The sequence below is a fragment of the Micromonospora sp. NPDC047548 genome (genome assembly GCF_040642975.1).
GTDB lineage: Bacteria > Actinomycetota > Actinomycetes > Mycobacteriales > Micromonosporaceae > Micromonospora.
In genome coordinates this window covers 1-103,360 of record NZ_JBEYTI010000022.1, presented here as the reverse complement: position 1 = coordinate 103,360, position 103,360 = coordinate 1, and the positions used below count along the sequence as shown (strand labels likewise).

101 protein-coding genes, 1 tRNA gene, 4 pseudogenes and 1 riboswitch are annotated in these 103,360 nt (G+C 72.6%); of the genes and pseudogenes, 54 read left to right on the top strand and 52 right to left on the bottom strand.

The genetic code is table 11. The features are described from left to right. Positions 1–497: 497 nt before the first annotated feature. Complete coding sequence (locus ABZ807_RS21755; RefSeq protein WP_357160770.1) at positions 498–803, bottom strand: metalloregulator ArsR/SmtB family transcription factor; 306 nt, start codon at positions 801–803, stop codon at positions 498–500. A 142-nt stretch (positions 804–945) separates the two neighbouring features. Between ABZ807_RS21755 and ABZ807_RS21750 the strand changes: the two genes are divergently transcribed. The 4 genes from ABZ807_RS21750 (at position 946) to ABZ807_RS21735 (ending at position 4,040) form a co-directional block, all read left to right on the top strand. Then, positions 946–1,875, top strand: coding sequence for an LLM class F420-dependent oxidoreductase (locus ABZ807_RS21750; RefSeq protein WP_357160767.1), 930 nt, complete (start codon positions 946–948; stop codon positions 1,873–1,875). A 117-nt stretch (positions 1,876–1,992) separates the two neighbouring features. Beyond that, on the top strand, positions 1,993–2,733 hold the full coding sequence (locus ABZ807_RS21745; protein WP_357160764.1) for a hypothetical protein: 741 nt from the start codon (positions 1,993–1,995) through the stop codon (positions 2,731–2,733). After that, the gene (locus ABZ807_RS21740) at positions 2,730–3,050 is read left to right on the top strand and encodes a D-arabinono-1,4-lactone oxidase (RefSeq protein WP_357160761.1); all 321 of its coding nucleotides are present in this window, start codon (positions 2,730–2,732) and stop codon (positions 3,048–3,050) included. The genes ABZ807_RS21745 and ABZ807_RS21740 overlap by 4 nt, the downstream gene beginning before the upstream one ends. A 111-nt stretch (positions 3,051–3,161) precedes the next feature. Then, entirely contained in the window at positions 3,162–4,040 is an 879-nt protein-coding gene (locus tag ABZ807_RS21735; RefSeq protein WP_357160758.1) for a GyrI-like domain-containing protein, read from the top strand. Positions 4,041–4,062: 22 nt separating this feature from the next. Here the strand turns inward: ABZ807_RS21735 and ABZ807_RS21730 are convergent, their stop codons facing one another. Beyond that, the gene (locus ABZ807_RS21730) at positions 4,063–4,587 is read right to left on the bottom strand and encodes an anthrone oxygenase family protein (protein ID WP_357160755.1); all 525 of its coding nucleotides are present in this window, start codon (positions 4,585–4,587) and stop codon (positions 4,063–4,065) included. Further along, complete coding sequence (locus tag ABZ807_RS21725) at positions 4,584–4,970, bottom strand: nuclear transport factor 2 family protein (protein ID WP_357160751.1); 387 nt, start codon at positions 4,968–4,970, stop codon at positions 4,584–4,586. The genes ABZ807_RS21730 and ABZ807_RS21725 overlap by 4 nt, the downstream gene beginning before the upstream one ends. A gap of 61 nt (positions 4,971–5,031) precedes the next feature. On the opposite strand from ABZ807_RS21725, the gene ABZ807_RS21720 reads away from it, so the two are divergent. Beyond that, positions 5,032–5,625 carry a TetR/AcrR family transcriptional regulator gene (locus tag ABZ807_RS21720; RefSeq protein WP_357160748.1) on the top strand — a complete coding sequence of 198 codons (594 nt, stop codon included), beginning with the start codon at positions 5,032–5,034 and terminating at the stop codon, positions 5,623–5,625. A 13-nt stretch (positions 5,626–5,638) separates the two neighbouring features. Here the strand turns inward: ABZ807_RS21720 and ABZ807_RS21715 are convergent, their stop codons facing one another. Continuing rightward, positions 5,639–6,781: a site-2 protease family protein gene (locus ABZ807_RS21715; protein ID WP_357160745.1), complete on the bottom strand. Its 1,143-nt coding sequence runs from the start codon at positions 6,779–6,781 to the stop codon at positions 5,639–5,641. A gap of 309 nt (positions 6,782–7,090) precedes the next feature. Here ABZ807_RS21715 and ABZ807_RS21710 point away from each other — a divergent pair. Continuing rightward, positions 7,091–7,318: pseudogene (locus ABZ807_RS21710) on the top strand (nuclease-related domain-containing protein); the annotation flags it as partial. A gap of 5 nt (positions 7,319–7,323) precedes the next feature. Here the strand turns inward: ABZ807_RS21710 and ABZ807_RS21705 are convergent. Further along, complete coding sequence (locus ABZ807_RS21705; RefSeq protein ID WP_357160792.1) at positions 7,324–7,662, bottom strand: ATP-grasp domain-containing protein; 339 nt, start codon at positions 7,660–7,662, stop codon at positions 7,324–7,326. Between the two features lie 40 nt (positions 7,663–7,702). Continuing rightward, the gene (locus tag ABZ807_RS21700) at positions 7,703–8,752 is read right to left on the bottom strand and encodes an aldo/keto reductase (RefSeq protein ID WP_357160742.1); all 1,050 of its coding nucleotides are present in this window, start codon (positions 8,750–8,752) and stop codon (positions 7,703–7,705) included. 104 nt (positions 8,753–8,856) lie between these two features. Between ABZ807_RS21700 and ABZ807_RS21695 the strand changes: the two genes are divergently transcribed. After that, positions 8,857–9,276 (top strand): MerR family transcriptional regulator, encoded by a 420-nt coding sequence (locus tag ABZ807_RS21695; RefSeq protein WP_357160739.1) that lies wholly within the window; start codon positions 8,857–8,859, stop codon positions 9,274–9,276. A gap of 243 nt (positions 9,277–9,519) precedes the next feature. Here ABZ807_RS21695 and ABZ807_RS21690 read toward each other — a convergent pair whose 3' ends face one another. From ABZ807_RS21690 to ABZ807_RS21675, 4 genes and pseudogenes are all read right to left on the bottom strand, one after another. Further along, on the bottom strand, positions 9,520–10,092 hold the full coding sequence (locus ABZ807_RS21690; protein ID WP_357160736.1) for a GNAT family protein: 573 nt from the start codon (positions 10,090–10,092) through the stop codon (positions 9,520–9,522). Between the two features lie 233 nt (positions 10,093–10,325). Then, positions 10,326–10,517, bottom strand: a pseudogene (locus tag ABZ807_RS21685) (LuxR C-terminal-related transcriptional regulator); the annotation flags it as partial. Positions 10,518–10,567: 50 nt separating this feature from the next. After that, positions 10,568–10,825 (bottom strand): annotated as a pseudogene (locus ABZ807_RS21680) (sensor histidine kinase); the annotation flags it as partial. A gap of 99 nt (positions 10,826–10,924) precedes the next feature. Further along, positions 10,925–11,083 carry a hypothetical protein gene (locus ABZ807_RS21675; protein WP_357160733.1) on the bottom strand — a complete coding sequence of 53 codons (159 nt, stop codon included), beginning with the start codon at positions 11,081–11,083 and terminating at the stop codon, positions 10,925–10,927. Positions 11,084–11,215: 132 nt separating this feature from the next. Between ABZ807_RS21675 and ABZ807_RS21670 the strand changes: the two genes are divergently transcribed. Next, entirely contained in the window at positions 11,216–11,839 is a 624-nt protein-coding gene (locus tag ABZ807_RS21670; protein ID WP_357160730.1) for a DUF998 domain-containing protein, read from the top strand. 355 nt (positions 11,840–12,194) lie between these two features. On the opposite strand, the gene ABZ807_RS21665 is transcribed toward ABZ807_RS21670, so the two are convergent. Next, the gene (locus ABZ807_RS21665) at positions 12,195–13,655 is read right to left on the bottom strand and encodes a lysyl oxidase family protein (RefSeq protein ID WP_357160727.1); all 1,461 of its coding nucleotides are present in this window, start codon (positions 13,653–13,655) and stop codon (positions 12,195–12,197) included. Between the two features lie 365 nt (positions 13,656–14,020). Then, entirely contained in the window at positions 14,021–15,094 is a 1,074-nt protein-coding gene (locus tag ABZ807_RS21660; RefSeq protein ID WP_357160790.1) for an IS1380 family transposase, read from the bottom strand. 280 nt (positions 15,095–15,374) lie between these two features. Between ABZ807_RS21660 and ABZ807_RS21655 the strand changes: the two genes are divergently transcribed. The 3 genes from ABZ807_RS21655 (at position 15,375) to ABZ807_RS21645 (ending at position 17,466) form a co-directional block, all read left to right on the top strand. After that, entirely contained in the window at positions 15,375–16,514 is a 1,140-nt protein-coding gene (locus ABZ807_RS21655; protein ID WP_357160724.1) for a DUF3103 family protein, read from the top strand. Positions 16,515–16,652: 138 nt separating this feature from the next. Beyond that, positions 16,653–17,024, top strand: a complete 372-nt coding sequence (locus ABZ807_RS21650; RefSeq protein WP_357160721.1) for a hypothetical protein — start codon at positions 16,653–16,655, stop codon at positions 17,022–17,024. Positions 17,025–17,061: 37 nt separating this feature from the next. Next, entirely contained in the window at positions 17,062–17,466 is a 405-nt protein-coding gene (locus ABZ807_RS21645) for a PHB depolymerase family esterase (RefSeq protein WP_357160718.1), read from the top strand. A gap of 231 nt (positions 17,467–17,697) precedes the next feature. Here the strand turns inward: ABZ807_RS21645 and ABZ807_RS21640 are convergent, their stop codons facing one another. Together ABZ807_RS21640 and ABZ807_RS21635 are read right to left on the bottom strand one after the other, a co-directional pair. After that, positions 17,698–17,898, bottom strand: a complete 201-nt coding sequence (locus tag ABZ807_RS21640; RefSeq protein WP_357160715.1) for a DUF397 domain-containing protein — start codon at positions 17,896–17,898, stop codon at positions 17,698–17,700. Then, positions 17,891–18,769 (bottom strand): helix-turn-helix transcriptional regulator, encoded by an 879-nt coding sequence (locus ABZ807_RS21635; protein ID WP_357160787.1) that lies wholly within the window; start codon positions 18,767–18,769, stop codon positions 17,891–17,893. The genes ABZ807_RS21640 and ABZ807_RS21635 overlap by 8 nt, the downstream gene beginning before the upstream one ends. Positions 18,770–19,137: 368 nt before the next feature. On the opposite strand from ABZ807_RS21635, the gene ABZ807_RS21630 reads away from it, so the two are divergent. Further along, the gene (locus ABZ807_RS21630) at positions 19,138–19,452 is read left to right on the top strand and encodes a DivIVA domain-containing protein (RefSeq protein ID WP_357160712.1); all 315 of its coding nucleotides are present in this window, start codon (positions 19,138–19,140) and stop codon (positions 19,450–19,452) included. Next, positions 19,449–19,703 (top strand): hypothetical protein, encoded by a 255-nt coding sequence (locus ABZ807_RS21625; protein ID WP_357160709.1) that lies wholly within the window; start codon positions 19,449–19,451, stop codon positions 19,701–19,703. The genes ABZ807_RS21630 and ABZ807_RS21625 overlap by 4 nt, the downstream gene beginning before the upstream one ends. Before the next feature lie 8 nt (positions 19,704–19,711). Here the strand turns inward: ABZ807_RS21625 and ABZ807_RS21620 are convergent, their stop codons facing one another. Beyond that, entirely contained in the window at positions 19,712–20,872 is a 1,161-nt protein-coding gene (locus ABZ807_RS21620; RefSeq protein ID WP_357160706.1) for a hypothetical protein, read from the bottom strand. 593 nt (positions 20,873–21,465) lie between these two features. Here ABZ807_RS21620 and ABZ807_RS21615 point away from each other — a divergent pair. Further along, positions 21,466–22,008, top strand: coding sequence for a DUF559 domain-containing protein (locus tag ABZ807_RS21615; protein WP_357160703.1), 543 nt, complete (start codon positions 21,466–21,468; stop codon positions 22,006–22,008). A 540-nt stretch (positions 22,009–22,548) separates the two neighbouring features. Then, positions 22,549–22,773, top strand: coding sequence for a hypothetical protein (locus ABZ807_RS21610; RefSeq protein WP_357160700.1), 225 nt, complete (start codon positions 22,549–22,551; stop codon positions 22,771–22,773). Between the two features lie 118 nt (positions 22,774–22,891). Here ABZ807_RS21610 and ABZ807_RS21605 read toward each other — a convergent pair. Together ABZ807_RS21605 and ABZ807_RS21600 are read right to left on the bottom strand one after the other, a co-directional pair. Further along, positions 22,892–23,096 (bottom strand): annotated as a pseudogene (locus ABZ807_RS21605) (peptide-methionine (S)-S-oxide reductase); the annotation flags it as partial. 236 nt (positions 23,097–23,332) lie between these two features. Beyond that, entirely contained in the window at positions 23,333–24,184 is an 852-nt protein-coding gene (locus ABZ807_RS21600) for an alpha/beta fold hydrolase (RefSeq protein ID WP_357160697.1), read from the bottom strand. A gap of 159 nt (positions 24,185–24,343) precedes the next feature. Between ABZ807_RS21600 and ABZ807_RS21595 the strand changes: the two genes are divergently transcribed. Genes ABZ807_RS21595 through ABZ807_RS21580 form a run of 4 tightly spaced genes read left to right on the top strand, consistent with a single transcriptional unit; the run spans position 24,344 to position 27,813 of the window. Then, complete coding sequence (locus ABZ807_RS21595) at positions 24,344–25,246, top strand: ABC transporter ATP-binding protein (protein WP_357160694.1); 903 nt, start codon at positions 24,344–24,346, stop codon at positions 25,244–25,246. Between the two features lies 1 nt (position 25,247). Then, on the top strand, positions 25,248–26,048 hold the full coding sequence (locus ABZ807_RS21590) for an ABC transporter permease (protein ID WP_357160691.1): 801 nt from the start codon (positions 25,248–25,250) through the stop codon (positions 26,046–26,048). A 29-nt stretch (positions 26,049–26,077) separates the two neighbouring features. Continuing rightward, the gene (locus ABZ807_RS21585; protein WP_357160688.1) at positions 26,078–27,193 is read left to right on the top strand and encodes a sensor histidine kinase; all 1,116 of its coding nucleotides are present in this window, start codon (positions 26,078–26,080) and stop codon (positions 27,191–27,193) included. After that, the gene (locus ABZ807_RS21580; RefSeq protein WP_357160685.1) at positions 27,190–27,813 is read left to right on the top strand and encodes a response regulator transcription factor; all 624 of its coding nucleotides are present in this window, start codon (positions 27,190–27,192) and stop codon (positions 27,811–27,813) included. The genes ABZ807_RS21585 and ABZ807_RS21580 overlap by 4 nt, the downstream gene beginning before the upstream one ends. A gap of 153 nt (positions 27,814–27,966) precedes the next feature. Here the strand turns inward: ABZ807_RS21580 and serS are convergent, their stop codons facing one another. From serS to ABZ807_RS21555, 5 genes are all read right to left on the bottom strand, one after another. Then, on the bottom strand, positions 27,967–29,253 hold the full coding sequence (serS, locus tag ABZ807_RS21575) for a serine--tRNA ligase (protein WP_357160682.1): 1,287 nt from the start codon (positions 29,251–29,253) through the stop codon (positions 27,967–27,969). 462 nt (positions 29,254–29,715) lie between these two features. Beyond that, positions 29,716–30,795, bottom strand: coding sequence for a MerR family transcriptional regulator (locus ABZ807_RS21570; RefSeq protein WP_357160784.1), 1,080 nt, complete (start codon positions 30,793–30,795; stop codon positions 29,716–29,718). A 76-nt stretch (positions 30,796–30,871) separates the two neighbouring features. Beyond that, the gene (locus ABZ807_RS21565) at positions 30,872–32,053 is read right to left on the bottom strand and encodes a saccharopine dehydrogenase NADP-binding domain-containing protein (protein WP_357160679.1); all 1,182 of its coding nucleotides are present in this window, start codon (positions 32,051–32,053) and stop codon (positions 30,872–30,874) included. 30 nt (positions 32,054–32,083) lie between these two features. Next, the gene (locus tag ABZ807_RS21560) at positions 32,084–33,256 is read right to left on the bottom strand and encodes a zinc-dependent alcohol dehydrogenase (protein WP_357160676.1); all 1,173 of its coding nucleotides are present in this window, start codon (positions 33,254–33,256) and stop codon (positions 32,084–32,086) included. Continuing rightward, on the bottom strand, positions 33,253–33,693 hold the full coding sequence (locus ABZ807_RS21555) for a hypothetical protein (RefSeq protein ID WP_357160673.1): 441 nt from the start codon (positions 33,691–33,693) through the stop codon (positions 33,253–33,255). The genes ABZ807_RS21560 and ABZ807_RS21555 overlap by 4 nt, the downstream gene beginning before the upstream one ends. A 187-nt stretch (positions 33,694–33,880) precedes the next feature. Between ABZ807_RS21555 and ABZ807_RS21550 the strand changes: the two genes are divergently transcribed. Next, positions 33,881–36,586, top strand: coding sequence for a LuxR C-terminal-related transcriptional regulator (locus ABZ807_RS21550; protein WP_357160670.1), 2,706 nt, complete (start codon positions 33,881–33,883; stop codon positions 36,584–36,586). A gap of 63 nt (positions 36,587–36,649) precedes the next feature. Here the strand turns inward: ABZ807_RS21550 and ABZ807_RS21545 are convergent, their stop codons facing one another. The 3 genes from ABZ807_RS21545 to ABZ807_RS21535 form a co-directional block, all read right to left on the bottom strand. Next, entirely contained in the window at positions 36,650–37,198 is a 549-nt protein-coding gene (locus tag ABZ807_RS21545) for a DsbA family protein (protein ID WP_357160667.1), read from the bottom strand. A 153-nt stretch (positions 37,199–37,351) separates the two neighbouring features. Further along, positions 37,352–38,032 (bottom strand): BON domain-containing protein, encoded by a 681-nt coding sequence (locus tag ABZ807_RS21540; protein ID WP_357160664.1) that lies wholly within the window; start codon positions 38,030–38,032, stop codon positions 37,352–37,354. Between the two features lie 362 nt (positions 38,033–38,394). Next, positions 38,395–38,538 carry a hypothetical protein gene (locus ABZ807_RS21535; RefSeq protein ID WP_357160661.1) on the bottom strand — a complete coding sequence of 48 codons (144 nt, stop codon included), beginning with the start codon at positions 38,536–38,538 and terminating at the stop codon, positions 38,395–38,397. A gap of 340 nt (positions 38,539–38,878) precedes the next feature. Between ABZ807_RS21535 and ABZ807_RS21530 the strand changes: the two genes are divergently transcribed. Both ABZ807_RS21530 and ABZ807_RS21525 read left to right on the top strand, forming a co-directional pair. Further along, positions 38,879–39,247, top strand: coding sequence for an STAS domain-containing protein (locus ABZ807_RS21530; RefSeq protein ID WP_357160658.1), 369 nt, complete (start codon positions 38,879–38,881; stop codon positions 39,245–39,247). Positions 39,248–39,400: 153 nt separating this feature from the next. Beyond that, entirely contained in the window at positions 39,401–39,913 is a 513-nt protein-coding gene (locus tag ABZ807_RS21525; RefSeq protein ID WP_357160655.1) for an SRPBCC family protein, read from the top strand. 43 nt (positions 39,914–39,956) lie between these two features. On the opposite strand, the gene ABZ807_RS21520 is transcribed toward ABZ807_RS21525, so the two are convergent. The 5 genes from ABZ807_RS21520 to ABZ807_RS21500 form a co-directional block, all read right to left on the bottom strand. Further along, on the bottom strand, positions 39,957–40,466 hold the full coding sequence (locus ABZ807_RS21520) for a hypothetical protein (RefSeq protein ID WP_357160652.1): 510 nt from the start codon (positions 40,464–40,466) through the stop codon (positions 39,957–39,959). A gap of 118 nt (positions 40,467–40,584) precedes the next feature. Further along, a complete protein-coding gene (locus tag ABZ807_RS21515; RefSeq protein WP_357160649.1) occupies positions 40,585–41,643 on the bottom strand; it encodes a hypothetical protein in 1,059 nt (352 codons plus the stop codon). A 4-nt stretch (positions 41,644–41,647) separates the two neighbouring features. Continuing rightward, positions 41,648–41,779, bottom strand: a riboswitch (cyclic di-AMP (ydaO/yuaA leader). Between the two features lie 141 nt (positions 41,780–41,920). After that, on the bottom strand, positions 41,921–42,835 hold the full coding sequence (locus ABZ807_RS21510; protein WP_357160781.1) for a cation diffusion facilitator family transporter: 915 nt from the start codon (positions 42,833–42,835) through the stop codon (positions 41,921–41,923). Positions 42,836–43,029: 194 nt separating this feature from the next. After that, the gene (locus ABZ807_RS21505; protein WP_357160646.1) at positions 43,030–45,147 is read right to left on the bottom strand and encodes an AAA family ATPase; all 2,118 of its coding nucleotides are present in this window, start codon (positions 45,145–45,147) and stop codon (positions 43,030–43,032) included. A gap of 132 nt (positions 45,148–45,279) precedes the next feature. After that, entirely contained in the window at positions 45,280–46,203 is a 924-nt protein-coding gene (locus tag ABZ807_RS21500; protein ID WP_357160643.1) for an alpha/beta hydrolase, read from the bottom strand. A 147-nt stretch (positions 46,204–46,350) separates the two neighbouring features. Here ABZ807_RS21500 and ABZ807_RS21495 point away from each other — a divergent pair, with 147 nt between their 5' ends. After that, positions 46,351–46,965, top strand: a complete 615-nt coding sequence (locus tag ABZ807_RS21495; protein ID WP_357160640.1) for a carbonic anhydrase — start codon at positions 46,351–46,353, stop codon at positions 46,963–46,965. A gap of 263 nt (positions 46,966–47,228) precedes the next feature. Here ABZ807_RS21495 and ABZ807_RS21490 read toward each other — a convergent pair whose 3' ends face one another. Further along, a complete protein-coding gene (locus ABZ807_RS21490) occupies positions 47,229–47,558 on the bottom strand; it encodes a hypothetical protein (protein ID WP_357160637.1) in 330 nt (109 codons plus the stop codon). A 318-nt stretch (positions 47,559–47,876) separates the two neighbouring features. Here ABZ807_RS21490 and ABZ807_RS21485 point away from each other — a divergent pair, with 318 nt between their 5' ends. Next, positions 47,877–48,368: a DUF3145 domain-containing protein gene (locus tag ABZ807_RS21485; protein ID WP_357160634.1), complete on the top strand. Its 492-nt coding sequence runs from the start codon at positions 47,877–47,879 to the stop codon at positions 48,366–48,368. A gap of 84 nt (positions 48,369–48,452) precedes the next feature. Continuing rightward, complete coding sequence (locus tag ABZ807_RS21480) at positions 48,453–50,186, top strand: glycoside hydrolase family 3 protein (RefSeq protein ID WP_357160631.1); 1,734 nt, start codon at positions 48,453–48,455, stop codon at positions 50,184–50,186. Between the two features lie 199 nt (positions 50,187–50,385). On the opposite strand, the gene ABZ807_RS21475 is transcribed toward ABZ807_RS21480, so the two are convergent. Beyond that, positions 50,386–53,088, bottom strand: coding sequence for a sugar-binding protein (locus tag ABZ807_RS21475; RefSeq protein ID WP_357160628.1), 2,703 nt, complete (start codon positions 53,086–53,088; stop codon positions 50,386–50,388). Between the two features lie 416 nt (positions 53,089–53,504). Here ABZ807_RS21475 and ABZ807_RS21470 point away from each other — a divergent pair, with 416 nt between their 5' ends. From ABZ807_RS21470 to ABZ807_RS21435, 8 genes are all read left to right on the top strand, one after another. Next, positions 53,505–54,668, top strand: coding sequence for an ROK family protein (locus ABZ807_RS21470; RefSeq protein WP_357160625.1), 1,164 nt, complete (start codon positions 53,505–53,507; stop codon positions 54,666–54,668). Positions 54,669–54,721: 53 nt separating this feature from the next. Continuing rightward, positions 54,722–55,765: an extracellular solute-binding protein gene (locus ABZ807_RS21465; RefSeq protein WP_357160622.1), complete on the top strand. Its 1,044-nt coding sequence runs from the start codon at positions 54,722–54,724 to the stop codon at positions 55,763–55,765. A 121-nt stretch (positions 55,766–55,886) separates the two neighbouring features. Beyond that, positions 55,887–56,960, top strand: a complete 1,074-nt coding sequence (locus ABZ807_RS21460; RefSeq protein ID WP_357160619.1) for an ABC transporter ATP-binding protein — start codon at positions 55,887–55,889, stop codon at positions 56,958–56,960. Beyond that, on the top strand, positions 56,957–58,753 hold the full coding sequence (locus ABZ807_RS21455) for an iron ABC transporter permease (RefSeq protein ID WP_357160616.1): 1,797 nt from the start codon (positions 56,957–56,959) through the stop codon (positions 58,751–58,753). The genes ABZ807_RS21460 and ABZ807_RS21455 overlap by 4 nt, the downstream gene beginning before the upstream one ends. Continuing rightward, positions 58,741–59,565 carry a creatininase family protein gene (locus ABZ807_RS21450; protein WP_357160613.1) on the top strand — a complete coding sequence of 275 codons (825 nt, stop codon included), beginning with the start codon at positions 58,741–58,743 and terminating at the stop codon, positions 59,563–59,565. Before ABZ807_RS21455 ends, ABZ807_RS21450 begins: the two co-directional genes overlap by 13 nt. Continuing rightward, on the top strand, positions 59,562–60,515 hold the full coding sequence (locus ABZ807_RS21445) for an amidohydrolase family protein (RefSeq protein ID WP_357160610.1): 954 nt from the start codon (positions 59,562–59,564) through the stop codon (positions 60,513–60,515). Before ABZ807_RS21450 ends, ABZ807_RS21445 begins: the two co-directional genes overlap by 4 nt. A gap of 62 nt (positions 60,516–60,577) precedes the next feature. Further along, entirely contained in the window at positions 60,578–62,035 is a 1,458-nt protein-coding gene (locus ABZ807_RS21440; protein ID WP_357160607.1) for a lyase family protein, read from the top strand. Positions 62,036–62,058: 23 nt separating this feature from the next. Beyond that, positions 62,059–62,952 carry an ROK family protein gene (locus tag ABZ807_RS21435; RefSeq protein ID WP_357160604.1) on the top strand — a complete coding sequence of 298 codons (894 nt, stop codon included), beginning with the start codon at positions 62,059–62,061 and terminating at the stop codon, positions 62,950–62,952. A 45-nt stretch (positions 62,953–62,997) separates the two neighbouring features. On the opposite strand, the gene ABZ807_RS21430 is transcribed toward ABZ807_RS21435, so the two are convergent. Next, positions 62,998–63,624 carry a lipoprotein gene (locus ABZ807_RS21430; RefSeq protein WP_357160601.1) on the bottom strand — a complete coding sequence of 209 codons (627 nt, stop codon included), beginning with the start codon at positions 63,622–63,624 and terminating at the stop codon, positions 62,998–63,000. A 170-nt stretch (positions 63,625–63,794) separates the two neighbouring features. Here ABZ807_RS21430 and ABZ807_RS21425 point away from each other — a divergent pair, with 170 nt between their 5' ends. The 6 genes from ABZ807_RS21425 to ABZ807_RS21400 all read left to right on the top strand — a co-directional run bounded on the left by ABZ807_RS21425 (position 63,795) and on the right by ABZ807_RS21400 (position 68,505). Then, the gene (locus ABZ807_RS21425; RefSeq protein WP_357160598.1) at positions 63,795–64,415 is read left to right on the top strand and encodes a TetR family transcriptional regulator; all 621 of its coding nucleotides are present in this window, start codon (positions 63,795–63,797) and stop codon (positions 64,413–64,415) included. A 1-nt stretch (position 64,416) separates the two neighbouring features. After that, positions 64,417–65,358 carry a hypothetical protein gene (locus ABZ807_RS21420; protein WP_357160595.1) on the top strand — a complete coding sequence of 314 codons (942 nt, stop codon included), beginning with the start codon at positions 64,417–64,419 and terminating at the stop codon, positions 65,356–65,358. Positions 65,359–65,578: 220 nt separating this feature from the next. Further along, a complete protein-coding gene (locus tag ABZ807_RS21415) occupies positions 65,579–66,418 on the top strand; it encodes a type II CAAX endopeptidase family protein (protein ID WP_357160592.1) in 840 nt (279 codons plus the stop codon). Further along, complete coding sequence (locus ABZ807_RS21410; RefSeq protein ID WP_357160589.1) at positions 66,415–67,689, top strand: sensor histidine kinase; 1,275 nt, start codon at positions 66,415–66,417, stop codon at positions 67,687–67,689. Before ABZ807_RS21415 ends, ABZ807_RS21410 begins: the two co-directional genes overlap by 4 nt. Beyond that, positions 67,677–68,318, top strand: coding sequence for a response regulator transcription factor (locus tag ABZ807_RS21405; protein ID WP_357160586.1), 642 nt, complete (start codon positions 67,677–67,679; stop codon positions 68,316–68,318). Before ABZ807_RS21410 ends, ABZ807_RS21405 begins: the two co-directional genes overlap by 13 nt. A gap of 16 nt (positions 68,319–68,334) precedes the next feature. Further along, positions 68,335–68,505, top strand: a complete 171-nt coding sequence (locus ABZ807_RS21400; RefSeq protein ID WP_357160583.1) for a hypothetical protein — start codon at positions 68,335–68,337, stop codon at positions 68,503–68,505. Between the two features lie 55 nt (positions 68,506–68,560). Here the strand turns inward: ABZ807_RS21400 and ABZ807_RS21395 are convergent, their stop codons facing one another. The 8 genes from ABZ807_RS21395 to ABZ807_RS21360 form a co-directional block, all read right to left on the bottom strand. Further along, the gene (locus ABZ807_RS21395) at positions 68,561–69,985 is read right to left on the bottom strand and encodes a carboxyl transferase domain-containing protein (RefSeq protein WP_357160580.1); all 1,425 of its coding nucleotides are present in this window, start codon (positions 69,983–69,985) and stop codon (positions 68,561–68,563) included. Between the two features lie 22 nt (positions 69,986–70,007). After that, positions 70,008–71,234 carry a beta-ketoacyl-ACP synthase II gene (gene fabF / locus ABZ807_RS21390; protein WP_357160577.1) on the bottom strand — a complete coding sequence of 409 codons (1,227 nt, stop codon included), beginning with the start codon at positions 71,232–71,234 and terminating at the stop codon, positions 70,008–70,010. A 2-nt stretch (positions 71,235–71,236) separates the two neighbouring features. Beyond that, a complete protein-coding gene (locus ABZ807_RS21385) occupies positions 71,237–71,476 on the bottom strand; it encodes an acyl carrier protein (protein WP_007463517.1) in 240 nt (79 codons plus the stop codon). Between the two features lie 84 nt (positions 71,477–71,560). Next, positions 71,561–72,505: a beta-ketoacyl-ACP synthase III gene (locus ABZ807_RS21380; RefSeq protein WP_357160574.1), complete on the bottom strand. Its 945-nt coding sequence runs from the start codon at positions 72,503–72,505 to the stop codon at positions 71,561–71,563. A gap of 73 nt (positions 72,506–72,578) precedes the next feature. Beyond that, the gene (locus tag ABZ807_RS21375) at positions 72,579–73,748 is read right to left on the bottom strand and encodes an acyltransferase domain-containing protein (protein ID WP_357160571.1); all 1,170 of its coding nucleotides are present in this window, start codon (positions 73,746–73,748) and stop codon (positions 72,579–72,581) included. 87 nt (positions 73,749–73,835) lie between these two features. Next, on the bottom strand, positions 73,836–75,092 hold the full coding sequence (locus ABZ807_RS21370; RefSeq protein ID WP_357160568.1) for a helix-turn-helix domain-containing protein: 1,257 nt from the start codon (positions 75,090–75,092) through the stop codon (positions 73,836–73,838). A 45-nt stretch (positions 75,093–75,137) separates the two neighbouring features. After that, positions 75,138–75,800, bottom strand: a complete 663-nt coding sequence (locus tag ABZ807_RS21365) for a response regulator transcription factor (RefSeq protein ID WP_357160565.1) — start codon at positions 75,798–75,800, stop codon at positions 75,138–75,140. After that, the gene (locus ABZ807_RS21360; RefSeq protein ID WP_357160562.1) at positions 75,797–76,972 is read right to left on the bottom strand and encodes a histidine kinase; all 1,176 of its coding nucleotides are present in this window, start codon (positions 76,970–76,972) and stop codon (positions 75,797–75,799) included. The genes ABZ807_RS21365 and ABZ807_RS21360 overlap by 4 nt, the downstream gene beginning before the upstream one ends. Positions 76,973–77,173: 201 nt before the next feature. On the opposite strand from ABZ807_RS21360, the gene ABZ807_RS21355 reads away from it, so the two are divergent. Next, positions 77,174–77,713 (top strand): hypothetical protein, encoded by a 540-nt coding sequence (locus ABZ807_RS21355; protein WP_357160779.1) that lies wholly within the window; start codon positions 77,174–77,176, stop codon positions 77,711–77,713. Positions 77,714–77,813: 100 nt separating this feature from the next. After that, complete coding sequence (locus ABZ807_RS21350) at positions 77,814–78,212, top strand: hypothetical protein (protein WP_357160559.1); 399 nt, start codon at positions 77,814–77,816, stop codon at positions 78,210–78,212. A gap of 74 nt (positions 78,213–78,286) precedes the next feature. Here ABZ807_RS21350 and ABZ807_RS21345 read toward each other — a convergent pair whose 3' ends face one another. Beyond that, complete coding sequence (locus ABZ807_RS21345) at positions 78,287–78,955, bottom strand: hypothetical protein (protein ID WP_357160556.1); 669 nt, start codon at positions 78,953–78,955, stop codon at positions 78,287–78,289. Positions 78,956–79,230: 275 nt separating this feature from the next. Between ABZ807_RS21345 and ABZ807_RS21340 the strand changes: the two genes are divergently transcribed. Then, positions 79,231–79,815, top strand: coding sequence for a copper resistance protein CopC (locus ABZ807_RS21340; RefSeq protein WP_357160553.1), 585 nt, complete (start codon positions 79,231–79,233; stop codon positions 79,813–79,815). A gap of 97 nt (positions 79,816–79,912) precedes the next feature. Here the strand turns inward: ABZ807_RS21340 and gltX are convergent, their stop codons facing one another. The 3 genes from gltX to ABZ807_RS21325 are packed head-to-tail and all read right to left on the bottom strand — an operon-like array spanning position 79,913 to position 83,961. Beyond that, the gene (gene gltX, locus ABZ807_RS21335; RefSeq protein ID WP_357160550.1) at positions 79,913–81,322 is read right to left on the bottom strand and encodes a glutamate--tRNA ligase; all 1,410 of its coding nucleotides are present in this window, start codon (positions 81,320–81,322) and stop codon (positions 79,913–79,915) included. A 54-nt stretch (positions 81,323–81,376) separates the two neighbouring features. Beyond that, positions 81,377–82,654 carry an MFS transporter gene (locus tag ABZ807_RS21330; RefSeq protein WP_357160546.1) on the bottom strand — a complete coding sequence of 426 codons (1,278 nt, stop codon included), beginning with the start codon at positions 82,652–82,654 and terminating at the stop codon, positions 81,377–81,379. Next, a complete protein-coding gene (locus ABZ807_RS21325) occupies positions 82,651–83,961 on the bottom strand; it encodes a GH1 family beta-glucosidase (protein WP_357160776.1) in 1,311 nt (436 codons plus the stop codon). Before ABZ807_RS21325 ends, ABZ807_RS21330 begins: the two co-directional genes overlap by 4 nt. A gap of 199 nt (positions 83,962–84,160) precedes the next feature. Between ABZ807_RS21325 and ABZ807_RS21320 the strand changes: the two genes are divergently transcribed. Further along, on the top strand, positions 84,161–84,607 hold the full coding sequence (locus ABZ807_RS21320) for an SRPBCC family protein (protein ID WP_357160544.1): 447 nt from the start codon (positions 84,161–84,163) through the stop codon (positions 84,605–84,607). Positions 84,608–84,875: 268 nt separating this feature from the next. Here the strand turns inward: ABZ807_RS21320 and aceE are convergent, their stop codons facing one another. Continuing rightward, a complete protein-coding gene (gene aceE, locus ABZ807_RS21315; protein WP_357160541.1) occupies positions 84,876–87,620 on the bottom strand; it encodes a pyruvate dehydrogenase (acetyl-transferring), homodimeric type in 2,745 nt (914 codons plus the stop codon). A gap of 205 nt (positions 87,621–87,825) precedes the next feature. On the opposite strand from aceE, the gene ABZ807_RS21310 reads away from it, so the two are divergent. From ABZ807_RS21310 to ABZ807_RS21285, 6 genes are all read left to right on the top strand, one after another. Then, positions 87,826–88,230 (top strand): YjbQ family protein, encoded by a 405-nt coding sequence (locus ABZ807_RS21310; RefSeq protein ID WP_357160538.1) that lies wholly within the window; start codon positions 87,826–87,828, stop codon positions 88,228–88,230. Between the two features lie 130 nt (positions 88,231–88,360). Beyond that, on the top strand, positions 88,361–88,840 hold the full coding sequence (locus ABZ807_RS21305; protein ID WP_357160535.1) for a MarR family transcriptional regulator: 480 nt from the start codon (positions 88,361–88,363) through the stop codon (positions 88,838–88,840). Between the two features lie 51 nt (positions 88,841–88,891). Continuing rightward, a complete protein-coding gene (locus tag ABZ807_RS21300; RefSeq protein ID WP_357160532.1) occupies positions 88,892–91,426 on the top strand; it encodes a transketolase C-terminal domain-containing protein in 2,535 nt (844 codons plus the stop codon). A gap of 111 nt (positions 91,427–91,537) precedes the next feature. Continuing rightward, positions 91,538–91,975 carry a DUF3052 domain-containing protein gene (locus tag ABZ807_RS21295; RefSeq protein ID WP_357160529.1) on the top strand — a complete coding sequence of 146 codons (438 nt, stop codon included), beginning with the start codon at positions 91,538–91,540 and terminating at the stop codon, positions 91,973–91,975. A gap of 81 nt (positions 91,976–92,056) precedes the next feature. Continuing rightward, positions 92,057–92,524, top strand: coding sequence for a peroxiredoxin (locus tag ABZ807_RS21290; RefSeq protein ID WP_357160526.1), 468 nt, complete (start codon positions 92,057–92,059; stop codon positions 92,522–92,524). A gap of 85 nt (positions 92,525–92,609) precedes the next feature. Next, positions 92,610–92,681, top strand: a tRNA-Val gene (locus ABZ807_RS21285). 66 nt (positions 92,682–92,747) lie between these two features. Here the strand turns inward: ABZ807_RS21285 and ABZ807_RS21280 are convergent. Further along, positions 92,748–93,068, bottom strand: coding sequence for a tyrosine-type recombinase/integrase (locus ABZ807_RS21280; protein WP_357160523.1), 321 nt, complete (start codon positions 93,066–93,068; stop codon positions 92,748–92,750). 200 nt (positions 93,069–93,268) lie between these two features. Between ABZ807_RS21280 and ABZ807_RS21275 the strand changes: the two genes are divergently transcribed. Further along, positions 93,269–93,619 carry a hypothetical protein gene (locus ABZ807_RS21275; RefSeq protein WP_357160520.1) on the top strand — a complete coding sequence of 117 codons (351 nt, stop codon included), beginning with the start codon at positions 93,269–93,271 and terminating at the stop codon, positions 93,617–93,619. A 12-nt stretch (positions 93,620–93,631) separates the two neighbouring features. On the opposite strand, the gene ABZ807_RS21270 is transcribed toward ABZ807_RS21275, so the two are convergent. From ABZ807_RS21270 to ABZ807_RS21260, 3 genes are all read right to left on the bottom strand, one after another. Continuing rightward, positions 93,632–95,947 (bottom strand): acylase, encoded by a 2,316-nt coding sequence (locus ABZ807_RS21270; protein ID WP_357160773.1) that lies wholly within the window; start codon positions 95,945–95,947, stop codon positions 93,632–93,634. A gap of 70 nt (positions 95,948–96,017) precedes the next feature. Then, positions 96,018–96,869 (bottom strand): hypothetical protein, encoded by an 852-nt coding sequence (locus tag ABZ807_RS21265; protein ID WP_357160517.1) that lies wholly within the window; start codon positions 96,867–96,869, stop codon positions 96,018–96,020. After that, on the bottom strand, positions 96,866–97,777 hold the full coding sequence (locus ABZ807_RS21260; protein WP_357160514.1) for an ATP-binding cassette domain-containing protein: 912 nt from the start codon (positions 97,775–97,777) through the stop codon (positions 96,866–96,868). Before ABZ807_RS21260 ends, ABZ807_RS21265 begins: the two co-directional genes overlap by 4 nt. A 134-nt stretch (positions 97,778–97,911) precedes the next feature. Here ABZ807_RS21260 and ABZ807_RS21255 point away from each other — a divergent pair, with 134 nt between their 5' ends. The 3 genes from ABZ807_RS21255 to ABZ807_RS21245 all read left to right on the top strand — a co-directional run bounded on the left by ABZ807_RS21255 (position 97,912) and on the right by ABZ807_RS21245 (position 100,493). After that, positions 97,912–99,117: a sensor histidine kinase gene (locus tag ABZ807_RS21255; RefSeq protein ID WP_357160511.1), complete on the top strand. Its 1,206-nt coding sequence runs from the start codon at positions 97,912–97,914 to the stop codon at positions 99,115–99,117. Then, a complete protein-coding gene (locus ABZ807_RS21250; RefSeq protein ID WP_357160508.1) occupies positions 99,114–99,776 on the top strand; it encodes a response regulator transcription factor in 663 nt (220 codons plus the stop codon). The genes ABZ807_RS21255 and ABZ807_RS21250 overlap by 4 nt, the downstream gene beginning before the upstream one ends. Before the next feature lie 402 nt (positions 99,777–100,178). Then, complete coding sequence (locus tag ABZ807_RS21245; RefSeq protein ID WP_357160505.1) at positions 100,179–100,493, top strand: tetratricopeptide repeat protein; 315 nt, start codon at positions 100,179–100,181, stop codon at positions 100,491–100,493. Positions 100,494–100,602: 109 nt separating this feature from the next. On the opposite strand, the gene ABZ807_RS21240 is transcribed toward ABZ807_RS21245, so the two are convergent. Next, positions 100,603–101,319, bottom strand: a complete 717-nt coding sequence (locus ABZ807_RS21240; RefSeq protein ID WP_357160502.1) for a TetR/AcrR family transcriptional regulator C-terminal domain-containing protein — start codon at positions 101,317–101,319, stop codon at positions 100,603–100,605. A 114-nt stretch (positions 101,320–101,433) separates the two neighbouring features. On the opposite strand from ABZ807_RS21240, the gene ABZ807_RS21235 reads away from it, so the two are divergent. Further along, positions 101,434–102,417, top strand: a complete 984-nt coding sequence (locus ABZ807_RS21235; protein WP_357160499.1) for an NAD(P)-dependent alcohol dehydrogenase — start codon at positions 101,434–101,436, stop codon at positions 102,415–102,417. A 283-nt stretch (positions 102,418–102,700) separates the two neighbouring features. Here ABZ807_RS21235 and ABZ807_RS21230 read toward each other — a convergent pair whose 3' ends face one another. Further along, positions 102,701–103,072 carry a transposase family protein gene (locus ABZ807_RS21230; RefSeq protein WP_357160496.1) on the bottom strand — a complete coding sequence of 124 codons (372 nt, stop codon included), beginning with the start codon at positions 103,070–103,072 and terminating at the stop codon, positions 102,701–102,703. Between the last annotated feature and the right edge of the window lie 288 nt (positions 103,073–103,360).

The following is a 103,360-nucleotide window of genomic DNA, read 5'->3' as shown; positions in this document are numbered from 1 at the left end:
GGAATTGGTGAGAAGAGCGGAGTGACGGGAGACTGTCACGCTCCGTTCCGTGGGAGCCCAGGGCTGCGACGCCCTGGGCCACCCGACCCTGCCGGCCCGATCAGCTGCGGATTCGACCCGGGATTGGCCTGCGGCCGTCGACAGTGGACGGCCCTGCCATGATCATGGTGTTGCTGAGACATCAATGATCGACACCACCCCGCCAGCGCACCGAAACCCAGCAAGGCCGGACCCGGACGCCCTCAAGGATCGAAGAACCGGCAACCCACGCCCAGCTACGACGTCGGAAAGACCGTCACGCGCGCCCTCAGCATCACCGAACGACGAAAGCAACCGGGTTGAACGCCAAGCTGAGGCCGGCGGTTCGCGGCGCCCGAGGTCGGCGGGCACGGGGGCTGGCCGGCGGATGGCGGCTCCTGGGGGTGGCGGGCCGAGGTGCCGCCGGTCGGCGGTGATCTCGGCCGGGAGGCCGGGGCGGAACGAGTCGCGGTCCATGGTCACTCCTGGTCGAGGTGGCGCTCCAGGGCGTCCAGGTGCGCGGTCCACATCTCGCGGTACGGCGCGAGCCAGCCGTCCACGGCGCGGAACGGGCGTACGTCGATGCGGTAGATGCGTTGCTGCGCCGCCGTGCGGCAGGAGACGAAGCCGGCCTCGCGCAGCACCTTGAGGTGCTTGGAGACGGCCGGCTGGCTCACTCCCAGCGCGTCGACCAGCTCGCCGACGCTGCACTCGGAGCGCCGCAGCGCGTCGAGGATGCGGCGCCGGGTCGGCTCGGCCAGCACGGCGAAGGCGTCGACGGACACCTCCACAATATGCCTGAACGTTCATATGCCTGTCAAGGAATGGAAGGGCCGGCCGCGCTGGTGGCGGACCGCCCCCGGGCGACGCGGGGGGTGCCGTCCAGGTCCGGACACGACGACGCCGCCCGGTCCATATGCTCGGGACATGGAACTGCGGATCTTCACCGAACCCCAGCAGGGCGCCAGCTACGACCAGCTGCTCGCCGTGGCCCGCGCCGCCGAGGACGCCGGGTACGGAGCCTTCTTCCGCTCCGACCACTACCTGAAGATGGGCTCGGTGAGCGGCGAGCCCGGGCCGACCGACGCCTGGACCACGCTGGCCGGCCTGGCCCGGGACACCTCCCGGATCCGGCTCGGCACGTTGATGACCGCCGCCACCTTCCGGCTGCCCGGCCCGCTCGCCATCACCGTCGCGCAGGTCGACCAGATGAGCGGCGGCCGGGTCGAGCTGGGCATCGGCGCCGGCTGGTACGCCGAGGAGCACACCGCGTACGGCATCCCGTTCCCCGCCCTCGGGGAGCGGTTCGCGCGGCTGGAGGAGCAGCTCGCGGTCATCACCGGGCTCTGGGAGACCCCGGCCGGCAAGACCTTCGACTTCCCCGGGACGTACTACCCGGTCACCGACTCGCCGGCGCTGCCCAAGCCGGTGCAGCAGCCCCGCCCGCCGATCCTGCTCGGCGGGATGGGCCCGAAGCGCACCCCGCGCCTCGCCGCCCGGTACGCCGACGAGTTCAACCTGCCCTTCGCCTCGGTGGAGGACACCGCGGCGCAGTTCGCTCGGGTCCGCGAGGCGTGCGCCGCGACCGGCCGCGACCCGGTCACCATGCGCTGGTCCAACGCCCTGGTGCTCTGCTGTGGGCGGAACGAGGCCGAGGTCGCCCGTCGGGCCGAGGCGATCGGCCGGGAAGCCGCCGAGCTGCGCGAGAACGGCCTCGCCGGCACCCCGGCCGAGGTGGTCGACAAGATCGGCCGGTACGCCGCGACCGGCAGCGAGCGGATCTACCTCCAGGTGCTGGACCTCGCCGACCTGGACCACCTGGAGCTGGTCGCCGCCGAGGTGATGCCGCAGCTCTGAGCCGGCCGCGGCGGCTCGGCGGGCACGGGTCCGGGCCGCGCCGGACCGGACCCATGGACGTCGGCGACAACCGTGCCGGATGATGCCCCCGACTGGCGCCGCGGGACGGGGGACGACGTGGAGTTGCACCGGCATGCGAGCCGGCAGGTGTGGCCGTGGCTGCTCCTGCTGATGGGGATCACCGTGGGTGGCTACACCGACGGCCGCCTGGCCCGGCTGGCGGCGGCGGCCGTCGGGATCGTGTCCGGCCTCGCCGGTCTGTTCCTGGCGTACCGGCCGTTCCGCTTCCGGATCGGCGACGACGGGCTCGACCTGCGCCGGCCAGGGCTGCGCCGGCTGGTCCGCTGGCCGGAGCTGGACGCGTTGGTGCTCGAACAGCCGCCGCCCCGCAGCGGCTCACCGGCCGCCCCGCGCCTGGTGGCCGTCCCCGCGACCGGGGTGGCGCTCGGCCGGCCGCTGGACGCCCGGGTCGACGGCCGTCCGGCGGTCGAGCTGCTGGACCTGGCCCAGGTCCGGGAGACCCCCGACGAGATCGCCGCCGCCCTGACCCGGTGCGCGGGCCCCCGCTTCCGCGACGCCCGGCCGCCGGCCGGCTCCCCGCTCGCCCCCGTCGAGTGGACGTACGCCCTGCGCGGCTACCGGACCGACGAGGCCGACGAGCTGATCCGGATCGGGCAGGAGGCGCTGCGCTCCGACGACCCGGGCGAACGGGGGGCGGCCCGGAAGGTGCTCGCCCTCGGACGCCAGCATGCCCTGCGCCCCGCCAACCGTGGCTACAGCACGCGGCAGGTGGACGAGGTGCTGGACGCCCTCGACGCCGCCCTGGCCGCCGACCCCACCGCACGGGAGCCCTCATGACCGCCGGCGCTTGGCGCAACTGGGCCGGCAACGTCACGTACGCGGCCCGCCGCTTCCACCGGCCGTCCAGCCTGGACGAGCTGCGCCGGCTGGTCGCCGGTGCCGGGCGGGTGCGGGCCCTCGGGACCGGCCACTCCTTCACCCGGCTCGCCGACCAGCCGCCCGCCCGCCCGCACTGGGGCAAGGTGTTCACCCTCGACCCGTCGTCGGTGGCCGCCGCCTTCCCCCGGTACGCCGACTTCGCCGCCCTGCTGACCGAGCTGGACCCGGCCGGCACGTTCCGCACCGACCTGCTCGACCGCCACTTCCCGCGCTGAGCCGCCGGGTCACCCGTGCGGGCGGCGTGGACCCGACCGCAGCGGGCACGGGATGTCGGGTCCGCCGCCCGCCGGCCGCCTAGCGTCGAGGCACACGCAGAAGGAGACCAGGTGCTGGAGCGGCTGAACGAGGCGATGACCCACGTCGAGCGTCACCTCGACCAGCGGATCGAGGTCGCCGACCTGGCGCGGATCGCACTCACGTCGGAGTACCACCTCCGGCGGATGTTCTCCGCGCTGGCCGGCATGCCGCTGTCCGAGTATGTCCGCCGCCGGCGGCTCACCGTCGCCGCGGCCGAGGTGATGGCCGGCGAACGGACGTTGCTCGACATCGCGGTCCGCTACGGGTACGGCTCGACCGAGGCGTTCACCCGGGCGTTCCGCGCGCTGCACGGGGTGGGGCCCGGTGAGGCCCGGCGGACCGGCGCGGTGCTGCGCTCCCAGCAGCGGTTGTCCTTCCGCCTCGTCGTCGAAGGGAGTGGCAGCATGCGGTACCGCGTGGTGGAGAAGCCGGAGTTCCGGCTGGTGGGCCGGCGGGCCCGGGTGCCCCTGGTGCACCAGGGGATGAACCCGGCGATCGTGGAGTTCATCCGGAGCATCGACAAGGAGACGGTGGCCCGGATCGCGGCCCTGTCCGACCAGGAGCCGGCGGGGATCGTCAACGTCAGCGACAAGCTGGGCAGCGACCGGGCGGAGGGCACCGAGCTGGACTACTGGCACGGGGTGGTCACCGGCGCGCAGGCCCCGGCCGACCTGGAATCGGTGACCGTGCCGGCCGGGACGTGGGCGGTCTTCGAAGCCTCCGGGGAGTTTCCGGCGGCGGTGCAGGACCTGTGGCGGGACGTGTTCACCCAGTGGTTCCCGTCCAACCCGTACCGCAGCCGGCCGGGACCGGAGATCTCCCGTACCCGGATCTCGACGGACGGCGCCCACGCGGACGCCGAGTTGTGGATCCCGGTGGAGCGGGCCCTGACGAACAGCACGCCGTAGCCGCCCGGGGCGTGCGGCACCCTCACCGCGCTGTCGGCGTCGCCGGCAGCGCGGTGGACGGTCCTCGCCCTCGCTGCCGCAGCAGCGGGGTGACCAGCGTGAGCAGCAGCAGGAATGCCGCCAGGGCGGCGACGGTCCGCACAACGTTGAACAGCTCCCAGCGGCGCAGGATCGCCTCGTGGTCGGGCGGGGCCGAGGTGACGGCCCACACTTTGATCTGGCTGTTGATCGGCACGTTGCCGAACCGGGTGACCAGGAATGAGGTCGCCACCAGTGCGGACGCGACGGCGGCCAGCCGTCGGGCGGCGCCGCGCAGCAGCACGGCCAGTGCCAGCGAGCTGAGTATCGCCAGGCCCATCGTGGTCTGCATGACCGGGCCGTTCATCTTCATCAGCGCCGTGTGGAAGGTGAGCCGGACCTCCAGCGGCACGGCCTTGAAGGTCTGCGCCACGTTGACCGCGCCGTAACCGAAGGCCCCGGCGAGCAGGCCGGTGAAGAGCAGCGCGAGCGCGCGTACGGCGGGGACCAGCCGCGGGTGGTCGTTCACGACATCTCCCTGGGAGGAAGGGTCCGGGTGAGCGTGTCGACGCGATGCAGCCGGCCGTCGGGCGCGAGCCGGCCGAAGAGGTGGATGTCGCTCGCCACCGGGCGACCACGCGCGACGGCGTGCAGGGTGTAGCGGGCCGCGATTCGGTCGCCGCAGGTCAGCGTGTCGTGGATGTCGAGGCGGCACGTGCTCACGGTGCGGCGGGCCGGCCGGGCATGGTCGATCAGCCGTTGCCGGTCGAGGCGGAGGCCGTCGTTGAACCAGACGACGTCCGGGGTGTGGTAGCGGTCCAGGACGACTCCGGGATCTTCCTGGCTGAAGGCCATCTCCTGGACGTAGGACCGTAGGTAGCCGGCGAGGTCGCTGTCGGGCAGCGCTGTCATGTTGCCCCCTTAGCCTTGACGATGCTGTAAAGGCTAAAGCCTCCGTGTAGCGTTGACAAGCGTGTCAGAGGTGAACCCCGGGGAGCGGCCCCGACGAATGCGTGCCGAGGGACGGCGCAACGTCGCCGCCATCCTCGACGCGGCGGTGCGGATCCTCGGCGAACGGCCGCAGGCCAGCATGGACGAGGTGGCGAGCGTGGCCGGAGTCTCCCGGCAGACTGTCTACGCCCATTTCCCGTCCCGCGACGCGCTGCTCGGCGCCGTGGCGCGCCGGCTCACCGCGCAGGTCGTGGCGGCGATGGACGCCGCCCACCTCGACCAGGGCCCGGCCGCCGAGGCGCTGCTGCGGCTGCTCGACGTCAACTGGCGGACCTTCGAGCAGCTTCCGCTGCTCAGCACCGTCCCCGAGGCCGACGCCGCGGAGCTGCACGTGCCGGTGTTCGAGCGGCTGGAACGGCTGATCCAGCGAGGGCAGCGCGCCGGCGAGTTCGACCCGGGCGTGACGCCGGCCTGGCTGATCGCCGCGACCGTCGCCCTCGGGCACGCCGCCGGAAACGAGGTCGCCGCAGGCCGGATGCCAGCCGCCGACGCCGAGGCCGCGCTGCGTGCGAGCGTCCTGCGGGTGTACGGGGCCACCCCGTCCCCGCCCGACTGACGGCGCCCGTGGCCTAGCGGCGGCTGCCGGCCATCTGGTCGCGGAGGCTGCCGCGCTGCACCGCGCGGCTGATGTCGCTGGGCGAGACGATGCCCACCAGCCGCTGGTCGGTGACCACCAGCGCGCGGCCGTCCGCGCACTGGCTGAGCCGGGGGAGCAGTTCGTTGAGCTGCTCCTCCGGCCGGGCGAGCACCAGGTCCTCGGCCCGGCAGGACACCTCGCCCAGGGTGGTGGCGCTCCGGCGGTCGGCGGGGATGCCGCGGACCCGGTCGAGGGTGACCAGGCCGATCGGCCGGCCGTCCTCGGTCAGCGGCAGCGCCGAGTGCCGGTACGCGAACAGGTAGTGGTCGACGAAGTCGGCCACCGTCATCTCCGCCGAGGCGGTCTGCGGCTGCGGGGTCATCACGTCGCCGACCCGCACCCCGTGCAGGGCGCTGCCCATCCGGGCCTGGCGCTCCTCCACGCCGGCCGCCCCGATCAGGAACCAGCCGATCAGCGCCAGCCAGAGCCCGCCGATCCCGAAGCCGGTCGCGAACTGCACGAGCCCGAGGCCGATCAGCAGCGCGCCGAGGACCCAGCCGGCCCGGGCGGCCACCACGGACGCCTTCGTCCGGTCGCCGGTGGCCTTCCAGACTGCGGCGCGCAGCAGCCGGCCGCCGTCCAGCGGCGCCGCCGGCAGGACGTTGAAGATCGCCAGGAGTACGTTGATGCCGGCCAGCCAGGCCAGCGAGCCGAGCAGCAGACCGCGCTGCCCGGCCAGCGTGAGCACCACGGCGATGGCGCCGAAGAAGACGCCGACCAGCAGGCTGACCAGTGGCCCGATCCCGGCGATGCGCAGCTCCGCGCCGGGATCGCGCGCCTCGCCGCGCAGCTCGGAGACGCCTCCGAACAGCCACAGGGTGATCCCCTCGACCTGGAGGCCGTTGCGCTTGGCGATCACCGCGTGGGAGACCTCGTGGGCCAGCAGGCCGAGGAAGAAGACCACCGCGGCGGCCAGCCCGGCCAGCACGTACTCCCAGGTGGGTCGGCCCGGGTAGGACCGGGGGAACTGGTTGGCCGCCAGCGCCCACGCGATCAGCAGGAAGATGACCAGGACGCTCCAGTTGACCCCGACGGGTACGCCCGCGATCCGGCCAAGCCGGAAGCTCGCCTTCATGCCCCCGGCATACCCCGGGACGCGTCCGCCATGCCAGGGGACGAAGACGCCTCCCCGGGGAGTCTGACCGGCTGGCCGTGACGGGCGTTTGAGTGTCGGCCGCTGTGTTGGTGCCTTGCCATTCCCCTGAGCAGGGGGACGACCGGTAACGTGCGAAGGCTGAGCCGGAACACGACGGCCGGGGCGGAGGGGTCGGCGCATGCGTGAGGATTCGCCGCGCTGGGAGCAGATCAACGCCAGCTCTACACCTGGGAGCAGGACGGGCAGCGCGAGCTGGCCAGCTATCTGCCGGACGCCGACCCGTACCACGTGTGGGCGAACGTCGAGTTCGTCGGGGCCGACGGCTCGATCAACGAGGTCGACGCCCTGGTGCTCACTCCCAGCGGGCTCTACGTGCTGGAGCTGAAGCACTGGCAGGGGGAGGTCCGCGGCGACGGGACCCAGTGGGTGCGCCGGGCGCCGAACTCCCGGCTCATCCCGGAGGACAACCCGTACATCCTGGCCAACCGGAAGGCGAAGCGGCTGGCCAGCCTGATCCGCTACTACGCCAAGCAGCACGGACGGCAGAGCGAGACCCCATTTGTCGGGGCCGCGGTGTTCCTCCATGCGAGAGCGATGCGGGCAGAGCTCGACGCGATCGGCACCGAAGCTTCCACGGCCGTCAGGTCGAGCTCTGCGGGTGGCTGGTGCTCCGGGGTATCGGGGTGCGCGGTGACCAGGCGGCAGGAACCGTCGACCCACCAGGTTCGCACCTCCGCCCCAACGAACGACTCGAACCGGCGCAGCACAAAGCCGCCGGCGTAGTCGTCACCACGCAACTGCCGAGACCGGCTGGCCACCCGCCATGCCGCCTCTGGTCGTATGGCCTGGCGAGGTGACATGGCCGCCCGGAGAGCAGTGGGTGCGAATGCGGGCGTGCGGTCAGGCGGCGGCGCGATCGGAGAGCGGGCGACGGCGAAGCGCCGGATCGGTCAGCGCTGGCTGGCGCCAGGCGCCGTCTGCCTGGTACATATCAGTGCCCGGTGGGACGATCTCGTCGATCCGGTCCAGCATGGCGTCGTCCAGGGTGAGCGCGGCGCCCTTCAGCGCAGCGTCGAGCTGCTCCATGGTGCGCGGTCCGATGATGACAGAGGTCACCGCGGGATGGGCCACTGGGAAGGCCAGCGCCAGCTCCGGCAGCGTGCAGCCGATCTTCGACGCCAACTCGATGAGCTGCTCGACGACGCCCAGCTTGCGTACATTCTCCTCGATCGCCGGGTCGAACCGGGCCGGGGTGAGCGCGGCCCGGCCGGTGGACAGATCCACCGGCTGCCCCTTGCGGTAGCGGCCGGTCAGGACGCCGGAGGCCAGCGGGCTCCAGGTCAGCACGCCCATACCGTAGCGCTGGGTGACCGGCAGGAGGTCGGTCTCGATCTTCCGGGCGAGCAGCGAGTACGGCGGCTGTTCGGTCCTAAACCGATGCAGCCCGCGCCGCTCCGCGACGTGGTGTGCCTCGACGATCTGCTCGGCCGGGAACGTCGAGCAGCCGAAGGCGCGGATCTTTCCTTGGCGTACCAGATCGGTCAGTACCGAGAGGGTTTCCTCGATGTCGGTGGTGGAGTCCGGCCGGTGCACCTGGTAGAGATCGATCCAGTCGGTGCCCAGCCGGCGCAGGCTCTCCTCGACCTCCCGGACGATCCAGCGCCGCGAGTTGCCACCCCGGTTGGGCCCCTCGCCCATCGGGAAGTGGACCTTGGTGGCGAGCACTACATCGTCGCGGCGGCCCCGCAACGCCTTGCCGACGATCGCCTCGGACTCCCCAGCGGAGTACATGTCCGCGGTGTCCACGAAGTTGATCCCCTGGTCAAGAGCGGCGTGGATGATCCCCGCGCAGTCGTCGTGATCGGGATTGCCCACGGAGCCGAACATCATGGTGCCCAGGCATTGGACGCTCACCTGGATGCCGGTGCGGCCGAGGACGCGGTAGCGCATGCTTCTGCTCCTTGTGGTCGTGGCGCCAGGCGATCGGTCGCCGGCTGCCATGCGAGACCCTAGGATCTAGAGTCGGCTCTAGGTCAACCCGTACGCTGGACGGTATGTCCGACGTCGCCCCACGCCTGAGCATCGGCGAGGCCGCCGAGCGCACCGGGCTGAGCGTGCACACCCTGCGCTTCTACGAGCGGGAAGGGCTGCTGGCAAGCCCAATCCAGCGCGATCCCGGCGGGCGGCGCGTCTATCACCAGGACGACGTGGACTGGATCACCGTCTGCGTGATCCTGCGCGCCTCCGGGATGCCACTGCCGGCGATCCGGCGCTACACCGAGTTAGTCCGCGCGGGCGGAGGCAACGAGACGGAACGACTGGTGTTGCTACGGGAGCACCGGGAGCGGGTCGTCGACCAGATGGACCAGCTCCGAAAGTGCCTCGACCTGATCAACTTCAAGGCCGGGATGTACGAGGACGTGCTGGACCAACTTGCCGTCCCGCCCGCGACCAGCGCGGACGCCGACCGGTGACCGACGGGGCCGGCCGTGACCGGCACTGTCACGATGGAGATGGCTCATCCATATTCGCGACGCCCGCACTCCTTTGCCTGACGAGTGCCGCACAATTCGGCGAATCCGCACCGCGAGCCGCGAGCGGTCACCTTACCCTGCGCAGCGCACGGATCGCGGCATGAGAGTGCCCGGTGCCGGCCAATCGGCGCGGCGAAGCGAAGCACCTGGATGCCGGGCGACGTCTCGCGAGGGAGCGAGGACTCAGCGGGCGGGAACCGGCTCGGACGACGGCCGCCACTCCCGCCTGATCAGCCCGTAGACCCACGAGTCAGAGACCTCGCCGTTCACGACGCAGTCTTCCCGCAACGTCCCTTCACGCACGAACCCGAGTTTCTCCAGCACGCGGGCAGATGCCACGTTGCGTGTATCGGTCTCAGCCTGGACGCGATTCAGGTCCAGCGTGTCGAATGCCCACCGCAGCAAAACGCGCGCGGCCTCCGTCGCGTAGCCGTGGCCCCACGCTGCATCGTCGAAGCAGTAGCCCAGCGATGCACTGCGATAGTCCGGATTCCACCGGTTCAGGCTGCACCAGCCGATGAAGGCCCCGTCGGAGACACGATCCACGGCCAGCCGCGCCCCGGTGCCCCCTTCTGCCATCTGCCGGCAAGCCGTGATGAACCGCTCGGAGCGCACGCGTTCGCTCCACGGAGGCGCGTCCCAGTAGCGCAACACGTAGGCGCTGCTGTGCAGCGCGAAGAGGTCGTTCGCATCCGCGTCGTCGAAGGGACGCAGTCGGAGGCGAGCGGTGGGCAGCGTGGGGGTGGGCAGCGACATGCGCGCCATGTTCCCTCCCGTGATTGGTGGCCGATCAACCAGACATCTGATGCCGGCCACTCGCAACGGGTTTTTCGGCGGGCGGGAGAGCTACGTGCCCGCTCATCGGCCACGATCGGATGCGGGGCCTCCGCGAGGATGTGTCACGGTGGGTAGCGCTCAGTCGGCGGCAGAGTCGATGCGGGGCGTCCGTGTGGCGGCCCTTTGCGGGCGGCAGAGGCGGGATTGGAAGCCTAGCGGGATGGGCTGGTGCGCAGGTAGGTGAGGACTGCCAGCACCCGGCGGTTGGTCTCCTCCCTGGGCGGCAGGTCGAGCTTGGCCAGGATGTTGCCAACGTGCTTGCCGATTGCCGCTTCGGTGACATAGAGCCTCGCCGCGATCGCTGTGTTGGAGTGGCCCTCGGCGAGCAGCACGAGCACCTCCCGATGCCCAGGATCGCGTAGGGGATCGCCTGACGGGGTTCATCGACCGTGGTCCAGACCACGACGATCCGATCGGCGTCGCCAGCCAGCCACGGGCTGGCGATTAGCATGACGTCGAGCATGGCGAGCAGCAGGAGCATCCAGTACGTGATCGGCACGATGCCGCCCAGCCAGAAGGTGTACGCGACCTCGCGCCACGCCGCCGCGTTGGTGTATCGCGCCGCCAGGCCCCGGAAGTGCTGCCCGGACAGCGGGCGCGGGTCCACGATGCAGAGCCGCCACCGCTCTATCGCCGCCACCGCAATGCTCACGATCGGGGACAGCGCCAGCACAAGCACGCCGGCGACGCTGAGGAACAGGACAATGGGCAGCTCAACGATGCGCCCCCTGCCGCATCGAATTGATAACCGTCAGCAAGGGGGCCCGATGATGAGCAACCCGACGGACAGGACGCCCGCAATCGGCACGGTGGTGGCGACGTACGCGAGCGCCCGCCACGGCCACGAGGAGACCAGATAGTCGCGCCGGCGAAGTGCCGCCGCCAGGTGCAGAGGTTCATCCCACGTCATGCCGCAACGCTAACCAGGGCGGATCCGCCGAACCCAGCCGTCTGGACGTACTCCTCGGGTATGCCTAGCCCTATCTGACGTTGACTGGCTAGGCCCAGTGCATGGCCCGCCTCCAAGCGCTGAAGTTTGCGAATGCATATCCACCGACTGGGCGCCTGCAGTTGGCTGCTCGCCGCATCCCTGTTCCTGGCTGCGAACGTCATCACCGGACTGGCCTGGAGGGACCCGCCATTCAGCTGGGCTACCAACAACATCAGCGACCTGGGCAATGTGACCTGCGGCAGGTGGGACACCAGCCGACCGCGCGAGGTCTGCTCCCCCTGGCATCTCGCGATGAACAGCGCCATGACGGCCACCGGCGTACTGCTCGCACTCGGGGTCCTGCTCACCTGGTCCGCGCTCGGCCGCGGCGTCGCCACAAGGACGGCGCAACTGGTGACGCTCGCAGGCGCGGGCGGGTACATCCTGGCCGGGGCGTATCCGGCGGACGTGAACGAGAACAACCACTTCCTCGCGGCGCTGCTGATCTTCGTGTTGGCGAATGTCGGGATGCTCGTGGCATCGCTGGCCCGGCGGTCGTCCGTCCTGGGCTCGATGCGCGAGGTCAGCCTCGCGCTGGGCCTGATCGGCCTGGCCGGCACGACCCTGTTCCTGGCCCAGGTCGACCTCGGCTTCGGCGTCGGCGGCATGGAGCGGATAGCCGTGTTCCCACTGCTCATCTGGACAGTCACAGTCGCAGTGCGGCTCACCCGCTAACGCCGGCCGCAACGCGTCGGTGGCCGTCGATCGTCGACGATCCGGGCGTCAGGTCGCCGGAGACTTGGACGCAGTCACATCGGCCAGGTGAGGATGCGCTGTGGCGGATGGTCGCGACCCTCACCCTGGCCAGCTACACCAGCGACCCGGAGGTCCGCGAACAGTAGGTTTACCGGCGAGGCTCTGCGTCGTAGAGCGCACGAGGTGAGAGATCTCAGCCCGCTGATCAGCTGGGGTCGATCTAAAAGATGGCGCGCGATGGGTTGCCCGCACCTTCCCCAGTTCGTCCGCTGGGCGCTGGTCGTCGCATCGCCGATGTGGGACACGACGACCAGCGCCGGGATGTTGACCGTGGTCAGCCCACGATGCCCTGGTGCGGTGGGACTTCAGCGGTGCGAGCACCGGGCTCGCCGCCGAGGATCACCTTGCGCAGCGAGGTGTTGTTCGTGGCGTCAGCCTCGTGCAGCCGGCCGCTCGGGTTGGCGGCCACTTCGATGTAGTAGGTGCCGTTGGGCAGATCGGTGATGTCGAACGACTGGCCCGGCAGGTATTGCCCGTAGGTGTCGCCTGAGCCGACATCGAGTACTTCCCGGACGGCCAGGGAGGACTGGTCACCGCAGGCGGTGTGCAGGTCGGTGTTGCCTGGCCGCCAGTTGGCGCCCGGCAGGGTGTAGTCGACCGCGTCCGTGTTGGCTAGGCAGAAGGCTTCCTTGCCGCTACGCACCGCCAGTTGGGCGTTCTCGTCCAGCAACCGGTACTGGGCGAAGTCGGTGAAGTGCCAGTGGTGGTGGCCGTCCCGGGCGTCCCACTCCATGGTGCCTACCTGCGCGTACCCGGTCTGCTTGCCCTTCGCGTCGTAGAAATACTGGTACGCGTCCATCACGTCCTCGCCGGAGCGGCGGAAGCCGTCCACCACCAGCGGCGACTGGCCGGCGACCCACACGGTAGCGTTGAACGACAGGTAGTCGCGGTCGCCGCTGTCGCCGTACCCGCCGATCTGGATGCCCCATGCGGGTAGCGAGCGGAGGTCTGGCCTGGATCCTTCCTTCGGGATGCTGTTCTTGCCCGCCGGGCGGGCGCCCGGGGTCAGGGCCGCACCGGTCCGGGCGGCGTTCGCGCCTGTCGCGGCCCGATGCCGATCGTCCTGGTACTCGCGCACGTTGAGCTCGATGGTTACGGACGCCTGATCGGCCGGGATGCCGAACAGGTCGAGGTACGGCTGGTTCACTCGGACCGTCGCGGTGTAGGTGCCTGTGGCCAGGTCGACCGGCTCGGCCTGCCACCACGGCATGCCCGCTGGCGCACTCCACCCGGCCTGGATGCCCCACACCGCGCCGATGGTGAACGGGTTGGTCGGGCAATCCTGTGGGTACGGCGACCTGTCCGGCGCGTCCGGCCGGGTCCGCGCCGTGTCCCAGGAGTTCGGGCAAAAGCTCTCGTCGCGTTCGAGGACGACCGCGCCGTCCCCGCCGGTGATGATTACGTGGGTGAACGCCGGGAACCCGGCGAAGTCGGTCACCAGTCCAGCGGGCAGCGCCACGCGCTTGCCGGCGGAGCCGTCGACGATCCGCTCGGCCATGATGGGATCGCCGTACGAGCCGCGCTTGAGCCGCACCTCGAACGGATTCTTGCCGGCTACCAGGTGCGTGCCCAGGTCCAGCGCGACGCCGGAGTCCGGGTAGGACTCCACGGTCACCGAGCGGGATGCGGCGAGGAACCGCAACTGCGGCTCGGCCGGTGCTGCGACCGCGACCGAGCCCCCGCTCACCCCGGCCGCTACTGCGGCAACCACGGCCAGCACTTTTCGTACTGTCATTGATGTATTCCCCGCTCTGTCGAGTGACGTTCCAATTGATAGACGCCGCAGATGTGCATGTGGTTGGTTGTCTCCGCAGTCGGATATCTGTCACTGTCGCAAGTCGACCAACCGTGGCGCAGCCACCCAGGGGCAGAGTGGGCATCGCCCCTCTCTCCTCACGCTTCGCTTTTGCGGCAGGACTTCCCTGGGGTTCTCAGCATCGATCCACCGACGCAGTTGACGTCGTTCGCCGGATGATCATTCTTGGTAGTGGGTGATTCGGCGGGCGGGCGGGCGGGATTCTCCGATCACGTGATCGGCTTGCTCCGAGGGTGAGTGTTCGGGGTGGAACGGGATTGTGACCCGGGGTCGGGTCGTCTGATTCAGCTGGTCCGGGCGTGTTCAGCCGGGTGCGGGGTGGACGGCGGTGAACAGGTTGTCGAACGCCGTTTGCCAGGGCCAGTGCTCGGGCAGGTGCAGGTGGATGGTGCGAGCCCGGTGCACAAGCCGGCGGCGACCGTGACGAGTCGGGTCCGGATGGTGGCGGGTCGGGCGGTGGCGTAGGCGCCTGCGGCGAGGTGTCCTGCGGTGCGGGTGAGGTTGTGTGCGATGGCGGCGCAGGTCAGCCAGGCGTCGTTGGCGCTGAACCGGCCCGACGGCAGGTGCGCGAGGGGCCCGGCGATCAGGTCCGCGTTGACCTGTTCGATGATCGCGTGGCCGCGGTGTTGGGCTTCGGCCTGCACGAGCGTGTACGGGCTGTCGGTGAACACGGCGTGGTACCGGTAGGTCGGTATCAATTCTTCCTGGCCGGGGACCTGGGCGGGGTCGTCGCGGCGGATGCGGCGCACGATCAGCCGGGCGGTCACCTGGTCGCGGGTGCCCGCGAACGCGGTGTACGTGGTCTCGGCGACCTGCGCGTCGGAGATCCACCGCCCGGCGTCTTCGTCCCACACGGCCTGCGGGTATCTGATGTCTATCCATTGGTCGTCGGTGATGCTGTCGCACGAGGCGCGGATCTTAGCGTCGATGCGGCAGGTGACCGAGAACCTGACGTTGCGGCGCCGGCAGGTGCCAATGACGGTCTTGGCGTAGAACGCCGAATCCGCCCGCACCACGATCTCACCGCCCGCGCCACATGATCGGGCGGTGGTGATCGCTTCGGCGATCATCCGCGCCGCGCCGCGGGCCGAGCCGGCGTTACCCGCCCGCAGCCTGGTCGCGGCGATCACCGGCGCCGACAGCGGTGTGGACAGCGTCGCGACGAGGGGGTTGTAGCCGCGCAGATAGACGTTGTAGCCGCCGACCTTGGCGTGGCCGAAGCCGATGCCTTGCTTCTGCTTGCCGTATACGCGGCGCAGCATCGAGTCGATGTCCACAAAGGTCAGCACGTCGGCGCCGGCGAGGATCGGTGCCCGGCCGGCCAGACCGATCAGGGTGTCACGGGCGGCGGCCTGCAGTTGCCGTACGTGCCCGTGGATGAACGTGCGCAGGAACGAGCCGAACGTCGATGGCGCGCCGCCGGATGGGTGCGGGACCGCAACGCGGAGACCGTCGCCGGGTTCACCGGAGGCGCGGCGTTCGCTGCCTTGCAGGCATCCGGTATGCGCCGGTCAGTTTGCACTGCGTTCACGAGCGAGCCATTGACGATCTTTTCATGCGCGTATATCTATGTGATGGTTGCCGTCAGTCTCTCGGTCACCGTTACGAGCGGTGGCCGGGACACGCAGAGGAGTCCATGTGAACCCACGAACCTTCCGTCGCGCCGCCCTGTCGCTGGGCATCGCGGCCACAACCCTGGCCGCAATGGTCGCCAGCCCCGCGTACGCCCGGCCTGACCACGTCGCACCGGCGCCTGTAGCCGTCGCCGCCAGCCCGGTGTCCACCATCATCGACGGCGTGGCTCGCCAGGTGTCGGTTGCCGACCGGACCACGATGGACCGGCTGAGCATCTCCGCCGCGAACGGCCCGATTGACCTGCTCACCGTCAACGTGAACGGCCGGCTCGCCGGCGACCTCCGCGCCGCCAACCAGCGGCTGTTGATCGCCAAGGGCCTGCCGGGCGGCACCGGCTCGCTGCTGCGGCTGCGGCTGGCCCACCCGGACATGCGCGCGGCACTGGCCCGGGGCGAGGCACCGCTGGTGGCCGCTACCCCGACCGACGACTCGGCGACGAGCGTGACCGCGTACGACCGCTCCGGCGGCACGGTGGTGCTGGACGCCGCCCAGGTGCCGCAGCGGCCGGTGCTGGTGGTCGACGTGGACGCCGAGCGGGCGCTCTCCGCCGGACTGGCGTTGATGCGTGAGGAACTGGGCGCGCGGGGCATCGGACAGGTGGCCCCGGCGCAGCCCGCGTCCCGTGCCTCCGCCGCTGAGGTGACCGCCTCGGCCGGCTACTGGGCCACCAAGGTCAACGCCATCCGGCTCAGCGACGACAAGGAGCCCTGGATCAAGGGCGCAGCCGAGATCTACAACGTCGTGGCCGGGTTCGGGCTGGACGGCAAGGTCAAGGTCGACCTGGTGCAGATGCCGTACCTGGACCACGACGGCACCACGTACTACCCGAACCAACTCCTGGTGCACTTCTCGGCGTACAAGTACAACCTGGCCGACGTGGTCATGATGGAGGACGACGGGGACACCAACTACTCGGCGCTGGTCAAGGCGATCGCCGACATCCTGCTGGTGATCGTGGACGGTGGCGCGTACACCCCGCTGGTAAATGCGATCCTGGATGCCATCCCGACCTCCTGGTACACCGATGATCCGGACTTCGTGGACGCCTGGTACACCCTGAGCACCAACAGCAGCGGCCGGAAGTACGGCGCGGGCGCCAACGGCTGGATGGACGTCGTCCCGTACTGGGTGGAGCAGTTCTGACCCGCTCCATCGGGACGTTGATCTGAGCTGTTGGGCGCTGAGCCGACGGCCGCCTCCCCGCGTACCGTGCGGGAAGGCGGCCGTGTCCACTCCACCCACGGTGTCTTCCGTGACGCGGTCATGCTCTCGGAGAGCGTCATGAAGACACCGCTGAAAGCCACCACCACCGCCCTCGCCGCCGTCCTGCTGCTGATGCTGGCCGCCGCTTCGCCCGCCCAGGCCGCCACCCCGTCCACCAAGGCCCCGGTATCCGGGTCGCTGCGCGCCTACAACGTCTCCGGCGTCTACGTCGCCGGCGTCTCCTCCGGTGGCTACCTGGCCACCCAACTGCACGTCGCCTACTCGTCCCGGATCCGGGGCGCGGCGATCTTCGCCGCCGGGCCCTACTACTGCGCGCAGCACAACGTCGCCCAGGCGCTCTACGGCTGTGGCGACAACCTGTACCCGACCAACGTGTCCGCCCTCCAGACGTACACCCGGACCTGGGCGTCCTACGGACTGTGGGACTGACCCGCAGAACAGCCTGCTGCGCAAGCTGCTGGGCAGCGTGAACGCACCGAACACCGGCCCGCTCGGCGGCACGCTCACCCGATTCAGCCAGAGCACCCACGCGGTCAACGGCTGGGCCCCCGGCCTGAGCATGGACGACAACGGCTTCGCCTACGTGCCGTCGTCGTGCGCGGCCGGCCAGCCGTGCCGGCTGCTGGTCGCCCTGCACGGATGTCTCCAGGGGTACGGCAAGGTCGGCGCCGCCTTCGTGGACCGGGCCAACCTGAACCAGTACGCCGACACCAACAACCTGATCGTGCTCTACCCGCAGGCGAGCACCATTGCCAGCAATCCGAACGGCTGCTGGGACTGGTGGGGCTACCTCGGCGCGACCAACTACCCGATCAAGGGTGGTGCCCAGGTGGAGACCATCATGAACATGGTCCGCCGGCTGGGCGGCTGAACCGCCACGACGACGCAGCCTGAACCACCTGGCCGATCTCCTCCGCCAGCAGCGCAGCCAGCGTCGACCTCGATCGCCTCGCGCGCGGCTGCGGCCCTCAGCGGTACGACAGCCGGTCGATCTCAGCGAGCACCTGGTCAGCGTGCGGACGCGGTTGGGAGCCCAACCTCGACTGATGGTGCACGGGCTAGCACGCCGCCTCCGAGGGCCAGGAGACGGCGCGACTGCCGATCAGCGGCTCAGCGTCTCGCCCTTGGCGGCTTGGACGAAGGTGGCCCAGGCCATCGGGGTAAAGGTCAGCATCGGGCCGGTCGGGTCCTTGCTGTCGCGCAGCCCGACGATGCCGGGGAGGTTGTCGGCGACCTCGACGCAGTTGCCGCCGTTGTTGCTGCGGGTCGACTTGCGCCAGACGGCACCGGTTAGGTCAGGCACGGGAGTACTCCTCTGCGACTTGCTGGATCAGGCTCTTCGATCGGGACTCGTTGAGGGCGCGGCCCGTCATGTCAGCCCAGATGGTGTCGTAGGCGGTGGTTTCGTGCGGTTTGTCGAGATAGATCGCTCCCGTCGCGGCTTCCAGGTACGCCACTGGCGGTTCCACCTCCTTGCCGCTGCTGTCCCGGGGGAACTCCAGGATCGAGAAAGCCCCGGCCATCGCCCCGGCGTGCAGCCCGGCAGAAAAAGTCAGCACCTGGACGGTTACGTTGGGTAGCTCGGCGGCCTTCAGGATCTGGTGGAGTTGTTCAGCCATGATCGTGGCGGTGCCGACCGGGCGACGCAACACCGCCTCGTTGATTATCACGCTGAGTTGCGGAGGGGAGAATCGGGTGAGGAGTGCCTGTCGCTCGACCCGAAGCTGGACGGCCCGCTGTTGCTCGTCGGTGTCTCCCGCGTCGACCGAGCCGCCGGGCGTCCGGAAGACCTGCTCGGCGTAGGCGCGGGTCTGAAGCAGGCCGGGAACCAGTTCGGCCTCGTATTGCCTGATGCCGGACGCCGCAGCTTCGAGGCCGATGTAGAGCTGAAACCAGCGCGGCAGGCCGGAGCCAACATAGTCATGCCACCAGTTCTTGTTCTCCCGGGTTGCCGCAGTCAGGGCGAGCAGTAGTTCGCTGTCCTCGGCGGATGCGCCGTAGAGATCGAGCATCTGCTGTACGTCGGCCTGCCGGAAGCGGACGTGCTCGGCGCCGTTCTCGATCCGGTGCAGCGTCGCGCGTGCTCGGTCCAGGCGCTCGGCGGCCTGTTCCATCGTCAGTCCTGCCGCCTTGCGGAGTGCCTCGAACTTGCGCCCGATCTGGCGCCGCAACATGGTCGAGCCCGTGACTGTCTGTGACACTCTCCGCCTCCGGCCGTAGTTGTCCGTCAACACGCGTCCGTCCAATTGAAGCCCTGTGCTGTCTCACAAGCAATAGACACGTCACAGTCAGTATCTCGCTATAGCGAGGTAGTCAATCCAACGGCGCTCTTGCGATGTTGCAATTGAGTTCGGCCAGTGTTTGACTACGGTTGCGGCCACTGTGGAGTTCGCGCTGCTCAGCGGCCATGTGTGCCCTGCTGCCGTACTGCTGATCGAAGGGCTGCGGTGGCAGGTGCCGGGGTGGGTCCGCCGGTGCGCGGCGGGCCGGTGGGCCCGCCCCTTCCACAGGTCAATCTCGACGGTGAGAGGCAGGTCCTGTCATGCGAGTCTTCTTCCGGCGTGCCCGGCGTCGCCAGCGGGCGGCCACTGGTCCGGGCTGCTACCGCTCGGCGGCCTACCACCCGCTGCGGCCGTGGCAGGTTCGTGAGCGGCGGTTCCGGCCGACCCCGTTGGGTCGGCGCGGGCTCGACCCGCAGGAGGTCCGGGAGTTCCTCGACCGCGTCGCTGGGGACCTGGCCGTCGTCTACGACGCGCTCGCCCAGAGCCGGCGGGAGACCGACCGGGTCAAGGACGCGCTGCGCCGCTGGCAGTCCGAGCAGGCCCGCGCCCGCACCGAGCGGAGCCAGGGCCGGTGAGCGAGCGGTGGGTCATCCATCTGCCGGTGGTCGCCAGCGACCTGGTCTCCGCCCAGCGGCTCGCCCGGGTGGTGGCGCACTGGACGCACGTCCTGCCGCAGACCGATCCGGGGGGCACCACGGTGTCGGCCGAGGACGACCAGAACATACGCTACTGGGTCTTCTGCGACCGACTCCTGCCCGGTGGCCTGCGGTGCCTGCTCCGGCCCGACCACGACGGCGAGTGCTCGCGGCGGTTCCGGCGGCGGTGAGCGCTGGCCTACCCGCCCGGCAGACCGGCCCGGTCGAAGCGGTCCATCAGGCTGGGCTTGCGCTGGTGCGTCTGGCGCAGCAGTCGGATCCGCTCCGCGAACGCCTCCTCCCGGCCGTCCCGCTGGCCGAGGGCGGCCAGCTCGGTCAGCAGTCCGACCGTCGAGTCGTACTCGCGTGGTTTCTTCGTCGCGATCAGCGTGTCCACCTGCTGCCACGCCTGCTCGGGCTGGGCGGCCAACTCGGTCAGGCGTCGCTCGCGGGCAGCCGCCGCCGCCCGCTCCTGGCGGGCGCTTTCCTCGGCGCGCCGCTGGTGTGCCTGCCGCTGGCGTTCGGTCCACCGCGCCCCGGCGGCCTTCCTGAGCTGCCCCGCCGTACGGCCGCCGGCTGCGGCACCCGTCGGGTCGCCGTCGGGTTTCGCGGCCCGGAGCCGTCGCCGCAGTTCGGCCCGCACGGGTACGTCCCCGTCCCGCAGGATGCGCAGCAGCAGTTCGTCCTTCTCGTCGGTCGGCAGGCCCCGCAGCCAGCGGTGTAGCTCGGCCGTCGATGGCTCCGAGTGGGACAGCGGCGCGCTCGTTTCGGCGGCGACGGCGAGCAGGTCGGTGTCGATCCGCAGGAACTCCACCAGGCTCTGCAGCGGCGCGGTCAGCGTGCCCAGACCCGGCGGGACCGGCGGCTCCGGTTCGTCGTCGTCGATCTCGTACCGTCCGGCCGCGAGCAGCCAGGCCAGGTAGAGCAGCCGCAGGTCACCGCCGGCCAGGTCGGCCCGGGCCGGGATGATCGAGGCGAGCCGCCCCTCTCCGTCGTCGTCCCAGTTCCACTCGCCCTCCTCGTCCTGATCGGTGAGGTCGATGATGACCCGGTCGCCGACGGCCCACGCCGATGCCGACTCGGTGTCGCAGTACCGCTGTGCGGTGCGCAGATCCAGCGATCCGTGGGGGAGCCGGATCATGAGCTGGCGGGTGCCCCAGTTGGCCAGGTAGAGGAAGGCGTCGAAGTAGTTTGCCACCAGCCGGCGCGGGTCGCCTCGGAAGTTGCCCCAGTGGTAGGTGTTGACGAAGCTCGTCGAGGTGATCCGGGCCCGGGTCGACAACCTGCGCAGCTCGTCGAGCTGCTGGGCGGTCAGTGGCCGATCGACCGCCAGGAACTCGTAGTACTGATACTCACTCATCAGCCCGTTCCGCCCCCCGTACCCGTCCCATCGCCGGACGAGCACGATACCGGGCGGCATGGAGCCGTGCACCGCGCCGATCATGAAGTTGTGGTGCGTGAGAGGTGTCGATTGTCGGTGTTGTGGACAGCCCCGACTCCATGATCGACGAGGTGGGGGGTGGGCGGTTGTAGCAGGTGTGGGCTTGATCAGGGGGTTGTGCACAGGGGGCTGGGTTGTCCACAGGTGGGATGGGAGTGCGGGGGCAGGGAGGGTGAGGGGCGGCAGCATCGGGTGGCGTGGTTGATGATTTGTGTCGCTATCCGGAGTTGCTTTCCGCTGGCAGCTCGCGAGGCGTTGTCCGGAACGCGGTCGAGTCCGGGCGGCTCCGCCGACTGAGCCGGGGGGTCTACACCGCCGCAGACCGTGAGCCGGGCGAGGAGCTGCGGGCGGTGCTCATGCGGTTGCCGGCCGAGGCAATGGTCGGGTTCCACACCGGAGCCCGTCTGCACGGGTTCGGTGATGTGCCACAGGATTCCCTCCACGTCATCGTGCCGGCCGGCTCGGTCGTACCAAAAATCAGCGGGGTGACCGTCCACGAGTCGGTGTTGCCGGTGCGCGATCCGGTGATGCTGTCCGGCGTACTGACCGCCACGGCCGACCGCTGCGCCGTCGATTTGGCACGCACCGTCCGGCGGATGGATGCGCTTCCCCTCCTCGATCTCGCGTTGCGATCCGATGCGTGCCGGCCGGCCGACCTTAGGCGGGAGGTGACCCGACACGCCCGGCTGCGTGGTGTGTGCCAGGCTCGCCAGTTGGTGCAGCTGGCAGACGCCAGGTCGGAGTGTCGGCAGGAGAGCCAGCTACGTCTGGTGCTCATCGACGGCGGCCTGCCACCACCTGAGCCGCAGATCTGGGTCGCCGACGAGTCCGGAGAACCGACCTTCCGGCTCGACCTCGGTTACCGCGCCCACAAGATCGGCATCGAATACGACGGCAGGTCCCACCTGACCCGCGAGCGCCTCCGGAGGGACCGAGCCAGGATGAACTGGCTGTCAGCCCGCGGCTGGACCATGCGCTACTTCACCGACCGCGACCTCTACCTCCGCCCCGAACACATAATCCACGAACTCCGCCAAGCCCTCTCCGGGCGCTGATCATGGAGGCGCGGCGCCTGTCTTCTGAGGTAGATCCGTTTCGTCTGGCGCCACAACATCATGATCGACGAGGCGGGGGTGGGGGCGGCTCAGGGTCTCCTGATGACCCTGCCCAGTCCGGGCCCTCTGCACCACCGCGAAACGCGGCAGCCGCATGCTCACCTTCTACCCCCGCGACCTGCACCACGCCCTCAAAAGCGCTGGTGGCGATCGAACGGTAAGTGGGTGGTCGCCGGGGCGCTGGGCTTCGGTGGTGCAGCCGCCTGCCTCGCCTCCGCTGGCATCGTGCGCCGTCATCGTCGGTGCTGTCGTCGGCGGCGCTGGTTACGGTTACAACTGCTACCACGACAATGGCTACCGGTGGGGCAGGCGGTGCACCGGTCAGGCGGCCAAGGGGGCGGCCTATGGCGCGCTGACTGGCGGCGCCGGTAAGTACCTCAAGCTCCGTTACGCAGGCCGGAGCGTCAAGGCATCGCACCGCGGCGTTGGACGAGGCCGGTACGGTTCGTCCGGCTCGCACCGTGAGCGTGGCTTCCGCCAATGGTCAAGCAGGTGGTGGTGATCGCCGATGACTCTCCGGGAGGCATGATGAGCGGGCAGAGGCCAACCGTCGCCAGATGGGCGGTGTGGGTTCTCGGGATTATTGTCCTGGCATTCGTCACCCAGGTGGTGGCGTCGAGGTCTGGGCAGGAATGGGTGCAATCAGCCGGGTCTGTTCTGCTGATTTTCTTCGCATTCTTTGCCGCTCCGTACCGGACAAAGTAGTTCAGCACCTTCTTTGACTCAGTCGGAGGAGGACAACGCGAGGGCCGGCGGCCGAAACCGCCGGTCCTCGTCGTCGGGGATGGCTCATCCGAGACGCTCGTCTGCGTGGCCGGGTGGCTCAGCCGGCGGTGCGGGCTACGCCGACCGGGCAGCTCAGCCCGTTCGGGCCGTGGTTGCAGTAGCCGGTTCGGGTTCTTGGTCGGGACCAGGTACAGCTGGTGGCAGTCCTCGGCGAAGTAGTAATCACCGAGCCCGGCGATCTTCATGGTGATCTCGCCCTTGCCGGCTGGCGCAACGATGGATAGGAACGTGTCTGGGGATGCGTGCGGTGGCGAGTCGCTCGTCGTGGTCGAGTCGGTGCATGGTCAGTGGCAGCAGCGGGCAAGCGGTGCAGGGCATTCGTTCGCGTCGGCGGGCGGGTGTTCACCCCAGATCCAGTCGACGAGCGTTGCCTTCGGGACCACGCGACCAGGTTCGAGCGCGAGAGCGATCAACAGCCGGCCCGACCACGACGGCGGTTGCTCCCGGCGGTTCCTGTGGGCCTTCGTCAGGACCTGACTCACCAGCGGGGCGCGTCGCCGACGACGGCCGGCGAGCGGGTGGTGGCCATCTCCACCGCCCAGTCCAGCGCGCGGTCGGCCACCTTCTCCCAGCCCGGCTCGCCGACGGTGAAGTGCGACCGCCCGGGGAACTCCTGGTAGTCGGTGATCGCCCGGGACTTCCGGTACAGCGTGGCGTTCGACCTGACCAGCTGCGGTGGCGACACGTGGTCGTTGCCGCCGGCGATCAGCAGCAGCGGCGCCCGGTCGTCGCGCCCGTTGTCCACCGTCGCCGGCGACCGGGCGTCGAGGTTGGCGAACGCCCCCTCGAAGAGCACGTGCCCGGCCGCCGGCACCGCGTACCGCTGCCAGGCCCGGTCGGACTCCTCACGGGAGATGGTGTTGCCGAAGGCGTACCGGAACTCGTCGGCGGTGATCGGCACGGCCTTGTGCCGGTTGGCGGGGTTGCGCAGCACCGGGTACGCCGACCGCAGGGTGCTCACCGGCAGCCGGAGCACGCCCTTGACCGACGCGGGGGCGATCGCCACCACGGCCCCGCCGAGCCCCCGGTCGAGCAGCACCTGGGAGACCAGCCCGCCGAAGGAGTGCCCCATGATCAGCGGTGGGTTCGGCAGCTCCCGGACGAGTGCCGCGTAGTGGTCGATGATCCGGCCCAGGGTCAACCCGGCGATCGGGGAGGGATCGGCGCGCAGCGTCTCCACCTCCGTCTCCATCCCCGGCCAGGCCGGCGTGAGCACCCGGAACCCGAGGGCCCGGTAGTGCTGCGCCCAGTGTTCCCAACTGCGTGGCGTCGTCCACAGACCGTGGATCAGCACGATCGTGTCGACCCGTCCGGTCGGCGCGGTGCCCATTGGTGTACCTCCCCGACTGCCGGTATGCGCGGACCCGGCGGCATACCCGCTGGACGCCCCGGGAACCCCGCCGCAGCCGCCCGAGGCTGACATTTGTCATGGCGGGGTCGTGACGCGGGGGCCGGGGACGGCGTTCCGGTGGACCCCAGGATCGGTGTCATGACCAGTACGCAACCGGCCGTCGAGCTGGCCGGCCTTCGCAAGACCTTCGGACCGGTGACCGCCGTGGACGGGCTCGACCTGCGCATCGCCCCCGGCGAGGTGGTCGCCTTCCTCGGCCCCAACGGCGCCGGTAAGACCACCACGATCGATATGCTGCTCGGCCTGGCCCGCCCGGACGCCGGCACCGTCCGGCTCTTCGGCGGCGACCCGGGCGACGCCGTCCGGCACGGCCGGGTCACCGCCGTCATGCAGACCGGCGGCCTGCTCAAGGACCTCACCGTCGCCGAGACGGTACGGATGACCGCGCACTTCCACGGCCGTACCCGGCCGGTGGCGGAGGTGCTGGCCCGGGCCGGGCTCACCGGCGTCGCGGACCGCCCGGTCGGCAGATGCTCGGGCGGCGAGCAGCAGCGGCTGCGCTTCGCCCTGGCGTTGCTGCCCGACCCGGACCTGATGATCCTCGACGAGCCCACCACCGGGATGGACGTCGAGGGGCGGCGGGACTTCTGGCAGTCCATCCGGGCCGACGCCAGCGCCGGCCGGACCGTCGTCTTCGCCACCCACTACCTGGACGAGGCCGACGCGTACGCGGACCGGATCGTGCTGGTCCGGCAGGGGCGGGTGGTCGCCGACGGCAGCACCGCCGAGATCAAGAACCTGGCCGCCGGGCGGCTGGTCCGGGCCACCCTGCCCGGCGCCGACCAGGCCGCCCTCGCCGCCCTGCCGGGCGTCCTGGCCGTCGAGGTACGCGGCGACGGCGTGCTCGTCCGCTGCGCCGGCTCGGACGCGGTCGCCCGGCACCTGCTGACCCGCACCGCCGCCCGGGACGTCGAGATCACCTCCCGCAACCTCGAGGACGCCTTTCTCGCCTTGACCACCGACGACACCACCGGAGCCTGAGATGACGCTGACCTCGTCCGTCCCGGTCGCCGCCGACCGCCCGGCCCGCCGCCTGCCCGCCCTCGGCGGCTTTTCCCCGGCGGTGCTCGCCATCGAGATCCGCCGGCTGCTGCGCAACCGCCGCACGCTGGGCTTCACCCTGATCATGCCGGCGGTCTTCTTCCTCCTCTTCGGCCTGCCGCAGCGCGGGCAGGAGCTGCCCAACGGGAGGCCGGTGACCGCCTGGATCATGATCAGCCTCGCCGTGTACGCCGCGATGGTCGCCACCACCAGCGCCGGTGCCGCGGTCGCCACCGAACGGGCGCTCGGCTGGACCCGGCAGCTGCGGCTCACCCCACTACGGCCGGCGGCGTACGTGGCGACCAAGGCGGTCACCGCGATGGTGCTCGGCCTGGCTGCGGTCGTCGTCGAGTTCGGCGTCGGCGCGGCCGCTGGGGTGCGCCTGCCGGTGCGCGTCTGGTTGCTTGCCGGCCTGGCCGCCTGGCTCGGCTCGCTGGTCTTCGCCGCCCTCGGGCTCTTCGTCGGCTACCTGGCCCCGGCCGAGAACGTCATGCAGTACCTGGGCCCGGTCCTGGCGGTGCTGGCCATGCTCGGCGGTCTGTTTGTCCCGCTCGACGTGCTGCCGCACGTGCTCCAGCAGGTCGCCCGTTTCACCCCGGTCTACGGTGTCGGCCAGCTGGCCCGCGCCCCGCTGACCGACACCGGGGTGGGGCTCGCGGAGCTGGGCAACATTGTCGGCTGGACGGCGCTGTTCGGCTACGCCGCGTCCCGGCTGTTCCGCCGGGACACCGCCCGGGTCTGACCGAGCCTGCGGTCGTTAGCGTGTATCCGATGGACCTTCCCCCGGGCCGCCCCCGGTCGGTGAACCGCCACTGGCGGGTCACCGGCTGGCTGCTCGCCGCGGTCTGGCTCTTCTTCCTCAACATCCCGCTGGCCACCGCCCTGCACCAGGCGCAGCCGTGGCGGCGGGTGGTGGGCGTGACCACGCTGGTCGCCTTCGGCGTGCTCTACGTCGTGGTCTTCCAGTGGGCGCGGGCCCGCCGGGAGGCGCACCGGCCGGTGCCGGTCGGGCGGGCACGCGTCCTCGTCGCGTTGCTGCTCGGGCTCGGGCTGGCCGGCATGCCCGGCACCGCCGGGGACTGGCTGACCACCCTGGTCTTCGTCGCCGCGGCGGGGGTGTTCCTGCTGCCCGGCGTGGAGGCGCTGGTGGTGGTGACGCTCGCGGCGCTCACGCCGCTGGTCGCCGCCCGGCTGGTGCCGGGCTGGGAGGCGGAGAGCACGGTGGCCTTCGCGGTGCTGCTCGCCTCGTTCGCCATGTTCGGCGTGACCCGGCTGGCCCAGCGCAACGCCGAACTCCAGGCGGCCCAGGCCGAGATCCGCCGGCTCGCGGTCGCCGAGGAGCGCGTCCGCACCGCCCGGGACCTGCACGACATCCTCGGCCACTCGCTGACCGTGGTGGCGGTCAAGGCGGAACTGGCCGGCCGGCTGCTGGAGCTCGATCCGGCCCGGGCGGCAACCGAGATCGCCGACGTCGAGCGGCTGGCCCGGCAGGCGCTCGCCGACGTGCGGCGCACCGTCGGGGGGTACCGGGAGATCAGCCTGGCCGGCGAACTGGCCGGTGCCCGGTCGGCGCTGGCCGCGGCGGGCATCGCCGCGGAGCTGCCGGACGACGTGCCGGAGCTGCCGGCGGAGCGGGACGAGTTGTTCGGCTGGACGGTACGGGAGGCAGTGACCAACGTGGTGCGGCACAGCGGGGCGCGGCGGTGCGTCATCCGGGTCCACCCGGACCGGGTGGAGATCACCGACGACGGGCGCGGGCCGTCCGATCCGGACGGCGCCGGGCACGGCCTGACCGGCCTGCGGGAGCGAGCGCGCCGGCTGGACGCCACGGTCACCGTCGGCCGCCGCGCCGACGGTCCGGGCTTCCTGTTGCGAGTGGGCGCGTGAGCGCGTCGATCCGGCTGCTGCTCGCCGACGACCAGGCGCTGGTCCGGGGCGCGCTGGCCGCGCTGCTCTCGCTGGAGCCGGACCTGACCGTGGTCGCCGAGGTGGGCCGGGGCGACGAGGTGGTCGACGCGGCCCGCCGCACCGGCCCGGACGTGGCCCTGCTGGACGTGGAGATGCCCGGGCTGGACGGCATCTCGGCCACCGCCGAGCTGCGGGCGGCGCTGCCCGCCTGCCGGGTGCTGGTGGTGACCACCTTCGGCCGTCCCGGCTACCTGCGCCGGGCGATGGAGGCCGGGGCGAACGGCTTCGTGGTCAAGGACACCCCGGCCCGACAGCTCGCCGACGCCGTCCGGCGGGTGCACGCCGGCCTGCGGGTGGTCGACCCCACCCTGGCGGCAGAGACCCTGGCCGCCGGGGCGAGCCCGCTGACCGGACGGGAGACCCAGGTGCTGCGTGCCGCCCGGAACGGCGGCACGGTCGCCGACCTGGCGGCGGCGTTGCACCTGTCCGAGGGGACCGTGCGCAACCACCTCTCCGCGGCGATCGGCAAGACCGGCGCCCGCAACCGGGCCGACGCCGTACGCATCGCCGAGCGGAACGGCTGGCTGCTCGGCGGATGATCCAGCCCGGCTACGGGGTGCCGGTCCCGATCCGGCGCGGATGGACATACGTCGTTGCGCTGGGCGCTGCCCGTCCCGCCGCGCCGATGGGTCCGATGCCGGAAGACGGACGGCGGGGACCGGGAGACCCGGACCCCACCGACGTCGAGGCGGTCAGCGGACCGGCGTGAGCCGGTCGGTGCCGAGCCGGTCGCGGAGCACCTCCGGCACCAGCACGGAGCCGTCGGGCTGCTGGAACTGCTCCAGGATGGCCGGGAAGAGCCGGCTGGTGGCCAGCGCCGACCCGTTGAGGGTGTGCACGAAGCGGGTCTGCTTGCCGCCCGGCTCCCGGTAGCGGATGGCCGCCCGGCGGGCCTGGTAGTCGCCGGCCCAGGAGACCGACGACACCTCCTTGTACTTGCCGGTGCTCGGCATCCAGACCTCGATGTCGAGGGTCTTCTTCATCGAGGCGCTGGCGTCGCCGGCGGAGAGGAGGCTGCGCTGGTAGTGCAGGCCCAGCCGCTCGACCAGGCTCTCGGCGTGGGTGAGCATCTCCTCCAGCGCCGCGTCGGCCTGCTCCGGCAGGGTGAACTGGAAGATCTCCACCTTGTTGAACTGGTGGCCCCGGACGGTGCCGCGCTCGTCCGAGTGCGAGCCGGCCGCCTCCCGCCGGTAGCACGGGGTGTAGGCGAACGCCTTCAGCGGCAGCTTCGCCGTTTCCAGGATCTCGTCCTGGTACGCCCCGAGGATCGCCGTCTCCGAGGTGGGCAGCAGGAACTGCCCGCGCGGGGCCGACTCGCGGTCCAGGTGGTAGACGTCGTCGTGGAACTTGGGGAACTGGCCGGCGGCGTAGCCGGCGGTGTCCAGCAGCAGGTGCGGCGGGAGTAGGAACTCGTAGCCGGCCTTGACGTGCTCGTCGATGAACCAGTTGATCAGCGCCCACTCCAGCCGGGCGCCCAGGCCGGTGTACATCCAGAAGCCGGAACCGCCGAGCTTGACCCCGCGCTCGTGGTCGACCAGGCCCAGCATCCGGCTCAGCTCGACGTGGTCGCGGATCTTCTCGATGACCGGCGGCGCACCGAAGGTCCTGACCACCCGGTTGGCTTCCTTACCGCCGGGGACCACGTCGTCGGCGGGCAGGTTGGGCAGCTCGCTCATCGTGCCGCGCAGCCGGGCCTGCACCTCGTCCAGCTGGGACTCCAGCTCGGCGAGCTGCTTGCGCTCGGCCTCCGGCGCGACAGGCTCCGGCGTGGTGCCGGCCCGCTTCGCCTGCGCGTACGCCCGCGCCTCGGCCTTGCGGCGTTGCCGCTCGGCGTCGATCTCGCTGATCAGCGCGCGGCGCTCCTGGTCGAGCCGCTGGATCTCGTCCAGGACCCGGTTGACCTCGGCGGGATCCAGCCGCTTCGCCAGCGCGGTCGCCACCGCCTCGCGATCCTTCCGGATCAACTCCATGTCGAGCATGCTGCTCCGTACGCCTCCGTCCGGGATGTCAGGTGAGACCCCCAGATGCTACCTTCGCGCCTCTCCGCCCCCGGTACGGCCCGGACGAGCGAGGCCTCTCGACCAACGGTGCCTCCCCACCGGCGAGGCCCGCTCACCAACCGTGATGTCGGCGTCGCTGGGCGCTGGTGTGACTGTGGGTGATGGACGCCGAGGCGACGGCCCCGCACCGCCGCCCCTCGATCCGACCGCACCTCGCTGACCAGCACTACCGTGGGTGAGCGCCGACGGGCCGCTCGCGGCCGGACCCCCGGATGAGCCGGACGCTGGATGAGCCGGGGCGGCCAGTGAGGCGACCGGCTGCACCGCCGGACGGAGATCGGCAGCACCGCCGGACGGAGATCGGCAGCACCGCCGGACGGAGATCGGCAGCACCGCCGGACGGAGATCGGCAGGACGGCGGGCGGGGCGATCCCGGCGGGGTCAGAGCCGGATCGGCATCAGGATCGAGAAGGCGTCCTCGTCGTCGGGGCGGCGGATCGCCAGCGGGGCGATCGGGCCGTCCAGCTCCAGCACCAGCTGCGGGCCGCCCGCGGCGTCCAGCGCGTCCAGCAGGTAGTCGCCGTTCACGCCGACCCGCAGCTCGCCGGGGCCCGCGGTCAGGTCGTCCGGGCCGAGCAGGCGCAGCCCGTCCCGCTCGTCGAGGCCGAGCACGGTCACCGCCAGCGGCACGCCGTGGTGATCGCGGGTGACGGTGGGCGCGCCGCCGCCGCGCAGCGCCGCGCGCAGGGCGGGCGCGTCCACCGGGATCCGCCGGACGGGGGCATCGCCCGCCCGGTGCAGCAGCCGGCGGTAGTCGGGGAAGTCGTACGGCAGGGCGGTCGCGGTGACCTCGCGGCCCGCCACGGAGACCGTCACGTCGGGGCCGGCCAGGGTCAGGTGGACCTCGGGGGTCACCCCGGCGCCGGTGTCGAGCAGGGCGCGGACCTCGTCCACCGCGTCGACCGGGAGCAGCGCGCGCACCGCCGGGCCGTCCACCCGCCCCGGGGTACGCGCCAGCGCCAGGCGGTGCCGGTCGGTGGCGACCAGCCGGACGCCGTCGGGCTCCACGTCGAGCAGCACGCCGGCCAGCACCAGCAGCTCCGGGTTGGCGCCGACGGCGAAACGGACGGCGTCGACGGCGGCGGCCAGGTCGACGCGGGACAGCACGATTCGGGTGGTCATCGGGGTCTCCTCGGGATCGAGCAGGGCGCGGATCCGGGAGAGCTCGCGACGGGCGTCGGCGAGGCCGTCCTCCAGCCGGCGCAGGTGCGCGTCGAGCAGCCGCCCCACCACCGCCGGCTCGGCCCGGTGGCGCAGCGCCTCGGCGATCCCTGCCAACGGCATGCCGACCCGTCGTAGCCCGGCGACCAGCCGGGCCGGGGCCACCTGCTCGTCGGTGTACCACCGGTACCCGGTCGCCGGGTCCACCAGCGCCGGGGCCAGCACCCCGCAGCGGTCGTAGAACCGCAGGGCGCTGACCGTCAGGCCGCTGGCCCGGGCCAGCTCGCCGATGCTGCGCAGCTCGCTCTCCACGACGGTGATCCTCTCGCCTCAACCAGGTCGAGGGTCAAGCGGCCGGGCGGCAGACCCGCCGCGCTCAGCGCGGCGCGTCCAGCACCCGGAACGTCATGCCCGCCGTCAACAGCCGGTCCAGCAGCTGGTCACCCATCGCGGTCACCGGGGTGACCTGCCCCGTGGTGGCCGGCAGGTCGTCGCAGGCCAGGCAGAGCGCGGACTCGGCGAGCATCTTCGCCGTCTCGTCGTACCCGGGGTCGCCGCCGGAGACCTCGGTCAGCACCCGCCGGCCCCCGCCGGAGCCGAGGAAGCGCACCCGGAACCAGGACTTCGCCCGCTGCTCGGCGCTCGGCCCCTGACCGGAGGAGAGCCGGCCGAGCAGCCAACGCCGGGTCGGGGGCAGCTTCACCAGGCCGATCAGGCCGGCCAGCCCGACCCCGCTGACCAGCACCGTGGGCAGTCGCTTCACCGCGGCGAAGTGCCGGTAGCGGAAGTCCGGGCCGTACTCCGGGCGGGCCGCTGCGGACCGGCGGATCACCTGCGGGTCGATGGTGGGCAGCGGCACCGCCCACATGCCGATCTCCTTCGACCGGCCCACCCTGCCCGGCACCGCGCGGACCCGGCGCCCCTCGGGCCGGGGCTCGACCGCCTTGCGCTCCTTCGCCGCCCGGCTCGTCTCGCCCGTCCGGGAGAACGCGGTCAGCGCCGAGTGGTACGTCCCGGCGGAGAACCGCCCGCCCACCCGGACGAACCCGTCCACGGTGATCGGCCCGTCCGACGGGAGCTGCTTGACCGTGTACCAGGCGCCCAGGTCGTGCGGGATCGAGTCGAAGCCGCAGGCGTGCACCAGCCGCGCCCCGGTGCGCACCGCCTCGGCGTGGTGCCGCACGTACATCAGGTCGACGAACTCCGGCTCGCCGGTGATGTCCAGATAGTCGGTGCCGGCGGCGGCGCAGGCGGCCACCAGCGGCTCCCCGTAATGGATGTACGGGCCGACGGTGGTGGCCACCACCCGGGCACTCTTGGCGACCGCCCGCAGCGAGGCGGCGTCGGTGACGTCGGCGGTGAGCAGCGGCAGTTCGGCCAGTGCCGGCTCGATGTCGGCCAGCCGGTCGCGGACCGCCGCCAGCTTGGCCGGGTTGCGGCCGGCGATGGCCCAGCGCAGCCCGGCGGGCGCGTGCCGGGCCAGGTACTCGGCGGTCAGACCACCGGTGAAGCCGGTCGCGCCGAACAGGACGATGTCGTACAGGCGGTCATCGCGCATCCGCCGAGTCTGCCACCCGGGAGGGGCGCCTCACCCCTGCGGCGTGAAGACCGCCCGGACGCAGCCGTCGGCCCGGTCCCGGAACAGCGCGTACCCGGCCGGGCCCTGCTCCAGCGGGAGCCGGTGGGTGGCCAGGTGTTCCGTGCGCAGCTCGTCGCGGGCCATCCGGTCCAGCAGCATCGGGATCCACCGCTGCCCGTGCTGGCGGGCGCTGCGCAGGGTGAGCCCCTTGTTCATCACCGCGCCGAGCGGGAACGTGTCGACGAAGCCGGTGAAGGTGCCGGAAACGAACACCGTGCCGCCCTTGCGGCAGGCGTGCACCGCCTCCCGCACCGCCAGCGGGTCTTCGCCGCCGCCCCGGCGGCCGGTGAACCGCTCGGCCAGCGTCGGGGGCACCGCCGCGCCGTCGGCCGCGCCGACCGCCTCCACGCAGACGTCCGGTCCGCGCCCGCCGCTGCGTTCGCGCAACTCCGCGGGGACGTCGGTCAGGTCGTAGTTGAGCGTCTCCGCGCCGGTGTGCCGCTCGGCCATCCGCAGCCGCTCCGGATGTCGGTCGATCAGGATCACCCGGTCCGCGCCGAGCAGCGTCGCCGCCTGCGCGGTCAACTGGCCCACTGCGCCCGCGCCCCAGACCGCGACGACGTCGCCGGGGCCCACCTCGCCCAACTCGGCGCCCATCCAGCCGGCCGGGGCGGCGTCCGAGGCGAAGACCGCCCGGTCGTAACTGACCGGGTCGGGCACGGGGAACGCACCGACGTCGGCGTACGGCACCCGGACGTACTCGGCATGGCTGCCGGCGAAGCCGCCGAGGGCCCGGGGATGGCCGTAGCAGCCGGCGGTGGGCTGCCCCCACGCCGATTCGGCGACAGCCGGGGCGGTGCCCCCGTTGTCGCAGCAGGAATGCAGCCCCTGCCGGCAGTACCAGCAGCTGCCGCAGGCGACCGTCGCGCTGACCACCACCCGGTCGCCGACCCGGTGCCGGCGCACGGCCGGGCCGACCTCGGCCACCTCGCCGACGAACTCGTGCCCCAGCACGTCCCCGGTGGCCTGGAAGGGCAGCCGACCGCCGAGCAGCGGCAGGTCCGCCCCGCAGGTGGCGCTGCGCCGGACCCGGACGATCATGTCGTGCGCGTTGCGCAGCTCCGGGTCGGGCACCTGGCGTACCGCCAGCGAGTCGACGCCCTCCCAGCAGAGCGCCCTCACCCCGGCACCGTCGGGCGGTCCACCGGTGAGCGGTCCGCGCGCAGCAGTTCGCCGGTCTCGGCGAGCTGCTTGACCCGGCGCAGCACGTCCCGCAGGAACAGGCCCGGGTCGTCCCCGACCAGGTGCGCCGCCATCCCGGGCAGGGTCGTCATCCCGCCGAGCGGCCGGGCGGCCAGTTCGCTGCCGCGCCCGCCGGGCGCCGGGCGCAGGCGCAGCTCCACCGCGCCGTCCAGCGGCCGCAGCGGCTCCGGCCAGCGCCGGCCGGGCAGCACCTCCGCGGGCGGGCGGTCCACCGTCACCACCTGCCAGCGGCCAGGTCGCGGGTCGGCGCCCGCCACGCGCGGCCAGCACCCCCGCCGACGTACGACCAGCGTGCGCAGGACCGCCGCGCCGGCGGTGGCCGCTCCGAGGGTGAGCCCACCGAGGACCCGTCCCATCCGTACCACCTGCCCCTCCGCCGTCCGGTCCGGCTGCGCTGCGGATGACCGGTCACGCGCGGTCGCCCGCGTACGTCCTATGGTCGGCGCGGCCCGGGTGAGGTGGGCTCCCCCTCAAGGGGTGAACCCGTCCCGGCCGGGTAAGCGCCGCCGACCGGGGGAGGAACGCGTCGACGGGGGTGGGTGCATGCCGCAGTGGCAGCTCAGCAGCAACGGGATCGCCGAGGCGTCCGCCGGCCCGCCGCCGCTGCTCGCCTCCCGGCTGACCCCGCCCGCGCTGCCCGAGCCGGTGCTGCTCCGGCCGCGGCTGACCGGACGGCTCGACGTCGGCACCGCCGGGCCGGTCACCCTGGTCCGTGCCCCGGCCGGCTGGGGCAAGACCATTCTGCTGGCCGCCTGGGCGCGCGCCGCGCCGGAGCCCGGGCCGGCGTGGGTCCAGGTGGAGGAGGGCGACACCGGGGAACGACTCTGGGCGTACCTGGCGGCGGCGCTGCGCGGGGTGGCCGAGCAGGAGGCGGAGACGCCCGTACCGGCCGCCCCGCCCCGCCCCGACCAGCTGGAGCTGCTCGCCGCCGGGCTGGCCGCCCGGGAGCGGCCGGTGCTGCTGGTCCTGGACGACCTGCACCGGGTCACCGACCCGGCAGCGCTGACCGGGCTGGAGTTCCTGCTGCGGCACACCGACGGGCGGCTGCGCCTGGTCGCCGGGGCCCGCACCGAGCTGCCGCTGGCCCTGCACCGGTTGCGGCTGGCCGGCGAGCTGACCGAGATCGGTCCCGACGAGCTCGCCTTCACCGACGACGAGGTCGCCGACCTGCTGGTCGCGCACGGCGCGCCGCTGCCCGCCGGGGCGGTCGCCCGGCTCCGGGAGCGGACCGGCGGCTGGCCGGCCGGGCTGCGGTTCGCCGCGCTCGCGGCCCGGGACCGGCCCGACCCGGAACGCTGGGCCGAGCGGTTCGGCGGCGACCAGCCGGACGTCGTCGCGTACCTGCGGGCGGAGGTGCTGGCCGGGCTGACGCCGGCGGCGCGGGACCTGCTGTTGCGGGCCGCGGTCGCGCCGGCGGTCCGCGCGGACCTCGCCGACGCGCTGACCGGCCGGGGCGACGGCGGGCAGGTGCTGGCCGGGCTGGCCCGGGACAGCGGCTTTCTGCACCGCGACGACAGCGATCCGCCCTGGTACCGGGCCCACCCGCTGCTGGCCGACCTGCTCCGCGAGGAGCTCGACGGGCTGGCCGACGACGAGCGGCATGACCTGCACCTGCGCGCGGCGGGCTGGTACGCCGGCCACAACCGGCCGGCCGAGGCGCTGCGGCACGCGCTGGCCGCGGGCGAGTGGGAGCGGGCCACCGAGCTGCTGCTCACCGGCTGGCCGGAGCTGATCCCGTACGACCGGGAGACCGGTGGCGGCCCGCCGCCACCGGCGCCGCCGCCGGAGGCGGTCCGCCGGGACCCGGAACTGGCCCTGGCCGGCGCCGCCGAACGGGCGTACGCGGGGGACATCGGGGCCGCCACCGCCCGGCTGCGGGACGCGCTGGCGGCGGCCCGGTCGCTGGCCGCGCCGCGCCGGGACCGGTTCCGCCGGCTGGCCACCGCCCTGGAGCTGACCCTGGCCCGGCTCGCCGGCGACCACCGGGAGGTACGCGCCGCCGCCGCGCGGCTGCTGTCCACCCGCGACCCGGCGCAGGTGGAGAGCCCGGACACCGGCGACCCGCGGACCGGCGAGGACGCCGACGTGCGGGCGGTGGCCGGCACCGCGCTCGGCCTGGTCGACCTCGCCGAGGGCGACCTGCGGGCCGCCTCGGCCGGCTTCGGCGCGGCGCTCGACGCTGCCCGGCGGGCCGGCCGGGCGCGCACCGAGCTGGTCTGCGCGGCGCGCTGCGCGGTGCTGCACGCGCTCGCGGGGGAGCTGCGCGCAGCCGAGCGGACCGCCCGGGCAGCGCTGGAGATGCCGGCCTGCCAGGGGTGGTCGAGCCGGACCGAGTGCGGCCACGCCCACCTGGCGTTGGCCCTGGTGGCGCTGCACCGCGACCAGCCCGAGGAGGCCACCGCGCACCTGGCGCTCACCGGCCCGGCCGGCGGGGACGCGACGGTCGCCGCCGCGGCGGCGCTGTGCCGGGGCGCGCTGCTGCGCGACGCCGGCGAGCCGGCGGCGGCGACCCAGCTGGTGGTCCGGGCCCGGATGGAGCTGGCATCCGGGCCTGCCGCCGGGGACCTCGCCGACCGGCTGCTCGCCCTGGAGGCGGACCTGCGCAGCGAGCAGGGCGACGTGGACACCGCCCGCAGGCTGCTCGCCGACCGGGCGCGGGCGCCCGAGCCGCCGCCGCGGCTGGCGCTGGCCCTGGCCCGGGTGGAGTTGCGGGCCGGCGACGTGCGGGCGGCCGGCTACGCGCTGCCGGACTGGGACGCCCCGGCCGCCGAGGGCTGGCCGTTGCCGGTACGCCTCGCCGCCGGCGTGCTGGAGGCGGTGCTGGCCCGCCGGGGCGGCGACGACCGGCGCGCCGGTCGGCTGCTGGAACGGGTGCTCGACCTGGCCGGCCCGGAGGGCTACCGGCGGGTGTTCACCCGCGCGGAGCCGGCGGTGCGCGACCTGCTCGCCGCCCACCTGGACTCCGGCACCGCGCACTGGCCGACGGTGAGCGACCTGGTCCGGGGCGCCGACGAGCCCGCCGAACGGGGGCCGGCCGGGTCGGAGCGGGCGCTGGACGAGCCGCTGACCGAGCGGGAGCTGACCATCCTGCGCTATCTCCAGAGCATCCTGTCCAACGTGGAGATCGCCAGCGAGCTGTCCGTGTCGGTCAACACCGTCAAGACGCACGTGCGCAACATCTACCGCAAGCTCGACGCGACCCGCCGGCGGGAGGCCGTCCGGCGGGCCCGCGAGTTGCGGCTGATCTGATCCCGCTCCGCCGGCCGCCGCCGGGCGGTGCGATCCCGGCGGCGGCCGGCGCAGTGGCGGGGGTCAGGCGCCGGCCGCCGCGTCCACCGCGGCGAGCAGCTCCGGCAGGTCGTACCCGCCCTCGTGGCGGACCTCGTTGACGAAGAGGGTGGGCGTGCCGGCGACCCCGCTGCGGATCCCGCCGACGAAGTCCCGCCGGACCCGGTCGGCGTACGCCTGCCGGTCGACCTCCGCGCGGACCCCGTCCGGCGGCAGGCCGAGCTGTTCGACGCCGAGCGACAGGTGCACCGGGTCCAACTGGTCCTGGTGCTCGTAGAGCCAGTCGTGCATCTCCCAGAACCGGCCCCGCCGGCCGGCCGCCTCGGCGACCTCGGCCGCGCTCTCGGCGTACGGGTGCACGTTGGCGATCGGGAAGTGCCGGTAGACCAGCCGTACGGTGGCGCCGCGCTGGCGCAGCACCTCGGCCAGGTTCCGGTACGCCGCCCCGCAGAAGCGGCACTGGAAGTCCGCGTACTGGACGACGGTGACCGGCGCGTCCACCGGCCCCCGGACGTGGTCGCTCCCGTCAACCGGCGTCCGCAGCCGGGCGGTCACCTGCAGCGGCGTGGTCATCGCGCCACCACCCGCCGTTCGGCGGCGAGGTGTTCCGGCGCGTCGGTGACGTCGGCGTCCGGGCGCCCGGGCCGGACCAGCCCGTCGGAATCAGTCATGACTCCCACCCTGCCGCCCGGCCGGGTGAGGGCGGATCACCCGGCCGGGGTGGTCTCAGCGGGCCACTGTTACGTGGTTGTGCACCTCGCGGATGCCGGGGGCGGACCAGACGGTCCGCTCCACCTCGTCGCGCTCGGGCACGGAGTGCGCCAGCCCGTCGATGACCGCGGTGTCGCCGTACACCTGGACGCTGATCCGGTCCGGCTCGGTGGCCGAGTTGCGGGTGAGTGCGTCGACGATCCGGTCGGGCAGTTCCTGGCCGGCCGGCGCGGTGGGCGGCCGTACGGTGACGCCGTTGCTCACCCCGCGTACGCCGGTCAGCCGGCCGACCACGCGCTCGGCGGCCCGGCGCTGGTACTCCCAGTCCACCCCGCCGCGCAGCGTGACCCAACCGTCGGCGACGGTCACCTCCAGGTCCTCCACCGGCACGAAGGCGTCCCACTCCAGGGCGTGCTCAACGGCCCCGGCGAGCTCCGCGTCGGTGCGTTGGGCCGACGGGCCGATCCGCACGGCCAGGTCGTTGGCGACGGCCCGGACCCGGGCCACCCGGTGCGCGGCCCGTTCGGCGGCCCACTTCGCGGCGTAGCTGTCCACCCGGCCGGTCAGGGTCACCACCCCCTCGGCGACGGTGACTCCCACCTCGGCGGGGCTCACCCGGGGTTCCCAGGTCAGCTCGTCGAGCACGTCGGTCTGGATGTCCTGGTCGGTACGCGTGACGGTGGTCGCGCTGGCCATGCGCTCACTCCTCCCGGGTTCGGGACACGGGGCGGGTCACCGCCCGCCGACCGCGATCCTGCCACCGTGCTGGGTGAGTCCCCCTCGCCTGCACCGGGTGACCGGCCGGCCCACCGGCCGGGAGCGCTTCCATATCGGACGCTGTCACCGGCGGAACTGACCGCCGTGACCAACTGCTGCCAGGCCTGGTCGGCGATCCGCCCCGGGTTGCTGCGGCGCTCCAGCAGGTTGCTGCCGAACATGGGTACCTCCTCGGGGTGCCGAAGTCTGCGGCCACGTCGGACGTCGACGTCTGCGGCGCGTCTCGGTCCGCCTGTCCCACCAGTGCCCAGCCGGGACGCGCCGCAAACCCACGTCGGACCTCAGCCGACCGTGACCACCGCGACGCCGCCGGCGAAGTCGTCGTCATCGTCATCGTCTTCGTCCTCCCCGCCGCCAAAGCCACAGGCCAGGACGAGGGCGAGCAGCGCGCCGACACCGGCCAGGCCGAGCAGTCTCCTGAGCATCGATCGTTCCTTCCGTCGTGGTGGAAGCCTCGCCCGCCGACCCTAGGCCGGGCTGGCAACACGGCCGGGGTCGCGCGCGGGGCCGTTAGGCTCGCCGGGCGGGCCGGATACGGGCCCGACGGGACCGGGGCCGCTACCCTGGGGCGGTTGCAGCGTCCGGGCCCGGTCTTTCGTTACATGAGAACGGGACCAGGAAGAACTCGCGGAAGGTGGGCCGGTCCGTCCGGATCCACGAATTGCTCATCCTGAGGGGTGGCGACCGAGGCCGTCGGAGGAATACGCTCGGTCGCGGCCCGCGTACTGACGAGGCGCCCGTGGACGGGCGAGTGGAGGTGCTCGCGTGAGCCTGTCGATCGTGAAGTCGGTTCTGCCGGGTGGTGTCATCGAAATCGCTCCGCGGGGGGAGATCGACGTCGACACCGCGTACGAGGTGCGTGAGGCGATCGCCGAGGTGCTCGCGAAGGGCCGTCCGTCCCGGATCGAGCTGAACATGCGACTCGTCACCTTCATCGACTCCGTTGGCATCAGCGCGATGGTCGCCGGGTTCCAGACGGCCGAGGTGAGCGGCGTCAAGCTGGTGGTCACCGAGCCCAGCCGGTTCGTCCACCGGCAGCTCTGGGTCACCGGCCTGCTCGGCCTCTTCGGCGCCCCGGAGCCCTACTTCGCCGGCGCCGGCGCTGCGACCCCGGAGGTCCTTCCCGGCGCCTGACCGGGGCACCCCGCCCGCCGGCTCCCGCTGGCCGGTCGAGCGTCACCATGCCGCCGATCCGGCGGTGACCCACCGCCGGCGTGGGGTCGAGGGAGTTAGTCCCCGCTCAGCCCGGACACGTCGCCGCCCGAGATTCCCCGCCGGGACACCGTCATGCCGCCCGGCGTTGCCAGCCCGGCCCCGGTGCGGGACGATCGGGCGACCGACGACGCGTGGGAGGGTGGAGTGGTCCGGCGGGAGTCGTTCAGCTACATGGTGCAGGCGCGCTGCTCGCGGGCGGACGCGGTGGCGCTGCTGAGCGATCCGGTCCGTCAGGGGGAGCTGCATCCGCTGATCGTCCGGGTGCGCCAGCTGCCGACCCGTCCGGGCGCGCGGGCCAGCTACGCGATCACCGACCGGCTGGAGTTGGGGCCGCTGCGCTTCCCGGTCACCTACCAGGCCGACGTCCTGGTGGTCACCGACGACGAGATCGTCACGGTGGCCCGGCAGCAGCCCGGCACGACGGTGCGCAACCACACCCGGCTCCGCGAGGAGGGCGACGTGCTGCGGATCGACGTGGAGATCACCCTCTCCGCCCCGGCGCCGCTGTTCGGGTACGCGTTCCGCCAGGCCCGCGCCGCGCACCTGGGCCTGGCCAGCCGGCTCGGCGCGGTGCTGAACCGGTAGGCCGACGGCGGCCCGGTCCCGAACTGAGCCTCCGGCCCCCCGCTCAGCGGTGACCGGCGGGCGTGGCCGCCGCCGCCCGGCGGCGCGGCGGGAGCGCCCGGCGGGTCCGGCCCCACGGCTTCCAGGTGGAGATCACCGTCATGGCGACCAGCAGGCCGGTGGAGACCGCCGGGGCGACCACCACGTCGATCCGCTGGTGTGCGGTGGCGTCCGGTCCGGCGGCGGCGCGCAGGTTCGGCGTCAGCGCGAACAGCACCAGGCCGGTCATCACCGTGGTGAGCACCAGCTTGACCACCACCCAGCGCCAGCGCAGCAGCCCCCACGGGGTCAGCAGCGCGCTGGCCACCCCGACCAGCCACACCAGCACGCTCAGCGGCGCGAAGAGCCAGGTGGCCACCAGCGCCGCCGCCGGGTAGACCGCCCCCGGGGCGGCCCCGCGCAGCCCGGCGACGCCGAGGGTGAGCAGCACGAGGTCCGCGCCGAGCCAGCCCAGCGCGGTCACCAGGTGCAGGGTGAGCAGGGCCTTGCGGGCGGCGGGGGAGAGTCGGGTCATGCCCCGATGCTCGTCCGGACGCCGCGGTCCGTCGTGGGCCGGCCGGCGACATTGCGGGTACGTCGGTAGGCGTACGGCCCCGGGCCCGTCCGCGCCGGACGGGCCCGGTCGGGGTCGGTCAGTAGACCGACAGGTGCACGTGGTTGGTGTGGTCGCTGGACGGGTCCCCGCCCGCCCCGCTGTACGACTTCCACCCGCTGCTGGGCAGCCAGATCTGCCGGTACCAGATCACGTAGAGCACGCCGAGCCGGTCGGCGTTGCGGATGAAGTATGCGGCCAGGTTGTTGCCGTACGTCTTGTCGCCGCCGGTGGCATCGCCGCCGAAGCCGTTCTTCTGGGCGGCGAAGTCGCAGGCCCGGCCCTTGGGGTGCTCGCCCGAGCCGCTGGGGCGGTGGCAGGAGACGTACCGGGTGAAGCCGGCCGCCTGGGCCTGCTGGAGCGCGTGCAGCATGCGCGGGGTGATGCAGCCGTCGGCCGGGGTCGGGTCGTTGACGCTGCACGACTCCGGGGGCCAGGAACCGTCGGAGTTGCGCGGCGCCGGCCGGGCGTTGGCGGTGGAGGTGCCCCGGTTGGATCCGACGGTGGTGGTGGCGGCGGGCTTGTCGGCGGCGGCCACCGCGAGCGCCCGCTCGGCCTGTTCCTTGCGCTTGGCCATCACCGCGACCTGCCGGCGCTCCTCGACGATCTCCTTGTCGAGGGCGGCCTGGGTGCGGGTGGCCTCGTCGCGGGTCCGGATCAGGCTGCGCAGCTCCCGGTCCTCGTTGGCGGCGACCGTCTCCAGCGCCGCCGCCCGGTCCAGGAAGCCCTCCGGGCTGGAGCTGTTCAGCAGCGCCGACACCGGCCCCAACCGGCCGGTCCGGTACGCCACGCCGGCGATCTCGCCGACCCTGCCGTGCTGGACGGTCAGCTCCGACTCGATGGTCTTGAGCTGCTCGGTGAGCTCCCGCTGCCGGGTGGTGGAGCGTTCCAGGGCGGCCTTGGCGTCGATCCAGCCCTTGCTGGCCGCGTCGAGCTGGGCGCGCAGCGCCGGGCTGCCGCCCTCGTCGTCGCCGGGTGCGGCGGCGAGCCGGGTGGCGGGGGGAGCGGCGGCCACCGGGACCGGCGCGGACGACACGCCGAGGGCGAGTGTCGCGACGACTGCGGCCGCCAGCCGGGCGGTGGTACGTCGTACGTGCATGCACATGTCCTTCCGTCAGCCGCCGACCGGGTTAGCTGACGGGTTCGGGACGGAAGATCCCTACCGCTGACGCGGATGCACCCCACGAACATGGTTCCCCGGCTCGCCCGGGCGGGCGATTAGGCGGCGGCCAACGCCGGCACCGGAGGGTGCCGCCTGGCGGAGGCCGGGCCCGAGCCTACCGGTACGGGTGTGACACCCGCCCGTTTCGTGACTGAGGGTACTGGAGAGAATCCTGGTGTAGGTGGCGTAACCGGACAATACGCGTCCGATTTCGTCACCACTCGACCGGGCCGCACGCGCCGGGGGCGGCGCCCGGCTCGATCTGGAGGGTGGCGTGCTCGATGTGGAAGTCCTCGTGCAGGGCGCTGCGGGCCGCGGCGAGCACCGTGCCGACCTCGGCGCCCGGGGCCATGGTGAGGTGGGCGGAGGCGACCTCCATGCCGGAGGTGAGCGTCCAGACGTGCAGGTCGTGCACCTCGGCGACGCCGGGGACGGCGGTCAGCCGGTCGTGCACGGCGGTCACCTGGAGATGCTCCGGGGCGGCCTGGACCAGGATGCGGACCGCCGCCCGGCCGAGCCGCCAGGTGCGAGGGAGGATGAACAGGCCGATCGCCACCGCCACCGCCGGGTCGGCCCACCACCAGCCGGTGCCGGCGATGAGCAGCGCGGCGCCGATCACGCCGAGCGAGCCGAGCAGGTCGCCGAGCACTTCCAGGTACGCCCCGCGCAGGTTGATGCTCTCCTGTGCCCCCTCGCGCAGGAGGGCGAACGCGACGAGGTTGGCCAGCAGGCCGAGCACCGCCACCGCCAGCATCGGCCCGGTACGCACCTCCGGCGGCTCGCCGAACCGGCGTACCGCCTCGATCAGCACGTAGACCGCCACCCCGCTGAGCAGGACGGCGTTGGCGAGCGCGGCCAGCACCTCCAGCCGGTAGAGCCCGAAGGTCCGCTGCGGGTCCCCGTCGCCGCGCCGGGTGGCGGTGATGGCGGCCAGCGCCATGCCGATGCCGAGCACGTCGGTGAACATGTGCCCGGCGTCGGAGAGCAGGGCCAGTGAGCCGGTGCCGAACGCGGTGACCGCCTCGACCACCATCAGCACGGCGAGCAGCGCGAAGGCCGCCCAGAGCCGGCCCCGGTGGCGGTGCGCGGCGCCCGCGACCGACCCGTGGTGCTCATGACCCGCGCCCACACCCACCCCCTCCATCGCCCCCACACCCCGAACCCAACCTATGCTGACATCGCTATATATGCAACTAACCCCGCCCCCCACCCACCACCCCGCCACCCCCAACGGGCTGCACCTTCAGAGAAAGAGTGGCCTCCGCGGACGGAATGGCCACTCTTTCTCGGAAAGTGCGCGGATTCGGGGCGGGGGGAGTGGGGTTAGGGGGTGGGGGTGACGGTGGTGAGGCGTTGGGTGGCACGGGAGAGGGCCACGTAGAGGGTGCGTACGCCTGAGCCGGGGTCGGCGCGGATCTCGCCGGGGCAGAGCAGCACGACCCCGTCGTACTCCATGCCCTTGGCCTGCAGGCTGGTCACCACCTGGAGCCGGGAGCCACCGCGCCCGCCCAGCCAGCCGGCCACCTCGTCGCGGCGCGGCACCGGCGTGATCACGCCGACCGTGCCCTCCACCTCGGCGAGCAGCGCGTCGACGGCGTCGACGGTCGCCGCCGGCAGCCGGTCCGCGTCGACGGTCAGCGCGACCGGCTCCACGCCGGTGGAGCGGACCGCCGTCGGCAGCTCCAGGTCGGGGTAGAGCCGGCGGATCTCCGCCGCCGCCACCGCGAAGATCTCCGCCGAGTTGCGGTAGTTCGTGGTCAACGCGAACCGGTGCCGCCGGCGCCGACCCAGCGCCTGGTCCCGGGCCCGGTCCAGCTCCTGCGGGTCGCCGGTCCAGGCGGTCTGCGCCGGGTCGCCCACCACCGTCCACGAGGCGAGCCGGCCGCGCCGGCCGACCATCCGCCACTGCATCGGCGAGACGTCCTGCGCCTCGTCCACCACCACGTGCGCGTAGTCGCGGTAGTCCTCCGGGCGTTCCCGGGCCGCCGTCCGGGCGGCGCGCTGCCGGTCGGCGAACGTGCTCAGCTCGCGTACGCCGCCGGCCAGCTGGAACGGGTCGCGCTTCGCCCGGGCCGGCCGCACCGGCTTGCCCAGCAGCGCGTCCAGCTCGTCGAGCAGGGCGATGTCGGCCACCGTCGGCCCCTGCGCGTCCAGCGTCCGGTACGCCTCGGACAGCAGCGCGGTCTCCGCCCGGGACAGGATGCCGCCGGCGTACCGGCGCAGCCGCTCCGGCCGGGCCAGCCAGCCCAGCACGTGCCGCGGGTGCAGCCGGGGCCACCACGCCTTGAGGAACTCGCGGAACTCCGGCCGGTCGATGATCTCGTCCTCGACCGCGCGCTGTTCCGGCAGGCGGGGGATCGCCAGCCGGCGGGCCTGCGCGAACAGCGCCGCGAGGACCGCGTCGAAGGCGGCCCGCCGCACCTCGTTGCGGCGGCCACCCCGGGACAGCGCCCGATCGCGGATGCCGTCGAGCTCGCGGCGCTCCAGCCGGAGCAGCTCGCCACGGTAGAGCAGGCGCAGCTCGTCCGGGCCCCCCGGCACCGCGTCGCGCACCGCGCGCTCCAGCACCCGCCGCATCCGCAGCGAGCCCTTCACCGCCGCCACCTCCGGCGGGTCGGTCCGGGTCGCCGACATGCCCGGAAAGAGCGAGCCCAGCGAGCGCAGGGTGGCGGTCTCCTCGCCGAGCGAGGGCAGCACCGAGGCGATGTACTCCACGAAGACCGAAGACGGGCCGACCACCAGGATGCCGCCGCCGGCGTACCGGCTGCGGTCGGAATAGAGCAGGTACGCCGCCCGGTGCAGGGCGACGGCCGTCTTGCCGGTGCCCGGGCCGCCCGAGACGATGGTGACCCCGGAGCTGGGGGAACGGATCGCCTCGTCCTGCTCCCGCTGGATGGTGGCCACGATGTCGCGCATCCCCCGGCCGGTGGCCCGGGACAGGGTCGCCAGCAGGGCCCCGTCACCGACCACCGCCAGGTCGGCCGGCGCCGACTCCGGGTCGAGCAGGTCGTCCTCGATCCGGGTGACCTTCTCGGCCGAGGACTGGATGGTGCGCCGTCGCACCACGCCCAGCGGCTCGGCCGGGGTCGCCTGGTAGAACGCGGCGGCGGCCGGGGCCCGCCAGTCCACCACCAGCGTCTCGGCGTTCTCGCCGCGTACGCCGAGCCGGCCCACGTGCAGCACCTGGCTGGTACGCAGGTCGAGCCGGCCGAAGACCAGCCCCTCGTGCTCGGCGTCCAGCACGTGCCGCCGCTGCGCGGCGTGGAAGACCATCGCGTCCCGCTCGACCAGCGCCCCGAAGTTGCCCACCCGGGCCAGTTGGTAGCCCTCCTTCTCGGCCTGCGCGGCCGAGCGGCGCAGTTCGGCCAGGCGGGCGTACACCCGGTCGAGATGCCGCTGCTCGGCGGCCATCTCCTGCTCCAGGGTGGTCTGGTCGGTCAACGTGAGGGCTCCTGTGCGACGGCGGCGGCCGGGCGCGGGCGCACGCCAGGCGGAATGAGGGTACGGGCAGCCTCCCACCTCGTGTCGGGGCCATGCCGGGCCCCGCGACCTCGGACACCCTCCACGGCCCGCTCAGCCGGCCGGCGTCGGCTCCGTCGAGCCGGCCAGCACCCGGCGCAGCACCCCGGCCAGCGCGCCGTTCACCTCGTCCGGCCGCTCCATCATCAGCATGTGCCCGGCGCCCGGGCAGACGGTCAGCTCGGTCACCGGCAGTGCGGCGGCGATCGACTCCGCGCACGGCGGCGGGGTGAGCCGGTCCCGGTCGCCGACCAGCGCCGCCGCCGGCAGGTGGGCCAGCGCGGCCAGGGTCTCCAGCCGGTGCTGGGCGCCGATCGAGGCGCGGAACCCGCCGATCGAGCCCAGCGAGGCGCGGGCCACCGCCGAGGTGACCAGGCGGATGTCGGACGGGTCGCACCGGTCGCCGAAGAGCATCCAGCGGATGCTGGGCCGCAGCGCGCGCAGCAGCGCCCGTGGCGGGCGCCAGGAGCCGCACCGGGCCAGCACCCCGGCGCCGGTGGTCTCGGCGATCCGGATCAGCCGGGCGATGCGCGGCGACAGGCCGTAGACAGTGTGCGTGTGCCCCTCGGCGGTGGTCGAGACGAAGACCAGCCCGGCGGTACGGGCGGCGAAGTGCTCGGGGTGGCGGTGGGCGTACTCCATCACGGTCATCCCGCCCATGGAATGCCCGACCAGCACCACCGGGCCGGTCGGAGCCACCGCGTCCACCACCGCGGCGAGGTCGTCGCCGAGTTGGGCCAGGGTCGCTGTACGCAGCGCCATGCAGCTGGACCGGCCGTGCCCGCGGGCGTCGTAGGTCACCACCCGGATCCGCGCGCCGAAGCGTGCCGTCAGGTCGGCGGCCTGCCGGTGCCAGGCCCGCCCGTCCAGCGTCCAGCCGTGTAGCAGGATCGCGGTGACCTCGGCGTCCGGCGGCCCGGTCACCTCGACGTGCAGGCGCACGTCGTCGGGAAGCCGTACCTGCTGCTGCTCCGGCATCGCCACCTCCCCGGGCCGCCCGGTCCTGTCGCACCGGGTGAACCCGGCGGTAACACCGGCTACCCGTCATGAGACCACGCCAACCGTGGTGGTGAGAAGATTCGTAACCCGCCCCGCGAGGTCGAATCCGTGACCAGGCTGGGGGACATGACCGGTTCGAGCGTGGGAGCGGCGCGGACGCCCCGGGCCGCCCTGGCCGAGCTGCTCGCCGGCAACCGCCGCTTCGTCAGCGGCCAGCCGGTGCACGGCCACGACGTCACCGCCGCCGCGGCGGTCGCCTCCGGCGACCAGCAGCCGTACGCGGTGCTGCTCGGCTGCATCGACTCGCGGGTCCCGCTGGAGGCGATCTTCGACCAGACCTTCGGGTCGATCTGCGTGATCCGCACCGGCGCGCACGTGCTGGACCGGGCGGTCTGCGGCTCCATCGAGTACGTGGTGGGCCAGCTCGGGGTGCCGCTGGTGATGGTGCTCGGCCACGAGCGGTGCGGGGCGGTCGCGTCGGCGGTGGACACCCTGCGCACCGGGGATCGGCCCGGCGGCTCGCTGGCGTACCTGGTGGACCAGATCGCCCCGGCGGTGGCCGAGGTGGGCGCGGAGGACCCGCGGGCGCACCCGATGGCGGTACGCCGGCACGTGCTGCGCACGGTGGCCGCGCTGCGCGTGGACCACCTGCTCGCCGGGCCGGTCGCCGACGGCCGGGTGGACGTGGTCGGCGCCCTCTACGAGCTGGCCACCGGCGAGGTCACCCTGCTCGACCGCTGACCGGGCCCGTCCCCCGCCCCGGCCCCGTCCGCCCCGCCCCGGCCCCGCCCCGCCCCGGCCCCGTCCCGGCCTCGCCCCGGCCCGGCCGGAGATCCACTCCGTTTGCGGCATGTCGCGGTGTCGTTCGGGTTGGCACACCGCGACACGCCGCAAACGGAGTCGATCAAGTGCGGGCGACCGCGCGTCGGGGGCGTACCCGGGAAAGGCGGAACCGCCCGCCGGGGTGACCCGACGGGCGGTTCCAGGTGTGGCTCGGGGAGGGCTCAGCCCTCGAAGACGCCGGCCTCGACGAGACGCTTCTCGGTCTTGTCCCAGCCGTCGCCCGGGTGCGCCGTGGCGAGGGTGTTGATCTCGGCGCGGATCTTGGCGGCGTGGCCGGCGGCGGCCAGCACCCGGATCTCCTCGACGAAGGCCTCGGAGTCGGTGCGCAGGTGCGCGGTCTTGCCGTTGGTCAGGTTCCGCACGTAGGCGTGCTTGCCGCCGTTGAGCGGGATGAGGTACTTGAACTCGCCCAGCACGCTGAGGGCGCCACCCTGGCCAGCCTGGCCGGCCCGGACTGACGCGCGCGCGGTCTTAGAGGTGTTGCTCGCCACGGAGGTACTCCTTGCAAGACGTACGGAAGGACGATGACGTCCGGGGGCTTGTGCGGGGTGATGCCCGGATGAGCCTCAGCCCGCGAAGATGTGCGGCGGCACAGAACCGCCCAGAGAACTGTACACGACAACGACGCCTGGCTGGTCACCGTGCCTGTCCGAGGGGCACAACCGAGGTCACCCACCCGGCTATTCCGGCCGGCGAATTTTCCGATTCCCTGGCGCACCATCCGTTACACCAGTCATCATGTGTTGCAGAAGCCACCCGGCTGGCCGAGGTCGTAGGGGAAGACGCACCTCGCTCTCCGGGAGGTCACCGTGCCAACGCGTGGCGTCGTATACGTCCATTCGACCCCGCTCGCCGTGTGCTCACACGTCGAGTGGGCGATCGCGCGCGTCCTCGTCGCGCCGGTCAACCTGCAGTGGACGGCTCAGCCCGTCGACCCCGGCGCCCGTCGCGCCGAGTGCGGTTGGACCGGTCGCCCGGGGACGGGCGCCGAGCTGGCTGCTGCCCTCCGGCAGTGGTCCATGATCCGTTTCGAGGTGACCGAGGAGCCCAGCCCGGGCGCCGACGGTGAACGCTTCATGTACGTCCCCGGCCGTGGCCTGTTCCGGGCCACCGTCGGTGCGGCCGGCGACATCCAACTCGGCGAGGACCGGCTGCGCAGCATCATGGCGACCGCCCGAGCGCCGGAGGCGCTGGCGCACGCCCTGGACAAGGCGCTCGGCACCGCCTGGGACGCCGAGCTGGAGCCCTACCGGTACGCCGGGGACGGTGCCCCGGTGACACTGCTCACCCGGGTCGGCTGAGCCCGGCCGCCGGACCGGGACAGCGAACGCGGACCGGCACGCCCCGCGCGGCACGTCCCCTCGTCAGGTTGCCGCACCCACTCCATGCCGGGTTTCATTGGCCGCGTGTCGATTTCCCCGCGACGTGCCGGTGTCGCCCTCGCCGCCCTGACCGCGCTGCTCGTCTCCGGTTGCTCGGGGGAGCCGGAACCGCCCCGCCCGGCGCCGAGCCCCTCCGCCGCGCCGATCCCGACCGGCACGCAAGCGGGGGACCCGGCCGCCCGGGCCGCCGCGCTGGTCGGCACGCTCGCCGACGAGGACCTGGTCGGCCAGGTGCTGATGCCCTACGCGTACGGCAGCTCCGCCACGGAGGTCACCCCCGCCTCGGCCGCCGGCAACCGGGCCCTCGCCGGGGTCGACACCCCCGCCGAGATGGTCGCGAAATACCGCCTCGGCGGGGTGATCCTGGTCGGCTTCAGCGCCGACGACCCGACCTCCGGCAACCAGGCCACCACCAACGTCGACAACCCGGCGCAGGTGCGCGACCTCACCACCGGGCTGCGCGCCGCCGCGGCGAAGCTCCCCGCCGGCCCGGCGCCCTTCCTGATCGGTACCGACCAGGAGTACGGCGTGGTGACCCGGATCACCGACGGGGTGACCACCCTGCCCAGCGCCCTGGCCGCCGGGGCGGCCGACGACCCGGCGCTGACCGAGGCCGCCTGGCGGGCCGCCGGCACCGAGCTGGCCGCGATGGGGATCAACCTCGACTTCGCCCCGGTCGCCGACGTGCTGGCCACCCGCAGCACGGTGATCGGCTCGCGCTCCTTCGGCGCCGACCCGAAGCGGGCGTCCGCCCAGGTCGCCGGCGCGGTGAAGGGCCTGCAGAGCGCCGGCGTCGCGGCCAGCGTCAAGCACTTCCCGGGCCACGGGCTCAGCGCCGCCGACTCGCACCAGGACCTGCCGGTGATCGGCCAGGCCCGCAAGGAACTCGACGCCACCGCCTTCCCGCCGTTCACCGCCGGCATCGACGCCGGGGCGATGGCGGTGATGTCCGCCCACCTCGACGTCCAGGCGGTCGACCCGGGCACCCCGGCCACCTTCTCCCGCAAGCTCCTCACCGACGTGCTCCGCGGGCAGCTCGGCTTCCAGGGCGTGGTGATCACCGACGGGATGAACATGGCGCCGGCCAAGCGCTGGTCCCCGGGCGAGGCCGCGGTCAAGGCGCTGCTGGCCGGCAACGACCTGATCCTGATGACGCCGCATGTCGGCCAGGCGTACGACGGGCTGCTCGCCGCGCTGCGCGACGGGTCGCTGCCCCGGGCCCGGCTGGTCGAGGCGGCCACCCGGGTGCTGACCATGAAGTTCCAGCTCGCCGACCGGCCCAACCCGGCGATGTCCACCCTGAACAGCGCCGAGCACCGCAAGGCGGCGCAGGACCTCGCGGCGGCGGCGGTGACCGTGCTGCGCGGCTCCTGCGGCGCCCCGGTCCGCGGCCCGGTGACCGTCACCTCCTCCGCCGGCCGGGACGGTACCCGGGCAGCGCTGACCGAGGCGCTGACCGCGGCCGGGGTGACGGTGATACCCAGCGGCGGCACGAAGGTGCACCTGGTCGGCTACGGCGACGACGCGAGCGACCTGAGCGCCGACGCGGCGGTGACGGTGGCCATGGACACCCCGTACGTGCTGGAGAAGGCGACCTCGCCGACCCTGCTGGCCACCTACTCCTCCAGCCGTACCTCGATGACCGCCCTGGCCGACGTGCTCGCCGGCCGGCAGCGCCCGGGCGGCCGGTCGCCGGTGCGGGTGCCGGGGCTGCCGGCCACCGCCTGCGCCGCCTGAGGCTCCCCGCGATCAGCCCGGACGGCGCCTGGCTGGTCGCCGACCGCGCGGTCGACCCCGAGTCCCCGGACCTGGCCACCCTCGCGCAGCTGCGCCGCATCAACTCCCGGATGGCGGTATACCGCCTCCGCTGACGTCCTTTGAGCGGGTACGCCGGAGGGGCCCCGCCGCGTCGGCGGGGCCCCTCACTGTCGATCCGTCAGCCCAGCGGGAGCTGGCGGGCCAGGGCGGCGCCGTCGGCCTCGAAGGCGGCCAGCAGCGACGTCGGCGTGCCGTCGGCGACCGGGACCAGGACCGTCACCGGAATGCCGGCGGTCAGCCGCAGGGTGTGGTCACCGCGCGAGCGATCGCCGTCCCAGGCGTAGAGGTACGCCGTCCCGGTGCGGTCGGCCCGGAGCGTCACCTCCACCCCGCCGGCGACCCGGTGCTGGCCGGTCAGCCGCAGCGCCGACTCCGGCAGCCGGGGTACGGCGGCCGGGGCCACCCCGTCCACCGCCGACTGGGCGATGGTCTGGGGGCTGTGCACGCTGCGCGCCGAGGTGTCCGGGAAGACCGGCGCGCTCGGCCCGCGCTGGGCGGGCGGGTAGCCGGGCAGCGTCACCAGGCCGTACCGGTACGGGTCGGCCCGGACGCCGGTGAAGGTGGACCAGCCCAGCCGGGACTGGGAGCTGAGGTCCTGGGTGTCCGAGTCGTAGACCAGCACGTTGAAGCCCATCCGGGCCGGGTCCACCGCGTCCGGCAGCACCGCGAACGGGATGCTCGCCTCGATGGTGTAACCGGCGTACGGCGCGCTGACCTTGCTGACCACGGTCATCCCGGGCGCGGTGGTCGCGCCTGGCCCCTGCCGGTTGTCGGCGTCCCGCTGCCAGCAGGGCGGGTCACCGTTGGCCGGGTCGTCGGTGACCGGGAAGATGCCGGCCTTGAAGACGGTGGAGGTGTCCGCCGAGTTCCCCTTCGGGTCGACGATGATCTCCACGCTGTCGGTGCGGCGCTGCCGCTTGCAGTCCTGCGGCACCACCTTCTTGCCGAGCACGTCGTCGGTGACCTGCACGAACACCTTCAGCGCGTCCTCGGTCCAGGCGATCCGGCCCTTCGCCGAGGCGTCCTGCGGCGTCGTGGCCTGCCCCTCCCAGATCCGGGACAGGTCCAGCTCCGCGCCGGGGTACTCGCCTGGGGTGGCCACTGCGTCGACGGCGTGGTCTGCCCCGGCGTGTGGGACCTCGCTGGTCGGCACGATCTCCAGGGCGCCGGTCTCCACGGTGCTGCCGGTGGCGCTGGTGGTGGTGATGGTGATCCCGTAGTCGCCGTCCGCGCCGCCCTCGTTGGCGGTCGGCAGGGTGGCGTCGGTGTTGGTCACGGTGAAGGTGACCGCGCCGGTGGCGTCGGGCGCCAGGTCGGCGTAGCTCTTCGTCGCCGCGTCGGCGGTGAAGCCGGCTGGCAGGCCGAGGGCGACGCTGCCGCTCTGCGCGGCGTCGCCGTGGTTGCGCAGGTCGATCCGGACTGACCGGTTCCTGCCGGAGCCGATGGTGAGCACCGGCTTGATCAGGGTGTCCAGCTGCGGGTAGCCGTTGTCGCCGGCCCAGTCCCGGAAGAGCCCCACCTCGGGCAGCGGCTCCAGGGTGCCGCGCACGTCGGCGACCACCCGGACGGCCCGGTCGGTGCGACCGGCGCCCTGCCCGGTGGTCAGGGTGGCCCCGACCAGCCGCTGCTGGTTGGTGTCGGCGTCGGCGGGGACGGTCACGGTGAAGGTGGCGGTCCGCTCCTGCCCGGCCGGTACGGCGCCGCGCAGCTCGCCGGTGCCGGTGGCGGTCCAGCCCTGCGGCAGCCGCAGGCCGACCGTCGGGTTGGTGAGCGCCCGGTCCCGGGGTGCCCGCATGTGCGCGGTGACCTCGACCGTCTCGCCGGGGGCGAGGTCGAACCGGTCGGTGGTCAGGTAGAGCTCGGTGCCCTGCGGCAGCCCGCCGGCCACCGCGGGCAGCACCGAACCGCGCAGGATCGCCTCCGGCGAGGTGTCCGCCGGGTTGTACGGGACGCGGCTGTCGACCAGGGTGTAGAAGTCGCAGCGGATCTTCGCCGGGTCGGTGGGGGCGGCGGCGGTGCCGGCCCAGCCCTGGGTGACGTACTCCCGGCGGGCGTCCACCTCGATCTCGGCCCAGGTCTTCCCGGTGCTGCTCGGGGTGCCCTCCCAGACGCCGAAGACCTGGTCGGTCGGGACGGTCGGGATGAAGCTCGACGCGCACTCCGGGCCGGCCGACGAGCCGCCGGTCCCACCCGTACGCAGGAACTTCGCCGCCCGGAACGGCTGCAGTCCCTCTGCGGAGAGCTGCTCGGGGAAGGCCTGCGGGTCGGCGGCGGCGTGGAACGCCTCGGCGGCGAACCGGGCGGCCTGCTGGTGGTTGCCGTGGTTGCCCGGCGTGGGCGACGGGTTCATCGTCATGACGATCTCGGGGCGGGTCTGCCGGATCACCCGCACGATCTGCCCGAGGGTGTCGTCGTGTCCCCAGATCCGCTCGGAGAGCGGCGCGGACGCGGTGTACCAGAAGTCGACCCGGTCCAGGTTGTACAGGTTCTCCACCCCGGCGCGGCCGATCGCGGTGCGCTCCTCGCGCTCCCGGATGATGCCCAGCGGTGGGCCTTCCTCGAGGCCGACGGCGTTGCCGCCGCCCTCGCCGCGGGTGATGGTGACGACGCCAGCCGTGGTGCCGTACTTCTCCTTCCACTGGCCGAGGGTGGCCAGGCTGCCGGCCTCGTCGTCGGGGTGGGCGCTGACGAAGAGCACGTCCAGGTCGACGGCGTCGGTGGGCCGGGCGTTGGTGCGGTCGCCGGGGGCGGCGAGGGCGGCGGTGGCCCCGGAGAGGGCCAGGGCGAGCGCCGTGGGTAGCAGGAACGCCTTGAGACGCATGCAGATCCTTCCGCGTATCGCGAGGTCCGCGCAGCGACCATCGCCGTCGTACGCCTGGCGGCGTCGGCGTGGGTTGCGATCGGACGGCGGGTGGTGGGCGCGGGACGGTGGGCGCCGACGGGCGCCACGTCACCGGGTATGCAGCGGTACGGGTGTCCGTACACACTGGAAGGCCTTCGCCCGGTGACGCTAGGGACCGGCGTGGCGGCCCGTCAATGCTTTGCAAGGTCTTTCTTTCTTTGCGAAAGAAACAAACTCGGTGGCGGTGGACGCGCTTCCCTCCCGGGCCTGCTCGTGTGCGGTCCACCGGACAACGGTCGCACCGAGGACGTTTCCGCTGCTCTTCGCCTAGATGTCAGCCGGTCGAGACGCATTCGTTACTTGACTTGATAGTTCGTTCGCCGTAGGAAGGAAGTGTGACTGACGTGGTGACGCCACCGACGAGCCCGGTGAGCCGGGAGCGGTCGAAGGAGATCAAGCGGCTCTCCGTGATCTCCGCCGCCCGCCAGGTGCGGGTGCTCTCCCGTGCCGAGCTGACCGAGCTCACCGGGCTGAGTCCCGCCACGCTCACGCCGCTCGTGCGCGACCTGATCGCCGAGGGCTACCTCATCGAGCGTGGTCCCGGGGCGTCCCGGGCCGGCCGCCCCCGGGCGATGCTGGAGTTCAACCCGCGCGCCGAGCTGGTCGCGGCCGTCTCGCTGGAACCCTCCCGGATCACCTGCGAGATCGCCGACAGCGACGGGGCGGTGGTCGCCCACCGCACGGTCCGACTCACCGGCGACATCGTCGACCTCATCTGCCGCTCGGTGCCCGAGCTGGCCGGGGACGGCCTGCCGGCGCTGCGCGGCGTGGCCATCGCCGCGCCCGGCGTCTCCTCCGGCGGGGCCGTCCGGCTCGCCCCCTCGGTCGGCCTGGTCGAGGGGTGGCCGATAGGGGAGTCGGTCCAGCGCCGGCTCGGCGTGCCGGTCGTGCTGGACAACGACGTCAACCTGATGGCGGCCGGCGAGCACGCCGCCGGAGCCGGCACCGACGTGGCCGACCTGCTCCTGCTGCACGTCGCCGACGGCATCGGCGCCGGTCTGGTGCTGGACGGCCAGGTGCGCCGGGGCGCCGGCGGGGCCGCCGGCGAGGTCGGCTTCCTGCCGCTCGACCCGGCCGACCGCAGGCACGACGGGATCGGTCCGTTCGAGGCGCGCTGGTCGGAGAACGCGATCGCCGAGCGGGTGGTCGCCCTGGCCCCCGGCCGGCGGCCCGAGTCACCGGTCCGCGCGCTGGTCGAGCTGGCCGGCACGGACGAGCGGGCCGCGGCCTACCTGGACGAGGTGCTGCACGCCTGGTCCCGGCTGATCGTCTCCTGCGTCTGCGTGATCGACCCCGGCCGGGTGCTGCTCAGCGGCGCCGCCGCCGAGCTCGACGATGCCGCCGTCGACCGGCTCCAGGCGCTGGTGGCCGCCGCCGCGCCGAGCGCCACCGAGGTCCGCCGGGCGGTCCTCGGCGACCGGGCCGTGCTGTACGGCGCGGTCAGCTACGCCCTCTCCGCCGCCGCCGCGGGTCTGCCGACCCTGCTGCCGGCGCCCTGACCTTCCTTCCCGAACAGCGCAGTTCCCCCCACACCCCTCGGAGGTACCACCCCATGAGACGTCGACTCTTCCTCGCCGGAGCGCTCGCCACCGTCCTCGCCGCGGGCACCGCCTGCGGCGGCGGCTCGGACGACGCCGCCGCCGGCGGCACCGAGAAGCTGACGATCTACACGGCCCGCGACAAGAAGGTCTCCACCTTCGTCGTCGACAAGTTCACCGCGAAGTACCCCGAGTACAAGGGCAAGGTCGAGGTCCTCAATCTCGGCGCCCAGGAGATCCTGGAGCGGGTCCGGGCCGAGAAGGCCAACCCGCAGGCCGACGTCTGGTGGGGCGGCACCCAGCAGGGGCTGGCCGCCGGTGCCTCGGAGGGCCTGCTCACCTCCTGGCAGCCGGCGTTCGCCGCCAAGATGGAGGCCAAGTACAAGGACCCCGAGGGTCGCTGGTTCGGCGAGATCCTGCTGCCCGAGGTCATCATGTACAACAACAAGGCGCTCACCCCGGAGCAGGCCCCGAAGGACTGGGACGACCTGCTCAAGCCGGAGTGGAAAGACAAGATCATCATCCGGGACGTGGCGGCCTCCGGCACCATGCGGTCGATCTACGCCTCGATGATCCAGCGGCAGTCGCCGGACGGCAGCAACCCGCAGCCCGGCTACGACTGGCTGAAGAAGCTCGACGCCAACACCGGCGCGTACGCGGCCAACCCGGCCGACCTCTACCTGAAGATGTCCCGCCAGCAGGGTGTGCTGAGCGCCTGGAACCTCCAGGACATCCTGCTCCAGGCCAACCAGTCCAACATGCCCTTCGGGTACGTGGTGCCGGCCTCGGGCGCCCCGGTGCTGGTCGACGGCCTGGCGGCGGTCAAGGGCGGCAACAGCACCGGCGCGCAGAAGTTCGTCGAGTTCCTCTTCGACGACACGCTCCGCGCCGACCTGGCCAAGGACTACTACCAGATCCCGGCCGTGGACATCGCCCAGAAGCCGGAGTGGCTGGCCCAGCTCAACCTCACCCCGATGAACGTCGACTGGGACGTGATCGGCAAGAACGAGACCGAGTGGATCAACCACTGGAACAGCCAGATCAAGAACAAGGGCTGACCGGGGCGGCGCCGGGCGGGTTCCCACGCCCGGCGCCGCATCTTCGTACGTACCGCCAGACCGGGTCTGGCCCGCCACCCACCACCGGCCAGACCCGGTACCGGACGCAAGGAGAGACATCATGATCGATGTCACGCTGGAGTCGGTGAGCAAGCGCTTCGCGCGCGCCGGCGACACCGCGGCCGTCGACGACGTCGACCTCACCATCGCCGCCGGGGAGTTCTTCACCCTGCTCGGCCCGAGCGGCTGCGGCAAGACCACCACCCTGCGGATGGTGGCCGGGTTCTACTTCCCCACCTCGGGGCGGATCCGGTTCGGTCAGGAGGACGTCACCAACCGGCCGCCGAACAAGCGCGACACCGGCATGGTGTTCCAGAACTACGCGCTCTTCCCGCACATGAGCGTCGCGCAGAACGTCGCGTACGGCCTGAAGATCCGCAAGGTCGGCCGGGCCGACTCCAAACGGCGGGTCGAGGAGGCGCTCGGCCAGGTCCACCTCGCCGGCTACGGCGACCGCCGCATCGACCAGCTCTCCGGCGGCCAGCAGCAGCGCGTCGCGCTGGCCCGGGCGCTGGTCATCCGGCCGCGTACGCTGCTGCTCGACGAGCCGCTGTCCAACCTCGACGCCAAATTGCGCGAGGAGACCCGGGTGGAGATCCGCCGGATCCAGCGCGAGGCCGGCACCACCTCCCTCTACGTCACCCACGACCAGGCCGAGGCGATGGCGATGTCCGACCGGATCGCCGTCATGCAGTCCGGCCGGGTGCAGCAGATCGGCGCCCCGCAGGAGATCTACCACCGGCCGGCGACCGCCTTCGTGGCCCGGTTCATCGGCCGCAGCAACGTGCTCAGCCTGCCCGTGGTGTCGGCCGGCCCGCAGACCGTCACCGTGGCGCTGCCCGGCGGCGAGCAGGTCGGCGTAGCCGCCCCCACCGACCACGGCCTGCACGAGGGCGCGACCGCGCTGGTCTCCGTCCGCCCCGAGCACATCGGCCTCACCTCGGCCACCGAGGCCGGCGTGCTCACCGGCCGGGTGACCGAGCTGGAGTTCACCGGCATGGCCACCAACCTCGTGGTCGACGTCGCCGGCGAGCCGGTGCAGGTCGCGGCGATCGACGTGCCGGCCGGCGTGGCGGTCGGTGACCGGGTCGGGCTGCGGCTGTCCCGGGAGCGGATGTGGGTGGTGCGGCCGTGAGCACCATCCCCGCCACCCCCAGCGCGGCCACCCCCGGCGCGGCCACCGTCCCGCCGGTCACCGAAGACCCGAAGCCGTCCCGCGCGCGCCGGTCCCGCACCGCCCTCAGCGCCAACTCGCCCTGGTTCCCGTACGTGCTGGTGCTGCCGCTGGCGCTGATCCTCTTCGGGTACGTCGTGCAGCCGATGTTCGCCACCTTCGCCGAGAGCGTCGGGGTGGACGGGCTGGAGAACTACGGCACCTTTCTCACCGGCGACGGCGTAGCCCGCTCCTCGCTGGTCACCTCGCTGATCATCTCGGCGGCCAGCGTGCTGCTCTGCGGGATCGTCGGCGTGGCGATGGCATTCCTGCTCAAGCGCTTCTCGTTCCCCGGCCGCAAGCTGATCGAGGCGATCATCCTGGTGCCGGCGGCGCTGCCGCCGCTGATCGGCGCGATCTCGTTCCAGCTGCTCTACAGCGAGACGGGCATCCTGCCGCGCGGGCTCCAGCAGCTCTTCGGCACCGCCGAGCCGGTGCTGCCGTTCAGCGGCATCGCCGGGGTCCTGGTGGTGCACACCTTCACCATGTACCCGTTTTTCTACCTGGCCGCCTCGGCCGCGCTGGTCGGTATGGACCCCTCGGTCGAGGAGGCCGCGTACAACCTCGGCGCCGGCCGGGTCCGGGTCTGGCGCACCGTGCTGCTGCCGATGCTCACCCCGGCGCTGGTCTCCGGCTCGCTGCTGGTCTTCATGACGTCGCTGGCCTCGTACACCGCCCCGCTGCTGTTCGGCGTGGACCAGACGATGACCATGCAGATCTACATCAACCGCACCAACGGCGACCTGCCGATGGCCTCCACCTACGCCTCGGTGCTCGGCGTGGTCTCGGTGCTCTTCCTGCTCGGCATGCGCTGGTACGAGGGGCGGCGCAGCTACCGCTCCCAGTCCAAGGGCATCGCCGCGCACCGCCGCGAGATCACCAACCCGTTCGGCAAGTGGCTCGCCCTGCTCGCCTCGCTGCTGGCCACCGCCGTGCTGCTCGCCCCGGTGGCGACCATCGCCCTGGTCGCGTTCTCGGAGGACGGCTCCTGGACCACCGAGGTGATCCCGGCCGCCTACACCATGCAGAACTTCGTCACGATCTTCTCCGACCCGAACGCCTTTCAGCCGATCCTCAACTCGCTGCAGATGAGCCTGATCGCCACCGTCGGCTGCGTCGTGGTCGGCGTGCTGATCGCGTACGCGGTGCGCCGGCTGAACTTCCGCGGCCGGGGCCTGCTCGACGTGGCGGTCATGCTGGCCTGGGCGCTGCCCGGCACGGTGGTGGCGATCAACCTGATCTCGGCGTTCAGCACCGGCAACGCGTTCAGCTTCGGGCAGGTGCTGATCGGTACCTTCTGGATCATGCCGCTGGCGTACTTCGTGCGGTTCCTGCCGCTGGTCTTCCGGTCCAGCTCGGCCGCCCTGGCCCAGCTCGACCCGTCGCTGGAGGAGGCCGCCCGCAACCTCGGCGCGTCCTGGTGGCGGGCGTTCGGCACGGTCACCCTGCGGTTGATGCTGCCGGGCGTGGTGGCCGGCGCGCTGCTCGCCTTCGTGCACGGCGTCGGCGAGTTCGTCGCCTCGGTGCTCATCTACACCTCGTCGACCGCGCCGATCTCCGTCGAGATCAACAACCGGATGTATTCGTTCGAGGTCGGCACCGCCGCCGCGTATGGCATGCTCCAGGTCGTCCTGATCTTCGTGGTGATGGTGGTCTCCGGCCGGCTGCAGAGCGGCCGCAAGGCCAGCCGGGAGGCGGCGCAGTGGACGGCCTGACCTGGCCGGCGGGCGGCGGGCTGCTCCCCGCCGCCCGGATCCCCGGCGCTGAGCTGGCCGCGGTGGCGCGGGCGGCGGACTTCGCCGTGCTGCCGGTCGGCGCGGTCGAGTGGCACGGGCCCCACCTGCCACTCGGCACCGACCTGATCCTCGCCGAGGGCTTCGCCGCCGAGAGCGCCCTCGACGGCCCCGGGCCGCGCGGGGTGCTCTTCCCCGCCGTCCCGTACGCGGCCTGCCCGGGGCAGACCCGCCCCTGGCCGGGCACGGTGGCGATCCGGCCGGAGATCGCGGTCGGCTACCTGGCCGACGTCATCGAGGGGATCGTCGCCGCCGGCTTCGGTCGGCTGCTGATCGTCAACGGCCACGACGCCAACATGTCCACCGTCCGGGCCGCGATGGAGTGGGTCTCCGGACGGCGTACCGCCAGCCTGCTGCTGGTGAACTGGTTCCAGCTGGTCACCCCGGCGGAGACCGGCGAGATCTACGGCGAGCTGCCGTCGCGGGGGCACGGCGGGGCGTACGAGACCTCCGGCGTGCTCGGCTTCGACCCCGGCGCGGTACGCCTCGACGCCGCCGGCGACCTGCCGCCGAAGCCGAAGCTACCGGTCGGCCACCCGTACGTGCTGGTCGAGTCCCGCCCCGACCCCTGGCAGGGCTGGTCCGGGCACGTCTCGCTGGCCACCGAGGAGGCCGGCCGGCGGGTCCGCGACCTGGCCGCCGCCCGGCTGCGCGAGATCGTCGTCGCCTGGGTCGCCGCCGAGCCCCCGGCCCCGCCCACCGCCGACCCGCTGCCGACCGGGGGAGTCTCATGACCGTGAACCGGGCCCTCGACATCGTCGACTTCCACCTGCACTTCCGGATCGGCGCCGACGAGACGATCCACGCCTGCGAGCACGCCGCCGGCATGCACCCGGGCGGAGAGCACGAGCGGGCGGTCCGCGCCGCCGGCTCCGCGCCGTACGCCCGGCAGTGGCGGCAGGCCTGGGGCTTCCCCGACCCGGAGCCCCCGGCGGAGCGCTGGCAGGACGAGGCCGACCGCTGGGCCGAGGAACTGCGGGCGGTGCACGTCCGCCGCGCCGTCTTCGTCACCGGAGGAGGCAACGACACCGTCGCCGACGTGGTCGACCGCCACCCCGACCTGCTGCTCGGCTTCGCCCACCACGACCCGTACGCCGACGGCGCCGCCGCCGAGCTGGAACGCGCCGTGACCGAGCGCGGCCTGCGCGGGCTGAAGCTCTTCGCCCCGCTGCTGCGCGGCCCGCTGGACGACGAGGCCCTGGACCCGCTCTGGGCCACCGCGCAGCGCCTCGGCGTGCCGGTGCTGGTCCATATCGGCCACTACGGCAGCGCCGGCGGCCTGTCCTTCGGCCGGTATGGCGGCCCGGACGAGCTGGCCCGGATGGCCCGCCGCTTCCCGGAGCTGAACGTGGTGGTGCCGCACTTCGGCGTCCAGCACGTGCAGGAGCTCTTCTTCGCCGCCTGGGGCTGCCCCAACATCCACGTCGACACCTCCGGCTCCAACCAGTGGGTGCGCTGGATGCCGTACAAGCTGACGCTGGAGGACCTCTTCCGTCGCTGTTACGAGACGATCGGCCCGCACCGGATCGTCTACGGCAGCGACTCGTCCTGGTTCCCGCGCGGCTACGTCACCCGCTACCTCGACGACCAGCTCCGGGTCTGCCGCGAGCTGGGAATGCCCGACGACCACCTGCGCGCGATCTTCGCCGGCAACGCCGAACGGCTGCTCGGCCTGACCGACTGACCGGCCGAACCCCGGGGAGCGCGACCACGCCCGCCCCGGACAGGAAGGAACAAGGAACCGCCATGAGCACACCCGCGCTGACCACCTACCAGCGGCACCACCTGGCGCCCACCTACGACCACCACGTCGGCCACCTCTACCCGGCGATGGTGCGGGCCAGCCAGGCGCACGTGGTGATGCTGACCGAGCAGGGGCTGATCCCCGCCGAGCGGGGTGCCCGACTGCTGCGCGGGCTCGCCGAGCTGCGCGCCGACACCGCGCCGGCGCCGGCGTACGACGGCAGCTTCGAGGACACCTACTACCTGGTGGAGAAGCGGCTCGCCGAGGCGTGCGGCATCCCCACCTCCGAGCTCGACGTGCAGATGGCGCGCAGCCGCAACGACCTGGACGCCGGGGTGTTCCGGATGCTGCTGCGCGACCAGCTCCTCGGCGTGCTCGACCGGGTGCTGACCACCGGCCGGACGGCGCTGGCGAAGGCCGACCGGTACGCCGACGTGGTGATCACCGGCTATACCCACCGCCGGCCGGCCCAGCCCACCACGATCGGGCACGCCCTCGCCGGGTACGCCGAGGCCCTCGCGGGGGAGGCCGTCGCGTACGCCGACCTGATCGACCAGCTGAACGTCTCCCCGCTGGGCTCCTGCGCCTTCGCCGGCACCGACCTGGACATCGCCCCGGCCCGGGTGGCCGAGCTGCTCGGCTTCGCCGGGCTGGTCACCAACTCGTACGAGGCGGTCGCCGGCGCCGACCACCTGGTGCGGGTGGGCACGCTCAACGCCCAGGCGCTGGCCACCGGCGCCCGGCTGGCCCGGACCCTGATGGACTGGTTGAGCTGGAACTGGGTGGCCACCCCCGGCGACTTCACCCAGGGCAGCAGCATCATGCCGCAGAAGCGCAACCCGGTGGTGCTGGAGCACCTGGTGTCGTACGCCGGCGCGGCCGCCGCCGACGCCGCCTCGGTGCTGAACAACGTGGGTGCCGCCTGGTGGGAGGACTCCAACAACGCCACCACCGACGTGCAGGTCCGGCTCTGGGAGAGCAACGACCGGGCCCAGCGGTTCTTCGCCCTGGTCGGCGGCTTCCTCGCCGAGCTGGAGCCGCTGTCGCCGCCGACCCGGGAGGAGATCGTCGCCTCCGGCGCCACCACCACCGCGGCCGCCGACGCGCTGACCCGGCACGGCGTGCCGTTCCGGGCCGCCCACTCGGTGGTCGGCCGGCTGGTCCGCGCCGGCGGCCCGGACACCTGGACCCCCGAAGGGGTTCGTCAGGCCGCCGAGGGGCTCACCGGCCCGCTCGACGACGCCGCCGTGGCCGACCTGATCGCCGCGGCCGTCCGCCCCGACCTGGTGCTCGACCGGGCCCAGGTGGACGGCCCGGGCGCGGCCGCCGTCCGCGCCCAGGTGAGCGTGCTGACCGGCGCCTTCGACGCCGTCGTCGACCGGCTGGCCGGGGTACGCGACCGGCTCGGCCGCGCCGACGAGGCGCTCGACGCGGTCGCCGCCAAGGTTGCCGACCAGTGAGCGTGCGGCTGGCTGGTCGGTCCGTGACGGACACCCGTACCGGTGGGCTGCTGCTCGGCATCGACTTCGGCGGCACCAAGATGGCGGTCGGGGTGGCCGACGCCGACGGCCGGTTGCTGGCCCACCAGCGCGTCCCCACGTACGCGGACCGGGGTGCCCCGCAGGCGCTGGAGCGGGCGTTGGGCCTGGCCGCGAAGCTGGTCGCCGGGGTCGGCGGGCCGGTCGCGGCGGCCGGGGTGGCCTCGCCCGGCGTGATCCGTCCGGACGGCATCGACCTGGCCCCGAACGTGCCCGGCTGGGAGCGGCTGCGGCTGGCCGACGCGGTCCGCGACGGGCTCGGCGTGGCCCGGGTGGCGGTGGACAACGACCTGAACGCGGCCGCCCTGGCCGAGCTGCGGCTGGGCGCACTGCGCGACGCCGACCCCGGTCTGGTCCTCGGGCTCGGCACCGGCGTCGCGGCGGCCGTCACGGTCGGCGGCGCGGTGCTGCCGGGCCATCGCGGTGCGGCCGGCGAGATCGGGTACGCGGTGGCCGGCGGCCCCTGGCCCGGCACCATGCTGGAGCTGGACTTCTCCGGCCGGGCGCTGGACCGGCTCGCCGACGAGCTCGGGGTGGCCGGTGCCGCCGCCGGCCTGGCCGCCGCGGCGGAGCAGCCCGGCGCGGCCCGGGACGCGCTGACCGCCCGGGTCGACGAGCTGGCCCGCCACCTGGTCACCTGCTGCCTGCTGCTCGACCCGCAGCGGGTGGTGCTGGTCGGCGGGGTGGCCGGCAGCGACCTGATCCGGGGGCTGCTCGTCGACCGGCTCGCCGAGGTGCTGCCCCACCGGCCCGACGTGGTGCTGTCCCGGTTCGCCGACGACGCGGCGCTGCTCGGCGCGGTCACCCTGGCCCGCGAGGCGGTCCCCGCACCCCGCTGATCCGGCGTGTCGGTCTGCCCCGGGGCGGACCGACACGCACACCGGTCACTCCGGCAGGTTGGTGCTCGACTTGGCCAGCTGGTAAGCCGGGAACATCGCCGTGAACTCCTCGTCGTCCGCCCCACCGAGAGTGATCAGGATCTTGCCGTAGAGGCTGGACACCAGGATCGCCCGCTTCCGTCCGTCGTCACTGGTCCAGGTCGCCTCGAACGAGTCCAGCGGGCCGGCCTTGGTCCGCCGGTACTGCCGCTGCTCCGCCGTGCCGTAGTCGTCGATGAACTTGTCGAGCGTGATCTGCGGCGTCCGGGGCGTCGCTCCCTCGATCCGCCAGACCCGCAGGAAGCCGATGTGCCCGGCCGGCTTCGCGTCGATCTCGCAGAGCAGCACGGCCGGTCCGATGTGGAAGTCCGTGCCGGAGGTCACCGCTTCGACCTTCCACTTCGTCGGCACCGAGAAGGTGATCGGCAGTGGGCAGGTGGTGCTCTCCGGGCCGACCGTCGTGCCGGCGGCGGCCGGGGCGACCTCGTCGTACCAGGGTGGACCGGCCGCGACCGGCGAGGCGGTCGGACTCGCCGACGGCGACGGCGTCGCGGCGGATTCCTTCCCGTCCTCGGTGCAACCGGTCACCACGGTCAGGGTGAGCGCGGCCAGCACGGCCACTCGTCGGATCATGTGTCACGTCCCCCGTCAGATCTCGCGCCGTCGACGCGACGGCCGGCAGATGCTACCGGGTGGTCGAGGCGTTCGAACGGTCCGACCGGCAGAACCCGGCCAACCGCGCGGACAGCGGTAGCCCGCTGTACCGGGTTTGATTTCAGACCGAGTCTAGTTATTGTGGTCGCATGACGGGTCTTCGCGAGCGCCGGAAGGAACAGACGCGGCAGCGGATCATCGCGGTGGCGACGAGGCTGTTCACCGAACGCGGGTTCGACGCGGTGACGGTCAACGAGATCGCCGAGGCTGCCGAGGTGGCCAAGGCCACCCTCTTCGCGTACTTCCCCAGCAAGGAGTCGCTCGCGCTGCAGGGCGTGGGCGAGGACGACCTCGCCGGTGTGGTCCTCCGGCGCGCGCCGGGGCAGTCTCCGCTGCAGGCCCTGCGGGCCCACTTCCGGGCGCTCGCCGACGGACAACTGGCCACGCTGGACCGCGACGAACTGGTCGCCCGGATGCGCGTGATCTTCGACAGTCCGGCCCTCAGCGGAGCCGCGAACGCCCTGCTCTACCAACAGCGCCGGGCGTTGGCAGAGGCACTGACCGAGGAGTACGGCGAGCCCGTGGCGGCGCTGATGGCGGCGCAGATCGCCGCGACGCTGCTCACCCTCCAGGAGTCCTTCTTCCACCACCTAGCCGGTGACGCGGCGCCGGAGGAAGCTGCCCGGGTGCTGGCCGGGGAGACCGAACTCGCCTTCGACCTGCTGGAGAACGGGCACCAGCATCGGCTCCACCACCGGAAAGGACAGTGACGTGCGCGCACGGGGCATCAACTACGACACGGGTTTCCTCCCCGGAGACCACCTGTCCCGGAAGACCTTCACCCCCGAGATCGTCCGGCGCGACATGGCGGTGATCTCCGACGAGCTGCACTGCGACGCCGTACGCGTCTCCGGCCGCGACCCCGAACGGTTGAGCATCGCCGCCCGGTACGCCGCAGCCGCCGGCCTCGAGGTCTGGTTCGCTCCCTTCCCCGTCGATCTTCCCGCCGACCGGCTGCTCCCCTTCTTCGCCGACTGCGCCCAGCGGGCCGAGGTGCTGCGGCGGGACGGCGTTGAGGTGGTGTTCGTCGCCGGCTGTGAGATCAGCGCCTTCTGCGGCGGCTTCATCCCGGGCGACACCTACGGTGACCGCCTCCGGGCCATGGCCACCGCCGACCTGGAGTGGTGGACCTCCCTCGGCCCGGTACAGCAGCGCCTCAACGACTTCCTCGCCGAGGCCGCGGCAACGGTCCGCGCCCACTTCGGCGGGCTGGTCACGTACGCCGCGGCCCCCTGGGAGTCCGTCGACTGGCGGCCGTTCGACATCGTCGGCGTCGACGCCTACCGGGCCGCCTACAACGCCGACACCTTCCGGTCCGAGGTGCGGGGCCACTTCGCCCACGGCAAGCCGGTCGTGGTGACCGAGTACGGAACCTGCGCGTACCGGGGCGCGGGTGAGCGCGGCGGGATGGCCTGGCAGGTGCCGGACGGCGCGGTGCCGGACGAGGACGAGCAGGTCCGCTACCTCGCCGAGATGCTGGACATCTTCGAGGATGAGGGGGTGGACACGGCTCTCTGGTTCACCTTCGCCGGCTACGGCCATGCCGGGGAGCGGGATGTCGGCTCCTACGGCGTGGTCCGAGTGCTCGACGAGTCCCACTGGGAGCCGAAGCAGGTGTTCCACGCGATGGCGGCCCGGTACCGACGTCGCTGACGCGCCACCGACGACACCCTTCCGGCACCGATGATCCACTCACAGCGCCGACGGGGTGTGTCCCGGTGACCCAGGTGCCGCCACGTCGGCCTCGCGGAGGTGCTGCCGCACCGGCCCGACGTGGTGCAGGTGTCGGCGCTGACCGGGGTGCAGAAAAGCGCAGTGGAACCGGGTGGTTGGGTGCAGTGCGCAGAGCCGGACGGGCCGACATCGTCGAGGCGTGATTGAAGAGCGAACGACGACGCCGTCGCTGGCGTACGCGAAATCCCGACCCGACGCGGCGGCGCGGCCCCGGATGCTGCTGGTGGTTCTCTGGTTCTACCTGGTGACCTGCGTGGCCGCGCTGCTGTTCGGGCTGGTGCAGCCCACCCTGCGGATCAGTCCGGTGATCATCCAGCTCACCCAGTTCGGCCCCACCGTCGGTGTACTGGCGGTGTTGCTGGCCTGGCGACGGTTGCGCCCTCCGCTGGCCACCACATTCGGCCTGTCCCGCCACGTCCTGGTCCGGCTGGCCGTGGTCGTCGTACTGGCCGTGGTGATCTTCGCTATGTTCGTGGGCATCACCGAGCTGGCCGGTGTCGCGCGGCACGCCACCCGCCCGGGTCAGCTGCCGTACCCGTTCTGGCTGATCCTGGCGGCGCAACTGGTCGGCGCCTGCGCCGAGGAGTTCGGCTGGCGGTGCTTCCTCCAGCCGTACCTGCGGACCCGCTTCGGGGTGGTCACCTCGGGCACCGTCGTCGGGTTGCTCTGGGGGGTGTGGCACGTCCAGGTCTTCAGCCGGGGGCCGGTCTTCACCACCGCCTTCCTGGCCATGACGGTCGCGCTGTCGATCATGCTTGCCGTGCTGCTGGACCGGTCGCGCCCCGGCGCTTTGGTTATCGCCGGCGGCTTCCATATGCTCGTCAACATCGGCATGCTGATCCTGACCGGCGACGCCGACGGCGACGCCGTCCGGTTGTCCCTCGCCGCGGCGTGCGTGCTCACCGCCTCCGGCGTGCTCCTCGTCGCCGCCCGGCGCGGCATCGCGCTCACCAGCGCCGTGAGAGGAGACCGGGCGTGAACGACATCCTCGCCCCCGCCCGCACCGGCTGGCCGGCCCGGCTCGCCGCCCCCGGACGCGGCGTCCTGCTCGTCGGTCTGGCACTGGCCGAGAGCGTCCTGGCCTGCGTGGTCGCGGCCTCGGCCATGCTGATCCCGCTCGGCATCGGGCTGTACCTCTTCCCGCCCTCGATGGCCGGGCTCACCGGCCTGGCCGAACGCGCCCGCCGGTACGCCGGACAGTGGTCCGGGGTGGCGGTGAGCCCTGGGCGGACGCGGCCAGCCGTACCCGCCGGGCTGCTGGGGCGGGCCCGCTGGTGCTGGCGGACTCTCACCGACCGCGAGTTCTGGTACGAGTACCGTTGGTCACTGGCCGACCCGATCGTCGGGGCGCTCATCGCCGGTACCCCGTTCTCGCTCGTCGTCTACGGCATCTTCGGCGCGCTGGTGCAGCCGTTCGTCTGGCGGCCCATCGACCAGGCCGGCGGTAGCAACTGGTACACGATGGTCCACGTCAACACCGGGCCGCGGGCGCTGCTGGCGGTGCCGATCGGGGTGGCGGTCACCGTGCTCGGGTTCTACTGCGGGCCGTGGCTGCTGCGCGTGCACGCCCGGCTGACCCGGGCGTTGCTGTCCCCCGACCGTACCGAGGAGCTGACCCGCCGGGTCGAGCAACTGGTCGACACCCGCGCCGCAGCCGTGGACAGCTCCGCCGCCGAACTGCGCCGTATCGAGCGGGACCTGCACGACGGCGCGCAGGCCCGGCTGGTGGCCATGGGCATGAGCCTGAGCAACGCGGAACGGCTGATCGAACGCGACCCCGAGACGGCGCGGGCCCTGGTCGCGGAGGTACGCCAGAGCTCGTCCAAGGCGTTGCAGGAACTCCGCGACCTCGTCCGGGGCATCCACCCGCCGGTGCTCGCCGACCGTGGCCTTCCCGACGCGGTGCGGGCGCTCGCCCTCGACGGTCCCCTGGACGTCGAGATCGACGCCCGACTGGCACACCGGCTACCGGCACCGCTGGAGTCGGCGGCCTACTTCGCCGTGAGCGAGCTGCTGGCCAACACGGCCAAACACTCGGAAGCCGACCGGGCCGCTGTCGACATCGCACTGCGCAACGGGCTGCTGTACATCCGGGTACGCGACGACGGGTGCGGCGGCGCGGACCTGTCCCGAGGGACCGGGCTGCGTGGGGTGGAACGCCGGCTGGCGGCCTTCGACGGGACGCTCCGGGTGGACAGCCCGGCCGGGGGCCCGACCGTGATCGAGTTGGCGATCCCATGCGGGTCGTGATCGCGGAGGATCTGTTCCTGCTGCGGGACGGGCTGGTCCGGCTACTGCGCGAGCACGGGTTCGAGGTCGACGCGGTGGACAACGGCCCCGCACTCCTTGACCTGCTGCTCAACAATCCGCCCACCGTGGCGGTCGTCGACGTCCGGCTGCCGCCCTCGTTCACCGACGACGGATTGCGAGCGGCACTCGCGGCCCGCCGCTGCCACCCCGGCCTGCCGATCCTGCTCCTGTCGCAGTACGTCGAGCAGCTGTACGCCCGCGAGCTGCTCGCCGACGGCGCTGGCGCGATCGGTTACCTGCTCAAGGACCGGGTCTCCGACGCCGAGCAGTTCCTCGACGCGGTCCGGCGGGTGGCCGGTGGCGGCACGGTTCTCGATCCTGAGGTCATCACTCGTCTGCTGCGCCGCAACGACGCCAGGGGAACCGTCAGCGCGTTGACCGAACGGGAGCGCGACGTGCTCCTGTTGATGGCCGAGGGCCGCTCGAACGCCGCGATCGCCGCTCAGCTTAATGTCAGCGACAGCGCGGTCACCAAGCACATCGCGAGCATCTTCAACAAGCTCGACCTGGCGCCGTCCACCGACGACAATCGCCGGGTGCTCGCCGTGCTGGCGTACCTCAACCGGTGAGCGGGCGGACGGCTCGGTGGTGATCACCCACCACGGGCGCCCGGCCGGCACGCTGCGCGGCGACCGCGCGGCGCAGTTCCTGGCCGAGGTGGGCGACGACCCGCAGCTGGTGATGGCCCGGTGGACGGGCAACTACCGCCGAGGCAACGAGCGGACCGCCCGGCAGCACCCCCGCAACCGGGGTTGAGACGCGGTCAGGGCCCGCGCCGGGAAAGGCGCGGACCCTGACGGTACGACCGGTGCTACAGCGGGATGTTGCCGTGCGCGCCCCGGGCGGCCGGCGCCGTGGCGAGCGCCTCGGCGATCCGGCGCCGGGTCTCCTCCGGCTTGATCACGTCGTCCACCACGCCGATCTCCAGCGCCCGGTTCACCCCGCCGGCGACCCGGGTCTGCTCCTCGATCAGCTGCGCGCGCAGCGCCTCGCGCTCCTCCGCCGGGGCGGCGGCGAGCTTCTTGCGGTGCAGGATGTTGACCGCCGCGCTGGCGCCCATCACCGCGACCTCCGCGTTCGGCCAGGCGAAGACCGCGGTCGCGCCGAGCGAGCGGGAGTTCATCGCGATGTACGCCCCGCCGTACGCCTTGCGGGTCACCAGCGTCACCCGCGGCACCACCGCCTCGGCGAAGGCGTGCAGCAGCTTCGCCCCGCGCCGGACCACGCCGTCCCATTCCTGGCCCAGGCCGGGCAGGTAGCCGGGCACGTCGACCAGCACGATCAGCGGCACCCCGAGCGAGTCGCACATCCGCACGAAGCGGGCGGCCTTCTCGGCGCTGGACGCGTCGAGGCAGCCACCCAGCCGCAGCGGGTTGTTGGCGATCACGCCGACTGTCCGGCCGGCGAACCGGCCGAGGGTGGTGACGACGTTCGGCGCCCACTTGGCGTGCAGCTCCACGCCGGGCACGTCCAGCAGCGCCTTGACCACCGGCTTCACGTCGTACGCCCGGTTGGTCTCGGCCGGCATCTTCGCGGCCAGGTCGTGCCCGTCCTCGACGCCGGTCGCCACGTCGTCGGGGGAGAGCCGGCCCTGGCGGCCGAGCAGCGCGGCGAGCTTGCGCGACTCGGTCATCGCCGACTCGTCGTCGGCGCAGGTCACGTGCACCACACCGGAGCGCCGGCCGTGCGGCTCGGGGCCGCCGAGGCGCTCCATGTCGACCTGCTCGCCGGTGACGCTGCGGACCACCTCGGGCCCGGTGACGAAGATCCGCCCCGCGCCGCTCATCACCACGATGTCGGTCAGCGCCGGCCCGTACGCGGCGCCACCGGCCGCCGGGCCGAGCACCACCGAGATCTGCGGCACCCGGCCGGAGGCCCGCACCATGGCGGCGAAGACCTGCCCGACGGCGTCGAGCGCGACCACGCCCTCGGCCAGCCGGGCCCCGCCGGAGTGCCAGAGGCCGAGCACCGGCACCCGCTCCCGGACGGCCGTGTCGATCGCGTCGACGACCTGCCGGCACCCGTCAGTGCCCATCGCGCCGCCCATCTTCGTGGCGTCGGTGGCGTACGCGATCGCCGGCGTGCCGTCGATCTCGCCCCGCGCCCAGAGCACGCCCGAGGTGTCCCGCGGCGCCAGCAGGCGCAGCGAGCCGGCGTCGAACAGGGCCCGCAGGCGCAGCTCTGGATCCCGATAGTCCACGGTGGATGTGTCCGCACCAACGGCGGTGGTGGTCACGTGAGCCTCCAAGGCTGTGGTCTCAGGCCCGCGTGAAGACGAGAGCCACGTTGTGCCCGCCGAAGCCGAACGAGTTGTTCAGTGCTGCGGGGATGTCCATGTGACGCGCCTTGTTGGCGGCCACCTCCAGGGTGAGGCCGTCGTCCGGGTCGTCGAGGTTGATCGTCGGAGGTACGACACCGTCGCGGATCGCCAGGATCGTGGCGATCGACTCCAGCGCGCCCGCCGCGCCGAGCAGGTGACCGGACATGGACTTGGTGGAGGTCAGCACCGGGTGGTCGCCGAGCGCCTCGCGCAGCGCCTTGATCTCGGCGAGGTCGCCGACCGGGGTCGAGGTGGCGTGCGCGTTGACGTGCACGATGTCGGACTTCGCCACGTCCGCGTCGGCGATCGCCTTGGCGATGGCCCGGATCGCACCCGCCCCCTCCGGGTGCGGCTGGACGATGTCGTAGCCGTCGGAGGTGATGCCCGAGCCGGCCAGCCGCGCGTACACCCGGGCGCCCCGGGCGGCGGCGTGCTCGGCCCGCTCCAGCACCAGGATGCCGGCGCCCTCGCCGAGCACGAACCCGTCCCGGCCCTTGTCCCACGGGCGGGAGGCCCGCTCCGGCTCGTCGTTGCGGGTCGACATGGCCCGCATGGAGCTGAAGCCGGCGATCGGCAGCTGGTGGATGACCGCCTCGGTGCCGCCGGCCACCACCACGTCGGCCCGGCCGGCGCGGATCATGTCCATGCCGAGCGCGATGGCCTCCGCGCCGGTCGCGCAGGCGCTGGCCACCGAGTGGACGCCGGCCCGGGCGCCCAGCTCCAGCCCCACCCAGGCGGCGGGGCCGTTCGGCATCAGCATCGGGATGGTGTGCGGGGAGACCCGGCGCGGGCCGGACGCCTCCAGGATGTCGTCCTGGTCGAGCAGGGTCAGCGCGCCGCCGATGCCGGAGCCGACGCTGACGCCCAGCCGGTCCGGGTCCGGCCCGGAGTCGGCCAGGCCGGCGTCCGCCCAGGCCTGCTGCGCCGCGATGATCGCGATCGCCTCGGAACGGTCGAGCCGGCGCAGCTTGACCCGGTCCAGCAGGCCGGCCGGGTCGACCGCCAGCCGGGCGGCGATCCGGACCGGCAACTGCCCGGCCCACTCCTGGGTGAGCGCACTCACCCCGGAGCGGCCGGCGAGCATGGCGTCCCAGGTCGACGCGACGTCCCCGCCCAGCGGGGTGGTCGCGCCGAGCCCGGTGACGACGACGTCGGTGCGAGCCATGATCAGGACTGCGCCTCGATGAAGCTGACGGCGTCCCCGACGGTCTTGAGGTTCTGCACCTCGTTGTCCGGGATCTTGACGCCGAACTTCTCCTCTGCCGCCACCACGACCTCCACCATGGAGAGCGAGTCGACGTCGAGGTCGTCGGTGAAGGACTTCCCCTCGGCCACGTCGTCCGGGTTCACCCCGGCAACCTCTTCGAGGATCTCGGCGAGGCCGGTGGTGATCTCGTCACGGGTCATTGCGGTTGGTTCCTCTCATCGGGGGTACTCGACGGCCGGCGACGCCGGCCGCCACTCCTCCGCGCTTGCGCGCCGGAGGGGGTCTCAGGGGCAGCGGACGACCTGACCGGCGTAGGTCAGGCCGCCGCCGAAACCGAACAGCAGCACCGGGGCGCCCGAGGGCAGCTCCCGCCGCTCGATCAGCTTGGACAGGGCCAGCGGCACGCTCGCCGCCGAGGTGTTGCCGGACTCGACGATGTCCTTGGCGATGATCGCCTGGGGGATGTTCAGCCGCTTGGCGATGCCGTCGATGATCCGGGCGTTGGCCTGGTGCGGCACGAACGCGGCCAGCTCCGACGGGTCGACCCCGGCCCGCTCGCAGGCCTGCAGGGCCAGCGGGGCCAGCGCGGTGGTGGCCCAGCGGAAGACCGCCTGACCCTCCTGCGCGATGTACGGGCGCCAGCCCTCGATACGTACCGCGTCGCTCTTCTCCGGCGCCGAGCCCCAGACGACCGGGCCGATCCCGGCGGGCTCGCCCTCGGCGGCGGCGGTGACCACCGCGGCCCCGGCGCCGTCGCCGAAGATGATGCAGGTGGAGCGGTCGGTCCAGTCGAGGAACTCGGAGAGCTTCTCGGCGCCGATGACGAGCGCGTTGCGCGCCGCCCCGGCCCGGATCGCGTGGTCCACCGTGGCCAGGGCGTACCCGAAGCCCGAGCAGGCGGTGTTGAGGTCGTACGCGCCCGGGGCGGTGATGCCCAGCTTGGCGGCGACCCGGCAGGCCACGTTCGGGCTGCGGTCGACGGAGGTGCAGGTGGCCACCACGACCAGGTCGATGTCGGCGGCGGTGAGGCCGGAGTTGGCCAGCGCCTTGTCGGCGGCGGCGGTCGCCATGTCGGCCACGGTCTCCCCGTCGGCGATCCGCCGCGTGACGATGCCGACCCGGTCCCGGATCCACTCGTCGTTGGTGTCGACCAACTGGGCGATGTCGTCGTTGGTGACCACGCGGTAGGGCTGGTAGTGCCCCATCGCGAGGATCCGGCTGCCGGTCATGCGATGGCCTTTCTGTCGGCCCCGTCGTGAGCCTGGTGCGGACTGGATTCGGTGGTTCGCTCGCTGTGCTCGCTCATGCGTGGCCACCGATGCGGGCGAGGGGTTGGCCCGGTGCGACCGGGTCGTCGTGGTGGGCGAGCCACTCGGTGAGCAGGCCGCTGCCGTGCGCGGTCACCTCGACCGGCCCCTGCCGGGTCGCGATGTGGCCGATCACCTGGCCGGAGCGAAGGTCGGCGCCCTCGGCGAGCTCCGCCGCCGGCTCGAAGGTGCCGGCGGCGGGGGAGACCACCACCCGGAACTGGACCACCGGCTCGTGGCCGCGCAGCCCGCTGTGCCGGGCGATCAGGTCACGCGCGGCGGGCAGGTCGTCGGGGGTGTTGAGGGTGACGATCTCGGGCCCGCCGGTGGCCTTCATCTCCCGCTTGACCAGGCCGGCTAGGGTGCCGGCCGGGGGCAGCTCGACCACGCCGGTGACGCCGAGGTCGGCCAGGGTGCGCATGCACAGGTCCCAGCGGACCGGCGCGGTGACCTGGCGGACCAGCCGCTGCACCATCTCCCGGCCGTGGTTGACCGCCGAGCCGTCGAGGTTGGACAGCAGGATCCGGGCCGGCTCGGCCGGGGTGATCCCGGCGGCCACGCCGGCCAGCGCGGCCTCGGCCGGGGCCATGTACGGGGTGTGGAACGCGCCGGCGACCTTGAGGCGGGCGATCCGCGCCTTCGCGGGCGGCTCGGCGGCGAGCTTGTCCAGTGCGTCGAGCGCGCCGGCGGCGACGATCTGGCCGGCGCCGTTGCGGTTGGCCGGGTGCAGCCCGTGCGCCTCGATCGCGGCGAGCACCTCGTCCGGGTCGCCGCCGAGCACGGCGGCCATGCCGGTGGGCTCCAGGGCGCAGGCGGCGGCCATCTCCCGGCCGCGTACCCCGGCGAGGGTGATCGCCGCCTCGGCCGGGAGCACCCCGGCGAGCGCGGCGGCGCCGAGCTCGCCGACGCTGTGGCCGGCGGTGACCGCGACGTCGTACATCGGCAGGTGCTCGGCGGCGAGCAGGGCGGCGGCGACCAGCAGCGGCTGCGTGCGGGCGGTGTCCTTGATCTCGTCGGCGTCGGCCTCGGTGCCGAGGTGCACCAGGTCGACCCCGGCGAGCGCGGACCACCAGCGCAGGCGGGCCTCGGTGCCGGGCAGGTCGAGCCAGGGAGTCAGGAAGCCGGGCTTCTGGGAACCCTGGCCGGGAGAGAGTACGGCGAGCACGTCTATGACTCTCCCGGATACCTGTGGGTAGCGCTGTGCCGGCACCGACCAAACCGCACTAGGACCTTTGGAGGAATCCTACAAAAATCAACGGCGGTCATCACCCGTCTGTGAGGTTCGTCGGGCACCTGGGGTCGATGTCTGGGTCGGGACGTTCGTGACGGCCGGGACCACCGGGTCGAGCCGCCCGACAGTCAGCGCCACCTGGAGGGCGAACGCGTCCCGGGGCGACAGCGGCGAGAAGCCGGTCACGTCGGAGATCCGGCGCAGCCGGTAGCGGACGGTGTTCGGGTGCACGAACAGCGACCGGGCGGCGCTCTCCAGCGTCCCGCCTGCGGTGAAGAAGGCGTCCAGCGTCTCCAGCAGCTCGCCGCCGGCGCGGACCAGCGCCGCGTACACGTCGTGCCGCAGCCGCCGGCGGGCCTCGGCGTCGCCGGCCAGGGCCCGCTCCGGCAGCAGCTCCGCCGCCGGCACCGGGCGCGGCGCGGTGGGCCAGGCCGGCGCGGCGCGGAAGCCGGCGAGCGCGGCCCGCGCCGACTCGGTCGCCTCGTCCAGGCTGGGTACGGCCGGCCCGACCACCACCGGCCCCTCGCCGAACGCGGGCAGCAGCTTCTCGGTGGCGGCCACCGGGTCCGCCGCGCCGCCGAGCACGATGACCAGCCGGTCGCCGTGCACGCCGCCGATCACCTCCACCCCGATCCGCCGGGCCTGCCGGTAGACGGTGTGCAGCACAACGGCCACCTCCCCGCCGGGGGAGCGGCCCACCGCCACCGACACCGGCGGCGCGTCGGTCCAGCCCAGCGCCGCCGCCCGGCTGGCCAGCACGTCGGGGGAGTCGCCGCGCAGCAGCGCGTCGACCAGCAGCGCCTGGAGCCGGGCATCCCAGGACCCGCGGGACTCGGCGGCCCGGGCGTACACCCGGGCGGCGGCGAAGGCGATCTCCCGGGAGAACCGCAGCACCGCCTCGCGCAGCTGCTGTTCCTCGCCCGGCGCGGCCAGGTGCGACACCTGCTCCTCGACCACGTCGATGGTCACCTTGATCAGCGCCACCGTCTGCTGAAGGCTGATCGAGCGCGCGAGGGCCTCCGGTGCGGTGGCGAAGACCTCGTCGGAGACCTCCTGGGTGCTGTCCGCGCTGCCGCCGCCCGAGCGCAGCCACTGCACCAGGGACCGGGCCCCGGCCTGCGCCACCAGCATGACCCAGGAGCGCTGGTCGGCCGGAAGTTCCCGGAACCAGGGCAGGGTCTCGTCCATCCGGGCCACGCTGGAGGTGGCCAGCGCCCCCGCCGCCCGCTCGATCCGGCGCAGCGTGGCCGACAGCTCCGTCCCGCCCGGCTCGCTCACCGGTCCAGCCTGACACGTGCTGACCTGGCCCTGGACGCCGGGCCCTCAGCGGGGCGCGGTCAGCCCCGCCTCCTGGGCGAGGATGGCGGCCTGCACCCGGCTGCGCAGCTCCAGTTTTGCCAGGATCCGGCTGACGTGGGTCTTGGTGGTGCTTTCCGCCATCGCCAGCCGCCGCGCGATCTGCTGGTTGGACAGCCCGGCGCCGAGGCAGGCGAGCACGTCGCGCTCCCGGGGGGTCAGGGACGCCACCGTGGCGTGGGCGGCCGCCGGCGCGGCCGGCGCGGTCTGCGCGAACGCCGCGATCAGCCGCCGGGTCACCGCCGGGGCGATGATCCCCTCGCCCCGCGCGACGGTCCGCACCGCCGCGACCAGTCCCGCCGCGTCGGTGTCCTTGAGCAGGAAGCCGGCCGCGCCGGCCCGTAGCGCGGCGAAGACGTACTCGTCGAGGTCGAAGGTGGTGAGCATCAGCACGTCGGCCAGCCGCCCGGCGACGATCTCCCGGGTGGCGGAGATCCCGTCCAGCCGGGGCATCCGGACGTCCAGCACGGCCACGTCGGGGCGCAGGTCCCGGCAGAGCCGCACCGCCGCCTCGCCGTCGCCCGCCTCGCCGACCACCTCGATCTCCGGCGCGCTCGACAGGATCAGCGCGAGGCCGGCCCGGACGGCGTCCTGGTCGTCGGCGAGCACCACCCGCACCCGGGCGGTCACCCGGACGCCCCGGTGGGCAGGGCGGCCCGGACCCGCCACCGCCCGTCCCGCGGGCCGGCGGAGAACCGCCCGTCCAGCAGCGCCGCCCGTTCCCGCATGCCGATCAGCCCGGCGCCCGCGCCCGGCAGGCGCCCATCGCCGCCGCCGATCGGGTTCCGCACCGTCACCACCACCTCCGCCGTCTCGTACGCGACGCTCAGCTCCGCCGCGCCCGCGCCGTGCCGCAGCGCGTTGGTCAGCGACTCCTGCACGATCCGGTACGCCGCGAGGTCCACCCCGACCGGCAGTGGCCGTGGCGTGCCGGTGACGGTGGCATGCACCGCCAGGCCCGCCGCCTCCACCCGCGCGATCAGCCGGTCCAGCTCGTCGAGGCGTACCCGGGTCGCGCCCTCGGCCGGGTCCTCGCCGGCCGGTCCCCGGAGCAGGCCGATCAGCTGGCGCATCTCCGCCATGCCCTGCACGCTGCTCTCCCGGATCACCCGCAGCGCCGCGTCGACCCGGGTCCGGTCCAGCCCGGGCACGGAGAGCACCGCGGTGGCGTGCAGAGCCACCGCGCTGAGGTGGTTGGCGACCACGTCGTGCAGCTCGCGGGCCATCCGCGCCCGCTCGGCGAGCACCGCCTGGCGGCGGTCCAGCTCGACCAGGCGGGCGGTCTGCTCGGCCCGGGCCCGCTCCGCCGCCGCCTGGTCCCGGTACTGGCGCACGCTGACCCCGGTGAGCACGGGCAGCACCCCGCCCAGCACGAACGGCACCCCGGCGGCGACGCCGCGCCAGCCCCACAGCAGCGCGCCGACCGCCGCGCCGACCACGCTGAGCCCGACCGCGGCCGGCAGCAGCCGGCGCCACAGCCGGGGCGGGCCGTACACGCAGGCGTCGTAGAGCACCTGGCTGTAGATCAGGGCGGTGCCCAGCGACACCCCGAGCACGGCGTCGGCCAGCACCGCCCCGGTGCCCAGGGCGAGGCTGGTCCGGGTGGCCGCCCGGCGCAGCCCGACGGCCACGCAGATCGCCGCCAGCGGCGCCAGGAACAGCGCCTCCGGCACCCGCGGATGCCACGGGAACTGGGGCTGGAAATCGACGCCGTAGAGGACCAGACCACCGGCGAGCGAGGCTCCGGCCAGCGCCAGGTCGCGCCCGGGCGTGCCGGAGCCGATCCACGCCGGCGTCCGCATGACCCCGATCCCACCACACCCCGTGCCGCCCGCCCTCCGCCCCTGGGAGGAGCCCGCCCGGGACGGCCTCCGCCGAAGGAGGTACGCGGCCGGTGCCGCCGCGCGGGGTCCGTCGAAGGATGGACCCGGATCTCGTCCCCGCCGTCGAGGCGGCGCCGCCCCGTCCGGGTGAGGCTGGACACCGACGACGGGGAGGTACGGATGCTGCTGGCGGTGATCGCCGCGTGCGAGGTCGGGTTCTGGGTGGTGCTCGGCGCCGGGCTGGTCGCCCGGTACCTGCTGCGCCAACGACGGCTGGGCGCGGCGCTGCTGGTCTGCGTGCCCCTGGTCGACCTGGTGCTGCTGGTGGCGACGGTGCTGGACCTGCGCCGGGGCGCGACCGCGAACGTCACGCACGGGCTGGCGGCGGCGTACCTCGGCTTCTCGGTGGCCTTCGGCCACTCGCTGGTCCGCTGGGCCGATCAGCGCTTCGCCCACCGCTTCGCCGGCGGGCCGCCGCCGGTCCGGCCGCCTCGGCACGGCTGGGCCCGCACCCGGTACGAGTGGCGGGAGTGGGGCAAGGCGCTGCTCGGCTGGGCGATCGCCTGCGCGCTGCTCGGCGCGGCGATCCTCTACGTCGACGACGCCGGGCGCACCCGCGAGCTGGTGAACTGGATCCGCAGCCTCACCGTGGTCATCGTGATCTGGCTGGTCGCCTTCCCGGTCTGGGAGACGATCTTCCCGCGCCGCCCGAAGCGCTGACACCGGGTACGCGCTGCACGGGCGTCGGTGCCGGCCAGTACGGTGGCACTGCCGCCCGGGGCGACCTCCCGGCGCGCGACGCGAGCGTGAGGAGGCCGGGATGGCGCACGGGGAGGCCGAGCACGGCTGTGCCCAGGGCGAGCCCTGCCGGCTCGGCCACCACGAGCAGCAGGGGCCGCTGCGGCCCCACCGCCGGCTCGCGGCGGTGCCCTGCCCCACCGAGCAGGCCGGCCGGATGCCCGAGCGGGCCGACGAGGAGGTGGCGGTGCCCCGGCAGCGCCCCGCCGAGGCGGCCGCCCCGGAGGAGTCGACGCCCTGGCCGTGCGGCGTCGAGCCGGGCCCCCGCCCCCGGGCCGCCGAGCCGGTCGAGTCCGATCGGTCGACCCCCCAGGCCTGCCGCAGCGACCTGGCCGGCTGGGCCGGCGCGCACCGTCATGGCCCGGTCCGCCCCGCCCGCCGCCCCGACCGCCGGGAGCGACCTCCGCACCGCTGGTGCTGACCACCGGACGGCCGTCCGGCCGCTGGCGTGAGCAGGGGGGTCTCCGCCGCGCTGCTGGCCCGCCCGGCCCGGGCTCAGCGGGTACGGCGGCGGATCAGCAGCGCGATCCCGGCCAGCCCGGAGGTGATCACCAGCATCACCCCGGCGTTGAGCAGCAGCAGGCGCTGCAACTCGTCGATCGCCTCGTCGATGTCCTTGCCGGGGTTGACGGCGTCCTCCGGGATTACCCGCTCGCCGCCACCGACCCCGCCGCTGACCGTGTCGAACTGCTGCTCCAGTGGCACCCCGGCGGTCCGCAGGGTCTCCGACATGTTGAGCCGGCCGAGGAACCAGCCGGCGCTGGTCTTGCGGGCGTCCGGCTGCTTCGCCGGCCGGTAGGCCCGGGGCCCGCCCTTGGCGAGCGGGTAGAGGTCGAACGTCTGCTTCGGGACGTCGCCGGCGAGCACCACGATCGTGTACTTCGGACCGAGGTCGGCGGCCCGGGGACCGGTGGCGGCCCCGGTGCGGCCGAACCAGTTGACCTGGTCGATCATCGCGAGCACGTGGGCGGGCTGGCTGTCGGCGCGCAGCCGCAGCGGCTCGGTCAACCCGTCGCCGGCGATGTCCACCCCGGCCGGGGGTGGCTTCGGGGCGGCCCGTCCGGGGCCGGTTGCCCGCGCGGGGGCGGCCATCCCGATGCTGAGGACCGCCGCCGCCGTCACGGCGACGGCCACGCCGAGCAGCCGCCTCACCCTTCCGACCATCGCCGCCTCCTCGCCCCGTTCGATGGATGGCTGTGCTGCAGGTCACGCGTTGATCGGTCGATGGCGGTGCCCGTGCCCGCAGGCCGAGGGCCCCGCCTGAAAGACTCCGCAGAACGGCGTTCGGTTGCAGCTGCTGGACCACTTTGTGGAACTATCTGCGATCCGGACCCGACTAATGGTCAGCCGTTGATCAACGGGCGGATCGTACCTTTGCGGAGGGGTTCATGGGGGGCAGGATCGCACGTGTCGCGCGTACCTCGCTAGCGGTTGTGGGCGTGGCGCTCGGTGTGTCGTTGCTGCTGCCGGCGACGCCGGCAGCCGCGCACAACTCGTTGACCGGCAGCGACCCGGCCGACGGCGCCCGGGTGGCGGAGGCGCCGGCCCGGATCGAGCTGCGTTTCCTGTCCAAAGCCGACCCGGCTACGACGAAGATCACAGTGGTCGGGCCGGACAACGTGCCGGCCGCCGGTGGCGCGCCGAGCTTCACCGGGAGCCGGGTCGCCGTGCCGTTCAAGCCGGGCCGGGCCGGCCTCTACATCGTCGGCTACCAGCTCGCGTCGAGCGACGGCCATCCGGTGAAGGGGGAGGTGCGCTTCACCCTCACCACCGGCACCCCGGCCGACCCGGCGTCCGCGTCGCCGTCGGCCGGGCCCGCGTCGCCGTCGGCCGGGCCCGCGTCGCCGTCGGCCGGGCCCGTCTCGCCGTCGGCGGCGGCCGCGTCCACCACGGCCGGGCCGGTCGCCCCCGGCGCCAGCTCCGACGACGAGGGCACGCCGGTCTGGCCCTGGCTGCTCGCCGCCGGGCTCGTCGTGGCGGGACTCGCCGCCGCCCTGCTGCGCCGTCGCACCACCCGCGACTGACCGGTCCCGGGCCGCAGCGGCCCGGTCCGGATACGGCCCGGTCCAGATACGACGAAGGGCCCGCCGGTTCCCCCGGCGGGCCCTTCTCGCGTACCCGTCAGACCAGGCGGACCCGGGCGGCGCGCAACCGGGTCAGGGTGCGCTCCCGGCCGAGCACCTCCAGCGACTCGAACAGCGGCAGCCCGACGGTGCGGCCGGTGACCGCGACCCGGACCGGCGCCTGCGCCTTGCCCAGCTTCAGGCCGCGCTCCGCGCCCACCGCCTCCAGGGTCGCCTTCAGCGACTCGGCGTCCCAGGACTCCACCGCCTCGTACGCGGCGATCGCCGCGTCGAGCAGCTCGGCCGCGCCCTCCTTCATCGCCTTGGCCCAGGCGCCCTCGTCGATCAGCGGGTCGGCCAGGAACAGGAAGTCGACGTTCGGCACGATCTCGCTGAGCACCGCGATCCGGGTCTGGGCCAGCGGAGCCACCGCGGCGAACGCGTCGGGGTCGAACTCCGCCGGCTGCCACGGCGGCGGCGCGATCGTGTCGGTGCCGGTCAGCCAGGGCTGGCAGGCGGCGACGAACTCGTCGACCGGCAGCGCCCGGATGTAGTCGCCGTTGAACGCGCGCAGCTTCTTCTCGTCGAAGAAGGCGGGGGAGGGGTTGACCTCCTCCAGCCGGAACTCCTCCTCGATCACCGACCAGGGCACGATCTCCCGGTCGCCCGACGGCGCCCAGCCGAGCAGCATCAGGTAGTTGCGCATGGCGTCGGCGAGGTAACCCTCGTCCCGGTACGCCTCCAGGGCGACCTTGTCGCGGCGCTTGGAGAGCTTCTGCCGCTTCTCGTTGACCACCACCGGCACGTGGGCCCAGACCGGCGGCTTGACCCCGAGGGCGTCCCAGAGCAGCTGCTGCTTGGGGGTGTTGGGCAGGTGCTCCTCCGCCCGGACCACGTGGGTGATCCCCATGGTCATGTCGTCGACGACGTTGGCCAGCAGGAAGACCGGGGAGCCGTCGCCACGGGCGATGACGAAGTCCTCGATCAGCTTGTTCTCGAAGGTCGGCTCGCCGCGGATCAGGTCGACCACCACGGTCTCGCCCTCGTCCGGGGTGCGGAAGCGCAGCGCGCGCCCCTCGCCCGGCGTCAGGCCCCGGTCCCGGCAGAAGCCGTCGTAGCCCTGGTACTGCGAGCCGGTGCGGGCCTGCACGGCCTCCCGGGTGCAGTCGCAGTAGTACGCCCGGCCGGCCTCGTACAGCCGCTGGGCGGCGGCGCGGTGCTCCCCGGCGTACTGCGACTGGAAGTACGGGCCCTCGTAGCTGCCGCGCGCGATGCCGATCCACTCCAGCGCGGACAGGATGCCCTCGGTCCACTCGGGCTTGTTGCGTGCCGCGTCGGTGTCCTCGATGCGCAGCACGAAGACCCCGCCCTGCTGCTTGGCGTAGATCCAGTTCTGCAGCGCCGAGCGGGCGCCGCCGACGTGGAACATACCGGTCGGGGAAGGGGCGAAGCGCACACGTACCGTCACGTCCTCCAGCCTACGGCCGACCGCGACCCCATTCCCCCAGGGGTCCCGGCCGGGTCAGCGAACCGCGCGGATCTTGAGGACCAGGGCGCTGCCGAGCAGGGTGACCGCCGCCGTGACGGCGTAGAGCGTCGGGTAGCCGCCCAGATGGACCACGATCGGGGCGGAGATCGCGGGACCGAGCACCTGCGGCGCGGAGTTGGCGATGTTGATCACGCCGAGGTCCTTGGCGCGGTCGGTGGCGCGGGGCAGCACCTCGGTGATCAGTGCGGCATCCACCGACAGGTAGACGCCGTACCCGGCGCCGAGCAGCACCGCGGCGGCCACCGCCGTCGACCAGACCGGCGCGACGGCCAGCAGCAGCGCCGCCACCGCCATGATCACCCCGGCGGCGATCACGAAGACCTTGCGCCGGCCGGAGCGGTCGGAGAGCCGGCCGCCGACCACCGCCGTCAGCATCATCCCGACGGTGTAGAGCAGGATCAGCACCAGCAGCGCGCCCTCGGGGTCGGGGTGGCGCACCCCGTCGGTGAGGAAGTACAGCAGGTAGAGGGTGCCGAGCGCGTTGCCGATCTGGACCAGGAAACGGGTGATCCAGGCCCAGGCGAAGTCCGGGTGCCGGCCCGGGCTGATCCACATCGAGGCGGCCAGCGCGCGCCAGCGCAGCACCGGCCGGTGCGCCCGGGGCAGCGGGTCGTCGGCGGTGAGCAGCGCGAACGGCAGCGACAGCACCAGCACGGCCACGGCGATGGCCGCGTACCCGGCGATGGTGCCGCTGACCACGGCGGTGACCAGCACCGCGCCGACCACCAGGCCGAGGGCCTGCGGGATCCCCACCCAGCCGGAGACGCCGCCGCGCTGGGCGACCGGCACCCGGTCGGGGATGGCCGCGGTCAGGCTGGCCAGCATCGCGTTGAAGCAGACCTGGGCGGCCACCCAGCCCAGCGTCACCCCGGCGACGGTGTCCTGCCGGGCCAGCAGCAGCAGGGCGAGCGCGCCGAGCAGCGCACCGCCCGCCGTCCACACGTGCCGGCGGCCGAACTCCCGTCCGGCGACCCGCAGGCAGGTACGGTCCGACAACGCCCCGGCGAGCGGGTTGGCGAGCACCGCCGCGAGCGCGCCGATCCCGGTGACGACCGCCAGCATCGCCTCCTTGTCGCCCGGCGCGATCCGCTCGACCTGCTGCGGCAGCAGCACCTGGATCGGGGTGAAGAACGCCATCCAGACGCCGAGGTTGGCGGCGAAGATCAGCGCGATCCAGCCCCGCTTCACCGGGACGACCGGCTCGGCCAGCGCCGCCGGCAGCGAGGCCCGCGTCGGGTCGATCGTGGTCACCGCCGGACGACCCGGTCCCGGTACCAGGCGTACGAGGACTTGGGGGTGCGGACCTGGGTGTCGAAGTCCACGTGCACCAGGCCGAAGCGTTTGGTGAACCCCTCCGCCCACTCCCAGTTGTCCAGCAGCGACCAGACGAAGTAGCCGGTGACGTCGACGCCGTCGTCGATCGCCGCCCGGACCGCCCGCAGGTGCCCGTCGAGGTACGCGATCCGTTCCGCGTCGGGCACCCGTCCGTCGGCGTCGGGTACGTCGTCGTAGGCGCAGCCGCTCTCGGTGACCTGGATCGGGGGCAGTGCCTCGCGGTAGGTGTCGCGCAGCCAGGTGAGCAGCTCGCGCAGCCCCTCGGGGACCACCGGCCAGTCGAAGGCGGTCCGCGGGTAGCCGTTTAGCGGCACCAGCTCGAAGGGGAGCGGGGCGCCCTCCTCCGGTGCGCGGATCCCGGTCGGGTTGTAGTAGTTCACCCCGAGTACGTCGATCGGCGCGGCGATCACGTCCAGGTCCCCGTCGCGCACCGGGGCGGCGTCGAAGCCGGGCGGGTAGCCCCGGCCGAGCAGCGGGTCGGTGAAGAGGCGGTTGTGCAGCGCCTCGTACGCCGCTCCGGCGGCCCGGTCGGCGTCGGTGTCGCCGAGCAGCCACACCGGCGAGTAGTTGTTGGCGATGGCGACGGGGCTGGTGGTGCGGGCGCGCAGCGCGGCGACCGCGAGGCCGTGCCCGAGCAGCTGGTGGTGGGCGACCGGCAGGGCGTCGAGGAGCAGGAACCGGCCCGGCGCGTGCACGCCCGTGCCGTGGCCGAGGCTCATGTGGATGAACGGCTCGTTGAGGGTGATCCAGAGCTTCACCCGGTCGCCGAGGCGGGCGGCGACCAGGTCGGCGTACGCGGCGAAGCGGTGCGCGGTGTCCCGGTTCAGCCAGCCGCCGGCGTCCTCCACCGGCTGCGGCAGGTCCCAGTGGAACAGCGTGGCCACCGGGTCGATGCCGGCGGCGAGCAGGTCGTCCACGAGCCGGTCGTAGAAGTCCAGGCCGGCGGGGTTGGCCGCCCCGGTGCCGCCGGGCTGCACCCGGGGCCAGGCGAGGGAGAACCGGTACGCCGAGACACCGAGCCCGGCCAGCAGCGCGACGTCCTCCCGGTGCCGGTGGTAGTGGTCGCAGGTGACGTCGCCGGTGCTGCCGTCGGCGATCCGCCCAGGGGTGTGCGCGAAGGTGTCCCAGATGGACGGCCCGCGCCCGTCGGCGTCGGCGCCGCCCTCGATCTGGTACGCGGAGGTGGAGACCCCCCAGCGGAAGCCGGCGGGGAACGCGGGCATCGGCGCGGTCGTCACAGTCGCCCTCCCAAACATGAAGCGTGCTCGGGACTCTAGGGTGCCGGGCCCGGAAGCGCCATAGGCCCGCGACGATGCCAGTGCAAGGGTTTCCGGCGTGTCTTTTCCGAACCCGTCCGGGTAAGTCCGAATTTGCGCATACAGTGCGGAATATCGCGGATGTCCTCAGTGGGGGAAGACAGAAATGATCCTCGTGGAACGCAGTGCGCACGTGATGGCGTCGATGGAAGCGGTCTGGGACGTCGTGCAGCGGGCAGAGCAGTTGCCGGCCTGGCTGGCGGGGGTCCGCGCGGCCGAGGTCCTCTCCGGGGAGGGCTTCGGCCGGCGACAGCTGGTCCAGGCTGGGCGCGGCGCGGCGCACGAGGCCGAGGTGATCGCCTACCAGGAGCCGACCCTGATCGGGTGGCGGGAACGGGCCAGGGGCGCCGGCTCCCGGGCCGAGGCGCGCACCGAGATCTACGTCCAGCTCACTCCCGACGAGGAGCAGGGCGGGACGATCGTGCGGCTCATCGTCGTACGCTGGCCGGCCGGTCCGGTCAAGGCGGCCCTGCTCCGGCTCGGGCTGCGTCGGGTCGGCGCCGACCTGGAGGACTCGCTGGCCCGACTCACCGACCTGGCCGCCGTCGGTTGAGACGGCCGCGTCCTGCGGCGTCACCCGCGACGGCGGTGGCCCGGCGTCCCCGCCAGGGGCTCCGGACCACCGCCGGTTCCGTGCCTCACGCCGGCCCGGCCCGCGTCGCACCCGCGCGCGGCCGTCGGCCTGCGCGGAGATCGACTCCTCGTCGGCGCCATGGCGCCATCGGCGGGCCCGGGACCCCGAGGCCTCGGCGACCTGGCGTCGGCCCGGAACGACAGAGGGCCCGGCGCGTGGTGCGCCGGGCCCCTCGTCGTACGCGGGACTAGCTGTCGCCGCCGGTCTCGCCGACCGGGGCGGCGGTGACGTCCTCGATGGCGTACTTCTTGGCCGCCTCGGCCGGCACGGTCGCCGGTACCGCGCCGCGCCGCGCGAGCTGCCGCAGCGCCGCGACCGCCACCGACTCGGCGTCGACGTGGAAGTGCCGCCGCAGCGCGTGCCGGGTGTCCGACATGCCGAAGCCGTCGGTGCCGAGCGAGGTGTAGTCGCCGGGCACCCAGCGGGCGATCAGGTCCGGCACCGCGCGCATCCAGTCGCTGACCGCGACCTTCGGCCCGTCGGCGTCGGCCAGCTTCTGCTGGATGTACGGCACCCGCGGCTCACCGCCCGGGTTGAGCAGGTTGTGCTCCTCGCACTCGACCGCGTCGCGGCGCAGCTCGGTCCAGGAGGTCACCGACCAGACGTCGGCGGCCACCCCCCAGTCCTGGGCGAGCAGCTGCTGCGCCCTGAGCGCCCACTGCATGCCGGTGCCGGAGGCCAGGATGTTGGCCTTCGGCGCGTCCCCGCCCACCTGCGGCGCCGGGGAGTAGCGGTAGATGCCCTTGAGCAGGCCCTCCACGTCCACGCCCGCCGGCTCGGCCGGCTGGAGGATCGGCTCGTTGTAGACCGTCAGGTAGTAGAAGACGTTCTCCTGCGCGTCCCCGTACATCCGGTGCAGGCCGTTCTCCATGATGTGCGCGATCTCGAACGAGAACGCCGGGTCGTACGCGACCACCGCCGGGTTGGTGGCGGCGATCAGCATGGAGTGCCCGTCCTCGTGCTGCAGACCCTCGCCGTTGAGCGTGGTCCGGCCGGCGGTCGCGCCGAGCAGGAAGCCCCGCGCCATCTGGTCGGCGGCCGCCCACAGCCCGTCGGCGGTGCGCTGGAACCCGAACATCGAGTAGAAGATGTACATCGGGATCATCGGCTCGTCGTGGGTGGCGTACGACGAGCCGGCCGCGGTGAACGAGGCGACCGAGCCGGCCTCGTTGATCCCCTCGTGCAGGATCTGCCCGGCGGTCGACTCCTTGTACGACAGGAACAGGTCCCGGTCGACCGAGGTGTACCGCTGGCCGTGCGGGGAGTAGATCTTCGCGGTCGGGAAGATCGAGTCCAGGCCGAAGGTGCGGGCCTCGTCCGGGATGATCGGCACCCAGCGCTTGCCGAACTCCTTGTCCTTCATCACGTCCTTGAGCAGGCGGACGAAGGCCATCGTGGTGGCCACCTTCTGCTTGCCGGAGCCGCGCTTGACGTCGGCGAACCGCTCCGGGCCGGGGATGGTCAGCCGCTTGGTGCTGGTCCGCCGGGTCGGCAGGTAGCCGCCGAGCTGCTGGCGCCGCTCCTTGAGGTACGCGATCTCGTCGGAGTTCTCACCCGGGGTGTAGTACGGCGGCAGGTAGGGGTTGTCCTCCAGCGCCTTGTCCGGGATGTCGAGGTAGAGGCGGTCGCGGAAGGTCTTCAGGTCCTCCAGCGTCAGCTTCTTCATCTGGTGGGTGGCGTTGCGGGCCTCGAAGTGCGAGCCGAGCGTCCAGCCCTTGATCGTCTTGGCCAGGATGACCGTCGGCTGGCCGGTGTGCTCGGTCGCCGCCTTGTACGCCGCGTAGAGCTTGCGGTAGTCGTGGCCACCCCGCTTGAGGTTCCAGATCTCGTCGTCCGACAGGTGCTCGACCATCTTGCGGGTCCGCGGGTCGCGGCCGAAGAAGTGCTCCCGCACGTACGCCCCGGACTCCGCCTTGTAGGTCTGGTAGTCGCCGTCGGGCGTGGTGTTCATCAGGTTCACCAGCGCGCCGTCGGTGTCCGCGGTGAGCAGCGGGTCCCACTCCCGGCCCCAGACCACCTTGATCACGTTCCAGCCGGCGCCCCGGAAGAAAGCCTCCAGCTCCTGCATGACCTTGCCGTTGCCGCGGACCGGGCCGTCCAGCCGCTGCAGGTTGCAGTTGATCACGAAGGTGAGGTTGTCCAGCTCCTCACGGGCGGCCACGCCGATCGCGCCGAGGGTCTCCGGCTCGTCCATCTCGCCGTCGCCGAGGAACGCCCAGACGTGCTGCTGGGAGGTGTCCTTGATGCCCCGGTGCTGCAGGTACCGGTTGAACCGGGCCTGGTAGATGGCGTTCAGGCCGCCGAGCCCCATCGAGACGGTGGGGAACTCCCAGAAGTCCGGCATCAGCCGCGGGTGCGGGTACGACGGCAGCCCACCGCCCGGGTGGGACAGCTCCTGGCGGAACCCGTCGAGCTGGTGCTCGCTCAGCCGCCCCTCCAGGAACGCCCGCGCGTACATGCCGGGCGAGGCGTGGCCCTGGTAGAAGATGTGGTCGCCGCCGCCCGGGTGGTTCTTGCCCTTGAAGAAGTGGTTGAAGCCCACCTCGTAGAGCGACGCGGAGCTGGCGAAGGTGGAGATGTGCCCGCCGACGCCGATCTCCGGGCGCTGCGCCCGGTGCACCAGCATCGCCGCGTTCCACCGGACGTACGCCCGGATCCGCCGCTCGACGTGCTCGTCGCCCGGGAACCACGGCTCGCGCTCCGGCGCGATGGTGTTGATGTAGTCGGTGGTGGTCAGGGACGGCACCCCGACCTGGCGCTCACGGGCCCGCTCCAGCAGGCGAAGCATGACGTAGCGGGCGCGCTTTGTCCCGCGCTCGTCGATGACACCGTCGAGCGACTCGACCCATTCGGCGGTCTCTTCAGGGTCGGTGTCCGGAAGCTGGCTCGGCAGACCAGCGGTGATCACCGGGCGCTTGCGTTCCGTAGCCACAGGCGTTCCCTCGGTTGTGTGTGGGATAGGTCTCTAGCGCCATCCTGCCCCCTGGTGGCACCCCTCGTCACCTCTAGCTCCCCCAGACGCGACGCTGAACACAGGTACCCGCCGGTAACTTTGCGCGACGCTCGGATGGGCTAGGTGGCGCCGGAGACGGCGGCAGTGGCGGTGGTTGCTGAGCTGGTGCGGCAGAATGCGGCGTATGCGCAGTGAGGTGATCACCGTCCGGACCGGATCCCGGCCGACCGTCCAGGACATCACCACCGAGGCCGAGCGGTTCGTCGCCGGCCAGGGCGACGGGCTGCTGCACGTCTTCGTGCCGCACGCCACCGCCGGCCTGGCGATCATCGAGACCGGTTCCGGTTCCGACGACGACCTGCTGCGGGCGATCGACGACCTGCTCCCCACCGACGACCGCTGGCGGCACCGGCACGGCTCGCCCGGCCACGGGCGCGACCACGTGCTCCCCGCATTCGTCCCCCCGTACGCGACCCTGCCGGTCCTCGACGGCCGCCTCCAGCTGGGCACCTGGCAGGCGCTCACCCTGGTCGACCCCAACGGCGACAACCCCACCCGTCAGGTCCGCTTCTCCTTCCTCCCCGCCTGACCCTCGTCGGCCTGGGCGCGTGGGCGGCGGCGCTGGCGGAGTCGGTCACGGTGGATCCGCTCGATCGCAGATACGTGAGCTTGTCAATAGTGGAGCTGCTCGACTATTGGCCGCAAGTACGATGTGAGACATGACGCAGAGCACCGTCCCCGCCGGGCCCGACCTGGGCGATCGCTCCGGGTTGGCCGGCGACGCGGTGCGCCGGATCATGCACATCGCCGCGGCGATGCGGCACTACCAGGATGTCGAGGTCGCCGAGCTGGGGCTGACCCCGGCGGCGGCCCGGGCGCTGCACCAGCTCGACCCGGAACGGCCGCTGCCCGCCCGCGACCTCGCCGAGCAGCTGCGCTGCGACCGGTCCAACGTGACCGCCCTGGTGGACAAGCTGGAGCAGGCCGGCCTGGTCGAACGCCGGGTCGACCCGGCCGACCGGCGGCAGAAGACGCTGCTGGTGACCGAGGCCGGCCGCCGGATGCGTGAGCGGGTGCACCGGGTGATGAGCGACTCCCGGCTGCTCGCCGGCCTGAGCACCGAGGAGTTGGCCACCCTGCGCGAGCTGGTCTGGAAGGTCTCCGACGGCGGCTGCCCGGAGCAGTGCGGCCCGGAGTGAGCCCGGCCGGGCGGATCGTGTCTGAGTGGGCGGCCCTGGCCTCCGTCGGTAATGCTGATCGACGTGACCACCCCGCAGGACCTCGACGACCGATTCCGGGAGAGCCTGGGCGCGCTGCCCGAGCCCGAGCGGCGACGTGACCCGGCAGAGCCGGTCCGCGAGGGTGCCGCGCTGACCGGGCGGCAGCTGCTCGCCCTCTTCGACGCCCAGGTCACCAGCCGCCAGCTCGACCTGGCCGGGCGCTGGCTGCGCAGCTTCGGGGAGGGCTTCTACACCATCGGCTCGGCTGGGCACGAGGCCAACGCCGCGGTCGCCGCCGCGCTGCGCCCCACCGATCCGGCGCTGCTGCACTACCGCTCCGGCGCCTTCTACTGCGCCCGCGCCGCCCGGGCCGCCGGCCAGTTTCCCGCCGCGGGCGCCGACGACGGTACGCCCACCGCCGGCGCTCCCGGCCCCGCCGATTCCCCGGGTGACGGCGCCGTGCCCGTCAGGCTCCCCGACGCCTCCGGTGACGGCACCGACTCCGCCGGGGTCACCGACGCCTCCGGCGACGGTGCGGACCCCGTCAGCGACGACGCCGCTCCCGGCGTCGGCGCCTCCTCCGGCGACGCGGCCACCGGTGAGGGCCGGCCGGACGCGTACGCCGACGCCGCGCGGGACGTGCTGCGCGGGATGGTCGCCTCGGCGCGGGAGCCGATCGCCGGGGGCCGGCACAAGGTTTTCGGCCGGGCCGACCTGGCCGTCGTGCCCACCACCTCCACGATCGCCTCACACCTGCCCCGGGCGGTCGGGCTGGGCCTGGCCCTGGAGCGGTTGCGTCGGGTGGGGACCGCCGGCCGGCGGGGCGGCGCCGACGCCCCGCGCTCGCCGTGGCCGCGGGACGCCATCGTGGTCTGCTCCTTCGGCGACGCCTCGGTCAACCACGCCAGCGCCACCGCCGCGCTGAACACCGCCGGCTGGTACGACCACACCGGGCTACGGATCCCGGTGCTCTTCGTCTGCGAGGACAACGGGCTGGGCATCAGCGTCCGCTCTCCGGAGGGCTGGGTCGAGCGGAGCCTGCGGGCCCGGCCCGGCCTGCGCTACTTCTCGACCGACGGGACGGACCCCGTCGGCACGTACGCGGCGGCGGTTGAGGCGGCTGCCTGGGTGCGCCGGCACCGGCGCCCCGCGGTGCTGCACCTGCGCACCGTACGGCTGATGGGTCACGCCGGTGCCGACGCGGAGACCGCCTACCGCGGCACCGCCGAGATCGCCGCCGACGAGGCGCGCGACCCGGTGCTGGCCACCGCGCGGCTGCTGGTGGGCGCCGGGTTGGCCACCGGCGAGGAGCTGCTGTCCCGGTACGACGAGCGCGGCTGGCAGATCCGCCGGATCGCCGAGGAGGTGCTCGACGAGCCGAAGCTCGTTACGGCGGCGGAGGTGGTCGCTCCGCTCGCCCCGCGCCGGCCGCTGCGGATCTCCACGGCGGTGGCGGAGGCGGCGGCCCGGGCCGCCGGGCCCGGCACGGGCGCCCGTGCCGAGGCGTTCGGCGGGAAGCCACCGGAGCTGGCCGGCCCGCTCACCCTGGCGCAGAGCATCAACGCCGCCCTCGCCGACGGGATGCTCGACCACCCGGGGCTGGCGGTGTTCGGCGAGGACGTCGCCGCCAAGGGCGGGGTGTATGGGGTGACCAAGGGGCTGCGCGAGAAGTTCGGTCCGGCCCGGGTGTTCGACACGCTGCTCGACGAGACCTCGGTGCTGGGGCTGGGCCTCGGGGCCGGGCTGGCCGGGCTGCTGCCGGTGCCGGAGATCCAGTACCTGGCGTACCTGCACAACGCCGAGGACCAGCTGCGCGGCGAGGCGGCCACCATGCAGTTCTTCTCGCGGGGGGCGTTCCGCAACCCGATGGTGGTGCGGGTGCCGGGGCTGGCGTACCAGGAGGGGTTCGGTGGGCACTTCCACAACGACAACTCGGTGGCCGTACTCCGGGACGTGCCCGGCCTGGTGATCGCGGTGCCGGCGCGGCCGGACGACGCCGCGCCGCTGCTGCGCACCTGCCTGGCCGCCGCGGCGGTGGACGGCAGTGTCTGCGTCTTCCTGGAGCCGATCGCGCTCTACCACACCCGCGACCTGTACGAACCGGGCGACGGCGAGTGGCTGGGGGAGTACGCGGCGCCCGGCGCGTGGGCGTCCGGGCACGTGCCGATCGGCCGCGCCCGGGTCTATGGCGTCGGCTCGGCCAGCGACGTCACGATCCTCACCTTCGGTAACGGGGTGCGGATGTCGCTGCGGGCCGCCGCTACCCTCGCCGACGAGGGGATCGGGACCCGGGTGGTGGACCTGCGCTGGCTGGCCCCGCTGCCGGTGGCGGACATCATCCGGGAGGCGTCGGCGACCGGCCGGGTGCTGGTGGTGGACGAGACGCGCCGGTCCGGCGGGGTCGGCGAGGGGATCATCGCGGCGCTGGTCGACGCCGGATATGTGGGTGCCGCGCGGCGAGTGGCCGGAGTTGACTCTTTTGTACCATTAGGTCCGGCGGCGCGTCAGGTTCTGGTCTCCGAGGAAGCCATTACCCAGGGTGCCCGTACGCTGCTGGCACGGTAAATTCCGTTCCACCCGGTGCGCCACTTGCGCGTGGGCCCGCAACTGTGTGGACTTTGCCTGACGGCGTCGCCCGACGCCGCGGGCAGGGATGAGATGAGGAGGCACGCGACAGTGAGCGCGACCGCAGGTCAGGCCGCCGACGGGGTACGCAGCCTGGCGGACCGGTTCGGGATCGAACCGGGGATGGTCGTCATGGAGATGGGGTACGACGACGACGTCGACCAGGATCTCCGCGACGCCCTGACCGACTGCTGTGGAGATCTGGTCGACGAGGACACCGACGAGGTGGTCGACGCCGTGCTGGTCTGGTACCGCGACGGCGATGGTGACCTCTTCGAACTCCTTGTCGACGCCCTCGGCCCGCTGGCCGACGCCGGAGTCGTGTGGCTGCTGACCCCGAAGGCCGGGCGTGACGGGCACGTCGAGCCGAGCGAGGTCGCCGAGTCGGCGCAGACCGCCGGACTCCAGCAGACTTCGACGATCAACGCCGGCCGGGACTGGAGCGGCGCCCGCCTGGTGCTGCGCCGCGGCTCCAAGGGCAAGAAGTAGCCGGCGGCCCATGACCCGGCGGCGGCCGCCGCCGGGTGTGGCAGGCTGTCGTCACCTCCAGACTCAACCCAAGGAGCTCGCATGCCGATCGAGGTTGGCGCCGAGGCGCCGGACTTCGTGCTCAAGGACCAGAACAACCAGGAGGTCCGGCTCTCGGACTTCCGGGGCAGGCGCACCGTGCTGCTGGTCTTCTACCCGCTCGCCTTCACCGGCATCTGCCAGGGCGAGCTCTGCGAGGTGCGGGACAACCTCAACGAGTACGTCAACGACGACGTCCAGGTGCTCACCGTCAGCGTCGACTCGGTCTACAGCCACAAGATCTGGGCCGAGAAGGAGGGCTACCAGTTCCCGCTGCTGGCCGACTTCTGGCCGCACGGGGCGGTCGCCCAGGCGTACGGCGTCTTCAACGACGTCGCGGGCATCGCCAACCGGGGCACCTTCGTCATCGACAAGGCCGGCGTCGTCCGGTTCGCCGAGATGAACATGCCGGGCGAGGCGCGCGACCAGGAGGGCTGGCGCAAGGCCCTCGCGGAGGCCGTCGCCGCCTGACGTCCCTGACCGGGGCACACCGTTCGACCGGGCCGGAGGTCGGCAGGTAAGCTTGCCACTCTCCGGCCCGCCGCACGGGCGTTCCGGGCGCGTAGCTCAGTGGGAGAGCACTCGCCTTACAAGCGAGGGGTCGCAGGTTCGAAACCTGCCGCGCCCACACTCTGACCAGCAACGGAAACGGGCCGCCGGTAATCCGGCGGCCCGTTCCGGCTCAGTTGTCGTCTCAGTCGGCCTTCCAGAGCAGCCCGGCTACCTGTCCGGCGATGCCGTCGATGAGTTGTGGCGCGAGGTGCTGATACCTCGTCGTCATGGCCATTTGAGACCAGCCCATCACCTCCATGACGGCGCGGGTGGGCAGGCCGAGGACTAGGAGCATGGTCGCTGCCGTGTGCCGAGCGTCGCGTACGTTCGCTTCCTTCAGTAGGGCCTCCCATGCGTCGTGGTCGGCTCGTGGGTCGAGCGGCTTGCCGTCCGGCTGAGTGAATACCCAATCGCCTTCTCGCCAGAGTTGCGCCGCCGTCTCCTGCTCTTTCTCTTGAGCCATGCGGTGCTGCTTCAACGCCTCAACCAGCGGGCCGGAGTTTCGACGGCGCGGCGGCCGGCACGCGACTTCACGTCCACCTCTCGCAGTCCGCCGCCGTGGCGCTTTGGGCACTTGCTTGCGTGCCGCTGGCAGGTGGGCGGGCATGGCGGGGGACACGCAAGCTGGTGCCGTCGACAGTTGGGCGGGCACTCTTCGGTTTTGTGCAGCCGAGCGCCGCGACCCTCCGGCGTCGGCACCGGCCAGGTCGCGCAGAGAAGATCCTCCTCGCGGCGCGGAAGCTGCGCGAGGCCGCCGGCACCCTGACCGGGATCGCCGTCCTGGCGATCGGCGCCGCCGACGCCGCCACCGGCGAAGCCGACGACGGCCTTCGGCATACCGGGCTGATCAAGCTCACGGTCAACGAAGTCCGCCGCCTGATCAACATCTTCATCATCCGCCCGATCAGCGACCTCGCCCACCGTTTGCACTGGTCACAATTCCGCCGCCGACATCAAGCCCGAGCCCGACGATCCCACTACACACGCCGCCTCAACCCCGGACTCCAGCCATGATCCACCGAATACTTACGGCCTCCGTACCGTGTAGGTGCGTAGGTGCGGGTCGGCGGAGATTTGCGTGTCTGTATATTTGATGGTGTCCCAGCCCTTCTGGGAGTACAGCCGGGTCTGGTCCGCGTAGTGCGGCGAGTTGGGGTTGGCCGACTGGGAGTATGCGAGGATCTGGCGTCCGGCCGGTCCGTTCGCGCCGAACTCGACGGCCATGACGAACGACGTGCCGTGTTGGACTTTCGGGTAGCCGACGCCGGGTTCGAGCGTACTGCTGATCACGTTGAAGGCTCCGGCGCTGCCTGGGCCGCCGTGGATAGGGATCCGTTCGGCGCCGCACGGCTCCGTCTGTATCGCGCCGAGCGGGGCGTCGAGTGGGATGCCAGCCAGCCGTTGCACGGCGTCGGCCAACGCGGTGAGCACTCTGGGGTTGCCCTTGGCAAGGACGCGTGGTGTGTTGACGGGATCGGTCACTACGAACGGGTCCTGGAACGGGATGGGGCCGCGCGCGAACTCGTTGAACAGGTGGGCACCGCGGCTGTCCAGGTCGACGCGCAGGTTCCAGGTACGCAGTGCCGCACAGGCTTCGGTGAGGTCGACGGTGGCGCCGTTGGATGCCGTGGCGGTGGGGTTGGCCGTGCACAGGGCGACCAGGTCGTCGCGGACGAGTTCGCCCGCGTAGACCCGGTTGCCGAACGCGACCTGCCAGAGGTTTTCGGTGGTGAACGTGGTGCCGGGCAGCCCGTCGCTACCGGTGAGCCGCTGCTGTACCTGGAGCACGCCGAGCCGGGTTCGCAGGCTGCGCTCCGTCTGTTCGCTGCCGATGATGCGCGGGTAGCCGGTCAGGGGTTGTGCCGGGTTGGCCAGCCAGTGGCTGTTGTTGGAGTTGGCCACGTAGTCGGTGCGGATCAGCACCGGTAGGTGTGCCGGGCCGAGGATGCCGGGCACGGCGGCGTCCGGGTCGGCGCCCAGCGCGCATTTCGAGGTCGACCCGTCGAGGACCGCGAGGCCGGTGACCTTGTACATCTCCTTGAACGGCGTGGGGATGCATGTGGCTGTGAGGGTGTCGGTGACCCGTGGGACGACCGAGTGGTCACCGTACAGCGCCTCGCCGTTTGCGTCGGCGGCGACGGTGTTGTTCCACGGAACGAACTGGTACCGGTCGAGCACGGTCTTCAGGTCGCGCACCGTACGGGCACGACCCATCTGCAGCCATCCGTCCAGCGCCCGAAGGTTGTCGGCGTTGATGTCGGTCATCGCGTACGCCGTCGTGGTGGTCCATGGGAGCTCGCCGGAGTAGACGACGACGGGTCCGTACAGCGTGTCGTACATGGTCCGGGTGACGGGCCCGAGGCCGCCGGTCGTCGTCGGCGCCTGGACCGTGACGGTGCGTTGGGTCATCTTCCGGGGGCGGCCGTCGTAGTAGTACGACGTGGGGTCGCCGGGTACCAGGGTCAGCTCGTGGAAAACGTGCCGCCAGGCGGTGGAGGTGGTGTGGGTCCAGCCCAGGGAGGCGTTGTGGCCGATCTGGATGATGGGATCGCCGACGAGTGACGCTCCTTCCACGTCGTACACCCCGGGGATTCTCAGGTGCATGCGGTAGAACCGGTCCGGGCCGTCCCAGGGGAAGTGTGGGTTGGCCAGCAGCATCCCGGCGCGGTTCCCGGTCGCCTCTCGGCCCAGCCCGTAGGCGTTGCTGCCCAGCCCGTTGGCCTCGTTGCGGCCCATCGCCTTCTCGACCACGTCCGCGACGTCCGTTCCGCTCCGCGGCGCCCGGTCGCTCGCGCCCGCCGGCGGCGGAGCCGCGTCGACAATGGCGTCGAGCGCGGCGAGGGAGCCGCTGCTGATCATGGTCGCCCACGTGGTACGCCAGAGGTCGAGTTCGTTGAGCGGGCGTACCCAGAGCTTGCCGCGGCATTGCGGGTCGGTCAGGTTCGCGACCCCGGTCTTGGACAGGTAGTCGTTGTAGCCGGCGGCGAACCCGCGCACGAGATCACGGGCCTCCTGCGACGGCGCGTCCACGCCGTTGGGTGTACCGGCAAGCAGGCGCTCGACCACCCGGTCCAGTTTCGCCTTCTGGAAGAACACGTCACTGCGGAGGTTCTCCTCGTCGGCGCCGAAGTACCGCGACCGTGTCGCGTCGACCATGGCGGCCTTCTCGGCGATCAGGCAGATGTTGTCTTCGGCCTGCGCATAGCCTGCGCCGAAGCCCAGGCTGGCGAAGTTCGCCGCGATGATGTGCGGCACGCCGTACGAGGTACGGCTGGTCCTGGCTGTGTACGTCAGACGGCTGTCGGTCGTCTGACCGCTGGCCGTTCCGACGCCTGTCGCCAATCCGGCAACGAGCAGGACAACGACGGCGCCGGCGCGGACGAAGCGGCTGCGGCGTGTGGCGCCGCCGTGGTCAGACCTCACGGCGGTCCACCGTGGTAACCGCGATGACGACGGCCGCGATCGCCCAGGCCGCGAACACGATCCACGCCTCGGTGATCGTCACCGGGTACTTCTCCGTGGCACCACCGGGGCTCGGCCGCCCCGGGACGGTCGGGACCTGAAACGCCGGGTTCTTCACCAGGGCCGCCCACGCGGGGTAGACCATGGCGTTTCCGATCTCCTTGACCCAGCGGTACGTCTCGCCCTGGAACAGCCCCGGTGCCAACACCAGCACGCCGATCGCGGCGACGATCGTGCCAGCGGCGTGCCGGATGACCGCACCGAGCGCCATGCCGACCAGGGCGCACACCGGGGCGAGCAGCGCGGACGCAGCGGCCGCCCGGAACGCGCCGGGTGCGGTGATCGACAGACCGATGTGTTCTTGGTGGTAGATCGCCTGGGTGAGGCCGAACGACGCCGCCGACACGAGCCCCCCGAAGGCCACCATGACCGCGGTCATGACGACGACCTTGGCCAGCACCACCGACCGGCGGGCCGGCACGGCGGTGAACGTCGTCCGGATCAGCCCACTCGTGTACTCGCCGAAGATCATGATGGCGCCCACGCTGCCCGCGACGACCCCGAGGATCTGAAACGCCTCCTGCATGGAGGCGGCGATCATCGGGTCAATGCCGAGGCGCTGCAACGGTGAAGCGCTTCTGGCGATGAGGGCGACGTTGGAGCGAGCCGAGTTCGCGGTGATCCCCACGCAGATCAGCGCGCCGACCGCGAGTACACCGTAGGTGGAGCGCAGCGACCACAACTTGATCCACTCGGCGGCGACCAGGTCGCGGAACCGGGCGCGGGTCCGGGTGGCGGTCATCGCTGGTCTCCGGCGAGGTACTCGACGCTGTCGGCGGTCAGTTCCATGAACGCTTCTTCCAGGGAGGCGGTTTGGGTGGTGACTTCGTGCAGCAGGATCCGGTGGTCGAAGGCGAGCTCGCCGATACGGGCCGCGGTCAGCCCGGTCACGGTGCAACCACCGTCGTCGTGTGCGGTGACCGTGGCGCCCTCGGCGGTCAGCAGAGCCGCCAGCGCCGTAGCGTCGGGGGTACGCACGGTGACCTGTTGCTTGGTGCTGCGGGCAGCGAACTCGGCCAGGGGCTGGGCGGCGATCAGCCTGCCCCGGCCGATGACGATGAGCTCATCAGCGGTGTTCTGCATCTCGCTCATCAGATGGCTGGAGACGAACACGGTGCGCCCCTCGGCGGCCAGCCGCCGGAACAGACCACGTGCCCACAGCACGCCTTCGGGGTCCAAGCCGTTGATCGGCTCGTCGAACAGCAGCACCGGCGGGTCGCCGAGCAGGGCGGTGGCGATGCCGAGCCGCTGTTTCATGCCGAGGGAGAACCCGCCGATGCGCCGGCCGGCCGCGCTGGCCAGCCCCACCTGGTCCAAAACCTCGTCGACCCGCCGGCGCGGCAGGCCGTTGCTGCGGGCCAGGGCCCACAGATGGGCGCTGGCGCTGCGGCCGCCGTGGACGTCGCCGGCGTCGAGCAGCGCGCCGACGTGCCGCAGCCCCCGGGGCAGGTCGCGGAACCGGGACCCGTCGATCGTGGCGGTGCCGCTGGTGGGCTCGGTCAGGCCGAGGATCATGCGTAGCGTGGTGGACTTGCCGGCCCCGTTCGGGCCGAGGAACCCGGTCACCAGTCCTGGGCGGACCGTGAACGACAGGCTGTCGACGGCCGTGACCTTTCGGTAACGCTTGGTCAGTTGGTTGACTTCGATCACGCCGCCAACGCTCCCGCAGGGCGGGCCCGGGCCGCATCGCACCGGCGGTGACAATCGCGGCGGTCGGCTGTCGACCGTGGTTGTACAACCGACGGCCGACGCTCTGCGCAGACACGCGAGATTACGATCGGCGCATGTCCACCGCCACGAGGCTGCCGCTGCTCAAGGCCGTGCCGCCGGAGGTCTGGACGGCACTGACCTGGTGTGTCGCCACGGCGTACTCGCTGGTCATGTTCGTCCGGCTGCCGGGCGAGGTGGAGGTCCCGTTCATCCCGTTCCAGGCTCCGTTGGACCATACGGCCCGATCCTGGTCCTATCTGGTGGTGGCCACCACCCTGGCGCTGACGGGCAGCGCCCTGCTGCGCCGCCGACCGCTACCGGCCGTCGTACTGCTGCTGGCCGGGTCGGTCGCCGCAGCGATGGCGCTCAACTCGACCCAGATCGCATTCCTGCAGTTCCTGGCCGTCGACGTCGCCTTGTGTTTCATCGCCGCAACCCAGGCCCGGCGGACATCGATCGCGGCTATCACCATGGGAGTCGGAGTGCTGGCCGGCTACGCGGTCGCGCGGGTGCTGCTTGGCTACCCGATCGGCACCTCGACCCAGTTGGCTGTCGCGCTCAGCGCGATCGTCGCCTGGCTGGCCGGCAACTCGATCCGGCAAGCCCGCGAACACGCCCACGCAATGGTCGCCCAGGCAACCACCCAAGCGGTCACCGCCGAGCGTCTGCGGATCTCCCGCGAGCTGCACGACAGCGTCGCACACAGCATCGGCATCATCGCCCTGCAAGCCGGCGCGGCCAGCCGGGTCATCGACACCCAGCCGTCCGCTGCACGGTCCGCGATGACGGCCGTCGAAACCACCAGCCGGCAGACCCTTACTGAACTGCGGCGCATGCTCGGCCTCCTCCGTGACACCGACGCGGCTCAACACCGGGCGTCGTTCGGCCCGGCGCCTGGCCTGGCCGACGTCGAGCGACTGGCCGAAGCGACCAGCGCCGCCGGCCTTCAGGTCCAGCTACGCTGGCTCGGCGACCACCGGCCCCTGCCCACCGACATCGGCATCTCCGCGTACCGCATCATTCAGGAGTCCATCACCAACGTGATCCGCCACGCCGCCACCACCACCTGTCGCGTCACCATCGACCAGCGGGACAACGAGCTCGCCATCACGATCGACAACGACGGACGCTGCCGCGTCCAGCGCACGGGCACCGGACACGGCATCGCCGGCATGCGGGAACGCGTTCAACTGCTACACGGTCATTTTCACGCCGGCCCCCGCCCCGAAGGCGGCTTCCACGTCATCGCCCGCCTACCCGTACCGGCAGCGCCGCAATGACCGTCCGCGTCGTCCTCGCCGACGACCAACCCCTCGTCCGCAGCGCGCTCAGGATGGTCATCAACGACGCCGCCGACCTCGACGTCGCCGGCGAAGCCAGCACCGGAGCAGAAGCCATCCAGCTCGCCACCGACCTGCAACCCGACGTGGTCGTCATGGACATCCGCATGCCCGGCACCGACGGCATCGACGCCACCCGCGCGATCACCGGCCAGCCGGACGCCCCGCGGATCGTCGTCCTGACCACCTTCGATCACGACGAGTACATCTACGCCGCGCTGCGCGCCGGCGCATCCGGATTCCTCGTCAAAGACATGGCCCTCGACGACATCCTCACCGCGATCCGCGTCGTCGCCGCCGGCGACGCCCTCATCGCCCCCAGCGTCACCCGCCGCCTGATTCAGGAATTCGCCAGCCGACCCGAACCAAAGCCGCAACCACGGCCGGTAGTCAACGGCATCACCGAACGGGAACGCGAAGTGCTGACACTCATCGGACGCGGCCTCTCCAACAGCGAAATCGCCGCCGCGATGTCCATCAGCGTCGCCACCTCCAAGACCTATGTGACACGACTACTCGCCAAGCTCGACGCCCGCGACCGAGTACACCTGGTCATCATCGCGTACGAAACCGGCCTGGTAACACCGCCCCGCACCTGACGATCACCACCACAAACCCACACTTTCACCGTCCGCCCATGATCCCGAACGGCGGCTGCTGTACTAGCTGTGCGAGCCGGACGGCCCATGCCCCACGTGTGGCCAAGGATGATGTCGTCTCATCCGTCGTCTCGTTCGCCAACGTTCGGCCCGGTTCCGGGTCGACGTGCAGGCCGTGATGGCCAGGGTAAGAGTCCACGGACGAACCTCGCTGTACGCAAGGTCATCGAACTTACAAGCGAGGGGTCGCAGGTTCGAAACCTGCCGCGCCCACCATCAATTTCCGGGCGAAACCCGCCCGGCCTTTGCGACTTGGGCGGCCGGGCGGGTGCCTGACATCTGCTTCTGGCATCAATCGATGGAGCCGAACGCTTCGCCGAGCTTGCGCAGTGCCTCCGTCTAATGAGCGGTCCTGCCTGCTGGCGGCGCAGACCGGCGACAAGCCGACCCGATCCGAGGCGCTGCGGCATCGCAGCGCACGCGGCTGGCCGGCTGGACGAGGCGCGCGAGCGGCTGGAGGAGTCATCCCGGCTGCGTCGGGAGGTCGGGGCCCTGCCGGGCGTGGCCTCCAACATGATCGGGCTGGCCTACATCGCCGCCGCCCAGGACCGCCACGCGGAGGCGCTCGCAACACTCGACGAGGCGCACGCCATCGCAAGCGCGCATGGTGCTCACGCCATCGTGGGCCACATCGAGCAGGCGCGAACACGGATCTGAACGTGCGGCCACGGCAGACGTTCCGCCAGCCTGTTGCGGGCGCGCACCTCTGCCGCGATCCGGCGCACGCACCGTGACGGGCCGTGCGCTATGCCTCGTCCTGACCCTCTCACCGGGGTCGGCGCGACGACGTCCAACCTTGCTGGTGCAGCCGTTCGATGCCGTCCAGCAGCAGGTCCAGCGCGAACTCGAACTCGAACTGGTCGTCGCAGCCCTGTCCCACGACCGACTCGTTGTCGTGGGATGCCGCCGTGGCGATCTCCGCGAGGTGCGGGAACCGGGCGGCGACCTCCGGTGGTAGGGCTGCCGGCGGATCGGGGTTGGTCGTGCCGGACCGGCCGGCGCGTCGGGAGGCGTCGAACAGTTCTTGGCTGAAGCCCAGGATCCGGCTGCCCATCGCGTGCATCACGTGGTGGGCGAGGTCGGCGGAGAACCCGCCGGCCCGGAACGTCCCGACCATCGAGTCGAGGTAGGTGAGGATGGCCGGCGTCGCCATGTTCCGCGACTCGATCGCGAGCGGCGCCCAGGGGTGGCGCCGTAGCACCTGCCGCGCCGAGAGGATGCGCCGGCGGACGGTGTGCTTCCAGTCGGCGTCGGGCACCGGCGGGTCGATCTCGCCGACGGCCACGTCGATCATGCCGTCGAGCAGTTCGTCTTTGTTGGCTACGTGCTTGTAGAGGGCCATCGGCACGACGCCCAGATCCTGGGCGAGGTTGCGCATGCTGAGGGATTCGATCCCGGCTTCGTCGGCGAGCGCGACCGCGGCAAGCAGGATCCGATCCCTGCTCAGCGGCGTCCGGCGCAGCATGTCAGCCTGCTCAGCCATCTCGCTCCTCGTCTTCCGGCGGCGGTTGAACACTAATCCTCTTGACAGGTGTACGGCGTACACCTACCTTGTTCCCCATGAGGTGTACGCCGTACACAGGGTGGGGAGGGAAAGATGAAAGCGATCGTCCAAGACCGATACGGCCCGCCGGAGACGCTCACGCTCGCGCACGTAGACGCACCGGTGCCTGCCGCCGACGAGGTGCTCGTGCGGGTCGAGGCCGCCGCGCTCAACGCGTACGACTGGCATGCCATGCGTGGCGACCCATGGATGGCGCGGTTGGCCATGGGTCGGTCAAGGCCCCGGGCGCGCATCCGTGGCCGCGACTTCGCCGGCCGGGTTGAGGCCGTTGGCGCCCACGTCCGACGGGTGCGCCCGGGCGACGCCGTCTTCGGTGACCTCGGCGACGCCAACGGCGCGTTCGCCGAATACGTATGCGTGCCCGAGACTTTGGTCGCGCCAAAGCCGGCGAACCTGACGCCGCAGCAGGCGGCCGCCCTGCCGCTGGCCGGCACCACCGCACACATGGGACTGTGCGACGTCGGGCGGGTCGAGCCCGGCGACCGCGTCCTCATCAACGGCGCCTCCGGCGGCGTCGGCACCCTGGCGGTTCAACTTGCCAAGGCGTTCGGCGCGACCGTGACCGGGGTGTGCAGCACCCGCAACGTCGACCTGGTCCGCTCCCTCGGCGCCGACCACGTCGTCGACTACACCCGCGAAGACTTCGCCCACGACACGCGCCGCCACGATGTCGTGTTCGACCTGGTCGGCAACCGCACACTCACCGCGCTCCGGCGGGCGCTGACCCCGACCGGGACGCTGGTGCTCTCCGGCGGCGGCGTGTACCGCGGCGGCAGCCTCATCGGACCGGTCTGGCTGATCGCGCGCGGGCGGCTGCTGGCGCCCTTCGTCCGACACCGCATCATCACACTCACGACGGCACCCAGCCGGCAACACCTCGACACGCTCCGCGCCCACGCCGAGACCGGCCGCCTTACCCCGGTCATCGACCGGACCTATCCACTCCACGAGGTACCCCAAGCCATCCGGTACCTCGAAGGTGAACACGCGCGGGCGAAAGTCGTCATCACCATCTGAAGCATCTCTCTTGCTGCCAGTTTGCTGAGCCTTGATTCGAAAATATCTATCAAGATGACCTCGCCGGAAAAGTCCAGCAACTTGTGACGTCGCCAGAATTTTCCTATCGCTGCAAGCAGGATATTAAGCGACTCATTAAGGAGGTCAGCAAGGCGATCCAAGTGCGCGACGACGATGTCGTGATAAACGAACTCACCGCACTTCGCCTCACCTTGGAACGATATGTCGATCTCGCGCGACTGCGCGATGAACTCAACCGATTTGATTCAGAGTTGGTCGCGCTTTATGCGCTGGTCGTCGTCTGCGCGCAGCGGTCTGTGGTGAAGACTTTCCCGTCGAGGATCACGTGGGGCCAGCCTTCGTCGGCGACCCGCCGTAGAGCATCGTGCAGGTCCGGTGCGGTCGCGGCGAGCACGCGGGTGGCCTCGTCGCGGTAGTGGTAGGCGGTGGCCCGTGACACCCCGAACCCGGCGGCGAGCAGGGTCAGGTCTTCGCCCTTGCGGTACCAGACCAGCACCAGCAGGGCGTGATACCAGCAGGTCAACGCCCTGGTCTTCTTCCGGGTGCCGAGGGCGCGTCGTTCTGCGGCGAGCAGGTCCGCGAGGTGGCGCACAAGTTCCCTGGGGACGTCGAGCATGGCACGATAGGCGATCACGTGGGGCCCTCACCATGGTGGGCGATCTTGTGGTGAGAACTGCTTAGCGAGGACCCCACGCCCTCTTGCAGCACCGTCCGAACTGGACGAGATGCCCGTGTCGTCCCGAATCAGATCGCATTCCTTACTGAGATCACCTCTTGCGAACACGAACGCGGAATGCGAGGCGAACATGGATGGCGGCCTCGTGGAGTGCGGTGCTGTATGGGAGATGGAGGTTGTTTGGCCCTCCGGAGCCGGCTTGCGGAAGCAGGCTTCAAACCACCACGAGGGGCGTTGGCTGAAGAC

What these genes read in the sequence shown, in the direction of transcription:
- ABZ807_RS21565 (WP_357160679.1), bottom strand. Translation starts at nt 32,053, where the DNA reads ATGCGCGATGACCGCCTGTACGACATCGTCCTGTTCGGCGCGACCGGC.
- ABZ807_RS21305 (WP_357160535.1), top strand. Translation starts at nt 88,361, where the DNA reads ATGACGCAGAGCACCGTCCCCGCCGGGCCCGACCTGGGCGATCGCTCC.
- ABZ807_RS21460 (WP_357160619.1), top strand. Translation starts at nt 55,887, where the DNA reads ATGATCGATGTCACGCTGGAGTCGGTGAGCAAGCGCTTCGCGCGCGCC.
- ABZ807_RS21465 (WP_357160622.1), top strand. Translation starts at nt 54,722, where the DNA reads ATGAGACGTCGACTCTTCCTCGCCGGAGCGCTCGCCACCGTCCTCGCC.
- ABZ807_RS21675 (WP_357160733.1), bottom strand. Translation starts at nt 11,083, where the DNA reads ATGACGTGGGATGAACCTCTGCACCTGGCGGCGGCACTTCGCCGGCGC.
- ABZ807_RS21345 (WP_357160556.1), bottom strand. Translation starts at nt 78,955, where the DNA reads ATGGTCGGAAGGGTGAGGCGGCTGCTCGGCGTGGCCGTCGCCGTGACG.
- ABZ807_RS21235 (WP_357160499.1), top strand. Translation starts at nt 101,434, where the DNA reads ATGAAAGCGATCGTCCAAGACCGATACGGCCCGCCGGAGACGCTCACG.
- ABZ807_RS21355 (WP_357160779.1), top strand. Translation starts at nt 77,174, where the DNA reads ATGCTGCTGGCGGTGATCGCCGCGTGCGAGGTCGGGTTCTGGGTGGTG.
- ABZ807_RS21670 (WP_357160730.1), top strand. Translation starts at nt 11,216, where the DNA reads ATGCATATCCACCGACTGGGCGCCTGCAGTTGGCTGCTCGCCGCATCC.
- ABZ807_RS21240 (WP_357160502.1), bottom strand. Translation starts at nt 101,319, where the DNA reads ATGGCTGAGCAGGCTGACATGCTGCGCCGGACGCCGCTGAGCAGGGAT.
- fabF (WP_357160577.1), bottom strand. Translation starts at nt 71,234, where the DNA reads ATGGCTCGCACCGACGTCGTCGTCACCGGGCTCGGCGCGACCACCCCG.
- ABZ807_RS21540 (WP_357160664.1), bottom strand. Translation starts at nt 38,032, where the DNA reads ATGGCCAGCGCGACCACCGTCACGCGTACCGACCAGGACATCCAGACC.
- ABZ807_RS21695 (WP_357160739.1), top strand. Translation starts at nt 8,857, where the DNA reads ATGTCCGACGTCGCCCCACGCCTGAGCATCGGCGAGGCCGCCGAGCGC.
- ABZ807_RS21405 (WP_357160586.1), top strand. Translation starts at nt 67,677, where the DNA reads ATGCGGGTCGTGATCGCGGAGGATCTGTTCCTGCTGCGGGACGGGCTG.
- ABZ807_RS21480 (WP_357160631.1), top strand. Translation starts at nt 48,453, where the DNA reads ATGCCGGGTTTCATTGGCCGCGTGTCGATTTCCCCGCGACGTGCCGGT.
- ABZ807_RS21705 (WP_357160792.1), bottom strand. Translation starts at nt 7,662, where the DNA reads ATGTCACCTCGCCAGGCCATACGACCAGAGGCGGCATGGCGGGTGGCC.
- serS (WP_357160682.1), bottom strand. Translation starts at nt 29,253, where the DNA reads ATGCTCGACATGGAGTTGATCCGGAAGGATCGCGAGGCGGTGGCGACC.
- ABZ807_RS21515 (WP_357160649.1), bottom strand. Translation starts at nt 41,643, where the DNA reads ATGCACGTACGACGTACCACCGCCCGGCTGGCGGCCGCAGTCGTCGCG.
- ABZ807_RS21690 (WP_357160736.1), bottom strand. Translation starts at nt 10,092, where the DNA reads ATGTCGCTGCCCACCCCCACGCTGCCCACCGCTCGCCTCCGACTGCGT.
- ABZ807_RS21320 (WP_357160544.1), top strand. Translation starts at nt 84,161, where the DNA reads ATGATCCTCGTGGAACGCAGTGCGCACGTGATGGCGTCGATGGAAGCG.
- ABZ807_RS21585 (WP_357160688.1), top strand. Translation starts at nt 26,078, where the DNA reads ATGGACCTTCCCCCGGGCCGCCCCCGGTCGGTGAACCGCCACTGGCGG.
- ABZ807_RS21280 (WP_357160523.1), bottom strand. Translation starts at nt 93,068, where the DNA reads ATGGCTCAAGAGAAAGAGCAGGAGACGGCGGCGCAACTCTGGCGAGAA.
- ABZ807_RS21250 (WP_357160508.1), top strand. Translation starts at nt 99,114, where the DNA reads ATGACCGTCCGCGTCGTCCTCGCCGACGACCAACCCCTCGTCCGCAGC.
- ABZ807_RS21665 (WP_357160727.1), bottom strand. Translation starts at nt 13,655, where the DNA reads ATGACAGTACGAAAAGTGCTGGCCGTGGTTGCCGCAGTAGCGGCCGGG.
- ABZ807_RS21620 (WP_357160706.1), bottom strand. Translation starts at nt 20,872, where the DNA reads ATGAGTGAGTATCAGTACTACGAGTTCCTGGCGGTCGATCGGCCACTG.
- ABZ807_RS21750 (WP_357160767.1), top strand. Translation starts at nt 946, where the DNA reads ATGGAACTGCGGATCTTCACCGAACCCCAGCAGGGCGCCAGCTACGAC.
- ABZ807_RS21310 (WP_357160538.1), top strand. Translation starts at nt 87,826, where the DNA reads ATGCGCAGTGAGGTGATCACCGTCCGGACCGGATCCCGGCCGACCGTC.
- ABZ807_RS21700 (WP_357160742.1), bottom strand. Translation starts at nt 8,752, where the DNA reads ATGCGCTACCGCGTCCTCGGCCGCACCGGCATCCAGGTGAGCGTCCAA.
- ABZ807_RS21325 (WP_357160776.1), bottom strand. Translation starts at nt 83,961, where the DNA reads ATGCCCGCGTTCCCCGCCGGCTTCCGCTGGGGGGTCTCCACCTCCGCG.
- ABZ807_RS21555 (WP_357160673.1), bottom strand. Translation starts at nt 33,693, where the DNA reads ATGGGACGGGTCCTCGGTGGGCTCACCCTCGGAGCGGCCACCGCCGGC.
- ABZ807_RS21525 (WP_357160655.1), top strand. Translation starts at nt 39,401, where the DNA reads ATGCCGCCCGGCGTTGCCAGCCCGGCCCCGGTGCGGGACGATCGGGCG.
- ABZ807_RS21535 (WP_357160661.1), bottom strand. Translation starts at nt 38,538, where the DNA reads ATGCTCAGGAGACTGCTCGGCCTGGCCGGTGTCGGCGCGCTGCTCGCC.
- ABZ807_RS21590 (WP_357160691.1), top strand. Translation starts at nt 25,248, where the DNA reads ATGACGCTGACCTCGTCCGTCCCGGTCGCCGCCGACCGCCCGGCCCGC.
- ABZ807_RS21385 (WP_007463517.1), bottom strand. Translation starts at nt 71,476, where the DNA reads ATGACCCGTGACGAGATCACCACCGGCCTCGCCGAGATCCTCGAAGAG.
- ABZ807_RS21425 (WP_357160598.1), top strand. Translation starts at nt 63,795, where the DNA reads ATGACGGGTCTTCGCGAGCGCCGGAAGGAACAGACGCGGCAGCGGATC.
- ABZ807_RS21245 (WP_357160505.1), top strand. Translation starts at nt 100,179, where the DNA reads ATGAGCGGTCCTGCCTGCTGGCGGCGCAGACCGGCGACAAGCCGACCC.
- ABZ807_RS21740 (WP_357160761.1), top strand. Translation starts at nt 2,730, where the DNA reads ATGACCGCCGGCGCTTGGCGCAACTGGGCCGGCAACGTCACGTACGCG.
- ABZ807_RS21715 (WP_357160745.1), bottom strand. Translation starts at nt 6,781, where the DNA reads ATGAAGGCGAGCTTCCGGCTTGGCCGGATCGCGGGCGTACCCGTCGGG.
- ABZ807_RS21545 (WP_357160667.1), bottom strand. Translation starts at nt 37,198, where the DNA reads ATGACCACGCCGCTGCAGGTGACCGCCCGGCTGCGGACGCCGGTTGAC.
- ABZ807_RS21550 (WP_357160670.1), top strand. Translation starts at nt 33,881, where the DNA reads ATGCCGCAGTGGCAGCTCAGCAGCAACGGGATCGCCGAGGCGTCCGCC.
- ABZ807_RS21380 (WP_357160574.1), bottom strand. Translation starts at nt 72,505, where the DNA reads ATGACCGGCAGCCGGATCCTCGCGATGGGGCACTACCAGCCCTACCGC.
- ABZ807_RS21300 (WP_357160532.1), top strand. Translation starts at nt 88,892, where the DNA reads ATGCTGATCGACGTGACCACCCCGCAGGACCTCGACGACCGATTCCGG.
- ABZ807_RS21635 (WP_357160787.1), bottom strand. Translation starts at nt 18,769, where the DNA reads ATGTTGCGGCGCCAGATCGGGCGCAAGTTCGAGGCACTCCGCAAGGCG.
- ABZ807_RS21520 (WP_357160652.1), bottom strand. Translation starts at nt 40,466, where the DNA reads ATGACCCGACTCTCCCCCGCCGCCCGCAAGGCCCTGCTCACCCTGCAC.
- ABZ807_RS21595 (WP_357160694.1), top strand. Translation starts at nt 24,344, where the DNA reads ATGACCAGTACGCAACCGGCCGTCGAGCTGGCCGGCCTTCGCAAGACC.
- ABZ807_RS21725 (WP_357160751.1), bottom strand. Translation starts at nt 4,970, where the DNA reads ATGACAGCGCTGCCCGACAGCGACCTCGCCGGCTACCTACGGTCCTAC.
- ABZ807_RS21610 (WP_357160700.1), top strand. Translation starts at nt 22,549, where the DNA reads ATGGTCAAGCAGGTGGTGGTGATCGCCGATGACTCTCCGGGAGGCATG.
- ABZ807_RS21475 (WP_357160628.1), bottom strand. Translation starts at nt 53,088, where the DNA reads ATGCGTCTCAAGGCGTTCCTGCTACCCACGGCGCTCGCCCTGGCCCTC.
- ABZ807_RS21255 (WP_357160511.1), top strand. Translation starts at nt 97,912, where the DNA reads ATGTCCACCGCCACGAGGCTGCCGCTGCTCAAGGCCGTGCCGCCGGAG.
- ABZ807_RS21440 (WP_357160607.1), top strand. Translation starts at nt 60,578, where the DNA reads ATGAGCACACCCGCGCTGACCACCTACCAGCGGCACCACCTGGCGCCC.
- ABZ807_RS21360 (WP_357160562.1), bottom strand. Translation starts at nt 76,972, where the DNA reads ATGCGGACGCCGGCGTGGATCGGCTCCGGCACGCCCGGGCGCGACCTG.
- ABZ807_RS21350 (WP_357160559.1), top strand. Translation starts at nt 77,814, where the DNA reads ATGGCGCACGGGGAGGCCGAGCACGGCTGTGCCCAGGGCGAGCCCTGC.
- ABZ807_RS21600 (WP_357160697.1), bottom strand. Translation starts at nt 24,184, where the DNA reads ATGGGCACCGCGCCGACCGGACGGGTCGACACGATCGTGCTGATCCAC.
- ABZ807_RS21630 (WP_357160712.1), top strand. Translation starts at nt 19,138, where the DNA reads ATGCGAGTCTTCTTCCGGCGTGCCCGGCGTCGCCAGCGGGCGGCCACT.
- ABZ807_RS21445 (WP_357160610.1), top strand. Translation starts at nt 59,562, where the DNA reads ATGACCGTGAACCGGGCCCTCGACATCGTCGACTTCCACCTGCACTTC.
- ABZ807_RS21430 (WP_357160601.1), bottom strand. Translation starts at nt 63,624, where the DNA reads ATGATCCGACGAGTGGCCGTGCTGGCCGCGCTCACCCTGACCGTGGTG.
- ABZ807_RS21650 (WP_357160721.1), top strand. Translation starts at nt 16,653, where the DNA reads ATGAAGACACCGCTGAAAGCCACCACCACCGCCCTCGCCGCCGTCCTG.
- ABZ807_RS21495 (WP_357160640.1), top strand. Translation starts at nt 46,351, where the DNA reads ATGACCGGTTCGAGCGTGGGAGCGGCGCGGACGCCCCGGGCCGCCCTG.
- ABZ807_RS21500 (WP_357160643.1), bottom strand. Translation starts at nt 46,203, where the DNA reads ATGCCGGAGCAGCAGCAGGTACGGCTTCCCGACGACGTGCGCCTGCAC.
- ABZ807_RS21265 (WP_357160517.1), bottom strand. Translation starts at nt 96,869, where the DNA reads ATGACCGCCACCCGGACCCGCGCCCGGTTCCGCGACCTGGTCGCCGCC.
- ABZ807_RS21290 (WP_357160526.1), top strand. Translation starts at nt 92,057, where the DNA reads ATGCCGATCGAGGTTGGCGCCGAGGCGCCGGACTTCGTGCTCAAGGAC.